At 69.6% G+C, this 85,174-nt stretch carries 68 protein-coding genes, 5 tRNA genes and 1 pseudogene; 35 read left to right on the top strand and 39 right to left on the bottom strand.

Annotation, left to right across the window (positions count from 1 at the left end; all coding sequences use genetic code 11):
* Window positions 1–237 precede the first annotated feature (237 nt).
* From lon to ABE505_RS10795, 7 genes and pseudogenes are all read right to left on the bottom strand, one after another.
* Window positions 238–2,598 (bottom strand): annotated as a pseudogene (lon, locus tag ABE505_RS10825) (endopeptidase La); the annotation flags it as partial.
* A gap of 233 nt (window positions 2,599–2,831) precedes the next feature.
* A complete protein-coding gene (clpX, locus tag ABE505_RS10820) occupies window positions 2,832–4,121 on the bottom strand; it encodes an ATP-dependent Clp protease ATP-binding subunit ClpX (protein ID WP_183425696.1) in 1,290 nt (429 codons plus the stop codon).
* Window positions 4,122–4,233: 112 nt separating this feature from the next.
* The gene (gene clpP, locus ABE505_RS10815; RefSeq protein ID WP_346442178.1) at window positions 4,234–4,860 is read right to left on the bottom strand and encodes an ATP-dependent Clp endopeptidase proteolytic subunit ClpP; all 627 of its coding nucleotides are present in this window, start codon (window positions 4,858–4,860) and stop codon (window positions 4,234–4,236) included.
* Window positions 4,861–4,919: 59 nt separating this feature from the next.
* A complete protein-coding gene (tig, locus tag ABE505_RS10810) occupies window positions 4,920–6,227 on the bottom strand; it encodes a trigger factor (protein WP_346442179.1) in 1,308 nt (435 codons plus the stop codon).
* Between the two features lie 401 nt (window positions 6,228–6,628).
* Window positions 6,629–6,713: transfer RNA gene (locus ABE505_RS10805), tRNA-Leu, on the bottom strand.
* Between the two features lie 372 nt (window positions 6,714–7,085).
* Window positions 7,086–7,161 (bottom strand) — tRNA-Lys (locus ABE505_RS10800).
* A gap of 75 nt (window positions 7,162–7,236) precedes the next feature.
* Window positions 7,237–7,313: transfer RNA gene (locus tag ABE505_RS10795), tRNA-His, on the bottom strand.
* Window positions 7,314–7,799: 486 nt separating this feature from the next.
* Here ABE505_RS10795 and ABE505_RS10790 point away from each other — a divergent pair.
* The gene (locus tag ABE505_RS10790; protein WP_346442180.1) at window positions 7,800–8,096 is read left to right on the top strand and encodes a hypothetical protein; all 297 of its coding nucleotides are present in this window, start codon (window positions 7,800–7,802) and stop codon (window positions 8,094–8,096) included.
* A 226-nt stretch (window positions 8,097–8,322) separates the two neighbouring features.
* Window positions 8,323–8,820 carry a DUF892 family protein gene (locus tag ABE505_RS10785; RefSeq protein ID WP_346442181.1) on the top strand — a complete coding sequence of 166 codons (498 nt, stop codon included), beginning with the start codon at window positions 8,323–8,325 and terminating at the stop codon, window positions 8,818–8,820.
* Window positions 8,821–8,956: 136 nt separating this feature from the next.
* Here the strand turns inward: ABE505_RS10785 and ABE505_RS10780 are convergent.
* Together ABE505_RS10780 and ABE505_RS10775 are read right to left on the bottom strand one after the other, a co-directional pair.
* Window positions 8,957–9,033, bottom strand: a tRNA-Arg gene (locus ABE505_RS10780).
* A 32-nt stretch (window positions 9,034–9,065) separates the two neighbouring features.
* Window positions 9,066–9,142: transfer RNA gene (locus ABE505_RS10775), tRNA-Pro, on the bottom strand.
* A gap of 148 nt (window positions 9,143–9,290) precedes the next feature.
* Here ABE505_RS10775 and ABE505_RS10770 point away from each other — a divergent pair.
* Complete coding sequence (locus tag ABE505_RS10770) at window positions 9,291–10,052, top strand: Bax inhibitor-1/YccA family protein (RefSeq protein WP_346442182.1); 762 nt, start codon at window positions 9,291–9,293, stop codon at window positions 10,050–10,052.
* An 89-nt stretch (window positions 10,053–10,141) separates the two neighbouring features.
* Here ABE505_RS10770 and ABE505_RS10765 read toward each other — a convergent pair whose 3' ends face one another.
* The 3 genes from ABE505_RS10765 to grxC form a co-directional block, all read right to left on the bottom strand.
* Window positions 10,142–11,149: an isocitrate dehydrogenase gene (locus ABE505_RS10765; RefSeq protein ID WP_346442183.1), complete on the bottom strand. Its 1,008-nt coding sequence runs from the start codon at window positions 11,147–11,149 to the stop codon at window positions 10,142–10,144.
* 141 nt (window positions 11,150–11,290) lie between these two features.
* On the bottom strand, window positions 11,291–11,692 hold the full coding sequence (locus ABE505_RS10760; protein WP_346442184.1) for a carboxymuconolactone decarboxylase family protein: 402 nt from the start codon (window positions 11,690–11,692) through the stop codon (window positions 11,291–11,293).
* Window positions 11,689–11,937: a glutaredoxin 3 gene (gene grxC, locus ABE505_RS10755; RefSeq protein WP_183425979.1), complete on the bottom strand. Its 249-nt coding sequence runs from the start codon at window positions 11,935–11,937 to the stop codon at window positions 11,689–11,691. The genes ABE505_RS10760 and grxC overlap by 4 nt, the downstream gene beginning before the upstream one ends.
* A 206-nt stretch (window positions 11,938–12,143) precedes the next feature.
* Here grxC and ABE505_RS10750 point away from each other — a divergent pair, with 206 nt between their 5' ends.
* The 7 genes from ABE505_RS10750 to ABE505_RS10720 all read left to right on the top strand — a co-directional run bounded on the left by ABE505_RS10750 (window position 12,144) and on the right by ABE505_RS10720 (window position 21,771).
* Window positions 12,144–13,817 carry a M48 family metalloprotease gene (locus ABE505_RS10750; protein ID WP_346442185.1) on the top strand — a complete coding sequence of 558 codons (1,674 nt, stop codon included), beginning with the start codon at window positions 12,144–12,146 and terminating at the stop codon, window positions 13,815–13,817.
* A 157-nt stretch (window positions 13,818–13,974) separates the two neighbouring features.
* Entirely contained in the window at window positions 13,975–14,664 is a 690-nt protein-coding gene (phoB, locus tag ABE505_RS10745) for a phosphate regulon transcriptional regulator PhoB (protein ID WP_346442186.1), read from the top strand.
* A 141-nt stretch (window positions 14,665–14,805) separates the two neighbouring features.
* A complete protein-coding gene (gene phoR / locus ABE505_RS10740) occupies window positions 14,806–16,134 on the top strand; it encodes a phosphate regulon sensor histidine kinase PhoR (RefSeq protein WP_346442187.1) in 1,329 nt (442 codons plus the stop codon).
* The gene (gene ppk1, locus ABE505_RS10735; protein WP_346442188.1) at window positions 16,131–18,275 is read left to right on the top strand and encodes a polyphosphate kinase 1; all 2,145 of its coding nucleotides are present in this window, start codon (window positions 16,131–16,133) and stop codon (window positions 18,273–18,275) included. Before phoR ends, ppk1 begins: the two co-directional genes overlap by 4 nt.
* Window positions 18,276–18,418: 143 nt before the next feature.
* Window positions 18,419–19,963 carry an exopolyphosphatase gene (gene ppx, locus ABE505_RS10730; RefSeq protein WP_346442189.1) on the top strand — a complete coding sequence of 515 codons (1,545 nt, stop codon included), beginning with the start codon at window positions 18,419–18,421 and terminating at the stop codon, window positions 19,961–19,963.
* A 115-nt stretch (window positions 19,964–20,078) separates the two neighbouring features.
* The gene (locus tag ABE505_RS10725) at window positions 20,079–21,257 is read left to right on the top strand and encodes a glycosyltransferase family 1 protein (RefSeq protein WP_346442190.1); all 1,179 of its coding nucleotides are present in this window, start codon (window positions 20,079–20,081) and stop codon (window positions 21,255–21,257) included.
* Window positions 21,238–21,771: a phosphatase PAP2 family protein gene (locus tag ABE505_RS10720; RefSeq protein ID WP_346442191.1), complete on the top strand. Its 534-nt coding sequence runs from the start codon at window positions 21,238–21,240 to the stop codon at window positions 21,769–21,771. Before ABE505_RS10725 ends, ABE505_RS10720 begins: the two co-directional genes overlap by 20 nt.
* Window positions 21,772–21,866: 95 nt before the next feature.
* Here the strand turns inward: ABE505_RS10720 and creD are convergent, their stop codons facing one another.
* The 3 genes from creD to creB all read right to left on the bottom strand — a co-directional run bounded on the left by creD (window position 21,867) and on the right by creB (window position 25,463).
* Complete coding sequence (gene creD / locus ABE505_RS10715; RefSeq protein WP_346442192.1) at window positions 21,867–23,246, bottom strand: cell envelope integrity protein CreD; 1,380 nt, start codon at window positions 23,244–23,246, stop codon at window positions 21,867–21,869.
* A 78-nt stretch (window positions 23,247–23,324) separates the two neighbouring features.
* Window positions 23,325–24,773: a two-component system sensor histidine kinase CreC gene (creC, locus tag ABE505_RS10710; RefSeq protein WP_346442193.1), complete on the bottom strand. Its 1,449-nt coding sequence runs from the start codon at window positions 24,771–24,773 to the stop codon at window positions 23,325–23,327.
* Window positions 24,774–24,782: 9 nt separating this feature from the next.
* Window positions 24,783–25,463, bottom strand: coding sequence for a two-component system response regulator CreB (creB, locus tag ABE505_RS10705; RefSeq protein WP_346442194.1), 681 nt, complete (start codon window positions 25,461–25,463; stop codon window positions 24,783–24,785).
* A 68-nt stretch (window positions 25,464–25,531) separates the two neighbouring features.
* Here creB and rlmJ point away from each other — a divergent pair, with 68 nt between their 5' ends.
* The 4 genes from rlmJ (at window position 25,532) to ABE505_RS10685 (ending at window position 31,413) form a co-directional block, all read left to right on the top strand.
* Window positions 25,532–26,389 (top strand): 23S rRNA (adenine(2030)-N(6))-methyltransferase RlmJ, encoded by an 858-nt coding sequence (gene rlmJ / locus ABE505_RS10700; RefSeq protein WP_346442195.1) that lies wholly within the window; start codon window positions 25,532–25,534, stop codon window positions 26,387–26,389.
* Window positions 26,390–26,497: 108 nt separating this feature from the next.
* Window positions 26,498–27,082 carry a GNAT family N-acetyltransferase gene (locus tag ABE505_RS10695; protein WP_346442196.1) on the top strand — a complete coding sequence of 195 codons (585 nt, stop codon included), beginning with the start codon at window positions 26,498–26,500 and terminating at the stop codon, window positions 27,080–27,082.
* Window positions 27,083–27,280: 198 nt separating this feature from the next.
* A complete protein-coding gene (mfd, locus tag ABE505_RS10690) occupies window positions 27,281–30,808 on the top strand; it encodes a transcription-repair coupling factor (RefSeq protein WP_346442197.1) in 3,528 nt (1,175 codons plus the stop codon).
* Window positions 30,809–30,822: 14 nt separating this feature from the next.
* Window positions 30,823–31,413 carry an HD domain-containing phosphohydrolase gene (locus ABE505_RS10685; protein WP_346442198.1) on the top strand — a complete coding sequence of 197 codons (591 nt, stop codon included), beginning with the start codon at window positions 30,823–30,825 and terminating at the stop codon, window positions 31,411–31,413.
* A gap of 3 nt (window positions 31,414–31,416) precedes the next feature.
* Here ABE505_RS10685 and ABE505_RS10680 read toward each other — a convergent pair whose 3' ends face one another.
* The 9 genes from ABE505_RS10680 to map all read right to left on the bottom strand — a co-directional run bounded on the left by ABE505_RS10680 (window position 31,417) and on the right by map (window position 42,833).
* Window positions 31,417–32,772, bottom strand: a complete 1,356-nt coding sequence (locus ABE505_RS10680; RefSeq protein ID WP_346442199.1) for an AcvB/VirJ family lysyl-phosphatidylglycerol hydrolase — start codon at window positions 32,770–32,772, stop codon at window positions 31,417–31,419.
* Window positions 32,769–35,336: a bifunctional lysylphosphatidylglycerol flippase/synthetase MprF gene (mprF, locus tag ABE505_RS10675; protein ID WP_346442200.1), complete on the bottom strand. Its 2,568-nt coding sequence runs from the start codon at window positions 35,334–35,336 to the stop codon at window positions 32,769–32,771. Before mprF ends, ABE505_RS10680 begins: the two co-directional genes overlap by 4 nt.
* A gap of 164 nt (window positions 35,337–35,500) precedes the next feature.
* Entirely contained in the window at window positions 35,501–35,989 is a 489-nt protein-coding gene (locus ABE505_RS10670) for an 8-oxo-dGTP diphosphatase (RefSeq protein ID WP_346442201.1), read from the bottom strand.
* A gap of 71 nt (window positions 35,990–36,060) precedes the next feature.
* On the bottom strand, window positions 36,061–37,203 hold the full coding sequence (dapE, locus tag ABE505_RS10665) for a succinyl-diaminopimelate desuccinylase (protein WP_346442202.1): 1,143 nt from the start codon (window positions 37,201–37,203) through the stop codon (window positions 36,061–36,063).
* A gap of 106 nt (window positions 37,204–37,309) precedes the next feature.
* Complete coding sequence (locus ABE505_RS10660) at window positions 37,310–37,666, bottom strand: arsenate reductase (protein ID WP_346442203.1); 357 nt, start codon at window positions 37,664–37,666, stop codon at window positions 37,310–37,312.
* Between the two features lie 35 nt (window positions 37,667–37,701).
* Window positions 37,702–38,568 carry a hypothetical protein gene (locus tag ABE505_RS10655; RefSeq protein ID WP_346442204.1) on the bottom strand — a complete coding sequence of 289 codons (867 nt, stop codon included), beginning with the start codon at window positions 38,566–38,568 and terminating at the stop codon, window positions 37,702–37,704.
* A 2-nt stretch (window positions 38,569–38,570) separates the two neighbouring features.
* Entirely contained in the window at window positions 38,571–39,404 is an 834-nt protein-coding gene (gene dapD, locus ABE505_RS10650; RefSeq protein WP_346442205.1) for a 2,3,4,5-tetrahydropyridine-2,6-dicarboxylate N-succinyltransferase, read from the bottom strand.
* Window positions 39,405–39,433: 29 nt separating this feature from the next.
* Window positions 39,434–42,049: a [protein-PII] uridylyltransferase gene (glnD, locus tag ABE505_RS10645; RefSeq protein ID WP_346442206.1), complete on the bottom strand. Its 2,616-nt coding sequence runs from the start codon at window positions 42,047–42,049 to the stop codon at window positions 39,434–39,436.
* Window position 42,050: 1 nt separating this feature from the next.
* Complete coding sequence (map, locus tag ABE505_RS10640) at window positions 42,051–42,833, bottom strand: type I methionyl aminopeptidase (protein ID WP_346442207.1); 783 nt, start codon at window positions 42,831–42,833, stop codon at window positions 42,051–42,053.
* A 345-nt stretch (window positions 42,834–43,178) separates the two neighbouring features.
* On the opposite strand from map, the gene ABE505_RS10635 reads away from it, so the two are divergent.
* The 7 genes from ABE505_RS10635 to tsf all read left to right on the top strand — a co-directional run bounded on the left by ABE505_RS10635 (window position 43,179) and on the right by tsf (window position 50,570).
* Complete coding sequence (locus ABE505_RS10635) at window positions 43,179–43,721, top strand: spore coat U domain-containing protein (protein WP_346442208.1); 543 nt, start codon at window positions 43,179–43,181, stop codon at window positions 43,719–43,721.
* A 6-nt stretch (window positions 43,722–43,727) separates the two neighbouring features.
* Window positions 43,728–44,282, top strand: a complete 555-nt coding sequence (locus ABE505_RS10630) for a spore coat U domain-containing protein (protein WP_346442209.1) — start codon at window positions 43,728–43,730, stop codon at window positions 44,280–44,282.
* 34 nt (window positions 44,283–44,316) lie between these two features.
* Window positions 44,317–45,099: a molecular chaperone gene (locus tag ABE505_RS10625; protein WP_346442210.1), complete on the top strand. Its 783-nt coding sequence runs from the start codon at window positions 44,317–44,319 to the stop codon at window positions 45,097–45,099.
* Entirely contained in the window at window positions 45,099–47,444 is a 2,346-nt protein-coding gene (locus ABE505_RS10620) for a fimbria/pilus outer membrane usher protein (protein ID WP_346452203.1), read from the top strand. Before ABE505_RS10625 ends, ABE505_RS10620 begins: the two co-directional genes overlap by 1 nt.
* Window positions 47,444–48,478, top strand: coding sequence for a spore coat U domain-containing protein (locus ABE505_RS10615; RefSeq protein ID WP_346442212.1), 1,035 nt, complete (start codon window positions 47,444–47,446; stop codon window positions 48,476–48,478). Before ABE505_RS10620 ends, ABE505_RS10615 begins: the two co-directional genes overlap by 1 nt.
* A gap of 289 nt (window positions 48,479–48,767) precedes the next feature.
* Window positions 48,768–49,553 carry a 30S ribosomal protein S2 gene (gene rpsB, locus ABE505_RS10610; RefSeq protein ID WP_346442213.1) on the top strand — a complete coding sequence of 262 codons (786 nt, stop codon included), beginning with the start codon at window positions 48,768–48,770 and terminating at the stop codon, window positions 49,551–49,553.
* Between the two features lie 138 nt (window positions 49,554–49,691).
* A complete protein-coding gene (tsf, locus tag ABE505_RS10605; RefSeq protein ID WP_346442214.1) occupies window positions 49,692–50,570 on the top strand; it encodes a translation elongation factor Ts in 879 nt (292 codons plus the stop codon).
* 194 nt (window positions 50,571–50,764) lie between these two features.
* Here the strand turns inward: tsf and ABE505_RS10600 are convergent, their stop codons facing one another.
* Window positions 50,765–51,877, bottom strand: coding sequence for a hypothetical protein (locus ABE505_RS10600; protein ID WP_346442215.1), 1,113 nt, complete (start codon window positions 51,875–51,877; stop codon window positions 50,765–50,767).
* Window positions 51,878–52,061: 184 nt separating this feature from the next.
* On the opposite strand from ABE505_RS10600, the gene ABE505_RS10595 reads away from it, so the two are divergent.
* Together ABE505_RS10595 and ABE505_RS10590 are read left to right on the top strand one after the other, a co-directional pair.
* A complete protein-coding gene (locus ABE505_RS10595; protein WP_346442216.1) occupies window positions 52,062–52,256 on the top strand; it encodes a hypothetical protein in 195 nt (64 codons plus the stop codon).
* 51 nt (window positions 52,257–52,307) lie between these two features.
* Complete coding sequence (locus ABE505_RS10590) at window positions 52,308–53,315, top strand: DUF6624 domain-containing protein (RefSeq protein WP_346442217.1); 1,008 nt, start codon at window positions 52,308–52,310, stop codon at window positions 53,313–53,315.
* Between the two features lie 44 nt (window positions 53,316–53,359).
* On the opposite strand, the gene galU is transcribed toward ABE505_RS10590, so the two are convergent.
* The 7 genes from galU to cmk form a co-directional block, all read right to left on the bottom strand.
* A complete protein-coding gene (gene galU / locus ABE505_RS10585) occupies window positions 53,360–54,262 on the bottom strand; it encodes a UTP--glucose-1-phosphate uridylyltransferase GalU (protein WP_346442218.1) in 903 nt (300 codons plus the stop codon).
* A complete protein-coding gene (locus ABE505_RS10580) occupies window positions 54,259–56,178 on the bottom strand; it encodes a nucleoside-diphosphate sugar epimerase/dehydratase (protein WP_346442219.1) in 1,920 nt (639 codons plus the stop codon). The genes galU and ABE505_RS10580 overlap by 4 nt, the downstream gene beginning before the upstream one ends.
* 6 nt (window positions 56,179–56,184) lie before the next feature.
* A complete protein-coding gene (locus ABE505_RS10575) occupies window positions 56,185–57,189 on the bottom strand; it encodes a glycosyltransferase family 4 protein (protein ID WP_346442220.1) in 1,005 nt (334 codons plus the stop codon).
* Window positions 57,190–58,368, bottom strand: coding sequence for a lipopolysaccharide assembly protein LapB (gene lapB / locus ABE505_RS10570; RefSeq protein WP_346442221.1), 1,179 nt, complete (start codon window positions 58,366–58,368; stop codon window positions 57,190–57,192). It lies immediately after the preceding gene.
* A 179-nt stretch (window positions 58,369–58,547) separates the two neighbouring features.
* Entirely contained in the window at window positions 58,548–58,865 is a 318-nt protein-coding gene (locus tag ABE505_RS10565; RefSeq protein ID WP_255350605.1) for an integration host factor subunit beta, read from the bottom strand.
* Window positions 58,866–58,913: 48 nt separating this feature from the next.
* Window positions 58,914–60,602, bottom strand: a complete 1,689-nt coding sequence (gene rpsA, locus ABE505_RS10560; protein ID WP_047135971.1) for a 30S ribosomal protein S1 — start codon at window positions 60,600–60,602, stop codon at window positions 58,914–58,916.
* Between the two features lie 266 nt (window positions 60,603–60,868).
* Window positions 60,869–61,549 (bottom strand): (d)CMP kinase, encoded by a 681-nt coding sequence (cmk, locus tag ABE505_RS10555; protein WP_346442222.1) that lies wholly within the window; start codon window positions 61,547–61,549, stop codon window positions 60,869–60,871.
* Window positions 61,550–61,656: 107 nt separating this feature from the next.
* Between cmk and ykgO the strand changes: the two genes are divergently transcribed.
* The 7 genes from ykgO (at window position 61,657) to ABE505_RS10520 (ending at window position 67,445) form a co-directional block, all read left to right on the top strand.
* Entirely contained in the window at window positions 61,657–61,782 is a 126-nt protein-coding gene (gene ykgO / locus ABE505_RS10550; RefSeq protein ID WP_005913193.1) for a type B 50S ribosomal protein L36, read from the top strand.
* Between the two features lie 239 nt (window positions 61,783–62,021).
* Window positions 62,022–62,345, top strand: coding sequence for a hypothetical protein (locus ABE505_RS10545; protein ID WP_346442241.1), 324 nt, complete (start codon window positions 62,022–62,024; stop codon window positions 62,343–62,345).
* A gap of 4 nt (window positions 62,346–62,349) precedes the next feature.
* Window positions 62,350–63,390: an agmatine deiminase family protein gene (locus ABE505_RS10540; RefSeq protein ID WP_346442223.1), complete on the top strand. Its 1,041-nt coding sequence runs from the start codon at window positions 62,350–62,352 to the stop codon at window positions 63,388–63,390.
* Between the two features lie 91 nt (window positions 63,391–63,481).
* On the top strand, window positions 63,482–64,684 hold the full coding sequence (locus tag ABE505_RS10535; protein WP_346442224.1) for a serine hydrolase domain-containing protein: 1,203 nt from the start codon (window positions 63,482–63,484) through the stop codon (window positions 64,682–64,684).
* A gap of 91 nt (window positions 64,685–64,775) precedes the next feature.
* Entirely contained in the window at window positions 64,776–65,678 is a 903-nt protein-coding gene (locus tag ABE505_RS10530; protein WP_346442225.1) for a carbon-nitrogen hydrolase, read from the top strand.
* A 5-nt stretch (window positions 65,679–65,683) separates the two neighbouring features.
* Window positions 65,684–66,229, top strand: a complete 546-nt coding sequence (locus ABE505_RS10525; protein WP_346442226.1) for an N-acetyltransferase family protein — start codon at window positions 65,684–65,686, stop codon at window positions 66,227–66,229.
* 4 nt (window positions 66,230–66,233) lie between these two features.
* Window positions 66,234–67,445, top strand: a complete 1,212-nt coding sequence (locus ABE505_RS10520) for a TraB/GumN family protein (RefSeq protein ID WP_346442227.1) — start codon at window positions 66,234–66,236, stop codon at window positions 67,443–67,445.
* 75 nt (window positions 67,446–67,520) lie between these two features.
* Here the strand turns inward: ABE505_RS10520 and ABE505_RS10515 are convergent, their stop codons facing one another.
* From ABE505_RS10515 to ABE505_RS10505, 3 genes are read right to left on the bottom strand one after another with little or no spacing between them, the layout of a single operon-like run.
* The gene (locus tag ABE505_RS10515; protein ID WP_346442228.1) at window positions 67,521–70,601 is read right to left on the bottom strand and encodes an efflux RND transporter permease subunit; all 3,081 of its coding nucleotides are present in this window, start codon (window positions 70,599–70,601) and stop codon (window positions 67,521–67,523) included.
* On the bottom strand, window positions 70,598–74,104 hold the full coding sequence (locus ABE505_RS10510; protein WP_346442229.1) for an efflux RND transporter permease subunit: 3,507 nt from the start codon (window positions 74,102–74,104) through the stop codon (window positions 70,598–70,600). The genes ABE505_RS10515 and ABE505_RS10510 overlap by 4 nt, the downstream gene beginning before the upstream one ends.
* Window positions 74,104–75,228, bottom strand: coding sequence for an efflux RND transporter periplasmic adaptor subunit (locus ABE505_RS10505; protein ID WP_346442230.1), 1,125 nt, complete (start codon window positions 75,226–75,228; stop codon window positions 74,104–74,106). Before ABE505_RS10505 ends, ABE505_RS10510 begins: the two co-directional genes overlap by 1 nt.
* 238 nt (window positions 75,229–75,466) lie before the next feature.
* Between ABE505_RS10505 and ABE505_RS10500 the strand changes: the two genes are divergently transcribed.
* Together ABE505_RS10500 and ABE505_RS10495 are read left to right on the top strand one after the other, a co-directional pair.
* A complete protein-coding gene (locus ABE505_RS10500; protein ID WP_346442231.1) occupies window positions 75,467–75,832 on the top strand; it encodes a cytochrome c in 366 nt (121 codons plus the stop codon).
* A gap of 5 nt (window positions 75,833–75,837) precedes the next feature.
* Entirely contained in the window at window positions 75,838–76,269 is a 432-nt protein-coding gene (locus ABE505_RS10495) for a cytochrome c (protein ID WP_346446234.1), read from the top strand.
* A gap of 262 nt (window positions 76,270–76,531) precedes the next feature.
* Here ABE505_RS10495 and ABE505_RS10490 read toward each other — a convergent pair whose 3' ends face one another.
* Window positions 76,532–78,151, bottom strand: coding sequence for a hypothetical protein (locus ABE505_RS10490; RefSeq protein ID WP_346442233.1), 1,620 nt, complete (start codon window positions 78,149–78,151; stop codon window positions 76,532–76,534).
* 31 nt (window positions 78,152–78,182) lie between these two features.
* Complete coding sequence (locus ABE505_RS10485) at window positions 78,183–78,776, bottom strand: NfuA family Fe-S biogenesis protein (protein ID WP_346442234.1); 594 nt, start codon at window positions 78,774–78,776, stop codon at window positions 78,183–78,185.
* 99 nt (window positions 78,777–78,875) lie between these two features.
* Between ABE505_RS10485 and ABE505_RS10480 the strand changes: the two genes are divergently transcribed.
* Together ABE505_RS10480 and ABE505_RS10475 are read left to right on the top strand one after the other, a co-directional pair.
* Window positions 78,876–79,217 (top strand): 4a-hydroxytetrahydrobiopterin dehydratase, encoded by a 342-nt coding sequence (locus tag ABE505_RS10480; RefSeq protein WP_346442235.1) that lies wholly within the window; start codon window positions 78,876–78,878, stop codon window positions 79,215–79,217.
* 17 nt (window positions 79,218–79,234) lie between these two features.
* Window positions 79,235–80,125, top strand: coding sequence for a DUF6624 domain-containing protein (locus ABE505_RS10475; RefSeq protein ID WP_346442236.1), 891 nt, complete (start codon window positions 79,235–79,237; stop codon window positions 80,123–80,125).
* A gap of 97 nt (window positions 80,126–80,222) precedes the next feature.
* On the opposite strand, the gene ABE505_RS10470 is transcribed toward ABE505_RS10475, so the two are convergent.
* Window positions 80,223–81,185, bottom strand: a complete 963-nt coding sequence (locus ABE505_RS10470) for an RluA family pseudouridine synthase (RefSeq protein ID WP_346442237.1) — start codon at window positions 81,183–81,185, stop codon at window positions 80,223–80,225.
* Between the two features lie 400 nt (window positions 81,186–81,585).
* Here ABE505_RS10470 and ABE505_RS10465 point away from each other — a divergent pair, with 400 nt between their 5' ends.
* A complete protein-coding gene (locus ABE505_RS10465) occupies window positions 81,586–84,849 on the top strand; it encodes an Rne/Rng family ribonuclease (RefSeq protein ID WP_346442238.1) in 3,264 nt (1,087 codons plus the stop codon).
* Window positions 84,850–84,892: 43 nt separating this feature from the next.
* On the opposite strand, the gene ABE505_RS10460 is transcribed toward ABE505_RS10465, so the two are convergent.
* Window positions 84,893–85,174, bottom strand: a 282-nt coding sequence (locus ABE505_RS10460) for a transposase (protein ID WP_346442239.1), incomplete at its 5' end; no start/stop codon positions are given.

The raw sequence follows: 85,174 nt of genomic DNA, 5'->3' as shown, positions 1-85,174 counted from the left end.
ACCCGGGGCCCGAGCCCTATGCCGCCCCCCCAATTTCCCCTCTCACCCCGGTTTTGCCGGTTTTGAGGGCGGCCGGGAAACGCCCATAGAAAAGGGCCGCCATCGCTTGCGGCCCTCGTCATGCGTATTGCGCCGGGGTCAATGCTTGACGCGCGTGCGCCGGACCTCGCCGCCATTCTTGGGCACCACCTTCGAACGCGCCTTCTTCGGTTCGGGCTTGACCGAGGGCGGCGGCGGGAGCGGCCGCTCCAGTGCCAGGTCGAGCACCTCGTCGATGTACTTCACCGGCACGATCTTCATGCCCTGGGTGACGTTCTTCGGGATGTCGGCCAGGTCCTTGCGGTTCTCCTCGGGGATGATCACGGTCTTGATGCCACCGCGCAGCGCCGCGAGCAGCTTCTCCTTCAGGCCGCCGATCGCGGTCACGCGCCCACGCAGCGTGATCTCGCCGGTCATCGCCACGTCCGCACGCACCGGGATGCGCGTGAGCAGCGAAACCAGCGTCGTCGCCATCGCGATGCCGGCGCTGGGACCGTCCTTGGGCGTCGCGCCGTCGGGCACGTGTACATGGATGTCGTGCTTCTGCAACGCGTCGAGCTCCAGGCCGAGCCGCTCGGCACGCGCGCGCACGACCGACATCGCCGCCGACGCCGATTCCTTCATCACATCACCCAGTTGGCCGGTCAGCGTCAGCTGGCCCTTGCCCGGCACCTGCGTGGCCTCGATCTGCAGCAGATCGCCGCCGACCTCGGTCCAGGCCAGGCCCGTGACCAGGCCGATCTCGTTGTCCTGTTCGGCGCGGCCGAAATCGAAGCGCTGCACGCCCAAGTACTTGTCGAGATTCTTCTCGGTGACCTTGACCGCCTTGATCGCCTTCACGCTCTTGCCCTTGGTCTGCACCGGGCCGGCCAGCGCGATCTCCTTGACGACCTTGCGGCAGACCTTGGCGATCTCGCGCTCGAGGTTGCGCACGCCCGACTCGCGCGTGTAGTAGCGCACGATGTCGCGGATCGCGCCTTCGGAGATCGTCAGCTCGGCCGCCTTCAGGCCGTTGGCCTTGAGCTGCTTGGGCAGCAGGTAGCGCGTGGCGATGTTCAGCTTCTCGTCCTCGGTATAACCCGGGATGCGGATCACTTCCATGCGGTCGAGCAACGGGCCGGGGATGTTGAGCGAGTTGGATGTCGCGACGAACATCACCTCCGACAGGTCGAGGTCGACCTCCAGATAGTGGTCGTTGAAGGTGTGGTTCTGTTCGGGATCGAGCACCTCCAGCAACGCCGAGGCCGGGTCGCCGCGGAAGTCCATCGACATCTTGTCGATCTCGTCGAGCAGGAAAAGCGGGTTCTTGGTGCCGACCTTGTTGAGGCTCTGCACGATGCGACCGGGCATCGAGCCGACGTAGGTGCGCCGATGGCCGCGGATCTCGGCCTCGTCACGCACACCGCCCAGCGCCATCCGCGTGAACTTGCGGTTGGTCGCCTTGGCGATCGACTGGCCGAGCGAGGTCTTGCCCACGCCGGGCGGGCCGACCAGGCACAGGATCGCGCCCTTCATCTGCTTGACGCGCGTCTGCACGGCCAGGTACTCGAGAATGCGCTCTTTGACCTTCTCCAGGCCGTAGTGGTCGGCATCGAGGGTGTCCTGGGCCGCCTTGAGATCCTTGCGGACCTTGCTGCGCTTCTTCCACGGCACGCCGAGCAGCCAGTCGAGATAGTTGCGCACGACCGAGGCTTCGGCCGACATCGGCGGCATCTGCTTGAGCTTGTTGAACTCGGCGCGGGCCTTGGCCTCCACCGGCTTGGGCATGCCGGCCGAGGCGATCTTGCGGGCGAGCTCCTCGATATCGTTGGGCGCATCGTCGATCTCGCCCAACTCCTTCTGGATCGCCTTCATCTGCTCGTTGAGGTAGTACTCGCGCTGCGACTTCTCCATTTGCGACTTCACGCGGCCGCGGATGCGCTTTTCCATCTGCTGCACATCGATCTCGCCGTCGACGAAGCCGACCAGCAGCTCCAGGCGGTCGGCGGTATCGGCCGACTCGAGCAGCCGCTGCTTGTCAGCCAGGCGCACGCCCAGGTGCGCGGCGATCGTATCGGCCAGGCGGCCGGGCTCATCGATGCCGGCCAGGGTCTGCAGCAACTCGGGCGGCAGCTTGCGATTGGTCTTGACGTACTGCTCGAACAGGCCCATCAGCGAGCGCGCGATCGCCTCGACCTCGCGCGGCTCGCGCGACTCGACCGCACTCAACGGCACGCCGGCGCCCAACAGCGCGCCCTCGTGCTCGCGGATGTCGCGCAGCGAGACGCGCTCGGTGCCCTCGACCAGCACCTTGATGGTGCCGTCGGGCAGCTTGAGCAACTGCAGCACCTGGGCCAGCGTACCGACCTGATACAGGTCGTCCGCGCCCGGGTCATCGATGTCGGCGGACTTCTGCGCGACCAGCAGGATGCGCTTGTCGGCCTCCATCGCCACATCGAGCGCGCGGATCGACTTGTCGCGTCCGACGAACAGCGGGATCACCATGTGCGGGAACACGACGACGTCGCGCAACGGCAGGACCGGAAGATCGTAGGTGTCGGGAGTGGCGCGTGAGCTCATGGGGGGTTCCTTGAAAGATCGCGTCCGGCCGGCGGCGCCGGCCCGGCGGCCGGACGAGGCCGCCTGGGGGCCAGTCGTTTATGGGGCGCGCGGGCGCCGGATGCAAGCGGATCGGCCGGCTCCCACGCAAAAGCGCCGCGATCGATCCGATCGCGGCGCTTATTGGCGGGCATTGTCCGGGCGCCGACGCTGAACGGGACGGCAGCCGGAACGTTTCGTTCCGGCTGCGTCGATCACTCGCCCGAGGAGGCGACCTTCTGCTCGGCGACCGGGGTCTCGTAGATCAGGTACGGCTCGGACTTGTGCTCGATGACCGACTCGTCGACCACGACCTTGCTGACGTTCTCCAGCGACGGCAGCTCGTACATGGTGTCGAGCAGCACGGATTCGACGATCGTACGCAGCCCGCGGGCGCCGGTCTTGCGCTTGATCGCCTTCTTGGCGATCGCCGACAGCGCGTCGGGCCGGAACTCCAGCTCGACCCCCTCCATCTCGAACAGCTTGCGGAACTGCTTGCTGATTGCGTTCTTGGGCTCGGTCAGGATCTGGATCAGCGCCGGCTCGTCCAGTTCCTCGAGCGTGGCGACCACCGGCAGGCGGCCGACGAACTCGGGAATCAGGCCGAACTTGATCAGGTCCTCGGGCTCGACGTCGGCCAGCACCTTGCCGGTGTCGGCCTTGCGCTCGGAACTCTTGAGCTTGGCGCCGAAACCGATGCCGCCGGCCTCGGTCGAACGCTGCTGGATCACCTTGTCCAGGCCGGCGAACGCACCGCCGACGATGAACAGGATGTTCTTGGTGTCGACCTGCAGGAACTCCTGCTGCGGATGCTTGCGTCCGCCCTGCGGCGGCACGCTGGCGACCGTGCCTTCGATCAGCTTGAGCAGCGCCTGCTGCACGCCCTCGCCCGACACGTCGCGGGTGATCGACGGGTTCTCGCTCTTGCGCGAGATCTTGTCGATCTCGTCGATGTAGACGATGCCCTGCTGCGCCTTCTCGGCGTCGTAGTCGCACTTCTGCAGCAGCTTCTGGATGATGTTCTCGACGTCCTCGCCGACATAGCCGGCCTCGGTGAGCGTCGTCGCATCGGCAATCGTGAACGGCACGTTGAGCAGGCGCGCCAGCGTCTCGGCCAGCAGCGTCTTGCCCGACCCGGTCGGACCGATCAGCAGGATGTTGGACTTGGCCAGTTCGACCTCGTCGTTCTTGCTGCGGCTCTCGATGCGCTTGTAGTGGTTGTACACGGCCACGGCGAGCGTCTTCTTCGCGCGCTTCTGGCCGATCACGTACTGGTCGAGCACCTCGAGGATCTCGCGCGGCTTGGGCAGCGAACTGCGCGCCGACTGCGCCTTCTCCTCGAGTTCCTCGCGGATGATGTCGTTGCAGAGCTCGACGCACTCATCGCAGATGAACACGCTGGGGCCCGCAATCAGCTTGCGCACCTCGTGCTGGCTCTTTCCGCAGAAGGAGCAGTAGAGGATCTTGTTGCTGTCGCCGGAACGACCCTGACGGTCTTCGCTCATGCCTTCGCCAAATCAATATTGCGGTTACGTTTCGAGAATAACACAGCGTCCGGCGCCGCCCTCAGGGACGGCACCGGCGCTCTCATGCCTGATGAATCAATGACTTGGAGCGTCAGGCGGGGGTGATCGTCTCGTCGGGACGGCGCTCGAGCACCTGGTCGACCAGGCCGTACTCACGGGCGGCCTGCGCGCTCTTGAAGTTGTCGCGCTCGGTATCGCGGGCGATCGTCTCGAACGGCTGGCCGGTGTGGTGGGCCATGATCTCGTTGAGACGCTGCTTCATCGACAGGATCTCCTTGGCATGGATGTCGATGTCGGTGGCCTGGCCCTGGAAGCCGCCCAGCGGCTGATGGATCATCACTCGCGAATTGGGCAACGCATAACGCTTGCCCGCCGCGCCCGAGGCCAGCAGCAGCGCGCCCATGCTGGCCGCCTGGCCGACGCAGATCGTGCTCACGTCCGGCTTGATGAACTGCATGGTGTCGTAGATCGCCATGCCCGCGGTGACCACGCCGCCGGGCGAGTTGATGTACAGGTTGATGTCCTTCTCGGGGTTCTCCGCCTCGAGGAACAGCAACTGGGCCACGATCACGTTGGCCATATGGTCGTCGATGCCGCCGACCAGGAAGATCACGCGCTCCTTCAACAGGCGCGAGTAGATGTCGTACGCGCGCTCGCCGCGGCTGGTCTGCTCGACCACCATCGGCACCAGGTTGAGGGCTTTGGTTTCGATGCTCATCAATCGTTCCGTGTCGGGAGGGACGCCCGGCCCCGTTGGGCCGGACGGACGGACGCCACTTACCCCTGCGGGGCGATGGCGTCCTGGAAGGACAGCGGCTGCTCGGTGTGCTGGGCGCGCTCGGCGATCCAGTCGATCACCTGCTCTTCCATCACGCGGTTCTGCAGCCCCGACATCAGCTGGGGGTCGTTGCGGTACATCTCAATGACCTGCTGCGGCTCCTCGTAGGTGGAGGCGATCAGACGCATGGTCTCGTTCACGCGCTTGGGATCGAGCTTGAGCTCGTTGCGGCGCGCAACCTCGCCCACCAACAGCCCGACCAGCACGCGCTTGCGCGCAGGCTCCATGAACCCGGTGTGCGCATCCTCGCCCACATTCGGGTTCTGGCCGTTGCGGCGGGCCTGCTCGACGGTCTGGCGCAGCAGCGACCGGGCCTCGGCCTCCACCAGCTTGGGCGGCAGCTCGACGTGCGCGAACGCGGCGACGAGTTGCTCGCCGACCTCGCGACGCAGGCGGTTCATCAGCGCGCCCTTGAGCTCGCGCTCCAGGTTGCTGCGAATCTCGGTGCGGAACTGGTCCATCTCGCCGCTCTTGACGCCGAAGCTGCGGATGAACGCCGCATCGACCTCCGGCAGTTGCTGTTCGGACACCTGCTCGATCTTGACGTGCACGGTGGCCTGCTTGCCGGCGAGCGGCGGCACGCGCCAGTCCTGCGGGAAGCTGACCTCGATCGCCTTCTCTTCGCCCTTCGACAGGCCGACCAGCGCCTCCTCGATCTGCGGGAACATCGCGCCCGAACCGAGCACGGTGACGCCGCGCTCGGCGCCCTCGGCCGGCAGGCGCTCGTCGCCGATCTGCGACCAGGTCTCGACATCGACGGCATCGCCGGTCTGCGCGCCGCGCGTGACCGCGCTCCAGCTGCGGCGCTGCAGGCGCAGGTTCTCGATCATGCGATCGATGTCGTCCTCGGCCACCTCGGCGGTGTTGCGTACGACCTGAAGCTTCTCCAGTTCGATGTCGCCGAAATCGGGGACGACCTCGAACGTGGCGATGAACGCCAGTTCGCCCTCGTCCGCGGCTTCGGACGGCGCGATCTGCGGCTGGCCGGCCAGGCGCAGCGCGTTCTCGCGCACGCCCTGGTCGAAGCCCTCGCGTAGCAGGCCGTCCAGGACCTCGGCACGGACCTGCTCGCCGAACCGCTGCTCGACGACCTTGGCCGGCACCTTGCCAGGCCGGAAGCCCTTGAGCCGCGTGGTCCGCGCGATCTCGCGCAGACGGCCAGCGACCTGGGTCTCCAGGCGTTCGGATGGCACACGGAACGTCATCCGGCGTTCCAGGGTGCCCAGCGATTCGACCGAAACTTGCATATCCACTCCTGCGCTGCGGACGGCGCCGCACGACTCTGACTTGTTGGGAATTGGTTCCGACGGCGGCCGGCCGCCCGCGACCTGCGCGGCTGGCGACGGAACGGCGTAGTTTGGCCGATTCGGGGGCCGGCCGCCACCGGGCGGCGCGTCGGGGGGACGCCATAGGTCGACCGGGGGCGCGATACGGCGCGGCGCGGGGTTGGATGCGTGGCCGCCTTCGCAAGCGGCGAACGGGAGCGATCGTGCCGCCGGCGCGCCTGCGGAGATGGCCCGCGGCGTCATGGCCCGGGCGCGCGACGGCGCGCTGCGCTCCGAAGGCCCTCTTCAAAAGCCCGCGGCGTCATGATCCCCGCGCGCGAGCGCGCGTTCTTCATGTCTGCCGCTTTGGGGTTCACCTGGGCTGGTGCGAAAGGCGGGACTCGAACCCGCACGCCTTGCGGCACTGGTACCTAAAACCAGGGCGTCTACCAATTCCGCCACTTTCGCATCGTGCCCGCCTGGCGGACGGCGGCATCGTAGTCGATCCCGGCCTCCGCGCCCATCCCGCCCCTCCCCTCGCGCCCGGGCGAACGCCATGCGCGCTGCGCATGGCCGGACCTGCGCAGCAGGCGAGCCGAAGGTTCGAATCCCGCGGCCAAGCGCCCAAACGAAAAACCCCGGCACCGCCGGGCGCTTTTCGTAACGGGTGGGCCGTCAAGGGTGAGCCCGGGCGGCTTGCGAACCACCGGTTCGCGCCCGGGCGAACGCCATGCGCGCTGCGCATGGCCGGACCTGCGCAGCAGGCGAACCGAAGGTTCGAATCCCGCGGCCAAACGTCCAAATGAAAAACGCCCGGCGGTGCCGGGCGCTTTTCGTAACTGGTGGGCCGTCAAGGATTCGAACCTTGGACCTATTGATTAAGAGTCAACTGCTCTACCAACTGAGCTAACGGCCCGATGAAGCGGGCGCGCATTGTAATACCGCCTTGCGCGCCGATGCAACACTGGAGGGGCATTGCATCTTGAAACGGTGGGGTGGCTGAGGGGATTCGAACCCCCGACCACTGGAATCACAATCCAGTACTCTAACCAACTGAGCTACAGCCACCACAGACCCGCATCGCCTGCCGACCCAAGGGGTCGCCCGACGGCCGCGCATTCTATCCCGAAACGCATGGCGAACGACATGCTTTCGACACGACCCGCGCGGCGGGCGCGCATTGTAGCGCGGCATCGGCCGAAATGGCAGCGCATTGCTTGCTGATCGCCGACATGTCGACAACGGCCTGCTTGCTGCTCAGGCGACTGGATGCACACATGCTGGCTGTCGACGTTGCCGTGGCAGGGGGTCGCCTCGCCTCGAGCCGCACATGGCGTCGCCTCGATAGGCGCCCGGCGCTCCGCCCCCCCCCCCCCCCCTCCGCCGGCCACCTTGCGAAACGACAGATACGCATCGACGCCTGCCACACCGCGCTTCCAGCGCAGCGCCATGCAACATCGTCGCAGCTCGTCGACCCTGTGACGGGCGCATTCACAACGCCGTCTCGAAATGAACCCCCATGTTGGATCTGTCTCCGCGCTCCTCGGTCGGTGCATGCGTCGCCAGAATCTCGAAGCCCTGTTCGATGCCTGGGAAAGCGAACTCGCGCTGCTGTTCGAAGCAACGCCGGGGATCGAGGAATTCTGGCAACACTGGCGCGAGCGCGAGGCGGTCATCGAACAGTTGGTCACGCCGGAGCGGGCCGCGCTCGCGGCCGCCGCGTTCGCACGGCTGCTGACACTGGCCCAAGCGCACGGCTACGGCCAGCGGCCCCGCGACACGGCGCCCGCCCCCGATGCTGGAATGACAGGCGCCGCTGTCGCGCCCCCGGACGAGCACTCGACCCGATGACGGACAAGCGGCGCGGCCAGCTCGCTTCCCGCCCCTCAGGCGTGCCACACACCTGCCGCTCCCCGCCACATTGCCCGCACTGCGGCGTGCGCTTCGCCGGACACAAGCTCCGTGCCCCCCCTCCCCGCCACTCCTGCAGGGATTGCATTCGACCGGACCCACGGACTCACGCCCCCGGGACGATGCGGTCCCTACACAGTCTCTCCACCCCACAGGAGAGATCGCAATGGCAGTCAAGACGCTCGAAGAATTGTTCATCCACGAACTCTCGGACACCCATTCGGCCGAACGCCAAATGGCGAAGGCGCTGCCGCGCCTGGTCCGTGCGGCCGACAATCCGGCACTGGCGGCCGCGTTCGAAACGCATCTGGAAGAGACCACCTTGCAGATCGAGCGCCTCGACCGTGTGGTCGAGTTGCTGGACGCGCGCCTGAAGCGCATCAAGTGCGCCGCAATGGAAGGCCTGGTCGAAGAGAGCAAGGACGTCATCGATTCGATCGACAAAGGCCCGCTGCGCGACGCCGCACTCATCGGCGGCGCGCAGAAAGTGGAGCACTACGAGATCGCGTCGTACGGCACGCTGTGCGCGCTGGCGAAGCAACTGGGCCACACCGACGCGGTCAAGCTGCTGCAGGAAACGCTGGCCGAGGAAAAAGCCACCGACGAGAAGCTGACGCTGTTGGCAGAACACGGCGGCAACCAGGCCGCGGCCGAGAACGCCTGACCGACAGAGGTGACGACGCGTTCGATGCACGCGTCGTTACAGCCCTATCAGCCGACAGGCCACTGCTGGGGATCGCGAAGCTGCGGCGTGACGACAATGACGCGGCAACGAGAATGCACATACGGTCGCGTGCCCATGGCGCGCCCGACAGGAATCGAACCTGTAACCCCCGACTTAGAAGGTCGGTGCTCTATCCGGTTGAGCTACGGGCGCCCGCGGGACACGCTGCGACCGGGCTCGCCGGGTGGTCGGGGTAGAGGGATTCGAACCCCCGACATCCTGCTCCCAAAGCAGGCGCGCTACCAGACTGCGCTATACCCCGCCGGACATCGAGCGGTCGAATCGCCCGCCGGTGGGCCGGAGGACCTCGGCATTGTCGGAAGGCGCAGCCGCGCTGTCAACGCGCCGCCCTAGACGCCGCGGTGTATCCTGCCCGGCGATCCGAACATGAACCATCAGGGGCTTACTCGATGCGCAGCGGCAATCCCACGCTTCAGGAATCCACGTTCCTCGACCTCGCCAGCGGCAGCGTCGTCACCCGCGACGGGGAGGCGATGACGCTCAACGGCACGGTCAACAAGACCGGCCTGCTGCTCCTGCTCGCGGTCCTGACAGCCGCGTTCGCGTGGACGCAGTCGGTCAACGCGGACGGCGCGCCGACGGAAAGCTTCGGGCTGTATGCCTGGGGCGGCGCGATCGGCGGCCTGATCCTGGCGCTGGTCACGGTATTCAAGAAGACCTGGGCGCCAGTCACCGCCCCGATGTACGCCCTGGTCGAAGGGTGCTTTCTCGGCGCGATCTCGGCGATGTTCGAGGCACGCTTCCCGGGCATCGTGATGCAGGCGGTGATGCTGACCTTCGGCACGCTGTTCGCGTTGCTGGCGGTGTATCGCAGTGGCCTGATCAAGGCGACCGAGAACTTCAAGCTCGGTGTGGCCGCGGCCACTGGCGGTATCGCGCTGGTCTACCTGGCGACGATCGTGCTGAGGCTGTTCAACATCGAGGTGCCGCTGATCCACGAATCGGGCCTGATCGGCATCGGTTTCAGTCTGTTCGTGGTCGTGGTCGCCGCGCTGAACCTGGTGCTGGATTTCGACTTCATCGAGACCGGCATCGAGCACGGCGCACCGAAGTACATGGAGTGGTACGGCGCGTTCGGCCTGATGGTCACGCTGGTGTGGCTGTACGTCGAGTTCCTCCGCCTGCTGGCGAAGTTGCAGTCGCGCGACTGAGCCGCCATGCGCCGGGGTCGCATCCCCAGCAACGCCGGACACGACAAGGGCGCCGAACGGCGCCCTTGTCGCGTGTGCTGCCGATGGCCTCAGAGCCGGGAGGCGATCGCCTGCGCGAAGCCCATCGTGGTGCCGGTGCCGCCCAGGTCCGGGGTCACGCCGTCCTTGGCATCGAGCGTGGCGACGATCGCGGCGCGCAACCGCTGCGCCTGCTCGGGCAGCGCCAGATGGTCGAGCATCTGCGCGGCCGCCAGCAGCAGCGCGCAGGGATTGGCCACGCCCTTGCCGGCGATGTCCGGTGCCGAGCCGTGCACGGCTTCGAAGATCGCCGCGTCCTTGCCGATGTTGGCGCCCGGGGCCAGGCCCAGCCCGCCGACCAGACCGGCGCACAGGTCGGAGATGATGTCGCCGAACAGGTTCGTGGTCACGATGATGTCGAACTGCTCGGGGCGCATCACCAGCTGCATGCAGGTGTTGTCGACGATCATCTCGTTGGCCTCGATCTCCGGATACTCGGCCGCGACCTCGCGGGCGATCTTCAGGAACAGGCCCGAGGTGCTCTTGAGGATGTTGGCCTTGTGGACGATCGTGACTTTCTTGCGGCCGGTCTTGCGCGCCAGCTCGAATGCGTAGCGCACGATGCGCTCCGAGCCCTTGCGGGTGATACGGGTGATCGACACCGCGGTCTCGCCGTCGGCCGACACCTCCTGGCCTTCGCTGATGTACGAACCTTCGGTGTTCTCGCGGATCGTGATCAGATCGACGCCGCTGGAAAAGCGCGAGCGGGTGTTCGGGAACGAGGTCGCCGGGCGGACATTGGCGTAGAGATCGAACTGGCGACGCAGTTCGACGTTGATCGAGCTGAAGCCGCCGCCCACCGGCGTGGTCAGCGGGCTCTTGAGCGCAACGGCGTTGCGGCGGATCGATTCGAGTGTCGCGGCCGGCAGCAGCTCGCCGTGCTTGTCGAGCGCCATCAGGCCGGCGTCGGCGTCTTCGTACTTGAGGCCCAGCTGCATCGCGTCGAGCACGTGCAGCGTGGCGTCCATGATCTCCGGGCCGATACCGTCGCCGCGGATAACCGTAATCGTGTGCGTCATGTCGGGGGGAGGTCCCTGCGCAGGGGCACCGCGCTGCGCGCGGCGCCAGGGTGAAATGAAGGAAGAAAACCGCCGTATTATGCCCGATGCGCGCAGATGGCCCCAAACCGGGCAACCGGGCGCACAGGGCGCGCGGCTGGGTCAGCCGTGGTCGTGGCCGGCCGGCGCGGCGGCCTCGCCCTGCTCCAGCCGGTCGAGGAAATCGACCGCGCGGCGCAGGTGCGGGATGACGATGCTGCCGCCCACGACCAAGCCCACCGAGAACGTTTCGAACAGTTCCTCGCGGCTCGCACCGGCGTCCTTGCACTGGGCGACGTGGTAGCTGATGCAGTCGTCGCAGCGCAGGACCAGCGAGGCCACCAGCCCCAGCAACTCCTTGGTCTTCACGTCGAGCGCGCCGGCCTGGTAGGTCTGGGTGTCGAGCGCGAAGAAGCGCCGCACCACCTGATTGGGTTCGGCGAGGATGCGCTCGTTCATGCGCTTGCGGAATGTGGTGAATTCGGCGAGTCGGTCGCCCTCGCCTTCGGTCCGGTCGCCGCTCACGACGCCGCGCCCTCGACCAGCGGCAGGAAGCCGCCCTGGCGGTGCAGCGCCATCATGTCGTCGTAGCCGCCGACGTGGGTCTGGCCGACGAAGATCTGCGGCACGCTGGTGCGGCGCGCACGCTCGACCATACGCTGGCGCTCGTCGGCATCCAGGTCCACGCGCACCTCGCGCCACGACAGGCCCTGGCTCTTGAGGAAGTTCTTGGCGGCCGCGCAGTATCCGCAGATCGCGCTGGTGTACATGACGATCTCCGGCGCCGCCGGGTCGGGGGATTGGCTGGTCAAGTCGGTCTCCGGGGAAACTTGTGCGGCCATTGTCGGTCAAAGCCGGGTCGCGGGGCGATGATGTCGCGATCACGACGCACCGCCCGCTTAACATGGGATTCACGCCCGTGGCCGAGCGCGCCGGCATGCTGGTTGCGCGGCCCCGCCCCTTCGATACCGAGCCGATGCCCACGATCCGACCTCGCCGTTTTCCCTTCCGCGTCCGCCTGCTGCCCTCGGCGATCGCGCTGACGCTGGTCGTCGCGTCGCTCGGCGTGCCGGCCCAGGACACCCGGCTGCCCGATATCGGCTCGTCGGCCGGCACCGTGCTCAGCCCCGCCAAGCAATCCGAGTACGGGCAGATGCTGCTGGCGCAGCTGCGGCACTACAACTATGTGCTGGAAGATCCACTGGTCGAAAACTGGCTGCGCACCACCGGCACACGGCTGGCGGCCTCGAGCGACCGGCCGCAGCAACCCTTCACCTTCTTCATGATGCGCGACCGCAGCATCAACGCGTTCGCCACGCTCGGCGGCTACATCGGCATGAACGCCGGCCTGGTGCTGGCGGCCGAAAGCGAGGACGAGGTCGCCGCGGTCCTCGCGCACGAGGTCGCGCATGTGACCCAGTCGCATGTGTTGCGCGGCGTCGAGCGTGCCCAGCGCGACCAGATCCCGATGCTGCTGGCGATGCTCGGCGCGATCGCGGTGGCCTCGCAGAGCAGCAGCAGTTCCTCCGACGATGCGGCGATGGCGGTGCTGGCCGGCGCCCAGGGCCTGGCCCTGCAGCGCCAGATCGACTACACCCGCTCCAACGAGTCGGAGGCCGACCGGCTCGGCATCCGCACACTGGCGCGCAGCGGCTACGACCCCGATGCGATGGCCTCGATGTTCGAGCGCATGCAGGCGGTCTCGCGCACCAACCAGGGCGGCGAACGCGAGCGCCTGCCCGACTATCTCAAGACCCATCCGGTCACCACGACCCGCATCAGCGAGGCGCGCGATCGCGCCGAGCGCATGACCCGCGAGACCGTGCAGGTCACGACCACGACCCCGCAGGGCTCGCGTGTGGAGCGTGTGCCGGTGGACGGCGCGCCCGAGGCGCCGCTGCGCGCGCTCGACAACCCGCTGTTGCCGGCCGCGTTGCGCCTGCCGCCCGGCGCCACCGGCGGCACCGATCCGGTCCAGTTCGGCTGGGCGCGCGAGCGGCTGCGCGTGCTCAGCGCCAATACGCCGGCGCAGGCGATCCGCGAGTACGAGGCGATGCGCCGCAGCGGCACCCTGACCGATGCCCAGCGCTACGGGCTGGCCTTTGCCCGCCTGCGCGCCAACGAGGCCGAGGTCGCCGCGCGCGAGCTCTCGGCCCTGCTCGACACCTACCCCGGCGATGTCTGGCTGTCGCTGGGCATGGCCGAGGCCGATGCGCGTGCCGGCCGGTCCGCGGCCGCGGACCGGCGCCTGGAGGCGCTGGTCGAACGGATGCCGCGCAATCCGGCGGTCGTGCTGAGCTACGCGACATTGCTGCTCGAGCGCGACTCTGCCGAATCCGGGCGCCGCGCCCAGGCGCTGCTGCGGCCGCTGCTCAACGGCTCGAGCGGCGACCCGGCCTTCCAGCGTGCATTCGCCCGCGCCAGCGAGATGGCCGGCGACCCGGTGCGGGCGGGCGAGGCCTGGGCCGAGGCGGCATTCCTGGGAGGCCGCGCGGAACAGGCGCTGATCCAGCTCAATACGCTCAAGAAGCGCGAGGACCTGGACTACTACGCCCGCGCGCGGATCGATGCGCGGATCGCCGCGATCACCCCGATGGTGCTGGAACTGCACCGCCAGGGTGTCCGCGACGAGGACCTGCGCCGGCGCTGACGGGCTGGTCACGGGCGCCGGGACGCGCCCGGCCGGCGCATCGTCGGCGCCGGCGCCGCTGCGCCGCCGCAGCGCCGACACGCCTTGCCGCCCCCTGTCACCGGACCGTCATAAAACTGTCGTGTAATGGGGACTCCCCGGTCCTACGGAAAGCTCCATGCACAAGCGCATCCTCATCGTCGACGACGAACCGGCGATCCGCGATATGGTCGCGTTCGCGCTGCGCAAGGGCGAATTCGAACCGATGCACGCCGGCGACGCGCGCGAGGCCCAGTCTGCGATCGTCGACCGCGTGCCCGACCTGATCCTGCTCGACTGGATGCTGCCCGGGACCAGCGGCCTGGAACTGGCCAGGCGCTGGCGCAAGGATGCGCTGACCCGCGATATCCCGATCATCATGCTCACCGCGCGCGGTGAGGAAAACGATCGCGTCGGCGGGCTGGAAGCCGGCGTCGACGACTACGTGGTCAAGCCGTTCTCGGCCCGCGAGTTGCTGGCGCGCATCCGCGCGGTGATGCGCCGGGCACGCGACGACGACGAGGACGGCAGCGTGACAGTGGGGACGCTGCGCATCGACGGCGCGGCGCACCGGGTGTTCGCCGGCAACGAACCGGTCCAGATCGGCCCGACGGAGTACCGGTTGCTGCATTTCTTCATGACCCATCCCGAGCGCGTCTACAGCCGCTCGCAACTGCTCGATCATGTCTGGGGCGGCAGTGTCTACGTCGAGGAGCGCACGGTCGATGTGCACATCCGCCGGCTGCGCAAGACGCTCGAGCCGAGCGGACTGGACGGCATGGTGCAGACGGTTCGCGGCGCCGGCTACCGATTCTCGGCGTCGGTGTGAGCGCCGCGCCACCTGGCACGCACCTGCGCGCTTCCCTCGCCTTGCCCCGCGGCGACGCCGCACAGCGCCGCACGCCGCAGGCCCGCGACGCTGCGCTCGCCCACGCAGACCTGTCCGCCCACATTGCCTAGACTTGCCGTCATGCCACCTCGTCTCCACGCCGCCTGGACCCGTACGCTGCTGCAGCTCGGGGCCGTGCTCGCGGCCGCGACGATCGCCGGCGCCCTCGCCGGCCACGCGTGGATGGCGCTGGCGCTTGCCGCGCTGGGCGTGATCGCCTGGCATTACTGGAAGCTCTACGACCTGCTGCGGCGGCTGACCTCGCGCAGCCGGGTGCCGCCACCACAGGGCGACGGGGTCTGGCAGGAGGCCGACCGGCTGCTGCACCGGGGCCAGCAGGACATGCGCAATCGCAAGCGGCGCCTGATCGCGATGCTGCGTGCCTATCGCGCGGTCGCCGCGGCGCTGCCCGATGCGGTCGTGGTGGTCGAGCGCAACAGCCAGCGGGTGCAGTGGGTCAACCGCGCGGCGACGACGCTGCTCGGCCTGCAGATGCCGCGCGATGTCGGCCGCCCGGTCGGCGCGGCGCTGCAGCCGCTGCCGCTGGCGCACTGGCTGGCCCAGGGCCGGCGCGCCGAGCCGTTGCTGGACGTGCCCTCGCCATTCTCGTCGGGCACCCGGCTGGAACTGCGGCTGATTCCCTATTCCGACGATCTGTGGCTGCTGCTGGTGCGCGATGTCACCCGCCTGGTCCGGTTGGAGCAAATGCGCCGCGATTTCGTCGCCAACGTCTCGCACGAATTGCGCACGCCGCTGACCGTGGTCCACGGATATCTGGACATGCTCGACCCCGAGGAGCAGCCCGAATGGGCGCCGATGCTGCAGGAGATGCAACGCCAGTCGCAGCGCATGACCCAGTTGGTCGAGGACCTGCTGACGCTGTCGCGGCTGGAGGCGCAGGAGGGCGTCGGCGACGAGATCGTGTCGATGGCCTCGATGCTGGCCTCGCTCCGCCGGGAGTTGGAGATGCTCAGCCAGGGCCGGCATAGGATCGACGTCGAGGATGCCTCGGACACCGATCTGGTCGGCTCGACCCGCGAGTTGCACAGCGCGTTCTCCAACCTGGTCAGCAACGCGGTGCGCTACACGCCGCCGGGTGGGCGCATCGCGATCCGCTACGCCCCCACGCGCGACGGCGGGGTCGCGCTGTCTGTGGACGATTCGGGCTACGGCATCCCGGCCGCGCACCTGCCGCGCATCACCGAGCGCTTCTACCGGGTCTCGACCAGCCGCTCGCGCGAGTCGGGCGGGACCGGGCTGGGGCTGGCGATCGTCAAGCACGTGCTGCATCTGCACCAGGCGCGGCTGGAGATCGACAGCGAGGTCGGGCGCGGCAGCCGCTTCGCCTGCCATTTCGCCGCCGAGCGCGTCCGCGCGCGCGACCCCCATGTCACAGGAGCCTTCGGATGAGCCGTCCCCCCGCCCCCGGCAGGCCGCCGCGTCCGCGCCGGCCGGCGCGCACCACCGGACGCGACGCCGCGCCGCCGCCGACCGCAGGCGATCCGTTGCTCGATCCTGCGCTGTATCTCAACCGCGAACTGTCGCAGCTCGATTTCAACTTCCGGGTCCTGGCCCAGGCGCTCGACGAATCGGTGCCGCTGCTCGAGCGGGTGAAGTACCTGTGCATCTCGTGCACCAATCTCGACGAGTTCTTCGAGATCCGGGCCGCGACCGTCCGCCACGCACAGGACTTCGGCATGCCGTTGCCCCCCGATGGCCTGCCGCCGGCGACGGTGCTCAAGCGCATCCATGAGCGGGCCGCCGCCCTGGTCGAGGCGCAGTACGCGTGCTGGAACCAGATCCTGCGCCCGGCGCTGGGCACAGCCGGGGTGCGGATCCTCGGCCGCGACACCTGGACGGCGCGGCAGAAGCGCTGGCTGCGGGCGTACTTCCGCGAAGAAGTGATGCCGGTGCTCTCGCCGCTCGGGCTGGACCCCGCACACCCGTTTCCGAAGATCCTCAACAAGTCGCTCAACATCGTCGTGGTGCTCAAGGGCAAGGACGCATTCGGCCGGATCGGCAATCTGGCGATCGTGCGCGCACCGCGCTCGCTGCCGCGCATCATCCAGTTGCCCGAGCGCGTATCGGGCGGCGAGTACGACTTCGTATTCCTGTCGGCCGTGCTGTCGGAATTCGTGCACGAGCTGTTCCCCGGCATGGACGTGCGCGGGGCGTACCAGTTCCGGGTCACCCGCAATTCGGAACTGATCGTCGACGAGGAGGAGGTCGAGAACCTGGCGCTGGCACTGCGCGACGAACTCGCCGGCCGCGGCTACCTGCGCGCGGTGCGGCTGGAGATCGCGGCCAATTGTCCCAAAGCGATCGTGCGCACGCTGCTGCAGAACTTCGACCTGCCCGAGAACGCGGTCTACCGCATCGACGGGCCGGTCAACCTCAACCGCGTCAGCCAGATCTTCGACCTGGTGCAGCGCCCGGATCTGAAGTTCCCGACCTTCCAGCAGCGCCAGCTGCCTGGCAACGATGCGATGTTCGAGATCGTCGCCGATGGCGACGTGCTGTTGCATCATCCCTTCGATTCCTTCGCGCCGGTGCTCGAGCTGATCAAGCAGGCGGCGGAAGACCCGAATGTGCTGGCGATCAAGCAGACGCTCTACCGCACCGGCAAGGATTCGGCGATCGTCGAGCACCTGGTCACCGCGGCGCGCAACGGCAAGGACGTCACGGTCGTCGTGGAGCTGCGCGCGCGGTTCGACGAGGAGGCCAACCTCGGCCTCGCCGACCGGCTGCAGGAGGCCGGCGTGCAGGTGGTCTACGGCGTAGTCGGCTTCAAGACCCACGCCAAGATGCTGCTGATCGTGCGCCGCGAGGGACGCAAGCTGCGCCGCTACGTGCACCTGGGCACCGGCAACTACCACGCCGGCACTGCGCGCGCCTATACCGACTTCGGGCTGATCACCGCCGACCCGCAGATCGGCAATGATGTCCACCTGATCTTCCAGCAGCTTTCGGGGCTGGCGCCGGCGATCGAGCTCGAACGCCTGCTGCAATCGCCGTTCACGCTGCAGCCCGGCATCATCGCGCGGATCGAGCGCGAAACCCGGCACGCGGCGCAGGGCCGCCCGGCGCGGATCGTGGCCAAGATGAACGCCCTCAACGAGCCGCAGGTCATGCGCGCGCTGTACGCGGCCTCGCAGGCCGGAGTGAAGATCGAACTGATTGTGCGCGGCGCCTGCGCGTTGCGACCGGGCGTGCCGGGCATCTCGGAGAACATCCGGGTGCGTTCGATCGTCGGACGGTTCCTGGAGCACCATCGCGTCTACTGGTTCGCCAACGATGGCGATCCTGAGCTGTTCTGCGCCAGTGCCGATTGGCTGGAGCGCAATCTGCTGCGGCGCGTGGAGACGTGCTTCCCGATCCTCGATCCCCAGGTCGCGACCCGGGTGCGCACCGAGTCCCTGGACAACTATCTGGCCGACAACATCAACGCCTGGGAACTGCGCGAGGACGGCAGCTATGTGCGGCTGGTGCCCGAGGGCGATGCGATGCCGCACTCGGCGCAGGGCTGGCTGCTCGCGCGCCTGTGCGGCTGACGCGACGACGGTCGGCGCGCGCGCTGCGCCGGGATGCACGGCATCGCGCACGCCATCACGGTTTGCGCGCCCACCGCATGCTTTACCATGCGCACTTCCCACCGCCACGTGGCGCCGCGCGCGTCGCGCCACGCAGGACCGTGATGACCGGACAGGACACGCTCGCACTCGCCGATGCGCTGACGCCGCCGATCGAGGACGGCGACATGCTCGCCGCAATCGACCTGGGATCCAACAGCTTCCACATGATCGTCGCCCGCTACACGCTGGGCCAGTTGCGCGTGGTCGACCGGTTGCGCGAGACCGTGCGTCTGGCCGAAGGCCTGGACGCGCGCGGCGGCCTGGACGCGGCTGTGCGCCAGCGTGCGTTGCAGTGCCTGTCGCGTTTCGGCGAGCGCATCCGCGACATCCCGCCGCAGCACGTGCGGGCGCTGGCCACGCACGCCGTGCGCCGGTTGGCCGCGCCGCAGGCCTTCCTGGTGCCGGCCGAGACCGCGCTGGGCCATGCGATCGAAATCATCGCAGGCCGCGAGGAGGCCCGCCTGATCTATCTGGGCGTCGCCCACGCGCAGCCGCCCAAGCCGGGCCACCGCCGGCTGGTGATCGACATCGGCGGCGGCTCGACCGAATGCATCATCGGCAGCGGCTTCAATGCGCTCGAGCGCGAGAGCCTGCAGGTGGGCTGCATCGCCAGCACGCGGCGTTTCTTCGCCAACGGCAAGCTGACCCGGCGCCGCTGGCGCGAGGCGCTGGCCGAAGTCGCCGCCGAGTTCCAGCAATTCGCCAGCACCTACCGCGCACTCGGCTGGCAGGAAGTCGTCGGCGCCTCGGGCACCAACAAGGCGATCGGCGAAATCTGCGCGGCGATGAAGCTGACCAAGGGCGCGGTGACCGCCGACGCGCTGCCGGTCGTGCGCGACCGGCTGCTGCAGGCCGGCCATATCGATGCCATCGACCTGCCCGGGCTGTCGGAGGACCGTCGGCCAATCATCGCTGGCGGCGTGCTGGTGCTCGAGGCCGCGTTCGAGGTCCTGGGCATCGAGCGCATGCACGTCAGCAAGGCGGCGATGCGTGAGGGTGTGTTGCACGACATGCTCGGCCGCCGCGGCGAGGACGACCCGCGCGAGACCTCGATCGAGGCGCTGGTGCAGCGCTACGGCATCGACGGCGCCCACGCGGCGCGGGTGGAGGCGACCGCGTTGCGGCTGTTCGACCAGGTCGCGCGCCCCTGGCAGCTCGACGGCGACGACCTGCGCATGCTGGCCTGGGCGGCACGCGTGCACGAGATCGGCCTGGTCATCGCACACAGTCAGTACCACGTCCACGGCGCCTACGTGCTGGCGCATTCGGACATCGCCGGCTTCTCGCGTCAGGAGCAGCAGTTCCTGGCCGCGCTGGTACGCTGCCACCGCCGCAAGGTGCCCAAGTCGGCCTTCGACGCCCTGCCGGACCGCCTGCTGCGCCAGGCCCGCTACACCGCCACCCTGCTGCGGCTGGCGGTGCTGCTGCACCGCAGCCACGAGCCCGACGAGATCCCGCAGTTGCAAGCAAGCGTCTACGGCGACGCGCTGCGGCTGCAGGTTTCCCGCCACTGGCTCGATGCCCGGCCGCTGCTGCGCGTGGACCTGGAATGCGAACCCGAGGACCTCGGCGCGCTCGGCGTGAAGCTGGTGCTCGCCGCGGAGTGAACGCAGCGCGGGCTGGGGCGCCCGCCTGCTGCTGTCATCGTTCCGTCGCCGTGCGGTCATTGCACGGGCATGTCGCACCGCGATCATCGCGGCTGCCACGGCAGCGGACCGAACGATGCGCTACGCGATCGTCACCGACACCTACGCGCCCGACCTCAACGGGGTGGCGCTGACCCTGCAGGCCTACGTCGCCGGCCTGCGCGCGCGCGGCCATGCGGTCGAGGTGATCCACCCCCGCCAGCCGGGCGAGCCGGCGGGCAGCGATGATGCTGCGCTGCAGGTCCGCGGCCTGCGAGTGCCGCGCTATCCGTCGCTGCGCGTCGGGCTGCCGATCCAGACCCGTCTGCAGGCGGCCTGGCGAGCGCAACGCCCCGATGCGGTCTACGTCGCCACCGAAACCCTGCTCGGCGGCTCGGCGATCCGCGCCGCGCGCGCGCTCGGCATCCCGGTCGTCACCGCGCTGCACACCCGCTTCGACCTGTACATGGCCGACTACGGCCTGCGCGCGCTGGCACCGCTGGCGCTGGCGTGGATGCGGCGCTTCCACGGCGGCGCCGATGCCACGGTGGTCGCGACCCAGGCGCTCGCCACCTGGCTGCAGGCCCAGCGCATCGGCCATGCGGTCGTACTGTCGCGCGCGGTGGACTGCACACAGTTCGACCCGGCGCGGCGCGACCCGGCGCTGCGCGCGGCCTGGGGCCTCCCGCCAGGCGGATTGGCGGTGGTCCATGTGGGCCGGATCGCAGCCGAGAAGAACCTGCCGCTGGCGATCCACGCCTTCCGTCGGCTGCAGCAGCAGCGGCCGGATGCCCGGATGGTGCTGGTCGGCGACGGTCCGTTGCGCGAATCGCTCGCGCACGCCCATCCCGATCTCGTGTTCGCCGGCGCGCAGCGCGGCGACGCGCTCGGCCGGCATTTTGCCAGCGCCGACCTGTTCCTGTTCCCCAGTCGCAGCGAGACCTTCGGCAATGTCGTGCTCGAGGCCATGGCCAGCGGCGTGCCGCAGGTGGCCTTCGACCTGGGCGCGGCCTCCGAGCACCTGGTCGACGGCCTGCACGGCGCCCGGATTACGGACGATGCACACGGCGACGCCGCCTTCGTCGCCGCAGCGCTGCGGCTGGCCCAGGACGATGCCGGCCGCGCGGCGATGGCCCGCGCCGGGCGCCGGGCGATGCAACGGCTGACGCCGGCCCAGGTCGCCGCCGACCTCGATGCGCTGCTGGCCGCGCCGCGCGCGCGCGCTGCCTCTGTTCCCGTCCGACAGGTCGATCGCCATGCACACCGCGCCGCGTAGCCGCCTGTACCTCCACGACATGGGCTGGTGCCTGCGCGCCAACCGCGCCTGCACCCGTGTGTGGATCCGCCGTGGGTTCGCGACCGTCAGCCGGCTCGGCGACGGCGTGTTCTGGTACGCCTTGATGACTGCGCTGGTGGTGCTCGATGGCCTCGACGGCGCATTCGCGGCCGCGCACATGGCGGCCACCGGCGCGGTGGCCCTGCTGCTGTACCGCCGCCTGAAGCGCTGGACCAAGCGGCCGCGGCCGTTCGCGGCCGACGTACGCATCCGCGCCTGGGTCGCGCCGCTTGACGAGTTCAGCTTTCCGTCCGGCCATACCCTGCATGCGATCGCATTCTCGACCGTCGCCATCGCGCACTACCCGGCGCTGGCCTGGTGGCTGGTGCCGTTCGCAGCCGCGGTCGCGGCCTCGCGTGTGGTGCTCGGCCTGCACTACCCCAGTGACGTCCTCGCCGCGACCGCGATCGGCGGCGCACTGGGCGCCGCCGCGCTGTGGATCGTCGGACTTTGAGCGCGTCTGCCGCGCCGACGCACCGCCACTCACCGTTGAAAGCGACGCAACCGCGGACCGAAGCCCGCGGCTGCGTCGCACGCCGCTGACGCGCGTCAGCGATCGGGCAGCGGCGGCGGCGTGGCAGTCGCCGGTGCTTCCGACAGGGCGTACCAGTCCACGCGCCGGGTCGTGAGCATGATCGCCGCCAGGATCGCGAACAGCAGGCCCGCCCCGAGCACCAGCGCGTTGTCCTCCGAGATCAGCAGGCCGTAGAGCGCGGCGTAGAGGATCGCCAGCATCCCGGCAAAGCCGGCGCCCCAGGCGCGGCTGCGCAGCACCGCCGACAGATACACGCCGATCAGGCCGATGCAGGCGATGCTGGCAGCCAGATACGCCCAGCCGAACGCGATGCGCTCCGACAGGCCGACCAGCAGCAGGAAGAAGATTGCCAGCGCCAGCCCGACCATCGCGTACTGGATCGGGTGGATGCGCAGTCGCCGCAGCATCTCGAACAGGAAGAACCCGGCGAAGGTCAGCAGGACGAACAGCACGCCGTACTTGCTGGCGCGATCGGCGCGCACGTAGGCATCGACCGGGTCGACCAGGGCGATGCCCAGCGCATCGATCCCCGCCTCGCCGTGTTCGCGCAGCATCGCCGCAGTATCGCGATCGGCGCGTGCGCCGTTGCGTACCTGCAGTTGCGCATCGCTGGCCAGCGAGGACACCGCCCACTCAGCGCGGAAGCCGTCCTGGCCGATCTCTCGCGTCGTGGGCAGGAAGCGGCCGTTGAACAGCGGATGGCGCCAGGGCGAATCGACCGCGACCCGGGTCTCGCCGGCCAGCGGCACCACCGCCAGCGCCTCGCTGCCCGACAGCGCCAGATCCAGCGTGGTGCGCAATTGCAGCCGGTCGCCGGCCGCGGGCGGCGCCAGCGCGGCATGCAGGCCCGAGCCCAGGTCGCCGCCGGCGCCTTGTGCCAATGCCACCTGCGCATCGTCGAGCCGCAGTCGCGGCGTTCCGCGCAGGCCGCGCACGTCGGCGATGCCGTAGCTCAGGAACGGGCGACCGATCCGCCGTGGCGCGAGGGCATCGCGATCGTCGGGAATGCGCACATCGAAGCCGGCCCGCAACTGGCCTTCGAACACGTACATGCGTACCTCGTGCAGCCCCAACCGTCGGGTGTAGGGCGCCATCGTCCCGGTCACGTCCGCCGTGCTCGGAAAGAAGATCCAGCGGTTCTCACGCTCGCGCTGCACGGTCCCGGTCGATCGCCCGTGGGCATCCTTCTCGTCCACCTCGACCGTCTCCACGTACGGCACCACCAGCACCGGTGTGGTCAGGGTCTGGCTCCCGGCCTCGCTGCGTGCGATCCGCTCGACCGCGTCGGCGCGGTAGCGCTGACGATCGAGGATCACGCCCCGGATCATCAACAACGGCAACAGAATCGCCAGGCTCAACCCGGCCACGATCACGATCTTCAACGCCAAGCGCATGACACCACTCCAAATCCGGGAACGTGGCGGCAGCGTGCCCGGGCGCGATGGGGCGACGATGGCGGCTGTGTGAAGTGACTATGAAGTCGGGCGCGTCGCAGTATCGCGTGGCAACTCGACCACGGCGAGCGCACCGCCGCCGTCGCGATTGTCGAGTCCGGCCCGGCCGCCGTGCAGCGCGGCGACCTCGGCGACGAAGGCCAGGCCCAGGCCACTGCTGCGGCTGCCGCCACCGGGCCTGGGCAGCGAGTAGAACCGCTCGAACACGCGTGCCCGGGCGTAATCGGGAATGCCCGGTCCGCGATCGCCGACCGTCACCCGGACCCCGATGTCCGACGGCGCCGCGGCGACTTCGACCGTGGCATCGTCCGAAGAGAAGTCGCAGGCGTTGTCGATCAGGTTGGCGATCATCTGCCGCAGCAGATAGGCATCCCCCGAGACCACCGCATCGCGGCAGGCCGGGTCGATCTTCAGCTGCACCGGCACCCGTCCCGGATCGGCCGCGAACGGCGCCACCGCGGCATCGAGCACATCGGCGAGCACGACGCGCTCGGGCCGCTCGATGCGTTGCCGATGCTCGACCGCCGCCAGCGCCAGCAGCTTGTCGATCGTCTGGATCATGCGCTCGCTTTGCGTGCGCACGCTCGCCGCGAAACGCGCGCGGTCCTCATCGGGCAGCGGCTGCTCGAGCAGTTCGGCGGCGCCGCGGATCGCAGACAACGGCGCCTTCAGCTCGTGGGTCAGGCTGTGCACGTAACGCTCGACGTACTGCTTGCCCTCGAGCCGCTCGCGCATCGTCTCCAGCGCCCGGCCCAGGTCTGCGAACTCGCCGGCGCTGCTCGGCAGCGACGCGCGCTCGCCGGCGGTGACCGCATCGGCATAGCGACGCAGCGCACCGAGCTGGCGCGACAGCCACCAGGCCGCGAGCAGACCGATCGCCAACGCCGCGCCCAGCAGCACGCCGCCCCAGCGCATGATCGTGGCCTGGCTGCGGGCGATGAACGGCGCGATGGTGCGGTTGGGCTTGGCCACCGTCAGCACGCCGACGATGCGGTTGCCGTCGCGGATGGGCGCGGCCACGTGCATGACCGAGCTCGCGTCGTCGTCCGGGTCCAGACGGCTGGACCGGGCGCCGTAGCGGCCGCGCAACGTCAGGTAGACATCGTTCCAGCGCGAATAGTCGCGTCCGACGTCGCGCCCGCTCGAATCGAACACCACGATGCCCGCGGCATCGGTGACATAGACCCGGTAGGCGACATCGGACTTGCGGAAGCCCCAGATCTCGGCGTCGACGCGGCGCGCGGCCAGGGCGCGGATGCGCGCGGCGAACCGGCCGTCGTCGATGCGCCCGGCCAGGAAGTCGTCGGTCGCCAGCTCGGCGAGCACGCCGGCAGTGTCGGCCAGCGTGTCCTCCATGGCCTGGCGGACCCCTGGCTTGACCTCCTGGGTGAACACCCGCAGCAACAGCAGCGCGGCGATCGCGACGATCGCGAAGTATCCCAACAGGATCCGCAGCCCGATCCGCATGGCGCGCCGTCAGTCCACGTCCAGCGAGTACCCCAGCCCCCGGTGCGTGCGCAGCGGATCGGCATCGGGGGTGATCGCACGCAGCTTGGCGCGCAGGGTCTTGACGTGGGTATCGACGGTGCGGTCGCCGCTGTCGGGGGCGTCCTCCCAGACCCGGTCCATCAGCTGCGCGCGCGCGAGCACCGCGCCCGGACGCGCGAGCAACGCCGCCAGCAGGCCGTACTCGTAGCGGGTGAGCTCGAGCGGCTGGCCGCGGTAGCGGATGCGCAGCCCGGCACGGTCGTGCTCGAACGCGCCTGCACTGGCGACATCGCGGCCTTCGCTGGCCGCCACGCCGCGCCGCAGCGCCACCCGCACGCGGGCAACGAGCTCGCGCAGCGAGAACGGCTTGGCCACATAGTCTTCGGCGCCGAGTTCGAAGCCGAGCACGCGCTCGGCCTCGGCGGCCTGCGCGGTCAGGAAGATCACCGGCAACGGCGACTGCCGACGCAGGTCCGCGCACAGGGCGAAGCCGCTGACGTCCGGCAGCCCGACATCCAGGATGGCCAGATCGAATGTCTGTGCGGCCGCCGCGGCCAGCGCCGTGCGGCCGTCGAGGCAATGCCGGATCTGGTGGCCCTCTGCGCGCAACGCGTAGGCGACGGTATCGGCGATGGCAGGCTCGTCCTCGACGAGCAGGATGCGGGACATGGCGCGGCGCGAATGGAAACCGCGCACAGCATACGGCGAGGCCCGTCGCGCGCCGCTACCCTATGTCGATGAACTACCGCCACGCCTTCCACGCCGGCAACCACGCCGACGTCCTCAAGCACGTCGTGTTGCTCGCGATCTGCGACGCGCTCGCCGTCAAGCCGGCGCCCTGCTTCGCGCTCGACACCCATGCCGGCGCCGGTCTCTATCGCTTGAGCGACGATCCTGCGCAGCGGACCGGCGAAGCGCAGGCGGGCATCGGCCGGCTGCTGGCCGCCCCCAGGGCGACACCCGCAATCGCGCGGTATCTGGACGCCGTCGCGGCCTGTCGCGCCGCCCACGGCGCCGATGCCTACCCCGGCTCGCCCTGGCTGCTCGCCCACGCCCTGCGCACACAGGACCGGATCGCCTGCTGCGAGATCGAGCCCGGCGCATTGGCCGCGCTGCGCCAGGCGGTCGGCCGCGACCCGCGCGTGGCGGTGCATGCACGCGACGGCTACGAGGCCTGCCGCGCGCTGCTGCCGCCGCGGCACGGCGCGCAGAAGTTCGCCCGCGGCCTGGTGCTGATCGACCCGCCCTACGAAGCGCAGCGCGCGGAGTTCGACACCGCCCTGCTCGCCATGCGCGATGCGCTGTCGCGCTGGCCGCAGGCGGTCCAGGCATTGTGGTACCCGATCAAGCAGCGGCGCACGCTCGCCCCATTCCTGCGCGCAGCCGGCCGGCTGCAAAGCCGCTCGACGCTGGTGGTGGAGTTGCTGGTCCGCGGCGACGACTCGCCGTTGCGGATGAACGGCAGCGGGCTGCTGCTGGTCGACCCGCCGTGGGCGCTGGCCGATGCGCTCGCGCCGGCGCTCGAGGCCTTGCGCGACGCCCTGGGCGAGGCCGGTGCCGACACCCGCCTGCACTGGCTGCGCGAACCGGCCTGAACACTGCGCAGGATGTGGCGGTGGCTGCGGCGGTTCGCGGCCTGCCTTCACGGTACCTGAATCGCGGAGTTGGGTATGGTCGGCCCCACCCTTCCAGCCCGACCTTCGATGACCGCACGCAACCGCCTCCCTCCCTGGCACGAGGAAATCCGTCTCGCGAACGGCCGCCAGGTGTTGATCCGGCCGATCCGTCCCGCCGATGCCGACCCGCTACGCGCGGCCTTCGCACTGCTGGAACCCGACGAGGTCCGCCAGCGCTTTCTGTACGCCAAGAAGGAGCTCTCGCCCGAGACTGCGCTCCGGCTGACCCAGCCCAACCCCAAGTCGGAGTTCGTGCTGGTTGCCGCCGAGCCCATGACCCCGGGCGAGGCACTGGTCGGCGCGGTCGCGCGCGCCGCGATCCTGCCCGGCACCCGGCATGCCGAGTTCCACATCCTGGTCAGCCACTACGTTGCCGGGATGGGACTGGGGCGCCATTTGATGCGGCGCCTGGTGCGCTGGGCCAAGGGCAAGCGGCTGGACCGCCTGTACGGCGATGTGCTCGAAGAGAACGAGCCGATGCGCGCGCTGGCCAAGTCGCTCGGATTCCAGCAGACCGCGGGCGAGGCTCCGGGCATGATCCGGGTCTCGCTGGATCTCAAGCGCTCGCCCGAGAGCGCAGCCCCCGAAGCGCCGCATCTGCCGCTGGGCTGAGGCCTGCCGAGGTTGGCGCGGCATCGCCGAGTCCCGGCGATGGCCCCCCTCGCGCCGCACCGCGTGCCGCGCCCTGTCTCAGGGTGCGAGACCGCTTCGTTTAGACTGACAGGTTGATCGCGCCGGAAGCCCGACGGGCGTCCGGCGCTGTCGTCGTTTTGCCTCGTTTCCGCCGCCGTGCCGCTTCCCGACGTTCCGATGCCCAACTCCCGTGCTTCCGCCACCGCCCCGCCGTTGCCCGGTGCCGGCCATCCCCGCGCCTGGTGGCGCGCGCCCGCCAGCCGCAGTGCGCTGGCCTGGGCGGTACTGCAAGCCGCCCGCGTACACGCCGGGCCGCTGCTGCTGATCGCGCGCGACAACCACGGCGCCCATCAGCTCGAACACGACCTGCGCACGCTCGGCGGCGACGACCCGGCGTTGCCGGTGGTGCCATTCCCGGACTGGGAGACGCTGCCCTTCGACCGCTTCAGCCCGCATCCGGACATCGTCTCCCAGCGCCTGGCCGCACTGCACCGCCTGCCTGGGCTGACACGGGGCATCGTCGTGGTGCCGGTACAGACGCTGATGCAGCGGCTGGCGCCGGTCAAGCACATCGCTGGAAGCAGCTTCGACCTCGCCGTCGGCCAGACCCTCGATCTCGACGCCGAAAAACGTCGCCTGGAAAGCGCCGGCTACGCCCATGTCCCCCAGGTCCACGACCCGGGCGTCTTCGCCGTGCGCGGCGGGCTGCTCGACGTGTTCCCGATGGGCGCCAGCCAGCCGTACCGGGTCGAGCTGTTCGACGACGCGATCGAGACGATCCGCGCCTTCGACCCCGAGTCGCAGCGGTCGCTGGAGAAGATCGACGCCCTACGCATGCTGCCCGGCCGCGAGGTGCCGCTGGACGAAGCGTCGCTGGCACGCGCGATGGACGCGCTGCGCGAGCGCTTCGACATCGACACCCGGCGCAGCGGGCTGTACCAGGATCTCAAGGCCGGTGCGGCACCGGCGGGCATCGAGTACTACCTGCCGCTGTTCTTCGACGCGCCCCGGCGCGCCCTGGCCGAACGCGGCGCCCCCGCGCCGAGCACGGCCACGCTGTTCGACTATCTGCCTGCGGGGACGCTGCCGGTGCTCGATGTGGGGGTGTCCGCGGCCAGCGACCAGTTCCAGGCGCAGATCGACCATCGCTACGACCAGTTGCGCCACGACATCGAGCGTCCGCTGCTGCCGCCGGCCGAACTGTGGCTGGCGCCCGACGCGCTGCGCGAACGCCTCAACCAGGGCACCCGGATCGAGCTGTGCGACGCCACGCACCCGCGCCGCGACCAGGCCGCCGCGCTCGGCGAGCAGCCGGCCCCCGAGCTGCCGCTGGCCGCCCGCGACCAGGCCCCGGCCCAGGCGCTCAAGACCTTCCTGGGCCATTACCCCGGGCGTGTGCTGATCGCGGCCGATTCGGCCGGCCGCCGCGAAGCGCTGCTGGAGGTGCTGCAGGCCGCCGAACTGCGCCCGACGGTGCTGGCGGACTTCGATGCGTTCGTCGACGACGCTGCGCGCTTCGCGATCGCAGTGGCGCCGCTCGACGACGGCTTCGCGCTCGATGCCCCGCAGATGACGGTGCTCACCGAACGCCAGTTGTTCCCCGAGCGCGCCGCGCAACCGCGCAGTCGACGCCGGGCCGGGCGCGATCCCGAGACCATCATCCGCGATCTGGGCGAGCTCAGCGAGGGCGCGCCGATCGTGCACGAGGACCACGGCGTCGGGCGCTACCGCGGCCTGGTCGTACTCGAAGCCGGCGGCCAGCCGGGCGAGTACCTGGACATCGAGTACGCCAAGGGCGACCGGCTGTACGTGCCGGTGTCGCAGCTGCACCTGGTCAACCGCTATTCGGGCGCATCGCCGGAGACCGCGCCGCTGCATTCGCTCGGCGGCGAGGCCTGGACCCGCGCCAAGAAGAAGGCCGCCGACAAGGTCCGCGATGTCGCCGCCGAGCTGCTGGAGATCCAGGCCAAGCGCCAGGCGCGGGCCGGACTGGCGCTGGAGGTCGACCGGTCGATGTACGAGCCGTTCGCCGCCGCGTTCCCGTTCGAGGAAACGCCCGACCAGCACGCCGCGATCGAGGCGATGATCCGCGACCTGGGCAGCAGCCAGCCGATGGACCGCGTGGTCTGCGGCGACGTCGGCTTCGGCAAGACCGAGGTCGCCGTGCGCGCGGCCTTCGTCGCCGCGGCCGCCGGCAAGCAGGTCGCAGTGCTGGTGCCGACCACGCTGCTGGCCGAGCAGCACTACCGCACGATGGCCGACCGCTTCGCCGACTGGCCGCTGCGCGTGGAGGTGCTTTCGCGCTTCAAGAGCACCAAGGAGATCAAGGCCGAGCTCGAGAAGCTCGCCCGCGGCGAGATCGACGTCATCGTCGGCACCCATCGCCTGCTGCAGCCGGACGTGAAGTTCAAGGACCTGGGGCTGGTCATCGTCGATGAGGAGCAGCGCTTCGGCGTGCGCCAGAAGGAGGCGCTCAAGGCGCTGCGCGCCAATGTGCACCTGCTGACCCTCACCGCGACCCCGATCCCGCGCACGCTCAACATGGCGATGGCCGGCCTGCGCGACCTGTCGATCATCGCCACGCCGCCTGCGCACCGGCTGGCGGTGCAGACCTTCGTCGTGCCCTGGGACGATGCCCAGTTGCGCGAGGCGTTCCAGCGCGAGCTCAGCCGCGGCGGGCAGGTCTACTTCCTGCACAACGATGTCGAGAGCATCGGCCGCATGCAGCGCCAGTTGCAGGAGCTGGTGCCCGACGCGCGCATCGGCATCGCCCACGGCCAGATGCCCGAGCGCGAACTGGAGCGGGTCATGCTCGATTTCCACAAGCAGCGCTTCAACGTGCTGCTGTGCTCGACGATCATCGAGTCGGGCATCGACATCCCCAACGCCAACACGATCATCATCAACCGCGCCGACAAGTTCGGCCTGGCCCAGCTGCACCAGCTGCGCGGCCGTGTCGGCCGCTCGCATCACCGCGCCTACGCCTACCTGGTCACGCCCGACCTGCGCAGCATCACCAGCGACGCGCGCAAGCGTCTGGAGGCGATCGCCTCGATGGACGAACTCGGCGCCGGCTTCACGCTGTCCACTCACGACCTGGAGATCCGCGGCGCCGGCGAACTGCTGGGCGAAGGCCAGAGCGGACAGATGGCCGAGGTCGGCTTCAGCCTATACACCGAACTGCTCGAACGGGCGGTGCGCAGCATCAAGCAGGGCAAGCTGCCCGACGTCGACGAAGCCGATGCGCGTGGCGCAGAGGTCGAACTGCACGTCCCGGCGCTGATTCCCGAAGACTACCTGCCCGACGTGCACACCCGCCTGATGCTCTACAAGCGTATCAGCGGCGCGCGCGACGCCGAGCGGCTGCGCGAGCTGCAGGTGGAGATGATCGACCGTTTCGGTCTGCTCCCCGACGCCGCCAAGCACCTGTTCCAGGTCGCCGATCTCAAGCTGCAGGCCACCGCGCTGGGGATCCGCAAGCTCGACCTGGGCGAGGGCGGCGGACGCGTGCAGTTCGTCGACAAGCCCAAGGTCGACCCGCTGGCGGTGATCGGACTGGTGCAGGGGCAGCCGCAGCGCTACCGTATGGACGGGCCGGACAAGCTGCGCGTCATGCTCGACCTGCCCGATGCCGAGTCGCGGATCAAGACCGCGCGCGGCCTGCTGATCGCCCTCGCCCCGTCCTCGTCATCGCCCGTCCGCTGATGCCCTCCACCGCCATGCATGTCGACCGCGCGCCCGACGACCTCGTCGCCTCGCTGCATGTGCTGACGGTGGCATTGCACGAGCGCGACACCTACACCCATGGCCACTGCGACCGCGTCGGGCGACTGACCAGCGCCCTGGCCCGCCGCCTCGGTCTGTCGCACGCGCGCCGGCATGCGCTGGTGCTGGCCGCGCGGTTCCATGACATTGGCAAGATCGGCATTCCCGACGACGTGCTGCTGCACCCGCATCGGCTGGACCCGGAGCGACTGGCGATCATGCGCACCCATTCGGCACGCGGCGCGCGGGTGTTCGTCGCGACCGGTCGCCAGGACGCCCACGAGGTCGCGCGGATCATCCGCCACCACCACGAGGCGGTCGACGGCAGCGGCTATCCCGATGGGCTGATCGGTGAAGCGATCCCGCTCGAGGCGCGCATGCTGGCAGTCGTCGACAGCTACGACGCGATGACCAGCGACCGCCCCTACCGCCCCGCCCTGGGCGTCGACCAGACGCTGGCGCGGCTCCGGGCCGATGCCGCCCGCAGGCTCGACCCCGATCTGGTGGACGCCTTCATCGGCGTCCTGCACACCAGCCCGCGCTGACGCTCAGCGCGGCGCTTCCGCCCCGCCGACGCTGCCCAGGATCGTGCCGGCCAGACGCGCGTAGTCGCCGTCGAAATGGTGGCCGCCGGGCAAGGTCCGGACCGTGACATGGCCGGGCGGCAAGGCCGCACACGTGGCGTCATGGTCGCCCTCGCCCTCGATGCACAGCACGTGGTCGGCCGACAGGCGTCGCACTTCTGGCGCGATCTCCAGCGCATCGGGATCCTCCGCCGACAGCCAGTTGCCGACATGGAACTCGAACGAGGCACGCCGGCCCAGCCCGATCAACACCGTGTGCGCGACCGTCGCGCGGGTCGCCGCCGGCAGCCGGTTGACCGCGAAGGGCAGCACGTCGGCACCCTGCGAGTAGCCGATCAGCAACACGCGCGTCCGTCCCCAGCGCGCGGCGTAGCGCCGGATGACGCGATCGATGTCGCGCGCCAGACCATCGGGCGTGCGCGCCGACCAGAAGTAGCGCAGCGAATCGAAGCCAACGACGGCGATGCCGCGCGCCGCCAGCGCATCGGCAACCTCGGTGTCGAGGCCGGCCCAGCCGCCGTCGCCGCTGAGCAGGATCGCAAACATTGGCTGCGCCGGCCCGTGCGCGGGCACCTCGACCAAGGGCAGATCGCGCACATCCGCAGGCGGCGCGGCCGGCTGCGCGCGGGCCGACAGGCGCGCCAGGCGCTGGACTGCGGCACGCAACGGCGCTGGCGCATCGCCGTGCGCGCGCACCGCCGCGCCATCGATGCCGCGCGCGAAGCGCTGGAGTTCGGAAAGCTCGGCTGCGCTTCCCAGTGCCAGCCAGGGCATGGCGAGTGCGCGCACCGGCTGCAGCGCCACCGTGTCGGGCTGAGGCGTACGGGCGGCAAACAGCGTGCCCGCGCCGCGACACGGTGGTTTGCCCAACGCCAGCGGCGGCAATGCGCCGCGCGTGACCGCACCGGCGAACACGCCCGGCTGGGCCTGCGCGGCCATCGCGTAGACGATCGCCGCCCCCGCGCCCTGCCCCACCAGCACCGGCGGCCGGTAGTCCGGCAATCGCGCATAGCCCTGCAGCCAGTGCGAGAGATTCTCCAGATCGCCATCCGGGAACGCGCAGGCCCCGCCGTCGCGCGCCAGCGCCGCCTGCAGCCGTGGCACGTCGATCTCGGCGACCAGGGCACCGTCGGCCGCCAGCGCCTGCGCGATAGCGCGACCCTCGCCCTGGTCGAGCAACAACACGGTATGCGTCGCCTGCCCGGCCGGCCGTGTCAGTACGACCTCCTCGAAGAATCCGTGCCGCAGCCGTTCCTGCGCACCCGCCGGCCCGGCCAGCAGCAAGACCGCCACCACGCCCCACCTCACGACATGCTTCATTTCGACAGGACTCCTCGGTAACCGCCCGCAATCAATGCCGCGGCATCGGCCAGCACCAACAGCGGCGCGATACCGCCGGGCGAGGCGAGATAGCGCGCACTCCACTGCGGGTCGAACTTGTCCTTGAACGCGCGCAGCCCGCGGAAGTTGTAGAACTGCTCGCCGCGCGCGAACAGCAGCCGCCCCATGCGGTGCCACTGTGGCGCCAGCGCATGGGTCGCCATGCCCGACAACGGCGCCATGCCCAGCCCGAAGCGCTGGTAGCCGTCTGCGGCTAACTGCTGCAGCAGGCGCGCAAACAGGAAATCCATCGTGCCGGGCGGCGCATCGGGCAGGTGCCGCATCAGGTCGATGCTCGCCTCCGACGCTTCGCCCGCCGGGTTGCCAGCGACGAGCAGGCTGGCGAACGCGATGATCCGCGTCTCGTCACGCACCACCGCGACTGGATTGCAGGCCAGGTATGCAGGGTCGAAGGCGCCGATCGAGAACCGCTTTTCGGCCGTCCGATGCTGGGCGAGCCAAGCCTCGGACACCGGCCGCAAGGCCGGCAACAACGCCGGCACGGCCGGCGTGTCGACGATCTCGAACCGCAGGCCGGCACGCTCGGCCCGGTTGACCGCGGTGCGCAGGCTGCCCCGCCGCCTGCCCTGCAGCGAGAATCCAGGCAGCGGCACGCTCGCATACTCGCCGAGCTTGAACAGTCGCAGGCCGGCATCGAGGTACAGCGGCAACGCCTGCGGACCGACCTGATAGAAGCACCCGCGCGCGCCCGCATCGCGCGCGCGCTCCAGGAACGTCCAGACCAGGTCCGGCCAGGCCGCGTACGGGCCGACCGGATCGAACAGTGCGATCCACGACCGCCCCTGGCGTCCGTACATCAGGAAGGCATCGCCTGATGCCGAGAACAGCAGATGCTTGTCACCGGTCAGCACCAGCCCCGCGTCGGCGCTGTCGTGCGCGCGCACGATCGCCTGGGCCTGCGCCAGTTGCGCAGCATCGGGCAACGGCGGCGGCGGCACGGCCGGACGCACCAGTTGCCGGAGCGCGAGCGCCAGGGCGACCACTGCCATCGCCACCAAGGCCCGCAACGAGCGCGGCGCCTCGCCCGACAACGCGAACTGCCACCACAACTGGTGGGCGTAGGCGACATCGCGGTAGGCGAAGAACAGCAGGCCGACCAACGCCACACAGATCACCCCCATCGCCAGCAGCCAGCCACCGGTGAACGGGACTGCCAGCAACGACGCGCGGCGCGTGAACTGGCGCCTGGAGGCGAGCAGCGCCAGCAACAGCGCCGCCAGCACCGTCGCTTCGGTCACGGCCACGCCCTTGGGCAGCGCGAACGCCAGCGCCAGCGTCACCAGCACGACGGCCGCCCACCAGGCAGCATCGAGCCGACGCAGCAGCGCGCGTGCGACGAACAACAGCAACACACCGATGACCGAACTGAGGAAATGCGCCGCCTCCACCAGCGGCAGCGGGACCAGCGCGAGCATCCGCAGCGCGCGGCCGGTGGCCGGGGTCACCCCGGAGACCAGCAACATCACCGCCGCCACCAGGGTCGCGCCCGCCAGCACGCGCGGCGCCAGCCCGGCCAGGAACCGGCGGGCCGGCGACGCCAGGCGCCCGGTCTCGTGCAGCACCAGTACGCCCAGCGCGATCAGCAGCGGCAGCACGTAGTAGACCAGGCGGTAGAGCACCAGCGCTCCGGCCAGCGTGCCCGCCGGCACGCGATCGGCGAGCGCGACCAGCATCACCGCCTCGAACACGCCCAGCCCGCCGGGCACATGGCTGATCACCCCCACCACCACCGCCGCGGCATAGAACCCGAGGAACGTCGCGAAGCCGACCCCGCCTTCGGGCAACAGCAACCACAGCACCGCGGCGGCCGCTGTGATGTCGACCACCGACAGCGCGAGCTGGGTCCAGGCCAGGCCGGGCGTCGGCAGGCGGAGACGACCCACGCGTCCGCGGATCTGGCATACCACGAGCAGCGCCAGCACCGCGGCCACCGCCAGCGCACCCAGCCAAGCCACGACTCCGGCCGGCAAGTGGAGCATTGGCGCGAGCGCCGCGGCATCCCACCACAGCCCGGCGCCGCCGACGGCGCAGGCCCCGAGCCCGAACGCCGATGCGTTGAAGACGATCGCGCGCGACACCTCGCCCGGCTCGACGCCCGCAGCCCCATAGAGGCGCATGCGCACCGCGCCGCCGGTGAACACGCCCAGGCCGATCGTGTTGCTCAGCGCGTAGGCGACGAACGCGGTCTTGGCGACCGTCCGCACCGGCACGCGCGCGCCGACATAGCGCAGCGCACTCGCGTCGTAGCCGACCAGCGCAGCGAAGCTGATCGCGGTGGCCAGGATCGCCAGCGCGATCCGCAGGCCCGGCGTGGCCTCGATCGCAGCGACGATCTCGTCGTAGCGCAGCTCGTGCCAGAAGCCATGGACGGCGACCGCGAGCAGGGTGCCGATCGCCAGCACACCGGCGATGAGCCCGATGCGGCGCAGCGCCTCGGCGTGCGCGATCGACCACGCGCTGAGCGTCTGCAGCCAACGTCGCATCGACCCTGCCATGCCCACCTCGCGCGTGCGCCCCACGGCAATCGCAGGGCACGAAGGCCGCGGAGCATACACCGGCGTCTGTCTGGGACATGCGCACACGCAGCGCCGGTCAATGCGTCCCGTTCAGGCGTCCCGCGCCCCCCGAAAACGGCGGGAAAGACGGCCTACACCCGCGAGTACGACCAGGACTGCATGCAACCGTTCAGATACGGCATCACGCCGTGGAAGGCGCGCGGATCGTCGTCGAACACCAGCGGCAGGAACTGGCGGTCGCCTTCCCACAGCGGCAGGTCGAGCACGCGATCGGCCTCGACCCATTCCAGCGTGCCTTCCGGGTTGGACGTCAGCGGCGCGCCATGCCAGGCGTCGACCACGAACACGAAGCCCAGCCAGTCCTCGCCGTTGCGACCGAAGCCCGGCCAGCTGATGGTGCCGCGCAGGCGCAAGCTGTCGCACTCGATGCCCGCCTCTTCGCGGATTTCCCGGCGCATGCCGGCAACCACGTCCTCGTCGCGCTCGATCTTGCCACCCAGGCCGTTGTACTTGCCCAGGTGCTGGTCGCCGGGCCGCGCATTGCGGTGGATCATCAGCACCCGCCGGCGATCGGGGGACAGCACGTAACCGAGCGTAGCGACGATCGGGGTGTAAGGCATCGGAACGGGCCTGCGGCGGGAAGCCGGGCATTGTAGCGAGCCCCGCCGCGGCGAGCCTGCCGTGCAGACGCTCAGTCCGGCGCGGCAGGCAGCAATAGCCGCGCCACCAACGCCTCGTACAGCGACGGCAGCGCCTGGAGATCGGCGACGCGGACGTGCTCGTCGACCTGATGGATGCTGGCGTTGACCGGACCGATCTCGATGCACTGCGCGCCCAGCGGCGCGATGAACCGGGCATCGGAGGTGCCGCCGCCCGTGCTTTCCTCGGGGGCCGTGCCGGCGAAGGCCGTCAGTACCTCGCGCGCAGCCGCGCGCAGCGGCCCCTCCGGCGTGTGGAACGGCTCGCCGCTGCGGTGCCAGTCGAGCGTGTACTCCAGCCCATGACGGTCCAGCAGCGCGGCAGTTTCGGCTTCCAGGCCAAGCGCGTCCCAGTGCGGGTTATAGCGCAGGTTGAACTGCACCGTCGCGCTGCCGGGAATGACGTTCGTCGCGCCTGTCCCGGCGGCGATGTTGCTGACCTGCAGGCTGGTCGGCGGAAAGGAGTCGAAGCCATCGTCCCAGTGCCGGCCGACGAGTTCGGCCAGCGCCGGCGCCAGCAGGTGGATCGGGTTGCGCGCCTTGTCCGGATAGGCCACGTGGCCCTGCACCCCGTGCACGGTCAGCGTTGCGGACAGACTGCCGCGCCGGCCCACGCGCAGCAGGTCGCCCAGACGCTGCGTCGACGAGGGCTCGCCGGTGATGCACCAGTCGATGCGCGTGCCGCGCTCGGCGAACGTGCGGGCGACTCGGCGCACACCGTCGATCGCAGCGCCTTCCTCGTCGGAGGTCAGCAGCAACGCCAAGGTGCCGGGATGGTCGGGGTGCGCGGCGACGAAGCGCTCGGCGGCGATCACGAAGGCGGCGACGCTGCCCTTCATGTCGGCCGCCCCGCGTCCGTACAGCATGCCGTCGCGCACATCGGGCACGAACGGATCGCAATGCCAGGCCTCGGCCGGCCCGCTCGGCACCACGTCGGTATGGCCAAGCAGCGCCAGGACCGGGCCGCCGCTCCCGTGCGTGGCCCAGAGATTGTCGACCTCGCCAAAGCGCAGCGACTCGATCGCGAAACCTGCCTGGGCGAGGCGCCCGGCGAGCAGCGCCTGACAGCCGGCGTCATCGGGTGTGACCGAGCGGCGCGCGATCAGGTCGCAGGTGAGATCGAGGACGTCGGACATGGCAGCTCTCTTGGGACTGGTGTCGGCGGCGCGCAGGCGCGCCCCAGGCGCGTGACCCGGCACGATGGCATCACGCGCCTGCCGGGAGACGTTGCGCCGGCGCTTGTTAGTCGATGCCGAAGCGCTTCTTGAAGCCGTTGTCGCTGAAGCCCTGAGTGACCGTGCCGTCGTCGGTGACCACGACCGGACGCCGAATCAACTGCGGGTACTCGCGCAGCAGCAGCTTCCATTCCGCGTCGCTGGCCGCGCCCTTGCGGTTGTCGGGCAACTGCCGCCACGTGGTCGAGGCCTTGTTGACCATCGCCTCGAAACCACCCAGTTGCCCGGCCCATGCGACCAGCGTCTCGGGCGTCGGCTTGTCGTCGCGGTAGTCGACGAAGGTGTGTGCGATGCCGAAGCGATCGAGCCATTTGCGCGCCTTCTTGCAGGTGTCGCAGTTCTTCAGGCCGAAAACGGTATGCATAGCCATCCGCTAAGCGAAAACAGACGCGCAGAATGTCACAACAGACGTTCGGACACGACCCGGAACGGGACTTTCGGCAGGCTGAAGGCCAAGCCTTCGTCGAGCTTCACTCCCATCGACTCCAGACGCGGACAATGCAGTGGCCCGTCCAGCCGCAGCGGCCGCAGCGCAGCCAGGTCCACCGGCAGGTCGATGCGCGTGCATGCCCAGCGCCGATCGACGGTGCGGGCGATGGCTTGATCCTGGCACGTCAACCAACGCAGCAGCGCCTGCCGATCGCCGAACGCCGCAGTCCACGCCTTGTCATGCCAATCCTCGCTCGCCCGCCACTGCAGCCCCAGCGCCGGCGCACTGCCCTGCCCGCCATCGATACGGGTATGCCCGCTGCCGTTGGCCCGCAGTGCATGCGCAAAGTGGGCGGACAGATGCGGCTGCATGGCATCGCTGCATGCGCGCGCGCCGACGACGAACAGCAACTGGTCCATCACATTGCGGTCGAACAGCACCACGGGCGTGCCGTCGGGGCGATCATCGCGGCGCAGGTACCAGCGCCAGTTGCTCTGATGAGGCGATGGCATCAGCGCACGCACAGGCCCCGCTCGCTGTGGCCCCAGATGCCCATGGCGATAGCTGAGGATGGTGTAAGGGGTACAGCCGGCATGGACGACATAGTGATAGCCCGCAGGTGCGGGGGGCGCATGACGCACGTCCACCCACCAGCTGACATAGACCACATCGCGCACGTCGCTGACCAGCGCGGGCATGCGCCAGCGCCGGAACAGCGCACGACGCGCCCGCGTCCAGCGGGGCGCATGCAGCAGTGACGGCAGCATCCGCCCCAATACGGTGGCGCGAGGATGGCGGTAGGCTGCGGCCTCCGCGAGATCCGCCTCCGCGGTCACTGTCAGTCGGCCAAGCCGCGCAGCAGGTCGTTGACCGAGGTCTTGCTGCGGGTCTTCTCGTCGACCTGCTTGACGATGACCGCGCAATACAGCGAATGCGAGCCGTCCTTGGCCGGCAACTGGCCCGAGACCACGACACTGCCCGGCGGCACGTAACCGTAGGAGATCTCGCCGGTCGCGCGATCGTAGATGCGCGTCGACTGACCAAGGAACACGCCCATGCCGATGACGCTGTGGTGGCCGACCACGACGCCCTCGACGACTTCCGAGCGCGCGCCGATGAAGCAGTGATCCTCGATGATCGTCGGACTGGCCTGCAGCGGCTCGAGCACGCCGCCGATGCCGGCGCCGCCCGACAGATGCACGTGCTTGCCGATCTGCGCGCACGAGCCCACCGTGGCCCAGGTGTCGACCATCGTGCCCTCGCCCACGTAGGCGCCGATGTTGACGAAGCTCGGCATCAACACCACGTCGCGGCCGAAGTAGGTGCCGCGGCGCACTGCGGCGCCGGGCACCACGCGCACGCCGGCGGCCTTGAACCGGGCCTCGTCGTAGCCGGCAAAGCGCGCCTCGACCTTGTCCCAGAACGGCGCCGGCTGGGCGTCGACGACGGCCATGTCGTTGCTGCGGAAGTACAGCAGCACCGCCTTCTTGAGCCACTCGTTGACCTGCCAGCCGCCGTTGCCATCCGGTTCGGCGACGCGCAGCTCGCCCGATTCCAGGCCGGCCATCGCCTGCTCGACCGCCGGTTTGACCTCATCCCCGATCTCTTGGGCGGTGAGTTCGGCGCGACGCGCGAACGCGTCCTCGATCAACGTCTGCAGCGCTTGGGTCATGGCAGGTCTTCGTGGGGAAAAACGGGGCGCTATCGTGCCATGTCGCCGTCGATCGAAGCGAGCAACGCGGCCCGCAGCCGCGCCTGCGCTGCCTCGTCGAGCGGCTGGCCATCGCTGCCGACGAGCCGGAACACGTCCTCGACGCGTTCGCCGAACGTCGCCACGCGTGCGTCGTGCACGCGCACGTCCTGCTGGCGCAGCACGTGGGCGACATCGGCCAGCAGCCCCGGCCGATCGGTGCACACCAGGCTGAAGACCGTGTGCCGGCCGTCGGCGCCGGGGTTGAACTCGATCCGCGGCGGCACGCGGAAATGCCGCAGGTGGCGCGGCTGGGCCCGGCGCGCCGGGCGCAGGTCGAGCGCGCCGCCGAGCACGGTGGCGAGCTTGCGCTCGATCGTGGCCAGTTCCAGCGGATGGCGCATGTCCATCGGCAGCACCTGGAAGACGTCGAAGATCGTGCCGCCCGGACCGTCGAGCGCGCGCGCCTGCTGGATCGCCAGGCCCAGGCGGTCGAGCGTGATCACGATCGCCGAGAACAGACCGTCGCGGTCAGGCGAATGCACGAAGACCTCCAGCGCCTGCGCCCCGGCCGCGAGCCGCCGCACCCGCACCACCAGTCCGCCCTGCGCACTGTCGCGCAGCGCCAGCGCCTGCCACACCACCTGGTCGGCGCGTCCGCGCAGGAAGCTCTCCTGCGGGATCCGCGCGAACAAGGCGTCAGCCTGGGCATCGTCGATGCCGTGGGCCGACAGCAGGCCGCGGGCGCGGTCACGCGCCTCGGCGATGCGCTCGATCGCCGCCACCGGGTGCTCGAGCCCCCGGCGCAACGCCAGCCGCGTGGCAATGCGCAGGTCGGTCAGCAGCCGGTCCTTCCAGGCATTCCACAGCTTGGGCGACGTGCCGGCGATGTCCGCGCAGGTCAGCAGGTACAGGTAATCCAGCCGTTCGCGGTCGGCGACCTCGGCGGCGAACTTGTGGATCACCGCCGGGTCGGAGATATCAAGCTTCTGCGCACTGGTGGACATCAACAGGTGACGCCGCACCAGCCATTCCACCAGCGCGGTGTCGGTCTCGCCCAGGCCGTGGCCCTCGCAGAACGCGCGGGCATCGACCGCGCCCAGTTCCGAATGGTCGCCACCACGTCCCTTGCCGATGTCGTGGAACAGCCCGGCCAGCAGCAGCAATTCGGGCTTGCGCAGTTGCGGCCACACTTCGTGCGCGGTGGAAAAGCGCTCGTCCGGCGCCTCGGACGCGAAGCTGGCGATGTTGCGCAGCACCGCCAGCGTGTGCTGGTCGACGGTGTAGGCATGGAACAGGTCGAACTGCATCCGCCCGGTGACGTTGGCGAACTCGGGGATCCACACGCCGAGCACGCCGAGCCTGGCCATCCGCTCGAGCGTGCGCACCGGTGTGGGCCCACGCAACAGCGCCATGAACTGCTCGCGCAGCGCCGGCGAGGCACTGCGCCAGGACGGCAGCGCGTGCAGCGATTCGGCCAGCGCGCGCGCGGTCTGCGAGTGCAGGCCGCGCAGCTCCTGGCGGTCGGCCCAGATCGCGAACAGGTCGAACACCCGCGCGATGTCGCCGCCCGGCCAGACATCGTCGCGCGCCACCAGATAGCCGCGCTGCACGCCGAACTCGGCATCGAGCGGCCGCAGCGCGCCTTCGCCCTCGATCTGCTCCTCGAAGCGCTGCAGCAGGCGTTCGCTGATCCGCTGCACCACCGAGGCGCTGCGGTAGAACTCCTGCATCATCTTCTCGACCAGCGGGTTGTCGGCCTGCTCGACATGGTGCAGTCGCGCGGCCAGCGCCTTTTGGTAATCGAAGCGCAGCCGTTCCTCGGCCTTGCCGGCGACCAGGTGCAGCCCGAAACGCAGCCTGGAGAGCGTGCGCCGCTCGCGTTCGAGCGTGGCGTGCTCGTCGACCCCGAGCTGGCCGAGGGCGATCAGCTCTTCCAGTCCGTAGATGCCGAGCACGCGCCGCGCCATCCAGCGCAGGTTGTGCACATCGCGCAGGCCGCCCGGACCGTCCTTGATGTTGGGCTCGAGGTTGTCGGCGGTGTCGCCAAAGCGCGCGTGGCGGACTTCGAGCTCCCGCCGCTTGGCATGAAAGAACGCGGCCGCCGGCCAGACCTTGGGATCGGCGATCGCGTCGATCAGCGCGCGCACCTCGCCGATGTTGGCCAGCAGCGGGCGCGCCTCCAGCAGCGCGGTCAGTACGGTCGCGTCGGCGGCCGCCTCGGTGCACTCCTCGAAGCTGCGCACCGCATGGCCGACCGGCAGCCCCAGGTCCCACAGCAGCGCCAGCATCCGGCTCAGCGCCTGCGCATGCGCGGCCTGCACCTGCGGCTCGCCGACGATCAGCAGGTCGATGTCCGAATGCGGGAACAGTTCGCCGCGGCCGTACCCCCCGACCGCGAACAGCGCCAACACCGCCTCGCCCGGAATGCAGCGCGCCCAAGCCTTGCGGACCCAACCGTCGACGGCGTTGGCGCGCGCGGCCAGCAGCCGATCGATGTGCTGGCCGGCGTCGAAGCCCTGGATCAGCCGCGCGTCGTGCGCGGCGAGCGCGTCGCGCGCCTCCGCCACCCAAGCCGCGTCGCCGTCGTCGGCGGCAGGTGCGGTGGCGGCGGTGCGCTCGCCCACGTCAGAGGAACGCGTCGTTGTCGTCGCCCGGAATCCGGGTCAACACGTCGACACCGTCGGCGGTGACGGCGACCGTGTGCTCCCATTGCGCCGAGAGCTTGCGGTCCTTGGTGACCACCGTCCAACCGTCGGGCAGCACCTTGGTGAAGCGCGTGCCCTCGTTGATCATCGGCTCGATCGTGAAGGTCATGCCTTCCTTGAGCACGACACCGGTGCCCGGCGTGCCGTAGTGCAGCACCTGCGGCTCGTCGTGATAGACCTTGCCGATGCCGTGTCCGCAATACTCGCGCACGACGCTGAAACGCTCGCTTTCGGCGTACTTCTGGATCGCATGGCCGACATCGCCGAGCGTGGCGCCCGGCCGCACTGCGCGGATGCCGCGCCACATCGCCTCGCGGGTCACCTCGACCAGCCGCTTGGCCATCACCGACGGCGTGCCGACGACGTACATGCGGCTGGTGTCGCCGTGCCAGCCGTCCTTGATGACGGTCACGTCGATATTGATGATGTCGCCGTCCTTGAGCACCTTCGCATCGCTCGGAATGCCGTGGCAGATGACATTGTTGGCCGAGATGCAGGTGGTCTTGGGATAGCCCTTGTAGCCGACGTTGGCCGGGATCGCGCCCTGCACATTGACGATGTGCTCGTAGCAGATGCGGTCCAGTTCGTCGGTGGTCACCCCGGGTTTGACGTGCGGGGCGACGACCTGCAGGACTTCGGCGGCCAGGCGGCCGGCCACGCGCATCTTCTCGATCTCGTCGGGCGTCTTGGTCTGAATGCTCATCGGGTCATTATCGCAGATCGCCTGCGTCTTGCCGCGCGGCCGGGGCCGAACGCAGTCCGTGCGCCGGCCGCGCGACGCCGCTTGCGACGACTCACAGGACCTTCACCGCACGCCGCAGCACTATCGCCAGGCACAGGACGACTGCCTATTTTGCTAAACACGCAGTGACGACGAGCGGGCCGCATCAGCGCAGCCTGCCGCCGCGGACAGGAGACCGCCATGCCGCCGGACATCGCCGCCCCGACCCGCGACCCGCATCGAGACACTGCGCCCAGCCCCCCGCAAGCGGGCCAAGTTCGTTGCTTGCCCGCATGCCCTTCCGATCCAACACGACGGAGATGTTCCATGCGCTTGATGCCATTGACCGCCGCCGCCCTGCTCGGGCTGGTCGGTGCGACCGCCCACGCCGAGATCACCGGACAGATCGACGCCACCATGACCCTGCAGGCCGGCTGCATCATCAACGGCGTCGATACCGCCGACGGGGGCAGCGTCGGCACCCTGGGCACGCTCGATTTCGGCACCGAGACCACCGTGTTCGATCAGGCCGACGCCGAAGTGCAGAACGCGGGCAGCGCCATCACCATCCGATGCTCGGAAGGCGTGTCTCCCAGCATCAGCTTCGATGGCGGGCTCAATCCCGGCGCGGCGCCCGATGGCGGCGGAAGCCGCGCGCTGGCGCTACAGAGCGGCGCGGATACGCGTTTCATCAGCTACGAGCTGTACTCCGACGCCGGCAGGTCGACAGTGATCGCCAATGGCGACGCGCTGACGCTGCCCGCCGACGGCAGCGCGCAGACGGTCAACGTCTACGGGCGTGCGTTCGGCGGCGCCGCGCTGTTGCCGGGGACCTACTCCGATGTCATCGGCGTCGTGATCACGCTCTGATCAGCCGTGGCTCGCGCCCGTCCGCGCCGGCCTGGCGCACCTCCGCTCGGCGGCCTGCTCGCAAGCTTGCTGGCGACGCTGCCTGGCGCGCTGCAGGCCGACACCCAGACCACGTTTCCGGTCTCGGCCACGGTGATTCCGGGCTGTGCGATCGACGGCCTGGGGAGCAGCGGCGCTGCAGGCGTGATGGCGACGCTCGACTTCGGCACCGATAGCGCGTTGTCGAACGCCGTGCACACTGCCGATGCCGGTGCGGCGCAGGTGGTCACGCTGCGCTGCACGGCGGGCGTGGTGATGCGCATGCGCATCGATGGCGGTGCGCATGCGGCCGGCGGGGTCAGGCAACTGCGCCACGCCGCGGTCGATCGCAGGATCCCGTACCGGCTCTACCGCGATGCGGCCTTGACCCAGGAGATCGCGATCGATCAGGCGCAGTCGATCACCGTGCCCGGCTCCGCCCCCCTCGGCATCGCGCTGCCGGTCCACGGCCGACTCACGCTGCCCGGCGACGCGCTGCCGGGCGCGTACACCGACACGGTCACCGTCACGCTCGACTGGTGAAGCCGTCTGCCCCGGCCATCGACAAGGACATGTCATGCTCCCGCCCCCACGCCGCCCCGATCCATTTGCCCGTGCGATCCGCTGGTTGATCGGCGCGGCGATGGCGCTGGCGACGATCGCCGCGCCGGCTGCCAATTCGTTGTTGATCTGGCCGGTCAATCCGACCATCCGCCACGGCGAACAGGCCACCGCACTCTGGATCGAGAACCAGGGCCGGACCACCGCGCACCTGCAGTTGCGCGTGTTCGAATGGCACCAGGTCGACGGCGAGGACGACTATCGACCGCAGCAGGCCATCGTCGGCTCGCCGCCAATGGCACGGATCGCCCCCGGCCAGCGTCAACTGGTCCGCCTGACGCGAACCACCGCAATCCCGGCCGTCGCCGGGGAGCTCGCCTACCGGATCGTCGTCGACGAGATCCCAGTCCAGCGCGCCGAGGATGCGCCGGAACCGGCGGGCTCCCCGGCCGGCGTGCGCTTTCAGTTCCGCTATTCGATCCCGCTCTTCGTCCACGACGACGCGACCGGCCGGGTGGGGCCACAACTGGCATGGGAGCTGCAACGGCGCGACGGCCAGGTCTTTGTGCTGGTCCACAACCGCGGCCAGCGCCACGCGCGCCTGACCGCGCTGGGATTCCGCCGCCCAGGCGGCGCCCACGTCCCGCTGGAGAATGCGCAGCTGGGCTACGTGCTGGCCGGCAGCTTCGCGCGCTGGCCGCTGACCGATGCCGCGCAGGCCGACGGCACGCTGGAGGCGCACATCGACGACCACCGGCGCCTGCGCACGATTCCGCCGGTGCAGGCATCGAGGCGCTGATGCCCCGGCCGTCGACGGCGTGCCTGGCCTCGGCGCTGCTGTGCGCAGGGCTGGCACCGGCGCCGACGGCCGAGGCCGCGACGCCGGCACCTGGCCGGCTGCCGCCGCCCCCGCGGGCGACCGACGCCATCGGCGAGGGCCTGGTGCACCTGGAACTGGTCGTCAACGGGCTGGCATCGGGACGTGTGGTCCCGGTCGAACTGCGCGATGGGCACTACCTGGTCGATGCGCAAGCGCTGCAGGCGCTGCACGTGCGCGTCGACGCCCCGGATGCAGACGGCCGGGTCGCGATCGACCGCCTGCCGGGCGTCGCCGTCGAGTACGACGTCGCCACCCTGCGCCTGCACATCGAGGTGCCTGCCGACTGGCTACCGAGCCAGCACTTCGAGCGCCACGGCGGACCCGCCCGCCACGACTCGCGTGCCAGCCGCGGGCTGCTGCTCAACTACGACCTGTATGCCACCCGCGCGCCGCACGCCGCCACCGCGACTTCGCTGTGGACCGACGTGCGCCTGTTCGGCGACGCCGGCACGGTGTCGTCGTCGGGTGCCTGGCGCCATGGCGGCGCCGCGGGCCGGGCGTTCGTCCGCTATGACACCCGATGGATCCGTGTCGACGAAGCGCAGGCACGGCTCTGGGAGGCCGGCGACCTGATCACGCGAGGGCCGGCCTGGACCTCACCGGTCCGGGTGGCCGGGCTGCAGTTCTCACGCGATTTCTCGCTCCGCCCCGACATCGTCACCTATCCGCTGCCGCAGTTCGCGGGCCAGGCCGGCGTGCCATCGGCGGTCGACCTGTACGTCAACGGCAGTCTCGCCGCGCGCGAGCGCGTCGACCCCGGTCCCTTTGCGCTGACCGAGGTGCCGTTCATCAACGGCGCCGGCGAGGCGGTGGTGGTGGTCACCGATGCGCTGGGGCGGCAAGTCGCCACGGCGGTGCCGTTCTACGTCAGCAGCCGCCTTCTCGCGCCGGGCCTGAGCGACTTTGCGCTTGCGGCCGGTGCATTGCGCCGCGACTACGGTGTCGAGAATTTCGCCTACGGCCCGGTGGTGGCCTCGGCCGCCTACAGCCGCGGCCTCACCGATGCGCTCACCGTCGAGGCGCTCGGTGAGGCCGCCGACGATCTGACCCGGCTCGGTGCCGGCGGCGTCGTCCGGCTGGGCATGCTGGGGGTGGTCAATGCTGCCTACAGCCATAGCGAATCGCGCGGCCGCTCGGGCGGCCAGGTCGATGTCGGCTACCAGTACACCCGCCGCGGATTGACGCTGTCGGCGCAGCACCAGCGCAGCGATCGCGACTTCGTGGACCTGGCCCGCTACGACCCGCGGACCACGCTGCCGTTCCGGCCACGGACAACGGTGGTCGCCGGCAGCGTCGCGCTCGGGCGCTGGGGCAGCGTGGGGCTTGGTCACATCGCGCTGGAGAACGCCGACGCTTCGCGGACCCGACTGGTCAACCTGTCGTGGAGCGTATCGCCGTGGCGGGACATCGGCCTCTACCTGTCGGGCAACCGCGACATCGACGGCGGCGACTGGTCGGCGGTCGCGCAACTGGTGGTGTCGCTGCGGCGCGGCAACGTCACCGCAACGCATGATCGCGCCAGTGGACGCGGCGATGCGCAACGCCTGCGCTACACACGCCCTGTGCCCAGCGACGGAGGACTCGGGCTTGGCCTGGGCTACAGCCGCTTTGCCGCGGGCGATGATCAGCTCGAGCTCGACGCCCTGTGGCGCAACCGCCACATCCAGCTCGGCGGCGGCGTGCGCGGCGGCGCCGGCGCCCACACGCTGTGGGCCAATGCCGCCGGCGCGATCGTGCGCATGGATGGCGGCACCTTTCTGTCGAACCGGATCTCCGATGCCTTCGTGGTGGTGGACACCAACGGCTTTGCGGACATTCCAGTGCGCTACGAGAACGTGACCGTCGGCACCACCGATCGCCACGGTCGGCTGCTGGTGCCGTGGTCCGGGGCGCAGTACGCCGCGAAGTTCGAGATCGACCCACTGCAGTTGCCGACCAACGTGCAAACGCCGATCGTCGAGCAGCGCGTCGCGGTGCGCCGCGGCAGCGGCTATGTGATGCGGTTCCCGGTCGAGCGTACCCTGTCGGCCCTGGTCACGCTGCACGATGCGTCAGGCGCGGAACTCGCACCAGGCACCCCGGTGAGCAGCGCGCAGGGCGAAGCTGCGCATGTGGGCTGGGACGGCCTGGTCTATCTGTCGAGGCTGGCGCCGGACAACACGCTCACCGCGCATCCCGCCGGCGCGCCTGCGTGCACCGTCCGCTTTTCGCTCGACCCCGGCGCCGAGGGCCTGGCGCGAATCGGTCCGCTGGCCTGCCGATGATGCGCATACGTCTCCGCCCCGCCCCGCCGCCGCGCGCACGTCCGCGCCTGCTGCTGCTCGCGCTGCTCGCCGCCGGCAGCGGCGCGCAAGCACAGGACACCGGGTCGTGCGCGGTGGCCAACGCACACGCCGACCTTGGTACTACCGGCACGCTGGCCTTGGCCGACGGCCCGCGACAGGCGGCCGGCAGCGGCGGCCTGACCTGCAGCGCACTGGCCTTGATCAGCACCTCCTACATCAAGGTCCGACTGGAGACCTCGACGTTCCAACTGGTCCACGACGGCGGTGGGCGCCCGGTTCCGTTCACGGTCCTGGCGCAGAGCACCGGGCCGCAGCTCGGCCAGGGCCAGGAGTTCGATTTCTCGGCGTTGAACCTGCTCAACCTGTTCAGCGGACCTGGCGGCAGCCTGCCGCTGTACATCCGCACCACGCCCACGGCAGGCCTGCGCGCCGGCACCTACACCGGTGTGGTCAACCTGCGCTGGTTCTTCTCGATCTGTACCCTCGGGATCGGACCGTTGTGCGCCTACTCGCAGAGTCCGGGCTTCCAGCGCCCCGGTCTGCTGACGCCGCTCGCGTGGGGCACCGGCATTTCAACGAGCGTGAATGTCGTGCTGCGGCTGGAGAACGACTGCGCGATCGCCGCCCCGCCGCTCGACTTCGGCAGCGCCCCGCTGGCCGGCGCATTCGGTCCGGTGGTGCAGCACATCACGGTCCGCTGCAGCGCGGGCGCCGCGTACACGGTCGGGATCGATGACGGACAGCACTTCTCGGCGGGCTGGCGGCGCATGCGCGACGACCTCGCGCCCACCCAGTTCCTGCGCTACGCGCTCTATAAGGGTGCGGCCTCTGGCGAGCGCTGGGGCAGCGTCGGTGCCGAGCGGCGTTCGAGCGCCGGCGCCGAGCTCAATCCCGGCGTCCACACCGGCGCAACGGCCCAGGGCTTCACGTACCGGGCGCTGATCGACCCCACCCAGGCCACGCCACCGCCGGGGGTCTACCGCGACACCCTCCGAGTCGATATCGGCTTCTGAGCGCCGAGGCGCGTTCAGATTGCGCGCTGGCTGCGGCGCAGGTTAGAATCCCGCGCTTGCCGTGCCCGCTCGCCGGGTCCGACACGCAACGCCGGGCGTCACCGGCGAATACACACCTGTCGTATCGACCCGTGCCGGGGTGCCTCGCAAGAGGTTCGGCCACGGAGGCGACAGGGAGGCCCAACCCCGGAATCGAGATGCGAGTCCGATCGCCAAGTGCTGCACATCTCACGTGCGGACTTGCCACGACACCGGCTTCGTTCGATTCCATCATCACGAGATCATCCAAATGCCTCAGATCACCATGCGCCAGATGCTGGAAGCCGGCGTGCACTTCGGCCACCAGACGCGCTACTGGAACCCCAAGATGTCGCCGTACATCTTCGGCGCCCGCGGCAAGATCCACATCATCAACCTCGAGAAGACGGTTCCGCTGTTCAACGACGCGATGAACTTCATCTCGGGCATCGCCCAGAAGCGCGGCATGATCCTGTTCGTCGGCACCAAGCGCAGCGCGCGCGAGGCGATCAAGGAAGAGGCCGAGCGTTGCGGCATGCCGTACATGACCCAGCGCTGGCTGGGCGGCACGCTGACCAACTTCCGCACGGTCAAGCAGTCGGTGTCGCGCCTGAAGGAGCTCGAGTCGGCCGAGACCGACGGCACGTTCGACAAGCTGGTCAAGCACGAAGTGCTGGGCCTGCGTCGCGAGCGCGACAAGCTCGAAGCGTCGCTGGGCGGCATCAAGGAAATGAACCGCCTGCCCGACGCGCTGTTCGTCATCGACATCGGCCACGAGAACATCGCGATCCAGGAAGCCAAGAAGCTCGGCATTCCGGTCATCGCCGTCGTCGACACCAACTACGATCCGGCGCTGGTGGACTACGCGATCCCGGGCAACGACGACGCGATCCGCGCCGTGCAGCTGTACGCCAACGCCGCGGCCGACGCCGTGCTCGAAGGCAAGGCGGCCGCGCCGAGCGCGGCGACCGTGCGCGAGGAAGAGTTTGCAGAAGGCGGCGACAAGCCGGCCCGCGCCCCGCGCGGCAAGAAGACCGAGGACGTCGCGGCCGAGTAATCGCCGCGACATGCGGCTGCGCCATGCTGCGCAGCCGCAGCGCCTCCGGCGCGATCGCCGCTCGTCTGCGAGCGGCGACCGCCAACGACCGGCCGCGCACCGCGCGGCCGACGCATCCACCGAACACTGAGGTCATCCATGGAAATCACCGCATCCCTGGTCAAGGAACTGCGCGAGCGCACCGGCGCCGGCATGATGGAGTGCAAGAAGGCACTGAGCGAGACCGCCGGCGACATCGACGCCGCCGCCGAAGCCCTGCGCAAGTCGGGCCTGGCCAAGGCCGACAAGAAGGCCGACCGCGTCGCCGCCGAAGGCCGCATCGTCGCCACGCAGGACGATCGCGCCGCGGTGCTGGTCGAGATCAACTCCGAGACCGACTTCGTCGCCAAGGATGACAACTTCCTGCGCTTCACCGAGGCCGTCGCCCAAGCCGCCCTCGCCTCCGGCGCCGCCGATATCGATGCGCTCAAGGCTGCGAAGCTCGCGTCGGGCGAGACCGTCGAGGAAGCGCGCGCTGCCGTCATCGCCAAGGTCGGCGAGAACGTGCAGGTGCGTCGCATCGTGCGGATGGAGAGCAGCCACAACCTGGCGGCCTACGTCCACGGCGGCCGCATCGGCGTGCTGGTCGAGCTGCAGGGCGGCGATGCCGACCTCGCGCGTGGCCTGGCGATGCACGTCGCGGCGATGAACCCGCCGCACAACAAGGCCACCGACGTCCCGGCCGAATTCATCGAGAAGGAAAAGGAAATCGAGCTGGCGAAGATGTCCGACAAGGACAAGAACAAGCCGGCCGACATCCTCGAGAAGATCATCAGCGGCAAGCTCAACAAGATCGTCAACGAAGTCACGCTCTACGGCCAGCCCTACGTGCTCGACACCGACAAGACGGTCGAGGCCACGCTCAAGGCCGCCGGCGCGGACGTGCTGCGCTTCCAGCGCCTGGCCGTCGGCGAAGGCATCGAGAAGGTCGTCGAGGACTACGCCGCCGAAGTGATGAAGCAGGCCGGCCTGGCCTGATCCATCCGCCGCGGGGTCCTTGGACCCCGTCAGGCGACAGAAAGCACGCCCCTTGCGGGCGTGCTTTTTTTTGCCTCATCTCCTCGTTCGCGAGAACGCGCGTGCAGCTTCGGGTCGGCAGCCGCCTACCAGCCGCACGCCGCCCTCCCCTCAGTCGGGAGCGCGTCGCTGTCCGGCCACCCAAAACGCGCGCGTCACTCCTGGAAGACCACCCCTTCCATCGACACCGGCAAGTGGTCCTGCGCCGCGCTCTGCAGGAACGCCTCGTAATCCGGGCTTCCGCGAAACGCGCCGAACCGGTAGGGAAACTGCGCCAGATCCGCGCTCGAGAAATCCGGCCGACGCGCCAGGAACAGGCCCACGAGCGCAGAAAGCACCGGCAAGTCCGGGCAATCCTCTTCCATCCACAGGCATTGCCCTGACTCATTGACCTCCAGGAAGACGAAGCCGCCATCGGGCCGGACGATGAAGTCGAACGAGCCGTGCACCAGCCCCAGCATCGCCATGACCCGCAAGCAGCCTTCGCGCACAGGATCGGGCAATTGGAACGGGGTCACCGTCGGATGCTTGGCGGCGTGGCGCCAGTCCACGGCCAGGTCGGGGTCGCCGCGCGTGTCCAGGCGCGCGGCGATCACCGCCTGCCCGAACACGGCCACCCGCACTTCGAACGCCTTGTCGACGAAGTGCTGGTAGATCAGCGGGGACGCCTGCAGCACGCGCGGATCATCCAGGTCCTGCTCGGTCACCAGCGAGGACAGATACTCGTACGACCGGCCGTCGCGCGTGTTCCACAGATGCGGGAAGAACGGTTTGGCGATGACTCGGCCACTGTGCGCACGCACGAACGCGCGGATACGCGCCGGGTCGTTGCTCGCCAGCGTGTCGGGCACGACCATGCCGCAGGCCTGCGCCAGGCGCAGCTGATGCAACTTGTTGTGCCGGCTGGTCATGAAGCTCGTGAGCGGGTTGACCCACCAGGCCTGGGGCGCGAGCACATGCAGCAATCCCCAGAAGAAGCGCTCGCTTTCGCGCCGACAGGCCTCCGCATCGCGGGCATCCAGGCCCGCCGGCACGCCGGGCGAGCGCCCGATCCTGCGAATCCAGACGAAATCGCAATCGGTGTCGGGCAGCCCGCCCGCCGTGCCCGCGTCCGTGCCCGCGCGCAATTCGAAGCTATGGGTGGCGCGCGCCGGGAAGTCGCCCAGGCACATCCAGCGCGTCGCGATCCCGCGATCGGCGAGCGCCCATGCCACCGCGCCCGCATGGACATCTCCGGGATGCGTGACGACGCGCAGGTGTCCAGGCATGCAAGTGCTCCGACGAGAGAGATGCGGGTGTTCTACCGCAGACTGCGACCGCCATGCGAGCACGCGCCAGCGCCAACGGCTCGGTCCAGGCCCCGTCTCGATTTGACACCGGCAGCGCGATGCACTAAGACACCGATGACGCCGCCATGTCGACGGCGCTGCGAATCGCAAAGGAGACGTCGCCATGTCGAAGCCAGGACCCGCGCCCCAATCGCCTGCAGCCGATGCGCCAGGCAGCTACCGCCTGCTCAGCCGCCAGCTTGCGCGCGACCTCACCGACAGCGAGATCGACGCCGTCGCCGGCGGGACGACCTCACGGACCCAACTCTCGGCCCAGGTCTCGGCGCAGATCATCGTCGTCGACGATGCCGATGCCTGAGACGCCGGCCGGGCATCCTGCCCGGTCAGCCTTTGATCGATGCTCCGCGCAATGCGGCGAGCGCTGAGCGCGCTGCTTCTGTTCGCTGCCGGTTCGGCAGCCGGGGGCAGCACGCCGCCGCCCCCATTGCTCGACCGCCTCCCCGCCGAAGACGCGCCGCTCGACCTCACCCGTCTGGACTGGGTCCAGCCGCGCTTTTCGCCCGACCCGGCCGAGCGCGCACGCTGGCGCGCGCTGTTGGACTGGGCCGAGGCCGCGCGCCGCGCACGCACCGCGGCGCTGCGCGATACCTTACGGACGCGGGGGATCGATGCCGCGTCGCTCCCTGAGGCCTGTTACGGCGACCGGCGATGCGGCCTGATCGTGGATGCGGAGGCGACAGCCGCCACGTTCGACGACTGGCCGGCCTTCGACGCGGCAGCCAAGGCGGCCTGGCCGTATGTGCTGGGCCTGCGCCGCGCGGTGGAGATCGCGTCCCAGGTGCAGGCCTCCCCAGCCGACGGCGAGGCGCTGCGCACCGTGGGGGCGGAGCTGCAACGGCGGGCCCTCAACGACCAGATCCTGCGCCATGCCCTCGATGGCGTGCCCGGCCGCGATGCGGGGCCAGGCGATCCGCTGTACGCGACCTACGCGTTCGCGCTCGGCGATGATGTCCGCAGGCTCGACGCGGACAATGCCGCATACGCGGCGCAGCTGATGGCCCGTCACGATGGCTGGCCTGCGCCCACCGCACTGCCCGAGCAGGCACAGGCCCAGCTCTGGCTGCTGGTCCAGCACGCGGACCAGCGGCCCGATCTCCAATACCAGACCCTGCGCGCCATGCAGCAGCGCCATGTCGGCACGCCCCTGCCGACCCGCTACGGCTTTCTCTACGACCGGGTCATGCTCAAGCTCGACGGCCGCCAGCGCTACGGCACCCAGGTCACGTGCATCGAGGACCGGCGCGCGCCGCAACCGTTGGAAGACGCGCAGCGCGTCGACGCGCTGCGCGCCGGCCTGGGAATGCCACCGCTGGACGAGTATCTCGCCCGCTTTCCCGATTGCACGGTCGCGCCCTGACAGCGCGCAGCATGGCGCGCGCGGACCCGGCGATTGGGCTGTCGTCAGTCGAGGTCGCGAACCCCGAGCTCGTCGAGCGCGTCGCGCATCAGCGCTGCCGCCGGTTCGCTGAGCTTTTCGTTGTCGAGTGCGTATCGGATCGTCGCCTCGATCAAGCCCAGATGCGTTCCGCAATCGAAGCGCGTGCCGCGGAAGCGGTAAGCATGCACCGGCTTTTCGGCGAGCAAGGCCGAGATGGCGTCGGTGAGCTGGATCTCCCCGCCTGCGCCCGGCGGGGTCTTCTCGAGCAATGAAAAAATGCGTCCATCGAGCACATAACGGCCGACGACCGCCAGATTGCTCGGCGCCTCCTCGGGCTTGGGCTTTTCGACCATCGAGTGGATGCGGCCATGCCGGCCCTCGAATGGATCGGTCGCGACGATGCCGTAGCTGGCGGTCTTCTCCGGGGGCACGTCCTGCACCGCGATCATGCTCGCACCGGTCTGCGCATGCGCATCGGCCATCTGCTTGAGCGCGCCATCGCCCCCCCGGTTCCACAACAGGTCGTCGGGCAGCATCACCGCGAACGGCTCGTTGCCGACCACCGGCCGCGCGCACAGGACCGCATCGCCCAGGCCACGCGCCTCGGGCTGGGTCACGAAGATCGCGCGCACCCCGTCGGGCAGCGGCCGGCGCACCTTCTCCAGCAATTCATGCTTACCCGACGCCTCGAGCCGATGTTCGAGCTCGTAGGCCTTGTCGAAGTAGTCGCCGATCGCGTGCTTGTAGCGGTTGGTCACGAACACCAGCGTGTCGCAGCCGGCCTCGATCGCCTCGTCGACCGCATACTGGATCAGCGGGCGATCGACGATCGGCAGCATTTCCTTCGGGACGGTCTTGGTCGCGGGCAGAAACCGCGTTCCCAGGCCGGCAACGGGAAACACCGCCTTTCGAATCCTTTGCGTCATGGTTGTCTCGCGTGTCGTGGGGGAAAGGCAACGATGGTCGCCGTGGTACCGGTACGCTGCAGCGCGGGATCCACAACGACCGGCTTGAACTCGGGCACGGCCTCGCGCAGCGTCGCTGCCAGTTGCTCGAGATCGTAGCGCGCGACGCCCTCGTCGAGCCGCGCCAACGCCGATGCCAGCTTCTCGGTATGCACCGGGCGCGCCTCGGCCTGCAGGATCTTCGGATGTACGGTGGGCCGATAGCGTTCGTCGGCGTGGAACAGGGTTTCGTGCAGCTTCTCGCCGGGGCGCAGGCCCGAGTAGACGATTGCGATATCGCGACCGGGCTGCTTGCCGCCGAGGCGGATCATCTGCTCGGCCAGCAGGCGGATCGAGACCGGCTCCCCCATGTCGAGCGTGTAGACGGCCTGCGAGGCGCCGATCGCGACCGATTGCATGATCAGCTGGCAGGCTTCGGGGATGGTCATGAAGTAGCGCGTGACTTCCGGGTCGGTCACGGTCACCGGGCCGCCGCGCCGGATCTGTTCGCGGAACAGCGGCACCACGCTACCGGCCGAGTCGAGCACATTGCCGAAACGCACGGTTACAAAGCCAGTTCCGCCGTCACCGGCCAGATCCTGGCAGACCATTTCGGCCAGACGCTTGGTCGCCCCGAGGACATTCACCGGATCGACCGCCTTGTCGGTGGAGATCAGCACGAACGTGCTCGCGCGGTGTTCGACTGCCGCACGGGCGACGTTGCGGGTGGCCAGCACGTTGTTGCGGACGCCCTCGCGCAATTGCTGCTCCAGGACCGGCACCTGCTTGTAGGCCGCGGCATGGAACACCGCGTCCGGCGACGACAGCCGCATCGCATGCGCGGTCACCGCCGGATCGCCACAGTCGCCGAGCACCGGCGTGACCCGGATATGCGGGAAGTCGCGCCGCAGTTCGGCCTCGATGCGGGTCAGCGCGAGTTCGTCGATCTCCACCAACGCGATCTGCGCGGCACCGTGGCGCGCACACTGTCGGCACAGTTCCGATCCGATCGAGCCGCCGGCTCCGGTCACCAGCACGCAGCGCCCGCGCAGCCAGCCACGAATCGCCTTCCAATCGGGCAGCACCGGCTTGCGCCCGAGCAGATCCTCGATCGCGACTTCCTTCAACTCGCCCGGCAGCGAGCGGCCTTCCAGCAGGTCGTCGAGCCGCGGCACGGTCCGGAACGGCAGCGCTGTCCGTTCGCAGGCCGCAACCACGCGGCGCATCGCCGCGGCATCGGCCGAGGGCATCGCGATGACCAGCAGCTTGGCGGCGGTCTCCGGGGCGATCCGCTCCACGTCCTCGACCCGCCCCAGCACCGGCACGCCCTGCAACTGGCTGCCGCGCAACTTCGGCGCGTCGTCGAGGAAGCCGACCGGATCGTAGGCCCCGGTCCGGCGCAAGTCTCGGACCAGCGTCTCTCCGGCCTGGCCGGCGCCGAGGATCAGCACCCGCGTGGCGGTCTGGTCCAGCCGCACGCTGCCGTGGTCCTTCCAGGCCCGGTACAGCAGCCGGGGCATGCCCAGCAACGCTGCGAGCAGCAACGGGTAGACGATCAGCACGCTGCGCGGGACGAGATCGAGCCGGTTGTAAACGAACAGCACGAGCAGGATCGCGAGCAGGCCCAGGACCGACGCCTTCACGATGTTGAGCAGGTCCGGGATGCTGGCAAAGCGCCACACGCCACGATACAGGCCCACGCGCCAGAAGATCACGCCTTGCGCCAGCAGAATCAGCGCGACCTCGATCGACACCGGCGAGAACGCAGGCGCCTGCGCCATGACCGAAAGACGGAACTGGTGCAGGCCGACCCAGCACAGCCAGACCATGGCCAGGTCGTGTGCGACCACGGCCACACGCGGTCCCAGGACGCCGAGCCGGGTCCTTACATCATGCATCGCGATTCATCCTTGAGGGCAACGTTGCCCGGCGAGCAAGCGGACACGAGCCGCGCACCAGACACAGACAATGAGCAGATACCATGCGACCAAGGCTCCGATGATAACCGGGCCACCGTGCCCGGCGAGCAATCCGCACACCAGGACCCCGACCATCGACAGCGCCGCATAGCCTGCGGCGACCCTCGCATGCGGATGCCCGGCCTGCACGGCGCGCTGGTAGACATGCTGAACATGCGGCGTCCACCAGCGTTCGCCGCGGAGCATGCGTGAAACGAGTGTCAACGAGGCGTCAATCAGGAACGGCGCGAGCGGAAAGCACAACGCCCAGACCGCCGGATGACCGATCTCGAGCGATGCCGCAGCGATCAGCCCTGCCAGCACATAGCCGAGACTGCCGCTGCCGACGTCGCCAAGGAAGATCCGTGCCTTTGGGCAGTTGAACGGCAGAAAGCCGCCGCAGGCGGCCAGCAGCGCGATCGCCAGCACGCCGGCCCCGCCCCAGGGCCCGGCCACCCACGCTACCGCCAGCGCGGCCAGCATCGCCTGGCTGGTGGCGATGCCGTCGATCCCGTCCATGAAGTTCCAGACGTTGATCAGACCGACGGCCAGTACGAATACCGCAGCGCCCCACCACAGGGGCTGGCCGGCATGGGCCACCGCCCCCGCGAGCAGCGCGGCGGCGACCGCGTGGACCCCCAGCCGCGACCATGGCGACAACGGCCGGTGGTCATCCATCCAGCCGATACCGGCGACCAGCACAAGGCCGATCAACAACGCCAGGTGCACCCCGGGGAGCGCCGCCTGCCAGGCCGTCCAAGCGAGCACGCCCAGCATGACGACCACGATCGCGATGCCGCCACCGCGCGGCGTCGGCGCCGCGTGGCTGCGCCGCTCGCCCGGCGCGTCGACCAGCTTGCGCGACAGTGCATAGCGCCGCGCCAGCCAGGTCCCCAGCGACGTCGAGACCAGAGCCAGAACGGCGACTGCGATGAGCGCCTGCGGCTGCACTCAGACCACGGCGTAGTTCAGCAACGGCTTGATCGTGCCCCACTCCTTGCAGCTGGGACATTGCCAGTGATGGCTGCGGGCGCCGAAGCCGCACTGCTTGCAACGGTAGCTCGGATTGCGCACCAGCAACTGCTCGGTGATCAACCGCAGTTCCTGCAGCGTGCCGGCCGGATCGACCCCGTCGGCGAGGGTGAGATCGATCAGCGCGGCCTCGCCCCGGACCGACGGACGATCCTTGAGTTGGCGCGCCAGATAGGTCCGCGCCGCGTGCACGCCTTCTTCCTGTTCGACCAGTCGGGTCAGTGCCAGGACCGGCGCCACACCCGGGTAGTGTTCGGTCATCTGCGACAGGAAGTTGCGCGCGCCAGGCGTGTCGCCGACCCGCTCGTAGGCGGCCAGCAGCGGCCCGAGGATCTCGGGCAGGAAATCGGGATCGTGGCGGGCCGCACGCTCGAACGCGCGGATCGCCGCAGCGTCGTTGCCGGCATCGATTTCGATCCGGCCTTCGAGAATGCCGGCGCGCACCGATCCCGAATCGGCGGCGTAGGCCCGCGCGACCGCTGCGCGGGCCTCGTCGGGGTTGCCGGCCGAGCGATGGCGATCGGCCAGTTCGCATTCGAACTGCGCGATCAGCTTGCCCATCGGTTCGCCGGTCGCCGCCTCGTAGCGGGTCGCGTTCTCGATCGCCTTCGCCCAGTCGCGTTCGGCCTGGTAGATGCCGATCAGGTGCCGCAGCGCGTGTGGCGCCCGCTGATCGATGCGCGCCAGATCGCTGAACACAGTCTCGGCACGGTCGAGCAGGCCCGACTTCATGTAGTCCTCGCCCAGCGCCAGCAGCGCCTGCACCTTCTGCTGGTCGTTGAGATCGGGGCGCTGCACCAACCCCTGGTGCAGGCGGATCGCACGATCGACCTCGCCACGCCGCCGGAACAGGTGGCCGAGCGCGACCTGGGTCTCGAAGGTGTCCTTGTCGAGCTCGGCGATGTGCAGAAACAGCTCGATCGCCTTGTCGGGCTGTTCGTTGAGCAGGTAGTTGAGGCCGCGGAAGTACGTCGTCGACAGCCGGCTGACCTGGGTGTCGCTGTGCCGCTCGCCGCCGCGTCGCCCGATCACCCAGCCGCTGAGCGCCGCGATCGGCAGCAGGAGGAAGAACCAGAACCACTCGGTGACAAACGCCATGGATCACGCTCCATCAGGAAGGTCGCCGCTTTCGCGCGACGGCGGGCGCGAGCGGACACGCGGCCACGGCATCGCGCGACGGCCTGCGGGCCGCCGTCGATCCTAACCGCTCGGGGATCGGCGGTGCCAACCGCACGCGGCGACACCGAAGGGACGGGGAACGGCGCGCCCCAGGGCGCTCACTCGTCCGCAGGCAACGGCTGCACGTCGCTGACGCGATCGCGCAGTTCCTTGCCCGGCTTGAAATGCGGGACGTGCTTGCCCGGCAGCGCCACGGCGTCGCCAGTCTTGGGATTGCGGCCGGTCCGCGGCGGTCGGAAGTGCAGCGAGAAGCTGCCAAAGCCACGGACCTCGATACGGTCGCCTGCTGCCAGCGCGCCGCCCATCATTTCGAGCATGGCCTTGACCGCCAGGTCGACGTCCTCGCCCTTGAGATGGGCTTGCCGCTGGGTCAGCAGCTCGATGAGTTCCGACTTCGTCATGTCTCGTTCTTGCAGATGCGCAAACGCCGGTCCGGGGACGTCCCCGGACCGGCGCCGAACGCATTACTCCGACTTGTTGCCCAGCTGCTCGCGCAGCAGCGCGCCCAGCTTGGTGGTGCCGCTCGACGCGTCCGAGGCCTGCTTGTTGTACTCGGCCAGGGTCTCGGCGGTCTCCGCCTCGTCCTTGGCGCGGATCGACAGCTGCAGCGAACGGGTCTTGCGGTCCATGCCGAAGTACTTGGCCTCGATCTCCTGGCCGACCTTCAAATGCTGGCTGGCATCGTCGATGCGCTGGTCGCTGATGTCGCGCGCCGACACGTAGCCTTCCACGCCCTCGCCCAGGTCGATGACCGCACCCTTGGCGTCGACTTCCTTCACGGTGCCCGAGACCTTCGAGCCGCGCGGGTTGTTGGCCATGAACTGGCCCAGCGGGTCCTGCTCGAGCTGCTTGACGCCCAGCGAGATGCGCTCGCGCTCAGGATCGACCGCCAGCACGACGGCCTCGAGGGTGTCGCCCTTCTTGAAGTTGCGGGCCACGTCCTCGCCGGTGGAGTTCCAGGCGATGTCCGACAGGTGGATCAGGCCGTCGATGCCGCCGTCCAGGCCGATGAAGATGCCGAAGTCGGTGATCGACTTGATCTGGCCGTCGACCTTGTCGCCCTTCTTGTGGATCGCGGCGAAGGTCTCCCACGGGTTGCTGGTGACCTGCTTGATGCCCAGCGAGATGCGACGACGCTCCTCGTCGACGTCGAGCACCATGACCTCGACTTCGTCGCCGACCTGCACGACCTTCGACGGGTTGACGTTCTTGTTGGTCCAGTCCATCTCCGACACGTGCACCAGACCCTCGACGCCCGGCTCGATCTCGACGAACGCGCCGTAGTCGGTCACGTTGGAGACCTTGCCGAACACGCGGGTGTTGGACGGGTAGCGACGCGAGATGTTGTCCCACGGATCCTCGCCCAGCTGCTTGAGGCCGAGGCTGACGCGGTTGCGCTCGCGGTCGTACTTGAGCACGCGGACTTCGAGCTCCTGGCCCACTTCCACCACTTCGGACGGATGGCGCACGCGCTTCCAGGCCATGTCGGTGATGTGCAGCAGGCCGTCGATGCCGCCCAGGTCGACGAACGCGCCGTAGTCGGTGAGGTTCTTGACCACGCCCTTGAGCACGGCGCCCTCGACCAGCTTCTCCATCAGCGCTTCGCGCTCCTCGGAGTGCTCGCTCTCGACCACCGCGCGGCGCGAGACGACGACGTTGTTGCGCTTGCGATCGAGCTTGATCAGCTTGAACTCGAGTTCCTTGCCCTCGAGGTAGACCGGGTCGCGGACCGGACGCACGTCGACCAGCGAGCCGGGCAGGAACGCGCGGACATCCTTGATGTCGACGGTGAAGCCGCCCTTGACCTTGCCGCTGATGCGGCCGGTGATGGTCTCGTTCTTCTCGAGCGCTTCCTCGAGTTCGTCCCACACCATCGCGCGCTTGGCCTTCTCGCGCGAAAGCACGGTCTCGCCGAAGCCGTTTTCGAGCGAGTCCAGCGCCACCTTGACGGTGTCGCCCTCGGCCACGTCGATCTCGCCGGCCTCGTTACGGAACTGCTCGATCGGCACGATGCCTTCGGACTTCAGGCCGGCGTTGATCACGACGACGTCGGTGCGGACCTGCACCACGACGCCCGAGACGATGGCGCCCGGCTTGAGCTTGGCCAGATTGGTCTGGCTCTGTTCGAACAGTTCTGCGAATGATTCGGTCATTTGGTGAATACCTGGTTGATGTCGGACCGGGCCGGCGCAGCGACGGAGCGCGGTGTCGGTGGTCCACCCGTTGATCGGCCGTCGCGGGATTGCAGGGCCGTGAGTGTTGGCATGGAAGAACACCCGGCGCCGCGCCCTGGGCGTGGTGCCGGAACCGTTGGAGCGATGACGCGATGTTGCGACTGCGGCATGCGACCGGACGCTCCGTCCGGGGGCACGCGACTGCTGGGCGCGCCGACGACGGCAGGCGCGCCGGACCGGGTCTGTCAGTCCATGCGCGCCGGCAACAGCGCCAGCACCTGCGCCACGACGGCCTCGATGCCCAGGCCGGTGGTGTCGATGCGGACGGCCTCCTCGGCCGGCCGCAGCGGCGCCACTGCGCGGCTGGCATCGCGGGCGTCACGCGCGAGAATCTCGCGCAGCAGACCGTCCATTGTCACCGAAACCCCCTTGCCCTTCAACTGTTTATAGCGCCGCTCGGCGCGTTCCTCGGCGCTCGCGGTCAAAAACACCTTCCAGCGCGCATCGGGAAAGATGACCGTGCCCATGTCGCGGCCGTCGGCGACCAGCCCCGGCGGCGTCCTGAATGCGCGCTGCCGGTCCTTGAGCGCGGCACGCACTTCGGGAATGGCCGCGATCGCCGAAGCCGCGGCCCCTGCGGTCTCGGTCCGCAGCTCGTCGGTAGCGTCGTGTCCGTTGACGATCACGCGCGGCTCGCCGCTCGGGTCGTCGCGGAATGCAATCGTGGTGTCGAACGCGCAGCGCACCAGCGCGCCGGCGTCGCCCAGGTCGAGGTCGGCCCAGCCGGCCGACACCCCGACCGCCCGGTACAATGCCCCCGAGTCCAGGTAGTGCCAGCCCAGCCGCTGCGCGACCGCCCGGCTGATCGTGCCCTTGCCCGACCCGGAGGGGCCGTCGATCGTCAACACCGGCGTCTCGGCCGTCATACGCATCTCCTGCGCATCGCGCCCGAAGGCCCAAGCGCTTGAATCAGGTGGAAATAAGCCGCTAGAATAGCCGGCTTGCCGTTCGTATCCCATCCCAGAGGTTTGTCATGAAGGTCCTGTCGTCCCTGAAGTCGGCGAAGACCCGCCACCGCGATTGCAAGGTTGTGCGTCGCCGCGGCAAGGTCTTCGTGATCTGCAAGTCCAACCCCCGCTTCAAGGCGCGTCAGCGCTAAACAGCGAGGCGGAGCACGCGCGCCCCGGCGACGTGGTGTTCCGGCAATCCTGCGTCAGCCCTTCGGGCCGGGCGCAGCACGCGAGGGCCGCAGCGATGCGGCCCTTCGTCGTATCGGCGCCGGCCGCATGCAGCGCCGTCGCCGCGGGTCTGCTACACAGCCGCCATGCGGCCGGGTTCCCGGCCACGCCCCTCCCGTTCGCAGGCCAGGAGTCCGTCATGTCGCGTTCCACCGTCACGATGTTCGCAGCCGCCGCGCTGGGCGCCGCCCTGCTGCTCGGCACCGCACCGGCCACGGCCGACACCCTGCTGGTCGACCGCAGCCGAAAGCCGGCCGGGTTGGCCGTCCCCGCACGCGGCATGACGATGGCCCAGGTCGAGGCCGACTTCGGCGCACCGTCCCAGCGCCTCGAACCGCGCGGCGGACAGAAGCGGCAATGGCCGACGATCCATCGCTGGGTCTACCCCGCCTTCACCGTCTACTTCGAACGCAACCGGGTCGTCGACACGGTCGCCAATCGCGCGACCGCGTCCGAGATCGGCCCCAAGCCCGCCATCCGTTGAGTCCATGACCAAGACCGCAATGCGCTTCCCCGCGGAGTGGGAACCCCAGTCCGCCATCCTGATCGCCTGGCCGACCGAAGACACCGACTGGGCGGAACGCCTGGGCGAGGTCGAGGACACCTACATCGCGCTGGTCGCGGCCATCACCCGCTTCCAGCCGGTGCTGATCTGCGTGCCCGACGAGGACGTCCAGAGTTACGCCTATGTGCGCCTGGCGTCCAACCGGGTCGACATGGACCGCGTGCGCTTCGTCGAAGCGGCCTACGACGACACCTGGCTGCGCGACTCGGGGCCGATCACCCTGGTGGGCGGCGATGCGTTCGTCCTCAACGACTTCCGCTTCACCGGTTGGGGCGGCAAGTTCGACGCCAGTCGCGACGACCGGCTGGTCGGGCACCTGCACGCGGCCGGCCTGTTCGCCGACCAGGCCCAGCGCCGGCAGATCGACTTCGCCCTGGAGGGCGGTGCGATCGAGACCGACGGTGCCGGCACGCTGCTCACGACCTGGCGCTGCCTGCACGAGCGACACCCCGAGACCTCGCGCGATGTACTGAGCGCGCGGCTGGCGGACTGGCTGGCGCAGGACCGCGTGCTGTGGCTCGACCACGGCTACCTCGAAGGCGACGACACCGATGCGCACATCGACACCCTCGCCCGGTTCGCGCCGGACGATGCGATCGTCTTCCAGGCCTGCGATGACGCGAACGATCCGCACCACGCCGAACTCCACGCAATGGCCGACGAGATCGCGGCGCTGCGCACCTCCGATGGCGCGCCGTATCGGCTGTTCCCGCTCCCGTGGGCGCGTCCGATCCTCGACCAGGGCCGCCGCCTGGCGGCCAGCTATGCGAACTACCTGATCCTCAACGGCGCAGTGCTGATGCCCGCCTATGGCGACCCGGCCGACGCGGCCGCCGCCGCCGTGCTGGCGCAGGCGTACCCTGGCCGCGAGATCGTGCAGGTGCCCTGCCGCCCGCTGATCTGGCAGAACGGCAGCCTGCACTGCATCACCATGCAATTGCCGCAGGGCGCGCTCGCAGGCTGATCCCGGTCCGCCCCGGACGAAAGCATGACCAACGGCACTGGAGCGTGACTACAGGTGTCGCCACTCTGGCCCACCGCCTGGAGTTCTTTCGATGCCTCGCACCCTGCTCGCCGCCATCGCGGCCTTCCTGTTGTCCGCAGCGGCCCTGGCGTCCGCGCCGGGCCAGGACACCACCACCGAAGCACTGGCCCGGTTGCAGGCGGCCTCGACGGCCGCCGAATCCGATGCGCTGCTGATCGTCCACGACGGTCGCGTGCTGGTCGACACCGCCACCGATCCGGCGCGCGCACCGATCGAACTAATGTCGGCGACCAAGTCGGTGGTGGCGCTGGGCGTCGGCCTGCTGCTGGCCGACGGCAAGCTGGACTCGCTCGACACCCCCGTCCACACCTTCTTCCCCGAATGGGCGCAGGGACGCAAGCGCGACATCACCGTGCGCATGCTGCTCGACCACACCTCGGGCCTGCAGAACGTGCCCAACGCCGGCGAAGAACTCGAACCAGCACCCGACATCGTGCAACTCGCACTGGCGGCGGAACTCGATGCCGCGCCTGGCGAAACGTTTTCGTACAACAACAAGGCCACCAACCTGCTGTCCGGCGTCATCTCAAGGGCCAGCGGGATGCCGATGGACGCCTATCTCCAAAGCCGTCTCTTCGACCCACTCGACATCCACCCTGGCTCTTGGCTGAAGGATCCGGCCGGAAATCCCTGGGCCATGGCCGGCCTGTCGGTCACCGCAAGCGACGCGGCCAAGCTCGGCCAGTTGCTGCTCGACGACGGCGTCACACCCGATGGCACGCGCCTGCTGCCCGAAGGCTTCGTCCAGGCGCTGTACAGTGCCGGTCCGCGTTCACCGCGCGTCGGCCTGCTGTGGTGGCGCATTCCCGAGTGGCAATTCCTGACCGTGCGCGAGGACGCCATCGCAACCGCGCGCGCACGCGACGCGGATCCACGCTGGATCAGTGCACTGGAGTCGCTGCGCGGGCAGCGACTCGATGGCGCCGCGGGGCTGCGCAAGGCGCTGGGCGATGCACTGGGCGACGACTGGCCGGTGCTGTACTCGGCTCAGATTACCGGGCGCGGTCTCGCCCGTGCGGATGTGTTCGACGAGGACACCGGCCCGGTCGTGGCGTATGCGGCGGACGGTTTCCTTGGCCAGTACATCGTCGTGGTGCCCGACAAGCGCCTGGTGGCGGTGCGGCAGATCCGGCGCCGCGATACCCCGCATGCCCCGGCGCTGGACTACCCGCGCTTCACGGCCGACGTCGTCGCACTCGCGGCCACGCTTTGACGCGCTCTGAACGGCGGTGGCCGGCGCGCGGGCGCGCGCGTCTATCCGCGTTAGCATGGTCGGCCTTTTCGAGTCCCGTAGCACCGCCGCCATGACCCGCAAGACCACCCTGCCCGTCGCGCTGATCCAGGAACGCGCCATCATCGACCGCGGCACCGACAACGCCGAGGCCAACCTGTCGATCATCGAGGCGCGCGTGCGCGAGGCGGCGGCGCAGGGCGCACGGCTGGTGCTGTTGCAGGAACTGCACAACGGTGCGTACTTCTGCCAGGAAGAGAACGTCGATGCGTTCGATCTTGCCGAGCCGATTCCCGGCCCGAGCACCGAGCGGCTGTCCGCGCTCGCCCGCCGGCACCAGGTGGTCCTGGTCAGTTCGCTGTTCGAGCGCCGCGCCGCCGGCCTGTACCACAACACCGGCGTGGTGTTCGACGCCGACGGCAGCCTGGCGGGCAAGTACCGCAAGATGCACATCCCCGACGATCCGGGCTTCTACGAGAAGTTCTACTTCACCCCGGGCGATCTGGGATTCAAGCCGATCGAAACCTCGGTCGGCCGACTCGGCCTGCTGGTGTGCTGGGATCAGTGGTATCCCGAGGCCGCCCGGCTGATGGCGCTGGCGGGCGCGGACCTGCTGCTCTATCCCACCGCGATCGGCTGGGACCCGAGCGACGACGACGCCGAGAAGACACGCCAGCGCGATGCCTGGATTCTCAGTCATCGCGGGCACGCGGTGGCCAACGGGCTGCCGGTGCTCTCGTGCAACCGGGTCGGCCACGAACCCTCGCCGCTGGGCGCGGCCGGCATCGACTTCTGGGGCAACAGCCACGTGCTCGGCCCGCAGGGCGAATTCCTCGCCCAGGCCGGCGGCGATCCGACGCTGCTGACCTGCGAAGTGGATCTGGGCCGCAGCGAGCACGTGCGCCGGATCTGGCCGTTCCTGCGCGACCGCAGGATCGACGCCTACGGCGATCTGCTCAAGCGCTATATCGACTGACGCCGGTGGCTGCTCCCACCCCTGGCGTCGTGATCCGCGACGCGCACGACGGCGATCTCGAGGCGATCGCCGCGCTTTACGCGCGGGAAGTCGTCGACGGCGTGGCCACCTACGAATACGACGCGCCGGATCGCGATGAGATGCGCCGGCGCTGGTCGGCGCTGCGCCAGGCCGGCTTTCCGTATCTGGTCGCAGAGCTCGACGGCCGCTTCGCCGGCTATGCCTACGCCGGCAGTTTCCGCGCGCGCATCGGCTACCGCTTCACCGTCGAAAGCTCGGTCTACGTCATACCGGCGCTGCACGGCCAAGGCGTGGGACGGCGGCTGATGGACGCGCTGATCGATACCTGCACGCAGCGCGGCTTCCGGCAGATGATCGCGGTGATCGGCCCACCGCAGGACGGCCCCTCCGTCCGCTTCCACGCGCGCCTGGGCTTTGAGACCGTCGGCGTGCTGCCGGGCTCGGGCCGCAAGCATGGCCGCTGGCTCGACACCATCTTGATGCAGCGCGCGCTGGGCGACGGCGCCGCCACCCCACCCGAAGACGAATGACCCGATGACCGATTCCGCCGCCTCCCCGTCCTGGCAGACGCAGCCGCACACGATCGTCGAGCGCGATGGCGTGCGCTACACCCTGCTGGGCACCGCCCACGTCTCGAAAGTCAGCGTGGAGGCGGTCGAGGACGCAATCGGCAGCGGCGCGTTCGACATGGTCGCGGTCGAACTCGACCCGCAGCGCCTGCAGGCGATCACCGATCCCGACGCGCTGGGCAAGCTCAATCTGGTCGACGTGATCCGCAAGGGCCGCGTCGCGTTGTTCGCCGCCAATCTGGCGCTGTCGGCCTATCAGCGCCGGCTCGCCGAGCAACTCGGCATCGAGCCGGGCGCCGAACTCAAGCGCGCCGTCGCGCTCGCCGATGCCCGCGGCCTGCCGGTCGCGCTGATCGACCGCGATGTCGGCCTGACCTTCCGCCGCACCTCGTCCCGGCTCGGGCTGATGGGCAAGCTGCGACTCGGCGGCAGCCTGATGTCGGGCCTGCTGACCAACGAGGAGATGGGCGAAGACGAGATCGAGAAGCTCAAGCAAGGCGACATGCTCGAATCGAGCTTCGGCGATTTCGCCCGCAGCGATCCCAAGCTCTACGAGACGATCATCGCCGAGCGCGACCGCTACATGGCCGCACGCCTGCGTGGCGATGTCGGCCACGCGCGCGAGGTCCTGGCGGTCGTCGGCGCTGGTCACCTGGCCGGCATCGCGCGCCACCTGGCCGAAGACACGCAGACGCCGTCAGCGATCCGCACAGAGCTGGAACAGGCGCCGAGCACGCGTCGGTTCCCGTGGTTCACCACCCTGTTGATGGCGCTGATCCTGGCGATGATCGGCTGGGGCTACTGGCATGGCGGCGTCGACGTCGGCCGCCAGTTGCTCGAGGAGTGGGTGCTGATCACCGCCGCATTCGCCGCGCTGGGCGCGATCGCCGCCGCCGCGCATCCGCTCGGCATCCTGGCCGCGGCGATCGCCGCGCCACTCAAGCCATTCCGTCCCCCGGGCGTCTCGCCCGGCCTGTTCAGTGCGCTGATCGAAGCGCACATGCGCACGCCCGCTTACCGTGACTTCCTGGCCCTGCGCGATGATGCGGGCACGTTCCGCGGCTGGTACCGCAACCGCGTCTCGAGGACGATCCTCAACTTCATGTTCACCAACCTGGGGTCGAGCATCGGCGTGTGGGTCGCGGGCCTGCGGATCTTCGGCAAGCTGCTGCACTGACCGGCGCGACCACGCGGGCCACCACGCCCTCAAGGCGGAATGGCCCGCACCGCCAAGCGACGCGGGCCAGTGACGTTACGACGCCGTGGACACGCCCGCCGGCACGCCCCGCGCGCGGCGGAGCATGCGCGCCGTGCCGTACCGCAGGTCGTCGAGCAGCGCGTAGATCGTCGGCAGGAACAACAGACTGACCACGGTCGAGAACGCCAGCCCGCCGGCAACCGCGCGCGCCATCGGCGAGTACGCCAGACCGCCGAGTACGACGGTGTCGCTGAGCGAGATCGGCACCATCGCCAGGATCGCCGTGCCCATCGTCATCATGATCGGCCGCAACCGCTCGCGGCTGCCCTCCACCAGCGCCTCCAGACGCGGCATGCCGCGTCGGCGCAGGTTGTTGATGTGTTCGACCATGATGATCCCGTTGTTCACCACCACGCCCATCAGCACCAGGATGCCGATGAAGGCCATGACCGTGAACGCGGTACCGGTGAACCAGAACAGCCAGAACACGCCGAACACCGAGAACAGCACGCAACTCATGATCGCCGCGGGGAACAGCAGCGACTCGAACACCGCTGCCATCACCACGTAGATCATGATCACCGCAATCACCAGGTTGAACAGCATCTGCTGGCTTGCCGCCGTATCGTCCTCGAAGCCGCTGCCGGAGAAGCTGTAGCCGTAGCCCGCTGGAAACGCGACCGTGTCCAGCGTCTGCTCCAGCGCCTTGCGGGCATCGGGCATCGTCGTACCGCCAGCGAGGTTGGCCTGCAGCGTCAGCGAGGTCTGCCGGTCGTTGCGGGTGATCCGGCTGGAGGCCGGCTCCACCCGCATTTCGACCAGGCTGGTCAGCGGCACGCTGCGGCCGTCCGGCGCCCGGACCATGAAGGCGGCGATATCGGCTTCGCTGTAGGTCTCCGCGCCCGCGAAGCGGACCCACACCGGCACCTCGTCGTCACCGCGCCGGAACTCGCGCAGCTGGCTGCCGCGCAGCGCCAGGCCGACGAAGTTCGAGACCTGCTCGGCCGAGAATCCGAACGCGGCTGCGCGGTCGCGATCGACGCTGATCCGAAGCTCGTGGTTGAGATCGCCCGAATCCACGCGCACGTCGCGCAGCGCCGGATTGGCCGCCAGGATCGGGATCACGCCATCGGCGATCTCGCGCAGTACCTGGGTCGAATCGCCGACCAGTTGCACCTGGACGCCCTGGCTGCCGCCCGCCCCGCCGCCGCCCTGGCCGCCACCGCGTACGCCGACATCGGCGCGCGCGGACTTGGGCAGCGCCTCGCTGATCTTGTCCGACAGCACCCGGGTGTCGGACACATCGTCCTGGAACGTGATGATCGTGCCCGAATCGCCGCCCTCGCCGAACCACGAGTAGAGCTGACGGATCCGGTACTGCTCGCGGCGCTGGTCGAGGAAGGTCTCGTAGCGTCGCACCTCCTCGGAGCGCTGTTGCAGGTTGTAGCTGCCCTTCCACTGGTAGTAGAGCTGGATCTCCTTGCCGCCGCCGCTGTCGCCGAACATATCGAACTTGATCTGGCTCATCGGCAACAGGCTCAACGCGACCACCAGAACGATGCCCGCCACCGACCAACCGCGGTGCTGCAGCGACCAGCGCAGGAGCCGCGCATAGCCGCGTTGCATGCGCGGGATCAGCCCATCGGGCCGGGCGACCGCCGGCGGCGTCTTCATGCGCGCCGACATCATCGGGATCAGGCTCACGGCCACCAGCCACGAGGCCAGCAGCGAGACCGAGATGGTGATCGCCAGCTGATTCATGAAGATGCTGATGTTGTTGGTCTCGCCCAGCATGTTGGGCACGAACACGATGCAGTGGCACAGCGTGCCGGCCGACAGCGCGATCGCGACATGCCGCGTGCCCAGCACCGAGGCCAGCCACGGCTGGTCGGGCATGCGTTCGCGCTCCTGGTAGATGCTCTCCACCACGACCACGGCATTGTCGACCAGCATGCCGACCGCCAGCAGCAGGCCCATCAGCGACAGCACGTTGAGCGTGACGTCGAAAAAGTGCATGAAGCCCAGGGTGATGATGAAGCAGATCGGGATCGCGAGCGTCACCATCAGCGTCGACGGCCAGTGGCGCAGGAAGAAGTACAGCACGACGATCGACAGCACCAGACCGATCGCGCCCGCCTCGACCAGCTCCAGCAGCGACGACGTCACTTCCTCGCCCAGGTTCTGGATCACCTTGACGTCGATGCCTTCCAGCCCCGGTTCGCTGCGCGCGGTCTCGACTTCGGCCAGCACGCTGCGCGCGATCTCGACGAGGTTGGCATCGCGCTCCTTGAAGATCTCCAGCCCCACCGCCGCCCGTCCGTCGAGGCGCCGACCATAGTCCATGCGCTGCGGCTTGAAGCGCACGTCGGCGATGTCCGACAGCCGTAGTCCCTTCTGGTCGATCACCAGGTCGCGCAGTTGCTGCAGGTCCTGGATCTCGCCCAGCGGCTGCACCCGCAAGCGCTGCCCGCCATCGAGGATCTGGCCGGCCGAGACCGAGAAGTTCAATGCGCGCAGGCGAGTGGCCAGCGCGTTGAGTTCGATGCCGTGCGCAGTCAGGCGATCGGGCTGGACTGCGATCTCGACCTCGTTGGGCGACGCCCCGCTGATCTCCACGCGCGCCACACCGGGCACCCGTTCGAGCCGGCGCTTGAGCTGCCGGTCGATCATCTCGTAACTGCCCGACAGATCGACATTGGCGGCCAGGCGCAGGCGCAGGACCGCCTGGTCACTGGCGGTCCACTTGTGGACGAAGTAACGACGGAAATCGTCGGGCAGGTCGGAGCGGATCGCGTCGATCTTCTCGCGCGCCTCGGCGGCGCTGATCGCGATGTCGCGGTCCCAGTCCGAGAACTCGAGCAGCACACCCGCGCCATCGGCATTGGCATCGCCGCGCATGCGCTTGATGCCGCTCATCGTCGCCAGTGCCTCCTCGGCCGGGCGCAGCAGGTTCTGCTCGGCCTCGACGGGCGTGGACCCCGCGTAGGGCAACTCGACATAAAGGATCGGCATGGTCAGGTCGGGCAGCGCTTCCAGCGGCAGGCGCACCGCCGCGATCAGGCCGATCACCACCATCGAGACGAAGCACATGATGGTGGTGACCGGACGGCGCAGGCTCAGCTCGGCGATGCTCATGGCGTGCCTGCCTCCGCCCCATCGCGCTCAGCGGCCGCACCCAGCCGCGCGCGGCGACCACGCTCGGCGTAGAACGCATCGGACTTGCGATCGAGCAGCTCGTAGACCACCGGGATCACCAGCAGCGTGAGCACGGTCGAGACCGCCAGCCCCCCCATGACGGTGATCGCCATCGGCGAGCGCACCTCGGCGCCCTCGCCCAGCGCCAGCGCCAACGGCAGGAAGCCGAACAGCGTCGCCAGGGTGGTCATCACAATCGGACGCAGACGCGAGCGTGCGCCCTCGACCAGCGCCTCGCGCTTGGCCACGCCGGCCTCGCGCAACTGGTTGACCTTGTCGATCAGAATGATCGCGTTCTTGACCACCAGACCCACCATCAGGATCAGGCCGATGAAGGCAACCACCGAGATCGTGTTGCCGGTCAGCAGCAGCGCCCCGATCGCACCAACCATCGCCAGCGGGATGGTGAACAGGATCACGAACGGATGCAGCAGCGATTCGAACTGCGAGGCCATCACCAGGTAGACCAGGAAGATCGCCAATGCGAACGCCATCAGCAGCGAGCGCATCGACTCGGCGAGTTCCTCGCCCTGCCCACCGATGTGCAGCCCGATCTCGGGACCGAGCGGGTTTTCGGCGACCATCTGCCGCACCTCGGTCATCGCCGCGCCCAGGTCGATGTCGCGCAGGTTCGCCGACACCACGGCCACGCGTACCTGGTCGGCCCGGTGGATCTCGCTCGGGCCGATGGTCGCGACCACGTCGGCGACCGAGTCCAGTCGCACGGCCGCGCCGCTGCCCGGATTGACGATCAGGTTGCGGATGCGCTCCACCGAATCGCGCTCATTCTCCTGCGCGCGCACCAGCACATCGATCTTGCGGTCGCGGAAGTTGTAGCGCGTGGCCACCTCGCCGCGCACCGCGCGCACCACCGCATCGGCGATCTGCCGCGTGGTCAGGCCGAACGCCCCCGCACGCGCCTGGTCGAAGACGATCTGGATCTCGGGGAAGCCCTGCTCCACCGTGCTCTTGACGTCGGCGTAGTGCGGATTTGCCCGCAGCAGTTCGGCCATGCGCTGGCCGGCCTTCGCCAGCCCGTCGAGATCCTGGCCGCGCAGTTCGATCTCCAGCGGCGTGGAGAAGCTGAAGATCTGCGGCCGCGAAAAGTCCACCGCGACGCCGGGATATTGCCGCATGGTGTTGCGCAGGCGCTCGGTCTGCTGCGCCTCGAACTCGCGGCTACCGCCGTCGCTCATGACGATGCTCAACCGGCCGATGTTCTCGCCGCTCTCGGTCGGATTCGCGTCCAGCCGGGTGCCGCTGCCGCTCACCCCGAACAACAAGGCCACACCGTCGTCGTCGCGATGCGCCTGCTGCACTTCGCGCATGATGCGGTCGGTTTCGCGCAACGGGGTGCCGGGCGGCAACTTGGCGGTCATTTCGAACCGGTCCTGGGCCAGTTGCGGGATCAGGTCGGTCCCCAACAGCGGCACGGCGAACATGCTGACCACAAACACCGCGGTCGCAGTACCCAGCACCCACCACGGCCGCGCCAGCGCCGCCGGCAGGATCCGCATGTAGCCACGCTCGGCGCGCTCGTAGGGCGCCATCGCCGCATCGCTGGCGCGTCCCATCACGCGGCTGACCACGTACGAGACACCGCGCCAGGCACGAATGAGCAGCCAGACCAAGCCGAACAGCACGCCATGAATGCCGGTGCCGATGCCGCGGCCGGTCGCCGCCAACGGCTTCTGCCAGCGGCGCTCGGGGCGCCATTGCGGATGCGGCGCTTCTTCCGGGAAGGCCAGCGGCGGACGGCCTTTGAGCGAGGCCAACATCGGGATCAACGTCATCGCCACCAGCAGCGACACGCCGACCGCGATGGCGATCGTCAACGCCTGGTCGCGGAACAACTGGCCGGCGATGCCTTCGACGAACACTAAGGGCAGGAACACCGCGATGATCGTCAGCGTCGAGGCGATCACCGCCATGCCCACTTCCCGGGTGCCGGTGATCGCGGCCTCCAGCACGCCCAGCCCGCGTTCGCGCGCCTTGGCGATGGACTCGAGCACGACGATCGAATCGTCGACCACCAGACCCGTCGCAAGCGCCAGGCCGCCGAGCGACATGACATTCAGGCTCAGGCCCAACTGGCCCATGAAGAAAAACGTGGTGATGATCGAGACCGGCAGCGACAGGCTCACCACCAACGTGCTCCACCCATTGCGCAGGAACAGGAAGATGATCAGCACCGCCAGAGTGCCGCCGATCAGCGCATCGGTGCGCACGTCGTTGATCGCCGCCCGCACGAACTTCGACTGGTCGTCGACGACGGTCAGCGTCATCCCCGGCGGCAGGTCCTTGCGGATCACCGCCAACCGCGCCTGGATCGCATCGGCGGTCGACACGGTATTGGCGTCGCCCTCCTTGTAGATCGCCAACTCCACCGCCTCGTCGCCGCCGAGCCGGATGATGCTCTCGCGTTCCTTGAAGCCCTGGCGCACGGTGGCGATGTCGCGCAGCCGGATCGCGCGGCCGCCCGCGATCGTCGCGCCATCCGCGCCCGAGGCGCTCTGCACCGACGCCGCAGCGGCGAGCACCGCCTGCGAACCACTGGCCGCCGCGATCGCGGCCATCTGCTGCGCCGCGCTGGCGGCGGCGTTGTCGCCGCCCGACTGCGTGGCCACCAGCATCTCGCCGATCTGCTCGACGCTGGCGAACTGGTTGACCGTGCGCACCAGATAGCGCTGCGTGCCCTGGTCGAGACGACCGCCCGACAGGTTGATGTTCTCCTGCTGCAGGCGCTGGATCACGTTCTCGATCGGCAGGCCGATGCGCGCCATCTGCTGCAGGTCCAGTTCCACCTGCACTTCGTCTTCGAAGCCGCCGCCGACCTTGACCGCGGCCACGCCGGCCACCGGCTCGAGCTTCTTCTTCAGATCGTCGTCGGCGTAGCGACGCATGCGCGTCAACTCGTCGACCGCACCGCCCTTGTCGCCGGCGGTCAGCGCGAGCCGCAGGATCGGCTCGGTGGACGGGTTGAAGCGCAACAGCACCGGCGGCTTGACCTCGAGCGGCAACTGCAAGGTCTCGAGCTTGTCGCGCACCTCCAAGCTCGCCTGGTCCATGTCGGTGCCCCAGGCGAACTCGAGCACCACATCGCTCTGGCCGGTCCGCGAGATCGAGCGCAGCTTGCGCACGCCCTTGACCACGCCCAGCGCCTCCTCGACCGGCTCGCTGACCAGGGTCTCGATCTCCGACGGTGCCGCGCCGGTGTACTCGGTGCGCACCGTCAGTGTGGGGTAGCTCAGATCGGGCAGCAAGTTGACCTTGAGGTTGGTCAGCGCGATCAGGCCGAACAGCATCAGGCTGATCGCGACCATCCACACCGTCACGCGGCGCCGCGTGGAGAACTCGACCAGATCGAACCGCCTGGGTGCGGTGGCATGCGGGTCCGCGGCCGGGCCGTCGCCGGCGGGGCCTTCGTGGGAGGCGCCGGCCATTACTGCGCGTCGCTCTTGGCGCCGGTGGCGGGCTTGGCGGCCGCGACCGGGGCCGCGCCGATCACCTGCACCGGGCTGCCCTCACGCAGCGCGACCTTGCCGGCGGTCACCACCTGCATGCCGTCCTCCAAGCCGTCGCGGACTTCGATCAGATCGCCATCCACATACCCCAGCGTCACCGGCACGCGCACGGCCTTGCCGTCACGCACGGTGAACACCGCCGCCTGGTCGCCGTCATCGAGCAGCGCGGCGCGCGGGATCACCAGCGCGTCGGCGCGCTGGTCGTAATCGATGTGGATGCGCCCGAACATGCCCGCGCGCAGCGCATCGGTACCGGCGAAGGCGGTGACCACGCGGAATGTGCCGCTGCGCGACTCGACCACCGGCGCGACGCGCTCGACGACGCCCTCGAACGACTCGCCCGGCAGCGCGTCGACCTGCAGCCGCACCGGCTGGCCGCGCTTGAGCACGCGCAACTCGCGCTCGGGGACATTGAGCGTCGCCTCGATGCGCGCGTTGTCGACGATGCTGAAGATCGGCGTGTTGATCTGCACGAAGTTGCCGGTGCGGATCATGCGCTGGGAGATCACGCCTGCGATCGGCGCGGTGACCGTGGTGTAGGACAACTCCAGCTGCGCCATCTCGTACTGCGCACGTGCGGTATCGAGGTCGAACTTGATCTGGTCCAGATCGTTGGCGCTGATCATCTGCTGGCCGACGAGCTGCTGCGCGCGACGGTAGCTGTTTTCCAGCTTGCCCATCGTCGCCCGGCTCTGCAGCACCGCCAGGCGTGCACGATCGGGGTCGAGCCGCACCAGCGGCTGGCCGGCCCGGACGGCATCCCCCTCCTCGACCAGCACCTCCAGCGCGATTCCCGAGGTCTTGGCGACCACGTCCGCACCGCGCGGTACGTCCAGCGACGCGGTCCCCACATAGCTCGCCGCCACACTGCGCCGCGCCACGGCCTCGGTCTCCACCGGCACCGGCGCCTGCGCCGCATCGCCGGGCTGGGCCTGGGCATCGCCTCCTCCCCCCTTGCAGGCGCTCAAGCCGAAGGCGGCCGCCAGCAGCAGGCTGCCGGCGAAAATGCGTCCCGAGGACGTGCGAACGAGCAGTGTCGACATTGGAATGGAATGACCCCTACGGTGTGGTAGCAATGTAGTTCACCCGAACATGCGGATTCCATCCGCCATTGGTCATGGTGACCTCCAGCGTTGCGAACTGGGCCTGGATGCGCCGTTGGGTTTGCACAGAGCCCATGGCTATACTGGCGCGGTTGCCCGCGGTTCAGCGACCGCCCGCGGGTCACGTCCCACGCTTCCCCGACAGCCGTTCCAGCCACTCAGGATTGCGGATACCAAGATGACGCGACCGCTGCTGCTCGCCTCCTGCCTCGCCCTTGCCGCGATGGCCTCTCCCGCGGCCCTGGCGCAGACCGCCGCCGCACCTGCCGCCGCGGCCAATGCGCCGCTGGCGGGCGACGCCGGCAACGGCCGGACCCTGACCTACACCTGCCAGGGCTGCCACGGGGTCGAGGGCTACCGCAACGTCTATCCGCACTACCACGTGCCCCGGATCGGCGGCCAATCGCCCCAGTACCTCGTCAATGCGCTCAACGAGTACAAGCGCGGCACCCGCCGGCATCCGACGATGCAGGCCCAGGCGCAGAGCTTCTCGGACCAGGACATCGCCGACATCGCCGCCTTTCTTTCGGAGCTGACCCAGTGAGCGGCATGAACCGGACCTTCCTTCTGCTGATCCCGACCGCGGCCTGTCTGGCGTTGGCCGCCTGCGGCGGCCCCGCCGCCGACGGCCAGGCGCATGCCGGTGGCGGCACGTCATCGTCGGCCGGCCTGCCCAAGGGGTCGGTGCAGGCAGGCGAGCGCGCAGCGAACGTCAAGAGCGCCGCGACCGGCCAGACCTGCACCGATTGCCACGGCGCCGGCGGCAATGCGCCGCTCGACCCGACCTATCCGAAGATCGGCGGGCAGTACCGCGACTACATCGCCCACGCGCTCCAGGCCTACCGCGACGGCACGCGCGAGCATGCGCTGATGTCGCAGCAGGCCACCGGGCTGAGCGACCAGCAGATCGCCGACCTCGCGGCCTACTTCGCCGACCAGCCCAGCCAGTTGCGCGATCTTCGCGGCGTGCACGACCGCTGACCGTCGTCGTCGCCGTTCGACCCCATGCGCGCCCTCGCTGGAGGGATGCCCAAGAGCGGATCAACACCTGTGATCCGCTCTGCCTGCGTGCGGCCTGCCGACTCTAACTTCGGCTTCGGATTTCAGCCGCTGCCCCCGACCTGCGCGCCGTAGCGCGCGCCGAGCACCACGGGGCGACCAGGCCCAATCGCAGTCCTGGCCTGAGCGCCGTGCGCCGGGGCCGCGCGCGGCACAGGCGCACGCACTGAATTCGATTCCGGCCTCATTTGCCCAGGCTGTCGCGGTCTTCCTGCAACTCCGGCTTCCACGGCACGTCCGGTGGCGGCCGGCCGTCGGTCTCGACGTCCTGCATGTTCGGATCGGTGATCCCGCAGCCGCCGCCGAAGGCCAGCAACGCGACGCTGCACTGGATGGTCTTGCTGGTGCCCGGAATCGGGATCAGCACCGTCTGCACGCTGCGCCGCACCCATTCTTCCAGGAGCGATTCGCTGGGCACCCAGTAACGATCGAAGCGCGTCGACTCGTAGCCCGGGGCCGGTCGCCGCAGCCAGGTGCCCATGCGGTCGATCTTCTCGAAATCCTCGGTGATCGTGCCCGGCGGCAGCCCGCCGCCCACGCGCCCGCCATCGGCCAGGCGCGGGCGGCCATCGGCGCCGAACAGGCCCGACGGGCGACCGGGCCGGCCGCCGTCGCGCGCGGTGTCGGCATCGCCCCAGTCGTCGGCAGCGCGGGTCGACGGCGCGGCGCCCGGCGGGGACGCCGCGACGGGCCCACGCCCTGCGGTCGCGGCCGGGGTCTGCTCGCCCGTTCCCGGCGCTGGCGTCGCCGCGCCGCCTGGCACGGGCCGCGCCGGAGCAGGCGCCGGTGCCGAGGTGGGGGCCGGGGTCGTCGCGACTTCGGCAGCGGGCGCGGGATCGCGCAGCGGCACGTTGCGTTCGCGCGCGGTGACTTCGGGCGCGGACCGCGCCGCTGGCGTCGGCGTCTCGACCGTCACGTCCGGTCGCGGCGCGGTCGGCAGACGGACGGTCTCGGTCGCCTGCGCCACGGCCCGCTCGCGGACCTCGAGCTCCAGCGTCGGCGCCTCTGGCGTGGGCGGCGCCAAGTCGATGCGCTGAGGACCTCGTAGGGCCGGGATCTCGACCGCCTGCAACGGCGCGTCGGGCACCTGCCGGTCGCGCACGGCGACCTCCGGCGCCGCCGGACGCGGCGGCGGCAGCGTGAACGCACTGTCTGGCCGCGGCGTCTCGGTGACCTGCAGCACGTCCTGCGCGGGCGCGTCGTCCGCATCGGCCATCGATTGTGCGGGCGCGGGATCCTGCGCCGGGGGCGGCACCGTGGGCGCGGGTACCGGTGCGGATGCCGGGTCGGTGGGCGTCGCCTGCGCGGCAGCGGTCGGTGTCGGTGGCGTTGGTGCCTCGCCCGGATCGCCCCCGGCATCGCGTGGCGTGCCGGCGCCAATGAACACCGCCTCGACGACGTGCTCCTCGCCGTGGGCGGCGGCCTCGGTCGCGGCGAGGAACCGCGCCTGCATCAGCAGCAGCAACAGGCCCAGCCAGCTCAGTTGGATCAGCAGCGTCGTCACCAGCGAGACGACCCGCAGGCCGCGCTCGTCCCGGGGGGCATGCTCCCAGAGCGGATAGGCCAGGCTGGCCCAGGCGGCCAGTGCACTGGCCGGCGGCGCATGCCGACGCCGAGGCGATGCCGGCCGGCCGGCCAGCACTGCGGCGATCGCCGGCGCGGCCGCGCCGGTCACCCCGCCGGCGCGCGCCCGCATGGCCGCAAACCACGCCGTCCAGCCGGGCGGAAAGTCCGGCGCCGCCTCGGCCGCCCCGCCCGACCGCCGGCGACGGAGCACCTCGATCAGGTCGGTAGAGGTGAACATCCGTCGCAGGCCGCCGGCTGCCGGACCTGGCTCAGGCCACGTCGCGCGGCATGTACGGCGCGCTGCCGCTGTCGTGGTCGGTCGCGTCGCGCACGGCGGTGACGCCGGGGACCTTCTCCATCAGCGTCTTCTCGATGCCCTGCTTGAGGGTCACGTCGACCAGGCCGCAGCCGTGGCAGCCGCCACCGAAGCGCAGCACCACCACGCCCTCGGCGGTGATCTCCTGCACCGACACGTTGCCGCGATGCTGGGCCAGCTGGGGATTGACTTCGTTCTCGACCACCCAGTGCACCCGCTCCACCAGCGATGCAGCCTCCGGCGGCGCTTCGCCCTTGATCTTCGGCGCACGGATCTGCAACTGCCCGCCGGTCGCGCGGGCCTCGTAGTCGATCTGCGCGCCGTCCAGGTAAGGCACGCTGGGCGCGTCGAGCCACAGCGTGAAGCCCTCGCAGTCGATCGCCCATTCGTCGCCGGTCAGATCGCCTGGCTCGGCGAACTCCAGGCGCACGTCCGCGCGCGTGGTACCGGCGTGGACCGCGGCCAGGCGCACCCCCAGTCCCGGTAGCGCCTCGCGCTCGATCAGCTTGCGGAAATGCGTCTGGGCGGATTCGGAGATATTGATCATGGGGGTATTCTAGCGAGCCTGCGCCGGCGCACGTGCCGGTCGCCGTCTGTCGCATGAATGGCCGTTGCGGAACGGCCGCCGCTGCCCAAGGAACTGCCGATGTCGGATCTGCCCCCCCTCGCCCAAGCCCACTGCATCGCCCGCCGTGGCGCCGAGCACCGCCTGCCTGAAGCGCGGGTACGCGAACTGCTGCCGCACCTGCCCGAGTGGACCCTCGCCGAGGACGGCGGCGCGCTGACCCGCACGTTCCGGTTCGAGGATTACCACCGGACGATGGCGTTCGTGAATGCCCTGGCGTTCATGGCCCACCGCGAGGACCACCACCCCGACCTGGGCGTGCACTACGACCGAGTCGACGTGCGCTACTCGACCCACGACGTCGGCGGACTGAGCGAGAACGACTTCATCTGCGCGGCCAAGGCCGACCGGTTGGTCGCGTGAGTCGCCGCGCGATCGGCATGCTCGCCGCGCTCGTCTGCGCGGTGCCTGCTTGGGCGAATCCGCCAACCTTCATGGACGCGTTGGACGCGTACACGGCGGGCGACCCCGCCCGTTGCGGCGAGATCCTGCTGGGCGCGGAAGCCGCGGGCGGCGCGATCCCGATGAGTGGCGAACTGCTGACCGCCGAATGCCTGTCGGCGATGGGACGCTACGATGATGCCTTCGCGTATCTGCGAAGGCAGCTCCCCCACGGTCGGATCGCACTCGACGAACTGCTGGGCAAATCTCGCCCGGGGCTGGACGCGTTGCGGGCGCAGCCGGGATGGACCGCATTGCGCGCCGAGGCCGAGTCGCTGGACGCCGCGCGCGCCGACACCCGCGATTCCGCGCTGCGCGCAGAACTCCTGGCGCGCGCGGCGCGTGACCAGGCCGTCCGCAGCGCGATGACCGATGGCGGCACGGGGCGGCTCGATCAGTCCGACTGGGAGGCGATCGCAGCAGTGGACCGCGAGAACGTCGCATGGCTGAAGCCGCTGATCGAAACCCGAGGTTGGCCCGACAGTGATCTGGTCGGCCACGACGGCGCGAAGGCAGCTTGGCTGCTCGTCCAACATGCCGATCACGACCCCGCATTCCAGCGGGACGCGCTCGCGCGGATGCAGGTCGCGGTGGAATTGGACCGTGCCGACCGCAGCGACTTCGCGCTGCTGACCGACCGCGTCTTGCTCGCGGACGGCCAGCCCCAGCGCTACGGCACCCAGTTCCAAACCGGTGACGATGGCGTCATTCGGATGCGCCCGGTGGAGGACCCGGACGGCCTGGAGGCGCGCCGCGCTGCTGTCGGACTGCCCTCGATGGCCGACTACCGGCAAGTGCTGCGCGCGGGTTACGGCACCGAGGTCGAATGAGGGCGCGGTCAGTGCACTGCGGCCATCGACTCGGCGTCCCAGCGTCCGGCGAGCGTCTTTGAGCGCGATTCCAGTCGCGCCGTGACCGCCTCCCGGCTCAGCCCAGCCGGTCCAGCGCCTCGCGCAGGTCTTCGGCCAGCGGCGCATTGAGGACGTAGGCCTCGCCGTCGTCGAGCGTGAACTCCAGCGATGCGGCATGCAGGAACAGGCGCCGCAGTCCGATCTGCTCGCGCAGCCGGCGGTTGACCTCGAGATCGCCGTACTTGTCGTCGCCGGCCACCGGATGGCCGATGTGCTGAGCGTGTACGCGGATCTGGTGGGTGCGCCCGGTCTCGATCCGCACCTCGCAGTACGACTGTCCACCGCGGCGCTCCAGCACCCGGAAATGGCTCAGCGAAGGCTTGCCCGCGGCGTTGACCTGGACGTGGCGCTCGCCGCCCTGCCGCAAGCCCACGTGCAACGCCGCATCGACGCTCATCGTGCCGTCGGGCAGGCGGCCGGCGAGCAGCGCGAGGTAGCGCTTGCGAATACCCGCGCCGTGATCCTCGCGCATCAGCGCCTGCAACTGGGTCAACGCCGAGCGCTTCTTGGCCAGCACCATCAGCCCCGAGGTGTCGCGGTCGAGCCGGTGCACGAGCTCCAGCGACTGGTTCGGTCGCAGCGCGCGCAAGGTCTCGATGACCCCGAAACTGATCCCGCTGCCGCCGTGGCTGGCGATGCCCGACGGCTTGCTGATCGCCAGCAGCCGCGCATCCTCGAACACGATGCTCGCCTCCATCGCCGCCAGCAGCCCGCGCGACGGCGTGCCCGCCTCTCCGGCCGGCGCCAGCCTGACCGGGGGAATGCGGACCTCGTCGCCGGCCTCGAGCTTGCGCTCGGCCTTGGCGCGGCCACCGTTCACCCGGACCTGGCCGCTGCGCACGATCTTGTAGACGATCGACCGCGGCGCGCCCTTGAGCTGGCCCAGCAGGAAGTTGTCGAGGCGCTGGCCGGCGCGGTCGTCGGTTACCCGGACCAGCCGCACGCCGCCGCCGGCCGGGCCGGAATCGTTGTCAGTCATCGTCGCTTATTTATCTGCTACACTCGGCCCGCGATATAAGGTGCTGATTTCCCTGGAAGATCACGGGCCAAAAGCCCACCTTCCGAAGGTCTCCGGACAGTGCGCGGCCACCGCCCCAGGGGCGGCCATGTTAGCGGCTGGACGGCAACGCTGCTTATCGCCCGATGCCTGGCATCGGCGCTGAACACGTCCCGCGCGGCGCCCGTCCCGGTCCAAGACCGGTCGCGAGCGGCCAGCGGCCCGCAACACCCAGACAACAACGAGCGCTCCCGCGGCCCGCCGTGGTGTCGTAGCGCTGGAAAATCCGGTTCGTCGCTGCGCGTGCGCGGCGGCTTCAGGCTTCATCCAGGCGAAACGCCCCGACGTTCCGCGCGCGAGAGCGCGTTGAGGAACGCAATCCATGAAGCGCATGCTCATCAATGCGACGCAGGCAGAAGAACTGCGCGTCGCCATCGTCGACGGCCAGTCCCTGTACGACATCGATATCGAACAGCCGTCGCGGGAACAGAAGAAGTCCAATATCTACAAGGGCCGGATCACCCGGATCGAACCCTCGCTCGAGGCCGCGTTCGTCGAGTACGGCGCCGCCCGCCACGGCTTTTTGCCGCTCAAGGAAGTCTCGCGCGACTATTTCCAGGCCGGCGTCGACCCCAACAAGGGCTCGATCAAGGAACTGTTGCGCGAGGGCCAGGAGGTCGTCGTCCAGGTCGACAAGGAAGAGCGCGGCAACAAGGGCGCCGCCCTGACCACGTTCATCTCGCTGGCCGGCCGCTACATGGTGCTGATGCCCAACTCGCCGACCGCCGGCGGCGTCTCGCGCCGGATCGAAGGCGAGGACCGCGCCGAGCTGAAGAAGGCGATGGACGCGCTGACCATTCCCGACGACATGGGCGTGATCATCCGTACCGCCGGCGTCGGCCGCGACGCCGAAGAACTGCAGTGGGACCTGGACTACCTGCTGAGCATCTGGCGGGCGATCGCCGAGGCCGCGCTCAGCAAGCCCTCGCCGTTCCTGATCTACCAGGAGTCGCGCCTGATCACCCGGGCGCTGCGCGACTACATGCGCGCCGATATCGCCGAGATCCTGGTCGATACGCCGGAGATGTACGCCGAGGCGCGCGACTTCGTCGAGCAGGTGATGCCGCACAACCTGCGCAAGCTCAAGCACTACACCGACGACGTCCCGCTGTTCAACCGCTACCAGATCGAGTCGCAGATCGAGAGCGCCTACGAGCGCACCGTGCGCCTGCCCTCCGGCGGCGCGCTGGTCATCGACCAGACCGAGGCGCTGACCGCGATCGACGTCAACTCGGCGCGCGCCACCAAGGGTGGCGACATCGAAGAAACCGCGTTCAACACCAACCTGGAGGCCGCCGACGAGGTGGCCCGCCAGCTGCGCCTGCGCGACCTGGGCGGCCTGGTGGTGATCGACTTCATCGACATGTCGTCCAACAAGCACCAGCGCGACGTCGAGAACCGGCTGCAGAACGCGCTCAAGTACGACCGCGCACGCGTGCAGCAGAACCGGATCTCCAAGTTCGGCCTGCTGGAGATGAGCCGCCAGCGCCTGCGCGCGAGCCTGGGCGAGTCCAGCCAGATCGTGTGCCCGCGCTGCGAAGGCCACGGCCGTATGCGCAGCATCGAATCGCTGTCGCTGTCGATCATCCGCGTCGCCGAAGAGCACGCGATGAAGGACAACACCGGGCAGGTGCTGGTGCAGGCACCGGTGGAGATCGCCAACTACCTACTCAACGAGAAGCGCAGCGCGCTGGCCGAGATCGAGAAGCGCCACGGCGCCCCGATCATCATCGTCGCCGACGAGCAGTTGCATACGCCGCACTACGAGGTCTCGCGCATCCGTGAGAACGAGCTCGGCGAGGAGACCAGCCGCCCAAGCTACCAGCGCGGCACGCCGCGCCGCGTGGCGACGATCGCGCTGAGCAAGGGCAACCTCAATGTGCCGCCGCCGGCCGTGACCAATGTTCGCCCGGCCCAGCCTGCGCCGATCCGCGAGCCCAAGCCCGAGCCGGCGCCCGCCCCGGCCCCCGCGCCCGTGGCCGCCCCTGCACCGGCGCCGGCCCCGGCCTCGTCCGGCGGTTTCGTCGGCTGGCTCAAGACGCTGTTCGCCGCTCCCGCCCCTGCGCCGCAGCCCGCGCGCCAGGACACCCGCGCGCCGCGCCCCGATGGTCAGGCCCGGGATGGCCAGCCGCGCGGCGAAGGACGCGGCAACGGCCGCAACGGTCAGCGTCGCGACCGCCGCGGGTCGCGTTCGGGTGGACAAGGTGGTCAGGGCGCGCAGACCGGCGCCTCGGCACCTGCACGCGAGGAGCAGGCCGCCACGCCGCAGCGCGAATCGCGCCGCGAGCAGCCCGCAGCCCAGGACAAGCGTCCCCAGGAGCGTCGCCAGAAGCAGAAGCCGCCGCGCGCGCCCCGTCCGCCCAGAGGCGAGGACGACGCCCCCGAGACGATGACGGCCCCGGCCGTCGCGGCCACCGCGGCCGCGGTCTCGACGCCGCCGGCCCAGGCGGCAGCGCCCGCACGCACGGAGGTCACCCCGGCACCGGTCGAGTCGCCGAAGGTCGAGGCATCGGCCCCGGCAGAGGCCGATCGGCACGCGCCGGCTTCGGCAGCGGACGCGGCATCGCCCCAGCTCGCGCCGGCCGTGGTCGATGCCGATCCGACCGACGAGGATCGGACCGACGAGGCACCGACCGCGAGCGATGATGACGAGGGCGGCAACGGCCGTCGCCGTCGCGGTCGTCGCGGCGGCCGCCGCCGCCGCCGTGGCAAGGCCGGCGACGGCAGCGTCGCGGGCGACGAGCTGCAGCAGGACGACGACGATGCCGCGGACGACCACGGCATCGTCCCGTCCGACCGCGCCCAGCCCGAGTTCGACTTCGACGACCTGCCGGCCGCCCCGGCGCAGCCCCAGGCCGCGACGTCGGCGCCTGCGCTCACGCCCGCTGCAACCGCGGCGCCTGCTTCCGCAGCTGCCGCAGCCGCAGCCGTGATCGCGACCGGCGCCGATGGCGCGGCGCAGGCGCCTGTCGACAACGCGTCCGAACCGTCGTCGGCGGCGCCTGCATCGGCCCCGAGCACCGTCCCGGCCCTGCCGGCAGCAGAAGACGCGCAGACCGACGTCGATACCGGCGTGGCAGACACCTCGGTTTCGGCACAGGCCCAGGACGCGGACCCGGTCGATCCGGCCGCGACGCTGTCGACCCCGTCGGCGGTCGACACCGCCCAGGCCGAGGCTGAGGCCGCCGTGCCCGCCTCGCCGGTCGAACAGCCGGTGGCGGACGCTGGGAGCCGCGAGACGGCTCCGGGTCTGTTCGATGCGCCGGTGTCCAGCACCCCAGCGACCGACGCAGTCGAGCAGGTCGAAGCGGTCAAGGCCGTCGAGGTCGAGCGGACCGAGGCGATCGACGAGGTGCCGCAGGCCGCGCACGCAGTCGACTCGGCAACGGATGCGTCGCGGGCCGGTATCGCCGCAGCGACGCCGCCACAGGCCGAGCCGACGGACGCAGTCGAGCCCGAGGCGCAGCCCGATGGCGAGCGTCACGACGTGCCCGAGTCCGCAGTCGCGACGCGCACGCCTGCGGCAAGCGACGCCAAGGCCAAGCAGGACGAGCAGCCGGACCCGCCGCCGAGCCGCGAGGCCTGAGCCACACGAAGAAGCCCCGGCATGTCCGGGGCTTCTTTTTGGTTCATCGCTGAATTCCGGGGAAGGCTGCGCGGATCTTCAGGAAGAAGTACTCCTGATCGCGGTACCCGTAGGCACGGCGCTTGATGACCTTGATGGTGTTGTTGATGCCTTCAACGATGCTGGTGTTGAGTCGATGCCGGCAGCGCGACACGATTCCATGCAGGTAGGCTTTGAGCTTGGCCGCGAAATGGGCCAGCGCGGCAATCCCACTGGATTGGGCCTGCTCCAGCCAGTGCTCCCAGGCCCGTTGGGCGCAGCTGGGATGCTGGTAGAACCACAGTCG

It is taken from the genome of Luteimonas sp. TWI382 (genome assembly GCF_039674545.1).
In the GTDB taxonomy this organism is placed as follows: domain Bacteria; phylum Pseudomonadota; class Gammaproteobacteria; order Xanthomonadales; family Xanthomonadaceae; genus Luteimonas.
This window is presented reverse-complemented; position numbering and strand designations above follow the sequence as displayed.

Excerpts from the sequence above, each read along its gene's own strand:
- rpsB (WP_346442213.1), top strand. The coding sequence starts at position 48,768 with ATGCCTCAGATCACCATGCGCCAGATGCTGGAAGCCGGCGTGCACTTC.
- ABE505_RS10725 (WP_346442190.1), top strand. The coding sequence starts at position 20,079 with ATGCGCTACGCGATCGTCACCGACACCTACGCGCCCGACCTCAACGGG.
- ABE505_RS10660 (WP_346442203.1), bottom strand. The coding sequence starts at position 37,666 with ATGCATACCGTTTTCGGCCTGAAGAACTGCGACACCTGCAAGAAGGCG.
- ABE505_RS10580 (WP_346442219.1), bottom strand. The coding sequence starts at position 56,178 with ATGCATGATGTAAGGACCCGGCTCGGCGTCCTGGGACCGCGTGTGGCC.
- galU (WP_346442218.1), bottom strand. The coding sequence starts at position 54,262 with ATGACGCAAAGGATTCGAAAGGCGGTGTTTCCCGTTGCCGGCCTGGGA.
- tsf (WP_346442214.1), top strand. The coding sequence starts at position 49,692 with ATGGAAATCACCGCATCCCTGGTCAAGGAACTGCGCGAGCGCACCGGC.
- ABE505_RS10770 (WP_346442182.1), top strand. The coding sequence starts at position 9,291 with ATGCGCAGCGGCAATCCCACGCTTCAGGAATCCACGTTCCTCGACCTC.
- map (WP_346442207.1), bottom strand. The coding sequence starts at position 42,833 with ATGAGCATTCAGACCAAGACGCCCGACGAGATCGAGAAGATGCGCGTG.
- ABE505_RS10480 (WP_346442235.1), top strand. The coding sequence starts at position 78,876 with ATGTCGGATCTGCCCCCCCTCGCCCAAGCCCACTGCATCGCCCGCCGT.
- ABE505_RS10515 (WP_346442228.1), bottom strand. The coding sequence starts at position 70,601 with ATGAGCATCGCCGAGCTGAGCCTGCGCCGTCCGGTCACCACCATCATG.
- ABE505_RS10485 (WP_346442234.1), bottom strand. The coding sequence starts at position 78,776 with ATGATCAATATCTCCGAATCCGCCCAGACGCATTTCCGCAAGCTGATC.
- mprF (WP_346442200.1), bottom strand. The coding sequence starts at position 35,336 with ATGCGACGTTGGCTGCAGACGCTCAGCGCGTGGTCGATCGCGCACGCC.
- ABE505_RS10615 (WP_346442212.1), top strand. The coding sequence starts at position 47,444 with ATGCGCATACGTCTCCGCCCCGCCCCGCCGCCGCGCGCACGTCCGCGC.
- creD (WP_346442192.1), bottom strand. The coding sequence starts at position 23,246 with ATGCGCTTGGCGTTGAAGATCGTGATCGTGGCCGGGTTGAGCCTGGCG.
- ppk1 (WP_346442188.1), top strand. The coding sequence starts at position 16,131 with ATGAGCCGTCCCCCCGCCCCCGGCAGGCCGCCGCGTCCGCGCCGGCCG.
- phoR (WP_346442187.1), top strand. The coding sequence starts at position 14,806 with ATGCCACCTCGTCTCCACGCCGCCTGGACCCGTACGCTGCTGCAGCTC.
- rpsA (WP_047135971.1), bottom strand. The coding sequence starts at position 60,602 with ATGACCGAATCATTCGCAGAACTGTTCGAACAGAGCCAGACCAATCTG.
- ABE505_RS10680 (WP_346442199.1), bottom strand. The coding sequence starts at position 32,772 with ATGAAGCATGTCGTGAGGTGGGGCGTGGTGGCGGTCTTGCTGCTGGCC.
- dapD (WP_346442205.1), bottom strand. The coding sequence starts at position 39,404 with ATGACCCAAGCGCTGCAGACGTTGATCGAGGACGCGTTCGCGCGTCGC.
- ABE505_RS10535 (WP_346442224.1), top strand. The coding sequence starts at position 63,482 with ATGCCTCGCACCCTGCTCGCCGCCATCGCGGCCTTCCTGTTGTCCGCA.
- ABE505_RS10465 (WP_346442238.1), top strand. The coding sequence starts at position 81,586 with ATGAAGCGCATGCTCATCAATGCGACGCAGGCAGAAGAACTGCGCGTC.
- dapE (WP_346442202.1), bottom strand. The coding sequence starts at position 37,203 with ATGTCCGACGTCCTCGATCTCACCTGCGACCTGATCGCGCGCCGCTCG.
- ABE505_RS10635 (WP_346442208.1), top strand. The coding sequence starts at position 43,179 with ATGCGCTTGATGCCATTGACCGCCGCCGCCCTGCTCGGGCTGGTCGGT.
- rlmJ (WP_346442195.1), top strand. The coding sequence starts at position 25,532 with ATGAACTACCGCCACGCCTTCCACGCCGGCAACCACGCCGACGTCCTC.
- ABE505_RS10620 (WP_346452203.1), top strand. The coding sequence starts at position 45,099 with ATGCCCCGGCCGTCGACGGCGTGCCTGGCCTCGGCGCTGCTGTGCGCA.
- ABE505_RS10685 (WP_346442198.1), top strand. The coding sequence starts at position 30,823 with ATGCATGTCGACCGCGCGCCCGACGACCTCGTCGCCTCGCTGCATGTG.
- ABE505_RS10695 (WP_346442196.1), top strand. The coding sequence starts at position 26,498 with ATGACCGCACGCAACCGCCTCCCTCCCTGGCACGAGGAAATCCGTCTC.
- ABE505_RS10505 (WP_346442230.1), bottom strand. The coding sequence starts at position 75,228 with ATGTCGACACTGCTCGTTCGCACGTCCTCGGGACGCATTTTCGCCGGC.
- phoB (WP_346442186.1), top strand. The coding sequence starts at position 13,975 with ATGCACAAGCGCATCCTCATCGTCGACGACGAACCGGCGATCCGCGAT.
- ABE505_RS10545 (WP_346442241.1), top strand. The coding sequence starts at position 62,022 with ATGTTCGCAGCCGCCGCGCTGGGCGCCGCCCTGCTGCTCGGCACCGCA.
- cmk (WP_346442222.1), bottom strand. The coding sequence starts at position 61,549 with ATGACGGCCGAGACGCCGGTGTTGACGATCGACGGCCCCTCCGGGTCG.
- lapB (WP_346442221.1), bottom strand. The coding sequence starts at position 58,368 with ATGGCGTTTGTCACCGAGTGGTTCTGGTTCTTCCTCCTGCTGCCGATC.
- ABE505_RS10520 (WP_346442227.1), top strand. The coding sequence starts at position 66,234 with ATGACCGATTCCGCCGCCTCCCCGTCCTGGCAGACGCAGCCGCACACG.
- clpX (WP_183425696.1), bottom strand. The coding sequence starts at position 4,121 with ATGAGCGAAGACCGTCAGGGTCGTTCCGGCGACAGCAACAAGATCCTC.
- ABE505_RS10495 (WP_346446234.1), top strand. The coding sequence starts at position 75,838 with ATGAACCGGACCTTCCTTCTGCTGATCCCGACCGCGGCCTGTCTGGCG.
- ABE505_RS10470 (WP_346442237.1), bottom strand. The coding sequence starts at position 81,185 with ATGACTGACAACGATTCCGGCCCGGCCGGCGGCGGCGTGCGGCTGGTC.
- ppx (WP_346442189.1), top strand. The coding sequence starts at position 18,419 with ATGACCGGACAGGACACGCTCGCACTCGCCGATGCGCTGACGCCGCCG.
- creC (WP_346442193.1), bottom strand. The coding sequence starts at position 24,773 with ATGCGGATCGGGCTGCGGATCCTGTTGGGATACTTCGCGATCGTCGCG.
- ABE505_RS10500 (WP_346442231.1), top strand. The coding sequence starts at position 75,467 with ATGACGCGACCGCTGCTGCTCGCCTCCTGCCTCGCCCTTGCCGCGATG.
- ABE505_RS10490 (WP_346442233.1), bottom strand. The coding sequence starts at position 78,151 with ATGTTCACCTCTACCGACCTGATCGAGGTGCTCCGTCGCCGGCGGTCG.
- ABE505_RS10670 (WP_346442201.1), bottom strand. The coding sequence starts at position 35,989 with ATGCCTTACACCCCGATCGTCGCTACGCTCGGTTACGTGCTGTCCCCC.
- tig (WP_346442179.1), bottom strand. The coding sequence starts at position 6,227 with ATGCAAGTTTCGGTCGAATCGCTGGGCACCCTGGAACGCCGGATGACG.
- ykgO (WP_005913193.1), top strand. The coding sequence starts at position 61,657 with ATGAAGGTCCTGTCGTCCCTGAAGTCGGCGAAGACCCGCCACCGCGAT.
- ABE505_RS10475 (WP_346442236.1), top strand. The coding sequence starts at position 79,235 with ATGCTCGCCGCGCTCGTCTGCGCGGTGCCTGCTTGGGCGAATCCGCCA.
- ABE505_RS10600 (WP_346442215.1), bottom strand. The coding sequence starts at position 51,877 with ATGCCTGGACACCTGCGCGTCGTCACGCATCCCGGAGATGTCCATGCG.
- ABE505_RS10595 (WP_346442216.1), top strand. The coding sequence starts at position 52,062 with ATGTCGAAGCCAGGACCCGCGCCCCAATCGCCTGCAGCCGATGCGCCA.
- grxC (WP_183425979.1), bottom strand. The coding sequence starts at position 11,937 with ATGTACACCAGCGCGATCTGCGGATACTGCGCGGCCGCCAAGAACTTC.
- ABE505_RS10530 (WP_346442225.1), top strand. The coding sequence starts at position 64,776 with ATGACCCGCAAGACCACCCTGCCCGTCGCGCTGATCCAGGAACGCGCC.
- clpP (WP_346442178.1), bottom strand. The coding sequence starts at position 4,860 with ATGAGCATCGAAACCAAAGCCCTCAACCTGGTGCCGATGGTGGTCGAG.
- ABE505_RS10590 (WP_346442217.1), top strand. The coding sequence starts at position 52,308 with ATGCGGCGAGCGCTGAGCGCGCTGCTTCTGTTCGCTGCCGGTTCGGCA.
- mfd (WP_346442197.1), top strand. The coding sequence starts at position 27,281 with ATGCCCAACTCCCGTGCTTCCGCCACCGCCCCGCCGTTGCCCGGTGCC.
- ABE505_RS10510 (WP_346442229.1), bottom strand. The coding sequence starts at position 74,104 with ATGGCCGGCGCCTCCCACGAAGGCCCCGCCGGCGACGGCCCGGCCGCG.
- ABE505_RS10765 (WP_346442183.1), bottom strand. The coding sequence starts at position 11,149 with ATGACGCACACGATTACGGTTATCCGCGGCGACGGTATCGGCCCGGAG.
- creB (WP_346442194.1), bottom strand. The coding sequence starts at position 25,463 with ATGTCCCGCATCCTGCTCGTCGAGGACGAGCCTGCCATCGCCGATACC.
- ABE505_RS10625 (WP_346442210.1), top strand. The coding sequence starts at position 44,317 with ATGCTCCCGCCCCCACGCCGCCCCGATCCATTTGCCCGTGCGATCCGC.
- ABE505_RS10750 (WP_346442185.1), top strand. The coding sequence starts at position 12,144 with ATGCCCACGATCCGACCTCGCCGTTTTCCCTTCCGCGTCCGCCTGCTG.
- ABE505_RS10785 (WP_346442181.1), top strand. The coding sequence starts at position 8,323 with ATGGCAGTCAAGACGCTCGAAGAATTGTTCATCCACGAACTCTCGGAC.
- ABE505_RS10720 (WP_346442191.1), top strand. The coding sequence starts at position 21,238 with ATGCACACCGCGCCGCGTAGCCGCCTGTACCTCCACGACATGGGCTGG.
- ABE505_RS10540 (WP_346442223.1), top strand. The coding sequence starts at position 62,350 with ATGACCAAGACCGCAATGCGCTTCCCCGCGGAGTGGGAACCCCAGTCC.
- ABE505_RS10790 (WP_346442180.1), top strand. The coding sequence starts at position 7,800 with ATGCGTCGCCAGAATCTCGAAGCCCTGTTCGATGCCTGGGAAAGCGAA.